Below are 92,562 nucleotides of genomic sequence, written 5' to 3'. Positions count from 1 at the left end.
GCGGAGATGTGTATAAGAGACAGCTCCTCCCCTATCCACCCCTCCTCAGCCTGCAACATCCGGTAGTTCACAGGCGGCTACCCCCGAACCATCACAGCCCCCGATCACCCCAGAGCCCGCAACAATTACCGTCCCTCCTGCACCGATAACTCCGGAGATCGGGGAGACGACAGCCAGTACACCGATGAATGCTGGGATGGGTGGTTCCCAACCCCATCCGCCGGTGGCAAGCCAAACCATAGCCTCCTTACCTCCCCCCTTACTACCCGCCAGTGGGTCTGATACAGACCTGGCGATCGATACCAGTAGTGGGATTGAGATTGCCGTTCCACCCCCTGGCACTGCCATTAGCCAGTCTTCCAGAAGTGAGCCAGCGACTACCATACCAGCCCCAGTTCCAGCAGTCCCTTCACCTACACCACCAGCAGTAGCTCAAAGTTCTTCAACATCCGCCAGCACCACTCTTCCCCCGTTGGCACCGCCGCTGCCCTCGCCAACATCTGTCCCGCTTGCCCCACCCCTACCTACCACGCCAACGACCGCACTACCACCCCTTGCCCCGCCTTTATCAGTTAATCCTCCAGTACCCCTAGCCCCGCCGTTACCAGCCACCCCAACCGAATTACCTTCAACCTTACCCAATGCGGCGAACGCGATCGCTCCATTAGTCACTGTGCCGTCCAGCAATTCGGCAGGTTCCGGCAATAACGGGATAACTCCAGTACCCTCGACGATCGCTCCTCCTCGTTCCCCCAGTTTGCCGTCGGTTGCCCAGACTTTAGCCGACTCAGAGCTGCCTAGTGTGTTACCACCGAGCAAGTCAGGAAGTAGTGCTCCAACCACCGTCACCGTTCCAGGATTAGGTCAGCCCAGCAGTGTACCTATAGGGAACCCATCTGGCAACGCCGCAATTCCCCCATTGCCCAATGCCAATGTCCCGCCTGTGACTGCGCCATCCGTCAGTGTCCCTCCCCTATCGGCACCGACTGCTACCCCCTTACCGCCTGCGTCAGTAACACCGCCGAATATTGTCAATCAGCCCACTGCCCAACCAGCCTCCTTACCGATGGCAACTCCGGGTAGTAGTTCTGCGCCAACGGTCAGCGTTCCCCCGCTTCAACCTACTACCGCCCCATTACCGATCGCTGGGAGTAGTTCGGCAGCCGAACTGATGACTCCCCCGGCTGCCCCCACTCCCGCCGTAATCCCCTTCGGACAACCTCTACCCAATACCACCAGTGCTCTACCACCTGGGACAATTAATTACCCCACTGGGTTTGGGCAAGCCGTAGCCGCGCCCATGTCAGGAGCCTTACTACCGGCTGGCATGACCCTGAATCTGGTTTATCCCGGCGATACTGCCCTTCAGTTACAACCGGGAACGCCCCGGCAGGAGGTGCTGTTGTTGCAAACCGATCTGCGGGATGCGAATGGTCAGTTGATCATTCCGGCAGGAAGTACCGTATTTGGTCGATTTGAAACCAGTAGTGCCGGAAGCCAGTTTATCGCCCAGGCAATTACTCTCCAGGGGCGCAATGTGCCGATCGCGGCACAGTCTGAACCCCTAGGTGGTAGCCCCAAAATTTCAGAAAGTCGAATTGCGATTAATTCTGGGATTGGCGCGTTAGCCGGAGGATTAGTCAGCCAGTTTTCCGGTTGGGGATTGTTGGGCGGAGCCGCGACGGGAGCCGCCGTCACCTACTTTACGTCACCCCGTCCCGCCGTGATTCAGCCCGGTCAAGTCGTGCCGGTGCGCGTGATGCAAGATGTACGTTAGGAGAAATTCCAGCCCGAGCAGCCACCCAAGCCGCGCGATCGCCTGCGATAATAACCTTGATAATAAACACACGGTTGAGATGTCTTGATCATGACAGCGACAGTTGCTTCTGCTCCAAATCTGGCTTCTCGGTTGGTCAATGGTGTGCTGGCGATTAAGCCTCTGGCAGATCTGGCAAAACATCGGGCTCGCCAAATGATGATTAAACGGGCAGCGTCGATCGGGGTGGATTGGTTGCAGGAAGTTGCCGCCTTAAAGGCGCGGGATTGGAGTCAGGATTTAGCAGCCGTCCAGAATCCCAATCTGTCCTATCCGGATTACTATGTCACTTCATTCCATGCCTACGAAGAAGGGAATTTAGGCTGGCAACCGGCTTTAGAAGTAGAAGTCGCCGCCTATGCAGTTCATGCCCGGATTTGGCAGGATACACCGACTTCCGGTGATCCCCGGTTACGGCAAAGCTATCACGAGATTTTGCAAACGGCGTTACCTGTCCCGCCCCAGGCGATCGTGGATTTAGGGTGTAGTGTCGGCATGAGTACCTTTGCCCTACAGGAACTTTACCCGGAAGCCCAGATTACCGGAATTGATCTGTCACCGTACTTTTTAGCCGTGGCTCATTACCGCACCCAGCACCAAAAGGGCAATGGACAGTGGTTGGTCGGCGATCGGGTGGCGGGTGATCCCGGTTTTACGCCGATTCCTGACCGTCTGACCTGGCTCCAGGCAGCAGCAGAAGCCACGGGGCGACCCGATGCCTCCTATGATTTGGTGTCGGCATTTTTGTTATTCCATGAGTTACCCCAAAGTGCCGCGATCGCAATTCTGAAGGAAGCCCGACGGTTACTGCGTCCCGGTGGTCACGTTGCCCTGATGGATATGAATCCGCAGTCAGAAATCTATGCCAAGATGCCACCCTACATCCTGACGTTGCTCAAGAGTACCGAACCGTATTTGGATCAATATTTCACGCTGGATCTGAGTCAGGCATTGGTGGAAGCCGGCTTTGAGCCACCGACGATTACCCGGAATAGCCCCCGACATCGGACAGTGATTGCCCGAGCCGTTTAAAGATTATTTCGTTTCGCTCATGCCAGTGGTGCGGGCAGCGGCACAGACCTCCCCCCAACTGGCAAAGTAGCGATCGTAGTAGTCGATCGTGTATTGCGTATGCTGCGCTAATTCCTGCCGATCGGGTAAATGTCCGAGTTCCTGAGCAATGCGTTTCACTTCTAGCTGGAGTTGCTTTTTAGAAACGGCATATTTCTGTTTAGTGAAGCGGGGCACAGGGCTATTTTTCGCCGTCAAATCACGATCGGCTTTACGAAATGGATTCAAGCCATTCGCCACTTCTTGATGCCGATCTAACGCCAGTTGATAATAATCGGGCGATACCTCAATCCCTAGATATTGTCTACCTAATCGATGTGCTGCCAATGTGGTTGTGCCAGCACCATTAAAGCAATCCAACACCATTTCTTCAGGATAAGTAAACAGGGTCAGCAAGCGATACATCAAGGCTGGCGGTAATTGGCAGGGATGATCGACGCGACGACTATTATGTTTCAGGCGATGAATATCTGTCCACATATCCGTGATCGGGACATGATCATTAATTTGCTGGTGCGATCGCCGTTCTACACAATCCGATCGCAGGCAATAATGATCTGCCAAAATTTCTAAGGGACGAAAGGTTTTATGCACTTCGGGTAAGGCGATCGATTCAGGAGGTTGGATAAATCCCGGCAGTTCTCGCGGTGGTCCTTTGGTAAAACACAGAATTGTGTAATGGGCAGGCATAATTAACCGCACCGGAAAGGCTAACGCATCCCAAACAATCCAATTTTGAAACTGGAGATGTTGACGCAAAAATAGGAAATGCCGAATTGCCCACAGGGGAATATTTAGTAACGCTAGAGTCCGCCCTGGTTTTAACACTCGAATGATTTCAGCGAGCCAGCGATCGCACCAATTAAAATAATCTTCGATGTGCTGGTCATCCTGATAACCTAAATAGCTTTTTTTCAAGTTATAGGGGGGATCAGTAAAGACAAAATCAACACTATTGGCGGGTAGCTTCTGTAAGTTTTCGATACAATCACCTAACAAAATTGTATTCACGAATGTTTTGGGTAGGGCATTGATCGATGCCAAACTTAGAGGCAATTGTTGACTAACCTGTTCAGGCTGGGATTGGCTGAATACTAATTGGCGACAATCCAATACTAACAACTCTTGATAAGGCTCAACCCCAAACAGATCCGCAAACCGCTCAATTAAAGGATTTAGATCTCCAGTTAAATCAATCTCTAGATCTCGCCAGACATCTGAAATCAATGTACCGAATTCATGATAGGTATGCTTCTTACCACCGTAATCTTTTGTAGTGCGATCGCAAACTGGACAATAGGTATACTGCAACCGGGTCTTCGTATGCCGTAATCCCTGCTGATACTTGGTATAAATCAGTGCGCCAAAATGCTGATTAGGTAAAGCAAATTGATTTTGTCTACACGTATTTTTACGTTTAATGACAATCCAAGAACGATAGGTAAATGAGGATAAAAATTTGGCTTGCACATCCACCAAATCAACCACTTCACCCACAATGATTAATGTCGCTTGAACATCTAAGGTTCCCACAATTCTGGCAACCACTTCTCCCATGTTTTCTTGGGGAGAATCAGGCGCGATCGCGGAATTTGGTAATACGAATAGACCAATATCTACCCCGCGCTGGGCTACAGACTCAAAATCCGTTGGATCAGTTACCGTCACTGTGACGATCGCTAAGGATTTTTTGTCCTCTGACCAGTGCCCCATAGCTCACAATTGGTTTGATGTTTATCAGCGATTCAGGCAAGAGAAACGACTTTCCAGCGGATCCCGAATGCCCCTGGCATAAAGCGTTATCATAGCGTTTGTTATAGGGGTTACAGCATGGGAAGACAGCGAATACTTCTAGGATTAATTTTGGCGCTGGTGCTGGTGGCGCTGTTTGTGCTATCTCGGCTAGAGCCGCAATTGGGGCTAGATTTGCAAGGTGGATCACAACTGACGATCCAGGTGAAGCCGACACCGGAAATTCCAAACATTACCGAGCGAGAATTAGAAGCGGTGCGTCGGGTAGTAGAAGGTCGGGTCAACGGGTTAGGGGTATCCGAACCCCTGGTACTCACCTCGGGCAACGATCAGATTATTGTGCAACTCCCGGGAGTCAGTGATCCACAACAGGCAGAACGGGTACTAGGCGGTACAGCCCAACTCGACTTCCGCAAACAAAAACCAGGTAGCGAACAACAGTTTGTCATTGAACGCCAGGTGTTACGCGAAAAGATCGACATCCAAGAAGAACTGCGGAAAAGTAACGATCAAGCCGCGATCGCCAAAAATCAGGCTGAACTGAAAGCAACTCAAGCCGCGATCGCTAATTTATTTGACAAAACAGAATTAACGGGCAAAAACCTGAAAGATGCCTATCCCCAGCCTACCGGGGTAACTAATGTCTGGAACGTGAGCTTACAGTTCGACGAGAAAGGGGGCAACCTCTTCGCCCAACTGACCAAAGACATTGCCGGAACGGGTCGGACATTAGGTATGTTTTTAGACAATGCTCCCATTAGCACCGACTTTGCCTATACCGTCGATGCCAAATATGCCGAAACGGGGATTACCGGCGGTGGTGCCGTTATTGAAGGTCGCTTTACCGCAGAACGGGCAAATGATCTCTCAATTCAATTACGGGGTGGCGCATTACCACTACCTGTAGAAATCGTGGAAAACCGTACCGTCGGTGCGACCCTTGGACAAGACAGTATCCAAAGCAGTATTTACGCCGCCTTAGGGGGGTTAGCTCTGGTGTTGATCTTTATGGTGGCGTACTATCGGTTGCCCGGATTGATCGCGGATGCCTCCCTGGTGATTTACGCGATCCTGACCTTCGCCTGCTTTACTCTCTTAGGAGTGACACTGACCCTACCGGGAATTGCTGGCTTCATCCTCAGTATTGGCATGGCAGTGGATGCCAACGTCCTGATTTTTGAACGGACTCGGGAAGAATTGCGGTCTGGAAAAACCCTGTATCGATCGGTGGAATCTGGTTTCTATCGCGCCTTCTCCAGTATTTTGGACAGTAACGTCACCACCCTAATTGCCTGTGCGGCTCTGTTCTGGCTGGGAGCCGGATTGGTGCGGGGGTTTGCCCTCACATTGGCATTAGGGGTGAGCGTCAGTATGTTCACAGCCATTACCTGTAGCCGCACCCTACTGCTAACTGCGTTAACCATTCCCAGCCTGCGCAAACCCGAATACTTCTGTCCCAACCTCAAAGCTAGTCAGCCTCAAACGGAGGCCACCTCATGAAGCTGCACGTCATTCGTCAACGTAAACTCTGGTGGGCTATTTCAGCCGCCGCCATTCTGGCAGGAATTGTTGCCATGCTAATCTCCTGGCAGCAACTGGGTGCTCCCCTCCGCCCCGGTCTAGATTTTGTCGGAGGCACCCGGCTGCAACTGGAATTGGACTGCACCCAAAATGATTGCACCCAACCGATCAAGATTGCGGACGTGCGATCGATCCTGACTGACCAGGGGCTAGGCAACAGTAGTGTACAAGAGGTATCGGGTCAAGGGCGGCGCGGTGTCTCGATCCGCACAGTGCCGTTGAATGTTGATCAACGCACGAAGATTCAGGACGCTGTAACCGCCAAACTGGGGACATTGGATCCGACCAAAACCCAGATCGATACCGTTGGGCCGGTAATTGGACAACAACTTCTATCTTCCGGTTTGCTAGCCTTACTGGTTTCCTTCGCCGGGATCACCATTTATTTGAGTCTGCGGTTTCAGTTAGACTATGCCGTCTTCGCGCTGCTGGCGTTGTTCCATGATGTGTTAGTCACCGTTGGAGCCTTCGCGATCCTGGGATTATCGCCTTTGCAGATGGAGGTGGATAGCCTATTCATTGTGGCACTCCTAACGATCGTTGGGTTCTCGGTGAACGATACGGTCGTGATTTACGATCGGGTTCGAGAGACCAGTAGCCTGCACCCCGATCAGCATATTGACGATATTGTCGATTCGGCAGTCAACCAAACCCTGACGCGATCGATCAACACCACCCTGACCACCCTGCTGAGTCTATTTGCCATTCTCTTCTTTGGTGGCGAAACCCTGAAAAACTTTGCCCTGGCATTGATTATTGGGTTCACGATGGGAGCCTATTCCAGCATCTTTGTTGCCAGTACCTTGCTAGCCTGGTGGCGGGAACGCACTGGGCAGGTTTATGGTACGGCTTCCCAACCTACTGCCGTTAGTGCCGATGGCAATCTGTCAGTTAAACCGGATGACATTACCTGATCCTTCTCCCCCGCACCTGCAAGATCCCACCTTTCAACAGCAAGTTCAACGACTCTACTACCTGACGATGTACGGGCGATGGGGACTGGTGGGAATCTTGTGGCTGACGATCGGGCTAGGCAGTCTGTGGGGCTTGCGGTATCCCATTGCCCTGCTGCAAGACTACTTTACCTGGGTCGCTGTCCGCTATGGGCTAATTTATAACCCTATTCCTACCTTCGGATTGCTACTCTGTATCGGCTTAACCTTAACCTCTTTACTTTGGCAAACCCGGATTTTAATTTGGGGACTACCGAAACGCGATCGTTCCCGCTTAGAGCAACAGGTCTGCCAGATCCGCCAACAAGGCTCCAGCCATCCCCTCTGGCAATGGATCACCCCTGGATCGGAGCCACTCACTCCCCCTTAATCTAATGGCATAGTACCTGTTGCACATACCAGGGTGCCATTCTGTAATACGGGTGGCGCTGGTAGCCGACCTGCGTGGGGTGGTAGCTTTTCACAGAGTCGGCTCAAAAAACTCACTCCTTCTAACGTCTGGGTTGGCACGACAGCACCCACAAAACTTTTCAATGGTCGGCGATCGACGGTTCTGTCCCATGTAAACAAGCCTAGATCATGGGTTTCCTTTACCTCAACCTGATCCTGACGCGCCATCCCATAGCTAACTGCCATGTTTGGAGCTACCTGCACACGATAGGTATAGTAGCGGGTTTGAGAGTGAGTCCCGATTCCCAAAACAGGTAGTGATTCGGCAAAGCGCTGATGCTCTAGAAAATAAGCCTGTTGTGCCCGGTTGATAGCACCGACAGAGGTTCTCCCTTCCGCACCGACTGGATGCCGATGGGTCTGCGTCAACACCAGTGGGATCGCGATCGCGCCCAGGATACCTAAGCCAACGATAAGCACCAGAATTTCCCAGGTGGAGATTCCCTGCTCTAATCGCGATCGTTGTCCTGCCATAACGGTTAGCCAATTCATGATGACTGGCGATCGATTTCCTCAACGGGCTTGGTAGACAGAAATACTTCGGGGGTAAATGGATGTGCCTCTGCCTGATTTGCCGTTGGTTGCCCTAACTCTGCCAAGCGTTTCGCCGCCCCAATAAAGTCAGACGGAATCATTAGTACCGTTGTGGTATTGTTTTCAGCACCAATCTCGGTCAGCATTTGCAGTCGCCGTAATTCCAAGGCGGCTGGATAGGTACTAATATTCTGGGAGGCTTCTGCCAGTTTTAATGAGGCTTCCTGTTCGGCGGCGGCTTTAATAATCCGAGCCCGTTTTTCGCGCACCGCTTCCGCTTCCTTCGCCATTGCCCGTTGCATACTGGAAGGAATCTCGACATCCTTCATTTCTACCCGTTCGATCACGATGCCCCAGGGTTCCGTAATCTCGTCCACAATTTCCTGCACCTTCAGGTTAATCTTGTCCCGGTTTTGCAAGACATCATCCAAAATATTTTGCCCGACCACATTTCGCAGGGTGGTTAAGGCAATCTGGTACACGGCTGATTCGTAGTTTTCCACCCGGTTAATCGCTTTCACGGGATCTAAGATCCGGTAGTACAACACAGCATTGACCCGAATCGTTACACTATCCGCCGTCACCGTTTCCTGCGGTTCAATGTTGACGGTTTTGGTACGCACATCAACCTGCACTTTTTGATCTACCCAGGGCACAATCCAGTACAAACCCGGCCCCATCAATCCTTTGGCACGTCCCAGCCGATAAATCACTCCACGCTGATATTCCCGATCGAGCTTCAGTCCCGAAACACTCAGGATCAGCAGCAATCCTATCAACCATTCCAGTCCACCCATCATGGTTTTACCAACCCAATGCCTCCATTCTAGGCAGAAGGATTGGGGCAGGTGGAAAACGATCGCTTGAGCTTAATCTTGGGCTATTGCACTGCCGCGGCTCCCGTGGGACAGGCGATCGGTTGTCCAGAGGTCAAAATCAACGTTGGAGAGGTCTGGGACGGTTGGGCACTTTCACAGATCAGGGCGGCTGTAGTGATCGTCTGTTGTGGCGACTGCACCAGTGAGACAACCGCCGTATAACTCTTCAGCCCAGCGTCTTTAGGAACTGCCGTCAATTGGGCTTGTAATTGATCAGTGGCAGTAAGTTGATAGGTATAGTGATAACTCCGAGCAATCAAATTTGCCGATCGCTCCAGTTCTTCTAAATCCGCCGCAAAGCGTTGGTGGTGTTGATAAAACGCCTGTTGCGCCTGATTCATCGTCCGCAAATATTGCTTGGCTTCCTGTTGCCGTTTAATATTCACCAGGTCTGCTTCTGAAGGGAGCCGGGAGCCATCCGGTGCGGTAAGCGTGGATGAACTGGGTGCAGTGGTTGGTCGAGAAGCCGTTTGGGCATTGGCAAAGGTGACAATGGCGGCTGTACCACCACTGAGAAAGGCGATCAGTGCGGTTAATGAAGTAATCCGGTATCTGGGGGAGCGCGATCGCTTTGCCACTCGCAATTTTTGTGGTTTATGGGGATGCCGAGGCACTTTTGCCGATCGTCGCCCTGGCTTGGCTGGAGCCGGGGGTCGGGCGGGTATGGGCAGTGGCGCTTCTACCGGGGCAGGGGCTACCGTGTGCGCAGATCGAGGCGAGTCCTCCAGATCTGGGGGCATGGTTTGGGGCGCTGGGCAATCGCTAACCATCGCTAAAACCTTCGTTGCCGTTGGTTGACTCTTTTGCCGAATTCGCGGCCGAGTTTCCCCTAGCTGCAAGGTTTCCCGCCACACCGGAGTCGATTGCCCAATTTTTTGCCCATAAACTGTCACCGTTTGAATCGACTGTACCCCCAGACCGGCCAGTCCCCGCCGAATAAATTTAACTAAGGGAGCCTGATTTAAGACATAGGATGACCGCAGACAAATATATAGACAACCATCATTCAACTTAGTCCGAGCCGTCACACCCCTGGGCTCCAATGCCAAATTCATCAGGATTGCGATCGCCTGTGGATCACCCTGTCTGGCAGATTCTACTAAGTTTAACTGAGTCATAACTACCTGCTAGGCACACACGAAAGATTAAACTTTTCTAAGTACTAACTGATAAAGCTGAAAGCTTAACTAATAAAATACTCGCAAATTGCTGAGTCAGATAAATTACCCGATCAAACCAGCCAGCCCACCAGGAGTAGGGAAAACCTGAGCAATTGCGATCGTTCTGACTGCATCCCGGCTTGCCAGATCCCGCGATCGCCACCGACGAAAGGACTGGTTTATTCACGACTCTTTTCGTTGCCATTTCGCTTTACAATCTTGGCAATCCCGTTTGCCTGTTGCCGTTTTCACCCATAGCATCCCTGAGTCCCTATGAGTATTGGATATCTTGCCCTGGTTCTCCACGCCCATCTGCCGTTTGTGCGGCACCCCGAGAGCGACTACGTTCTGGAGGAAGAGTGGTTATTTGAAGCGATTACGGAAACCTATATCCCGCTCCTGCAAATGTTTGAGGGGCTACGACGGGACGGGGTTAACTTTAAGATGACCATGAGCCTGACCCCACCCCTGGTGTCGATGCTGTTGGATCCACTGCTGCAAGAACGGTACGACAAACATCTGGCTCAACTGGAGAAACTGGCAGAACAGGAGATTGAGCGCAATGCCTTCAGTGGACATCTGCGCTACCTGGCAGAACATTATGCCCAGGAGTTTCATGCGATTCGGAAATCCTGGGAGGGGTACGATCGCAATCTGGTCAAAGCCTTCAAAAAATTTGCGGACAGCAATAACCTGGAGATCATTACCTGTGGTGCCACCCACGGCTACCTGCCCTTAATGAAAATGTATCCGCAGGCAGTCTGGGCACAGATTAAAGTTGCGTACGACCACTATACCGACACCTTTGGTCGTCCCCCCAATGGCATCTGGTTGCCTGAGTGCGCCTACTACAACGGCTTAGAACGGATGCTTGCCGATGTCGGATTACGCTACTTCCTCACCGATGGGCATGGGATCCTCTATGGTCGTCCCCGTCCCCGCTTTGGCACTTACACCCCTATCTTCACCTCCACAGGAGTCGCCGCCTTTGGACGAGATCACGAGTCTTCCCAACAGGTCTGGTCGTCGGAAGTGGGCTACCCCGGTGCGCCAGAATACCGTGAGTTCTACCGCGATCTGGGCTGGGATGCGGAATATGAATACATCAAACCCTATGTGATGCCGAATGGACAACGGAAGAATGTCGGCATCAAGTACCACAAAATTACGGGGCGGGGCTTGGGCTTAGGTGACAAGCAACTTTATGATCCCCACTGGGCGCGGGAGAAAGCGGCGGAACATGCTGGAAATTTCGTCTTCAACCGGGAACGCCAGGTCGAGCATCTCTATAACATCATGCAGCGCAAACCAATTATTTTGTCGCCCTATGATGCCGAACTCTTTGGGCACTGGTGGTACGAAGGGCCCTGGTTCCTGGACTACCTGTTCCGCAAAACCTGGTTTGACCAGAGTGTGTATGAAATGACCCACCTGGCAGACTACCTTAAAGCCCATCCTACCCAGCAGGTCTGCAATCCGGCGCAATCCAGTTGGGGCTACAAAGGCTTCCATGAGTATTGGTTGAATGAAACCAACGCCTGGATTTATCCCCATCTGCATAAAGCAGCGGAACGGATGATCGAAATCTCCCGTCAGGAAGCCGCCGATGAGTTGGAAAAACGGGCATTGAACCAAGCGGCGAGAGAATTACTGTTGGCGCAATCCTCCGACTGGGCATTTATTATGCGGAGTGGCACGATGGTACCCTATGCCGTTCGCCGCACCCGATCGCACCTGATGCGGTTCCAAAAGCTGTATGAAGAGGTCAAACAGGGCAAAATTGATTCCGGTTGGCTGGAAAAAGTGGAAGCGATCGACAACATCTTTCCGAACTTAAATTACAAAGTCTACCGTCCACTCTACTGACGCGAAGCCGAGGAGAGCGCCTACACTGAGGCTAGGGCTAATTGCTCCTGCCCTCTACTGACTGAAACTCATGGTTGTGCGTTTATTGCTGCTGCTAGTGATCGCTGGGGGACTCGTTGGCTTTGCCATCCAAAACTGGTCGCCAACCATTGCCCTCACCTTTTTGGGCTTCAAAACCATGGCGTTGCCCTTAGCCGTGTGGGTGCTGTGGGCGATCGTCGTTGGCATTTTGACGACTCTTGCTATCAATGCCCTCTTTGCCGCCTCTAACTATCTGGCAGTCCAGGCATTTCGTACTCAGTGGCGGCAGAATGCCCGCCAAAGTAGTTCCCAGCCCTATGAGTCCGATCGCAGTTCCGGCTATGCCAGTACCAGTAGCCGCACTTCAACCAGCGCTAGTACCAATCCAGATGCCTCCTGGCGCACTTGGCGGAAAGAGTCTTCCGATCGAGAGCCTCCCCAACCCGAACCCGTTCGCGATCGAGCATCCTCACGCGATCGACTGGATGACCTGATGGATGAGTTGGACGATTGGGAGACTCCGATCAGTGATGACTGGGAGGTGAAATCGTCGGATCGCCGTCGCCGGCCTGACTCCAGTGGTGAAGCATCAACCTCTGCCAGTCGTCGTGAGTACGAAACACCGCAGACTCCCAAAACGACATCCCAATCTGGTTCGGTGTACTCTTATGGCTACCGCGAACCGCGCAACTCGGGAGCCGGTCGCACCGAAGATGTGCAGCAGCCCGAGCGGGTTGTCGATGCCGACTATCGGGTGATTATTCCACCGTACTATCCCGGTGAAGCGGAGCCAGTCCCCGACGCGCCAGACAATCAACCGATCGCCGAGGAAAATGCCGATGATTGGTTTGAAGACACCTCAGATGACTCGGGGGATCCAGCGAATCCCCGCGCCTAAATTGCCGATTTTGCATAAAACTATCCGGATCAAGTGACCTTTTGCCTAGAAGGAAGGTCGTGATGCGATCGGTCAGGGAATCGTTTAATTCGCTGCTGTAGAAAGAGATCAGAGTCAGATCCACGATCGATGGATGACAGCGCGGATCAGAGAAAAACCGTCATGGTCTTTCTTGATTCACCTCACCTTCGCCATCACCAGCCCCTTGATCACAGGACAACGGATAACGCACCCATGCTAAGTACCACCCATTCCCTTAACCTGTTGAGCCTGCCCACTCATCCCTTATCCCACGCTCCTCAAGCCACAGTTGATCCATTCAATCCATCGGTTACAACTGGCTTTCCCCTGGCAATTTCCTGGCAGTTGGGTCATGCCTCTAGCGAGATCAGTTCTCAAGTAACTCCTGAACCGGGCAATACAATCCTGACTGGGTACGATATTGGGGGCATTACCGCCACTCCGATCGTCCTGACTGATGCAGTGAGTAGTAGCGATCCCAACGACTACTATCGCTTTATTCTGACCGATACCCGCAATTTCAATCTGGCGCTGACTGGACTGAATGCCAATGTGAACGTGCAGTTGTTGAATGCGGCTGGCAGCTTAATCAACAGTTCTGTCCGCACCGGACTAGTCGATGAAGCGATTAACCAAACATTACAAGCGGGTGACTACTACCTGCGGGTCTATCCGGGTAACGGCAGCACCAGCAACTACACTTTGATCGTATCCGCCACCGACGCTCCCCCGACGACATCTCCCAGTAACCTGCTGCCGATCGAAACCAATCTGGGGACTCTAGGCAACGCTACAGTTAGTAATCTCGGCACGATTAGTAGTACGAATACTGCCGATGTCTATCGGTTTCGACTCGCGACGGGTGGGAGCCTCAACTTAACCCTGAATAATCTGCAAGCCGATGTGGATGTCCGGTTAATTCAGGATCTCAATGGCAATGGCATCCTCGATCTGGGCGAAGAAATTACCCGATCGCAACAGGCAGGGACGCGATCAGAATCCATTCAGTTTGATAGTTTGGCAGCAGGCAATTACCTAGTGCAGGTCTATCAATACCAGGGAGTCACCAGCTACACCCTCAACCTATCGACGATCGCCGCCGGGATCAGTATTCCAGACAACGCAGGCAATACCCTGGCAACCGCCCGTGACCTTGGCATACTCAATACCCTGCAAACCTTCGACGATTTCGTGGGTGCAGCAGATACCAACGACTACTATCGCTTTACGCTGGATCGCACAGCCTTATTTGATTTAGATTTAACTGGCTTAAGTAGCGATGCCGATGTGCAGTTACTCAGCAGTAGTGGGGCGATAATCGCTAGTTCGATCGCCGCAGGGATTAACCCAGAATCTATTACCCGCACCCTCACCGCCGGTACTTACTACATTCGCGTCTTTCCCTATAACGGCGATACCAACTACACCCTGCAAGTCACTGCCGCTCCCGTCAATTTACCCACCGGCTATGATCCCACCTATGGCTATGGGTTGGTGAATGCAGCGGCGGCAGTTGCCCAGGCGATCGGGCAAGCCACACCGTTCGCAGATGTCACCGATTTAGGCGGCAACTTCTGGGATCTGGATCAAATTAATGTACCCGAAGTATGGGCACAGGGCTATACCGGACAGGGCATTGTGATTGCCGTGGTCGATAGTGGCGTGGATATCACCCATACAGATCTGGATGCCAACATCTGGGTCAATAGCCGCGAGATTGCTGGCAATGGCATCGATGACGATGGCAATGGGTATATTGACGATGTGCATGGCTGGGATTTCGTGGACAACGACAATCTTGCCAATGATCTCGACTCCCACGGTACCCACGTGGCGGGGACGATCGCAGCCGAGAACAACGGAACAGGAGCGACAGGTGTTGCCTACGATGCCCGCATCATGCCAATCCGGGTATTAGATGCCGATGGCAATGGTCGTTATGCCGATGTCGCGGCGGGCATTCGCTATGCGGCTGATAGTGGAGCCGATATTATTAATCTGAGTTTAGGAGGGGGGAGTTCCAACAGTCAGGTGCTTGCGGCGATCGACTATGCGGTGCAACGAGGCACATTTGTAGTGATTGCGGCGGGCAATGAAGGTGAGAGCCAACCCAGTTTCCCAGCGAACATCACCAACCCTGGCGTATTAGCGGTCGGGGCAGTTAATCGCAATCAACAAATGGCAAGCTTTTCTAACCTGGCTGGCAGTTCGCCCTTGAATTATGTGGTCGCCCCCGGAGTGGGTATTTACTCCACCACTCCCAACGATCGCTATGCCAGCTTTAACGGCACATCCATGGCAACTCCGCATATTGCTGGTGTAGCGGCGCTACTACTCAGTGCCAATCCCAATCTGACTCCGGCTCAACTGGTCAGTTTGTTAACCAGCACCGCTAATCGGGACGGCATTACCGCTTAAGCGGTTCAACCAGTGATATAGGAGACAAGTCCGATGAGTCTGGACACATCCCTTGTTGCCCAGACTCACAGTGAGGTTGAGCGAGACGATCGCGGTGATCGGTCAATTATCGTCTAGACAACCAGGCGTTCAATCTAACTTTACAGGCGACATAAAACGGGATCTGGTAGTGTTCCATCAAGAGCCATGCCACAAAGAGGAAATGGCTGAGAAATGCCAACGTCATCCAGATGGTAGGAAACCAGTACCAGGCACTCCCCGGCATCGGTGGAAAGGTGTGGGAGGATAACCAGATCAACATTGGCGGCAAGACTACTAACGCCGTCCCCACTAACCAAATCACGATCGTTAAATCGACATCAATCTGATTGGCGGATTGCCAGTTCCGTCCCGTCCAGCGCCAGACCATGGGGTAGGAACTATCTTCTACCTGGACGAGCTGACTGGACAAATTCGCTGTAAAAATATGCCGACAGAAGTTACAGGCAAAGGCATCCATCAGGGTGATCGCAGAAATCTGTCCATGCCGACAGATCGGACAGAGATAGGTGTCCTGGTAATTTAAACTGCGTTTGTCCGGCGAACCAGCTAAGCGCTGATGACCGTCTAGAGGTTGTTTGGGATCGATCGGTTCTGCCATAACAGCCGCATCAAGATGAGGAGTGAGCGAACAGCCTTCACTATACCTTCTGCTTACCCGAATCATCATCCACACCCGATCGCAGTTGTTTCTGTGATTCTCTGCCTCAATCAACTGCTTGCATCCAGAACCCAATTAACGAGAGGCGATCGCACTACTCCCGATCGACTTCATGATTTCTTTGCCTGCCTGCTGCAACACTACCATTGGTTCTGTGCTCGTTGGTGCCACAATTTTCTTCACCAACACCTTGCCATTTTCTAAATAATCTCCGGGGCTGACATACCGACTGGTGTGTGACCCTGGTTCCTTCACAATTACACTCCATTTGGCGCCAACTTGAAGAATGCCAGTGACTTCGATCGCTTCGGCTAATGCCGTGGGAGAAGGTGGGGCGATCGGCAGTTCAATCGGCGGCAGAGGAGTCATGCCCGCATTTGGTAAGGCGGCAGTGGGCAACGGCATACCGGGGGGCGGATAGGCGGGTAAAGGTGCCATCGGAATCGACGGTAGCCCTGCTGTTGGTAGGTTACTGGGTGGCGAAACCGGCACAGGAGCACGCAAGGCAGTGGTCTGAACCCTGGGTTTTGCGGCTAGGGGCTGCTGAACCACTCGACTGGGCACTGGAGAGAAGGGATCGGTTCGACCTGCCGCCACAACGGGCAAGCGAACGTTAGCATTAGTCGGTTGTAACAAGCCAGGAACGACGGGGATACCGGGTTTCGCATTTTGAGTCACCAATGGCTTGGCAAATTGCTGCGTATTCCCTGCCAATGGCGGACTGTTAGGGGAAACCGCATCCTGAGCCTGTTGATTATCGGCATCACCAGAGCAACTGACGAGGAGGGCTGCTGTGCCCAAGCTGACAAGCCACAATAGCCGTTTCATTGCCACAACTCCCTATCTTCTGCTTCAGACTAGCCCCAGGATAGCCGCGATTCTAGATTATGACGCACTTTTATTGCGAGAGGTTGTGGTGACTGGTGATCCGCCCTTGCCCAACTGGAGCTATACCTGATTTCGTTAACTTCTCGGTGGATGACCGCTTAATTTCACTTTAAAATTACTCCTTTCGGCAGATTTGACACAGTAATAGGCGAAATTACCCCTAAGATAAGTCTGTTCCTTCTTCTGACTGTTCATGAGTCGGACTTTTACTTCAACCGCCCCTCAGACCACCTCAACCACTTCGGAACCACAGGTACAGTCACCTGTTGAGCGATTGTATGCGTTCTGGAAATTTTCCCGTCCGCACACAATTATTGGCACGACGCTGAGTGTGGTTGGGCTAAGTTTCCTGGCAGGAGCTATGCAACGATCGGGAACTGGGTTTGATCTAGCTGCACTACCACCGTTCTCAACGATCGCCCTGGCATTAGCGGCTTGCCTCTGTGGCAATTTGTATATCGTGGGCTTAAACCAGATCGAGGATGTAGCGATCGATCGCATCAATAAGCCCCATTTACCCCTGGCATCCGGGGAATATTCCCAGCGTCAGGCAGTGACGATCGTCAGCATCGCCGGAATTTTGGCACTGATCCTGGCGGGTATTGGTGGCGGCTATCTGCTGGCGACCGTTGGCGTGAGTCTGATCATTGGTACGGCATACTCACTACCCCCCATCCGGCTGAAACGGTTTCCGTTCTGGGCATCGTTCTGCATCCTGTCGGTACGCGGGGCGATCGTCAATCTCGGCTTATTCCTACACTTCCATCCAGGGCTACCGATTCCCTCCCCAGTCTGGACGTTGACTGGATTTATCCTGGTGTTTACCTTTGCGATCGCCATTTTCAAGGATGTCCCTGATTTGGAGGGCGATCGCCAGTACCGGATCACCACATTTACTCTGAAACTCGGTCAGGTGGCGGTCTTCAATCTCACCCGTTGGGTGTTAACCGCCTGCTACCTGGGCATTGTGGCTGCTGCTTTACTGGGTGTGACTGGTAGCCAACCCTTCGTCATTATTACTATCCATCTGGGGATTCTAGCCAGTTTATGGCAGCGAAGTTTACACATTAACCTTCAGGACAAGCGATCGATCAGCCGCTTTTATCAATTCATCTGGAAGCTGTTTTTTCTGGAATACCTGCTATTTCCGATCGTCTGCTGGCTCAATCATTAACCCCTGAAGGATCAGGTCACGGGGTAGCAAAATGCTTTAACTTGGAAATATCATCTCTCAAGACCAGCATGAAACTCTTACAGGATTGGGGCTTTAGTGCTAATAGCTGGCAGGGGCAGCGAGGGGAATATTGGGTCTTAGCGCAGGGCATCCTCCTGATTGGCTTGGTGCTGCTACCGATCTATCGTCCTCCTGGGTTAACCCTTCCTCCTGCCCCGAGACTTTATGCCATCTGGGGCATCGCTGGGCTGCTGGGATTAGCAGGTAGCGGTTTATTCCTGAAAGGCTTACTGGATCTGGGCAGGAGTCTAACCCCATTGCCCCATCCAAGAGACGATGGGCACCTGGTCGAATCGGGCGTTTATACCTTAGTGAGACACCCGGTTTACAGTGGCGTAATTTTAATCACCCTGGCGATCGCTGTCCTCTTACTCAGTCTGTCCCACCTGATCGGCGCGATCGCCTGTTTCCTGTTCTTTAATGCCAAGGCAAATCGCGAAGAAACATGGTTACAGCAAAAGTACCTTGGGTACGCTAACTATCAAGGGCGAGTAAAGAAATTAATCCCCTGGTTGTATTAATGCTGTGGCATATTCCCCGATCGCAGTCATGGCATCCTTTGGCTTGTAAACTTGGTGCAAGTCAGGATACCTACCTCTTAACCCTCTAGTTAAAGCATAACCAGGGGGGAAACAGGCTAAACTAAACCATTGGTGGCTCGCAGTGCGAAACCATTCGGAAATATGAGTAATGTTCTATGAGTACAGTTCTGATTGTGGATGACAGCACTACGGTGCGAGAAATGGTATCAGAACACCTAAGGAAAGGCGGGTTCAATGTAATCGAGGCAGTGGATGGGGAAGAAGCGATCGAGAAGATCAAAGCCAACCTACCCGATATTGTTGTCACTGATATTGTCATGCCGCGCAAAAACGGGTACGAACTATGCCGTTGGATTAAAAATGATCCCGTGGCAAAGGTCATTCCCGTGGTGATGTGTACCAGCAAAAGTGAAGAGTTTGATATCTATTGGGGCATGAAGCAAGGAGCCGATGCTTACATTACCAAGCCCTATCACCCTCCAGATCTGCTGGCGGCAGTCAAGCGGTTATTAAAGTAGCCTCCACCTCACCTTAATCAAGGTATGATCCGAATTCATCTCAATTTGGTTTATGGATGTGACTGAACCGATCCCCCGGCGGCATCTCCCTGGGCAAGAGGAAATGAGGAAGATCGGAAATCTTGCCCTCCAGCGATCGCGGGAGATTGTCTATAAGGAGAAATTCTGCTCGAAACTCTGCCGGGTCATCGGTTGATCGATCAACAACCCTTCCCCGCCCAGCGTATCTAGCGGCACCCCTTCTACAGACAACCAGACGGGCACATTCGGATTCAGGGTAGATGCGGTATATACAATCTGTCCCACCCGAGCGGTCATTGAGGTACTGCCGCCCCCCTTAGTAAAGTCGTTCGACAAATCAACATGCACCCCATCATCTTTCACTGTCAGCCCCAGCAGTTTTGTAGTTGCCGGGATGGTGGTTGCCAGGGATTGATCGGTAGGTTGCCCTGCCAGTAATTGCTTGATCGCCTCCTGTAGCAAACCACTGTCATTTGACGCACTCAAGGTCATCGCTGTAGGAGCCAGAGCGATCGTCGTATCGGTTGCCTTTAACCAATAGACCTGTAACGTCTTTTCGGTGGTGGCTGGGGCTACCGCCGGTGGTTGAGCGGTTCCCGTCGCTGGGATTTTCTGCTCACCTTGCCCAACTGGCGATGTCTGCGGCGTAGAGTGTTCCACCCCAACGGGTTCAATCACTTTGCGAGCAACGGTTGTCCAGCCCCACCAGGCAGCCGCACTACCCGTAATCAGCACCACAGCAGACAGGCCTGCCAGCAAACTGAGCGGAATCGGACGATGGGACTGGGACTCGTGGGTATGATGATCTTGCATAAATCCTCCTCCGGGCATGACACTGCTGATCACAACTTCAAGCGTTTTACTGATTAACTACAGCAGGCACACCAGGGTTTCGGAAAATTAGTAATGTCTCTTCATTTTGACTCTGGAGTGACCTGAACAAAAGCAGCGAGTTCCGCTTGGTTGTCGTCTAGTTTAAACTGCAATACTCTGGCTGTAATCCCGGATGCTTCCAGTTGTTGCAGATCCAACATTGAAGGGAGGCGATCGGTAACTGCGATGACAATTGCCTCTGGCACGGCTGTCCCATTCAGTTGCACCGTTGGTTGCAGGAGCCGGAGTTGTCGCCCCGCCACAATGTCTAACCCTGACTCTACCTCGATCGCCAACCGATCGGGACTACCCATTGACTGAAGTTCGGTTTGCAGTCGCACCCGTTGATTCGCTAAAAATTCCACCTGGGAATTCTGGATCGTGTAATCACCCGCTTGACTACCCAGGAACTGCCTTGCTAATCTTTGCAGCCGCTTCAACACATTAGGCGATCGCAACGCCTGGTTGATATCCGCCTCTGTCACCACGAGACGAACTCCTGCCCGGAAGGGTTCCTGTAACCGTAACCGCCCTCGCTGCAACCGCCGCCGATTTAGATTAACGGGGTCTGTTTCCAGCTCCACTACGGCTAACCGTAGATCTTTGAGCGGAAACACCCCACGACCCGCTATGCGAATACGATCGGCTTTCCCCTGGACGATGTCATAGTTGGGGGCATTGTCAATCCGAACCCGCAACTCCTCGACCGAGTCCAGTTGATCTCGAATCGTCGCTGCCACCACTTGATCCGTCACCACCCCGACGGGGGACACTAACCCCAAGAGGCTAGAAAGCACGATCGTCAGAATATCCATAGGCTGTCAGTTACGAGTTGATCTGCTGCTGGAGATAAGCCACTACTTCAGCCAAGGGGATTTCTTGGGATGCCTTGGTTGCCCGTTGCACCACCTCAACCTTGCCATCCTTCAAGGCTTTGCCCGTCACAATCCGGAAGGGAATCCCAATCAAATCGGCATCTTTAAATTTCACGCCGGCTCGTTCGTTGCGATCGTCGAGTAGCGTTTCAATTCCCACCTGGTTCAAGTCGGTATACAGTTGCTCTGCGGCTGCTACCTGATCAGGCTTGTTGACATCGGGAATCACCACGATCGCTTGATAGGGTGCGATCGCCGTTGGCCAGATGATGCCATCTTTGTCGTAGGACTGTTCCACAGCCGCCTGGGCTAAGCGAGACACCCCCACGCCATAACACCCCATGACTAAGGGCACTTCTTCCCCTTGTTCGTTGGTGTAGGTTGCCCCTAACGCCTGCGAGTATTTTGTTCCCAGTTGGAAGATATGCCCAATTTCAATGCCTCTCGCGGTTTTGAGGAGTTGCTGAGGATCATGTATGGCGCGATCGCCCGCCTGCGCCTTTCGCACATCGACGACCAGTTTCGGCAGATCGAACTCGCTGCTCCAATTGGCTCCGACCTGGTGATATCCCGACTCATCAGCACCAGTCACGAAATTAGTTAACTCGACTGCCGTTTGATCCACCATGCGTAGAAACTTTGTTGCCAGCAGATTGCGATTGCTTCCTGCCTCTAACGGTTGGGGCTTGGGTAACTTCAGGTAACTATCCGCCAGACCGGGTGACATGTAGCCCAACGGCAACGGTTTCGCTGCCCATTTTTCCTGAGCAGTGGCATCCGGGACGGTCAAGGCAATCACGGTCGAGCCACCGTACTGTTTCGCTAACTTGACTAATTCATTTTGCAGCTTCACTTCATTCACATCCTGATCACCCCGGATGCTGACTAAGACCAACACCGTCATCCCGTTGTCATACACGGCTTGATACAGCACATTTTTGACCACACAGGTGGGCGAACATTGAAGGAATTGACACAATTTCTCGATCGTCTCGGTGCCGGGAGTTTCTCGTTTTTCTGAGGTGGTAAAGGGGGAAGTCTCTGCCTCAATGGGAAGTGATCCCGCTTTTTCCACATTGGCGGCATACTTGCCATCTTCGGTGTAGAGAATCTCATCTTCTCCGGCATCTGCTAACACCATAAATTCCTGGGAACCAGACCCCCCGATCGCCCCCGAATCGGCATCCACTGCCCGGAACTGCAACCCACAACGGCTTAAGATGTTGCAGTAAGCCGTGTGCATCTTCTGGTAGACCTGCTTTAAGCCAGCTTCATCGGCATCAAAGGAATAGGCATCCTTCATGATGAATTCTCGCCCCCGCATCAGACCAAACCGGGGTCGAATTTCATCCCGAAACTTGGTTTGAATCTGGTAGAGATTCACTGGTAACTGGCGATAGGAGCGAATCATGTCCCGGGCGATCGCCGTAATCACCTCTTCATGGGTAGGCCCTAAGCCCATTTCCCGTTCCTGGCGATCGACCAGCGAAAACATAATACCTTCCGCTTTGGTATAAGTATCCCAGCGTCCCGACTCTCGCCACAGTTCGGCCGGTTGCAACTGGGGTAGCAAACATTCCTGAGCCCCCGCCGCATTCATCTCTTCCCGCACAATCTGCGACACCTTTTGCAGCACCCGCCACATCAACGGCAGATAGGCATATCCCCCTGGCGCAATCCGGCGAATATAACCAGCCCGCAGCAGCAACTTATGGCTAGGAATTTCCGCTTCGGCTGGATCTTCCCGCAGGGTGACAAATAACATCTGAGACAATCGCATTGCGCCCGGTTCCTTTTCCGAATCAAATCGCCATCATCTCAGTCTATAGCAGAGGCAAATCATTATGTGAGGCATGGATGGATCACTATTGAGGCAGCGAGACGGTGATCAAACAGCCGCAACTTCTCTGTTTCTTAATACTTTCTGTTGAGAGTTAAAATTTAGCTCCGCAATTTCCCTCAAGTGAACATAAAACTTTAAGGGAAGATCCTGGGTTTCACCGTATGGTTACGTCAGTCAAATCCGATTAGATCAGGGTATCGTCCCCTGAGGCTCCCTCTATGTCTCTCGAACTTACGGCTAGTGACACTTTTCGCCTAGAACGGTTACGGCTCCAACGATTTCGCTCCTTTTTCCCGGAAACGTTACTGTCGTGTTTCCTGCACCTCCAACAAAACCATACCCTGGCGATTCACTGTGCCGAACCCTGGATGGTCGATCAACTGCTCACGGACATGAGTGAACTACGCTGGTATGCCTGGATGATCGTCGGAGCCAAACGCTTATCTATTTACTTTGCTCAGGAAGAAATTTATAAAGTCTCCACTCGGTATCCCAGCCGTCGGCTACATAGATTAACGAGCAAAAAACAACCGATTTAACCCCATCTCTTGACTATGGCTTACAGGGTGCTCCGCTCTACCGGCAATGCCTCAACCCGCCAGATATAGGTTGGTAGGGAAATCCGCCCTTGAACATTAAACTGAATGCCTTCTTGCTCTAGCAACGATCGCTGGAGATGGTCACTGCCAAATCGTCGCGGGGATTGAGAAACTTCACCTTTAGCATTCACCACCCGATGCCAGGGTAGTTCCAGATCAGGAGCAACTCGATACAACGCATACCCGACTAACCGAGCTTGACCAGGCAGATTCGCCAACTCCGCCACTTGCCCATAGGTCGCTACCCGACCATACGGAATTTGACCCACTACCTGATAAATCGCCTCGTAGGCAGACATCGCTACAGTCTACCGTTACAACGATCGCACAAATTCTCGGACGGTTTGAGTCCAGGTTTCCAGAGGTTGACTCTCAGCCGGGGGTAGGGCAGCGATCGTAAAGACGTAATAAATTTCGCCAGCATCATCCACTTCAAAGTTGGCAGCAAATTCCTTTGCCCAACTGTCCAAACACTGACGGGCGATCGCTGGCTCTAATCGCATGGCAGCAGAACAGTGCATCACTGATAACCGTCCCTGATGTTGCCGAACTAATTGGAAGAAGCGATCGCGCCTTGCCTGGAGTTCGGCTCTACCACCTGTATGCAGCAACCAGCCCCCCAAAGCCACCGGAACCAAGCCACAAAAAACCATCAGTGTCCATAGCAGCGCCAGCAGAATGCCAGATGGATGGGCGATCGCCATGCCAAGGAGAATGCCGCCGGAGACGGTACCACCACCCACCAGAAACAGGCTACCCAGTACCTTGCCAACTTTCCCCCAAACCTGATTCAGCATCACTTAGCCCCCCAGCATTACAACAGTCGCCACGATTATCTCCAGCCTAACTCGGACTACCCAAAACGGTTGGTCATGGCGAAGTAGGGATTCTCCCCCATCTTCCCCCACTTCCCCATTCACGTTAATTCTCTGGCAAATGTTAAGAACTACTGCGTTGTATTGAGAATCACTGCAAACTGTTGGATCGATTTTTCCCTCAGGGCAGTCTGGAATTGAACAAGCAACCTGACACTCAGTTCACCCACGATCGTAATCACCCAATCCTTAGATAGATCATCGGTAGATCATCGGTTGCTCGGCGATCGTAACTGATGTTTTCATTGTTTCCATCCCACCATATTCATCCTCTACTGAAGTTCAATTAAGTCCTGGAGCCTTATGCAAACGCTGAATCACACTTTGGAAAAAAGCATTTTGGATGCGGATGGTCGTTATCTGGATGCCCAGGGGCTTTATTCTTTAGAAAATTATTGTCAAAGCTATAAAACTCGCCTGGAAACCTATCAGCATCTACGGGATCATAGCGATAAGTTAATCATTCAAGCGTTGCGTAAACTCGCTCAAACCTACCCCGAATTGATCCAGCAACATGGACCTCGCTGTAAGTACGACATGGCAGAGGTTCTGCGTTATATCGCCCTATCGGTATTGCGCGATGATGAGACATTTTTCAAAGAACAGATGGTGGTTTGGCTAGATACCATTCTGCTTGCCCATAAACGCAATGCTCACTGTGTTGTGGCTTACCGGAATTTGCAAGCTGCCGTTGCTAGTGCGCTCCCTGCCTCTGATGTGAATTTAATTCGTCCCTTCCTGGATGTCGTGATTCAAACACTCGAAACCCACGCATAGAGACAAATTTTAATCCTCGTAGAATCAGCCTCAGGTCGTTAGCACTCACTACCTGACGGATTGTTCTGCCTAGCGATTCTTTTCCTTGCCCCTATCCTTAAAGTTCTGCAACAGCTTTTTAAGCGCTGAATCTGCTTCCTTGCCCCTAATGTTTCTCAGGTGAATCGTCAACCGTTTGAGGGCACATTCATGAATTTCCCAACTCCAATCACTGTTAACCGTTATTCCAAACCTGAAGAGCGCCAAGCAGCGCTTTATCAGATTTACCGTCAGGTGTTGGAACGCCAACCCTATGCCTATGAACATAAGTTGTTAGCTAAGGCAGAAAAAGAATTTTTAGCCGACAAAATCGGGGTCAGGCGATTTTTAAAGGAATTAGGACGCTCCCCTGTATACCTGAATTCCTTTTATCACAACTCATCCAATATGAAGTTCCTGGAATTATGCTTCAAGCACTTTTTAGGACGTGCCCCAGCCAACCAGGATGAAATTCAGTTTTACTGCAATATTTTGATGCATGAAGGGGTGGAGCAAATGATCACCACCCTGTTGGATTCGGAGGAATACCGCAAGGCATTTGGCTGCTTTACGGTTCCCTATCCCCGCCATCAAAAGTATTACGAGTCGCCTAAAGCCTATATGGAGACTCATTTCCTTAACCATGAGTTTATTAGCCAACGGGGTCGCGTTGTGCCTACCATCTACTGGCACCAGCTCGGCTTAAACTGTAATGCTGGCGTTTGTCGTCATCCTGAAGCGGACGAACAGGTTACTGTCAGCGTCTCCGCCGAAGAGGTAGCTAAATTATTACAACTCCTCCAAACGGCACCGCCCGATCGCACGATCGCCTCCCTCTCTCCCGAGCAACGCGCCCGACTAAGACAAGCGATCGGCTAAACCATCCAGTTCGTCCTGGTGCTAAACCGTAGGGATGTTACCTATAGCGTCCCTACAAGTTCTAGGCAATCCAGCTTCTACCCATCATCCTGATACAACTGCCGACACCAACTCAGACCTGGGTTGAAGAAAATCGTGAGTTTGTAGAATCTCATAGAGATTCACGTCCGCTTCGAGTAAACAGGCATGACCGCTTTTCGGTAACGTCAGTGTTTTAGCATTCGGGAGAATCTGGCTCAGGCGTTGGGCTTCCGTCCCCGAGGGTAACAATCGATCGGCTAACCCGGCAATTAACAAGACGGGCTGGGTTAATTGTTTTAACTGGGTTTCGGGGATATAAAACTCGTGCAGTAATGCCAACCGCCAGATCGAGGTTTTTTGCGGCACAGATTGCACAGCGCGTAATAACGCACGACGATCCTCCGATGCCAGTCGTTCCAGGTTTGCCAGCAGGGTCATCAGCCCGATCGACGACCAGTGATACAGCAAATGTGGCAACCAGCGGGTGACTTGAGATCCCCAAGACAACCACATCTGTTGATTAAAGGATGAAGCCGGATTGACCAGAATAATGCGCTCAAACAGATCAGGGGAATGGAGCGCGACTTTCATCGCCAGACAGCCGCCAAACGACTCACCGCACAAATAAATCGATCGTCCGGGAGATTGCTCCAACTCTGCTTGAATCAACTCCACCACAATCTCAGTTAACTCATCCCAACTGGTCAAATCATCCGGCGGAATGGCTAAACAACGAACATCAAACCCCCGCTCTAAGCCAGCCGTTTGAGTTCTAAGTAATTGTCCTGTCCCATCCATCCCTGGCAAGAACACAAATAGGGGATAAGTGGGCTGAAGCCGGGAGGGCGTGAGTAAACAGGGGTGGCTTTGGACAGTCAGCATGATCGAGGAAGAGCGAGAGAACAAAAAATTGAGGGAATGGGCAGGATAAACAACGAGGAGAGTGCTTCAGGGAGATTACCTCCCATCCTCAGCCCATATTAAGCATTGTAAACAATCAGATCAATAACATCCCTGTTGCAGCAGTTGTTGAATTTCAGCATGGCAATGGTCAGTTAATTCTGTCACGATGGACTTCGCTTGTTTTCCTTGATAAAGTTCCCGTTGAGCAGGACTGATCCAGCAAGGACGACCAATTAACAGGTTGACCCGACGATAAATCACCATGGGATGCCAGCCTTCTTGGGCAAACAGAGGTTCTGAGGGATCAAATAAACTCAGCAGTCGTAAGGGAAATGCCAGATCATCAATTTCCTCGTAGGAGGCGATCGCAACGGGTAAGATCGTCAGATTCGGTACAGGAGCCCGTAATGCTAAGTGAGCAAATCCCCGTTGAAATGCCCCTGTTGTATTCGGAGCGGTACGGGTAATCATAGTTTGTGCCCCTGCCGGAAATACGCCAACGGCTTGTTGAGCCTGGAGCAGTTGAGTGGCTCGATCGAAAAAGCTATGCTGCCGTTGCTCAGGGGCATCCAATGGGAAACAACCAAGCTGATGCACTAATTCTCGAAGACCCGGCACCTGTCCCATGTAGTGATGGCAGGCAAACCGAATTGGTCGATTAACGGCTGCCATTAGCAAGGGGGCATCCATAAAACTGCGGTGGTTGCTGATAATCAGCATGGCACCATCGGTAGGCACCCGATCCTCGTAATGCCGATACACCCGAGTACCAAGAGCCGCTAGGAGAAACTGAGAAAGGTGAAGAGGGCTGTGAAAACGCATCAGCGATCGATTCAGCAAGAGGCTGTACTAGACAAAAGTTCTTAGTTAAGTGTTAACATTTCTTAATGCAACTCAACCAATATCTCAGGATAGATCTGCGGTATGCAGTTCGCCTCCGGGTGGCTGCGTCAAAGAGTAGAAACGATCGAATTTGAACTGAAACAAGCCATTAGAAGTTACTTTTCTGGTTTCTTCCAAGCCATGCAAATCGCCTAGCTCTACATCAGTAGAATGCCTATAAACATTGGCTTATTTTAAGATTGTGGCAAGGAATCAAGGGAGGTTTACGGTTAAAATTGTGTAGTAGAGATACAACTAATCTGGCGAATTACGTCACTTTATCTATCCTAGCCATTAGTAGTTACTAATATGCCGGGATTGCCTCCTGGGGTTAGGATGACTTAGTGTTTCATAGCTATAAACACTCAAAATACACCTGTTGAATCAAAGCCCCTAACCGCTCTACTTGTAAGATTTTGAATGGGGTTTGCCGCGTATCATCCATGACTTCTCCAGAAAATAATAACGCTCGATTTACTGTTACTACTCCGCTTTACTACGTTAATGACTTACCTCACGTCGGTAGCGCCTATCCGACGATCGCGGCTGATGTGCTCACCAGATTTCAACGGTTGCAAGGGCACCCAGCCTTAATGATTACGGGTACGGATGAGCATGGACAAAAAATTCAACGTACCGCAGAAAGTTTAGGACGAACGCCCCAGAGCCATTGTGACCAGATTGTGCCGGAGTTTGAAGCCCTCTGGCATAAGCTCGATATTCACTACGATCGCTTCATTCGCACCAGTGATCCTCGTCATGCGGCGATCGTCAAGCAGTTTTTTCAGCGCGTCTGGGATCACGGCGATATTTACCTGGGGCAACAAACCGGGTGGTACTGCGTTGCCTGTGAAGAGTTCAAAGAAGAACGGGAACTGTTAGACGACCATCGCTGCCCGATCCATACCAACCGCCCAGCCGAATGGCGGGATGAGCAAAACTATTTCTTTCGGCTCTCCAGTTACCAAAGCAAACTGGAGCAACTCTATGCCGATCGACCGGACTTTATCCAACCCGAAAGTCGCCGGAATGAAGTTCTGAGCTTTGTCAGCCAGGGGTTACAAGACTTTTCCATTTCGCGGGTGCATCTAGATTGGGGCATTCCTATGCCGACTGACCCCAGCCATACGCTTTACGTTTGGTTCGATGCGCTCTTGGGCTATATCACTGCCCTATTAGAACCCGAGGAAGAACCAACACTGGAGAATGCCCTGGCTCGCTGGTGGCCGATTAATCTGCATTTGATTGGTAAAGACATCCTGCGATTTCATGTGGTCTACTGGCCAGCCATGCTGATGTCCGCTGGCCTCTCTGTGCCCGATCGCGTGTTTGGACATGGCTTTTTAACCAAAGATGGACACAAGATGGGGAAGTCCCTTGGTAATGTGCTTGATCCCTTTGAGTTAGTCGATCGCTATGGTGCGGATGCTGTCCGCTATTATTTCCTTAAAGAGATTGAATTTGGTCGGGATGGCGACTTTAGCGAAACCCGCTTTATTAATATTGTCAATGCGGATCTGGCGAACGATTTGGGTAATTTGCTCAATCGCACCCTCAAGATGGTACACAAATACTTTGAGGGTAAAGTCCCAGAACCCCAAACCGCTGCCTGGACAGAGAACCCCCTAGCTTTGATAGGACGGGATTTGAGCGATCGGGTAACTCAAGCCTATAATGCACTTGCCTTTAATCAAGCCTGTGATGCCATCCTGACTCTGGCTCGGACGGGCAACAAGTACATTGATGACCAAGCCCCCTGGACACTTTACAAACAAGGACATCACCAAACCGTCGGTCATGTTCTTTATACCGTCCTAGAAGCTGTACGTTTGGCAGCTTATCTCCTTGCCCCCATTACACCCTGCCTCAGTAGTGCAATCTACAAACAATTGGGATTCTCAGCGATCGATTTTAATCAACTCAATTTGATCCCTGAATCTGCCCCGTTTAAACCTCATGCTGATTGGGGAACGTTGCCGCCACTCCAAGCCCTCGATGAACCCAAACCGGTGTTTCAACGGCTAGAGGCTTGAAGGGCATCATTTAGAAATGGACCTATTACTCACTTAGTTCACGTTCTTACTGTTCATTCCATAACCAACTCTTTCATAAAAAATTGAGGCATTCTCGCCATGTTAAACAACAACAGCAACATAGAACATAACGAATCTGTATTTACCCCGCAGCAAGTCTTAGAAAATCGGGGGCGAGTGGCGATTTTTATCGATGGATCAAATCTTTTCTATGCTGCCCTACAACTGGGGATTGAGATTGATTACACTAAGTTGCTCTGTCGGTTAACGGCGGGTTCCCGCTTGTTACGATCGTTTTTCTATACGGGGGTCGATCGCACCAATGAAAAGCAGCAGGGGTTTTTGCTCTGGATGCGCCGGAATGGCTATCGGGTGATTTCTAAGGATTTGGTGCAGTTGCCCGATGGCTCCAAGAAAGCCAACCTGGATGTCGAAATTGCTGTCGATATGATGTCTCTCGTTGGCTCCTATGATACGGCTGTCCTGGTTAGTGGGGATGGGGATCTGGCATACGCCGTTAATGCGGTCAGCTACCGAGGGGTGCGGGTAGAGGTCGTCAGTCTGCGATCAATGACGAGTGATAGCTTGATTAATGTGGCAGATCGCTATATTGATCTCGATAGCATCAAAGAAGATATTCAAAAAACACCGAGAAGCTATACCTATCGTCCGTTATCCAGCATTGGACTAATTGATGAAATTCCCCAGGATAGCTAATTGACACCCCCCAGGCTAGGACTGACCCAATGGTCAGCAGGATTGCGATCGCGTTAAGATTTTGAACTCTAACCCTTGAACTTTTGCGGCAGTTTTGGGTCTAAAGAGTTAAACCCGCTCTGCAATTCTGCCTAGCCGGAAGGTGCTGTAACCCATGTCCATGCTGTCAAACTCCAGAAATCGTCGGATAGCCAGTGCGATCGGGCTGTCGCTATCCATCCTTGCTGTTCCGGTAGTGATTGGCTCTTGCAACAATCAAAGCCAGATTGCTCAGCAGATTGCTGAAGATACGAAGGATGTAGACAACTTCGATACCAATTTCACCTTCAATGATGTCACCTTAGAAGATTTTAATCCAAAAGGAGAATTATGGTGGCGGGTCAAAGCCATTCGCGCCAATTACAACAAGGATAAAAAGTTGGCACTGGTACAGCAGCCCAATGGCGAGTTTTACCAGGATGGCAAACTGATTATTCGCGCCACGGCTGAAAAGGGGGAAGTTCAGCAAAACGGGAAGACGATTTTTCTGCGGGGCAATATTGTGGCGACGGATGTTCGCGATGGCATGGTCTTGAAGGGTAACGAGTTGGAATGGCGACCGAAGGAGGAGTTGCTGTTAATTCGGGACAACGTCACCGGCACCCATAAAGAGGTAGATGCTTCCGCCAATGCTGGACGCTATCTGACCCGCAAGCGCGAACTGACCTTAGACGGGAAGGTTGCCGCCAATGTAAAAAATCCCCGGCTGTTGGTCAATACCGAGCAGTTAGTCTGGCTCGTCACCCAGCAGCAGTTAATCAGCGATCGCCCCTTAACCATGGATCGGTATAAGAGCAAAGACGATAAAACAGTGACGGATCAAGCCCGCGCCAACCGGGGCAGCATGAATCTGAAAACCGAAACCGTGACGATCGCTCAAAACGCTCAATTAGTCATGACCAAACCTGCCTTAAATGTGGCTGGGAATGAGGTGAGCTGGAATTTAAAATCCCAGATGATTACCTCCAGTCAGCCGATTGAGATTATCAACCGTGATCAGCAAGTCACCCTGAACGGCGATCGCGGCGAACTGGATTTAACCACCCAGGTCTTTTATTTGTTTGGTAATGTACGGGGGTATGGAGCGCGAAATGGTGCCCGCCTGACCGCTGATCGGTTGAAATGGACTGATCCCACCCAGCAATTTGAGGCGGAAGGAAGTGTCACCTATAGCCAAGCCCAACCCCCCTTCAGTACGGCTGGACCAAAAGCCTCCGGCAGAATGAGCGATCAGTCCGTGGTTGTCAGTGGCGGCAGAGTTGTTTCCGAATTTGTGCCCTAAGCTTAATCTTGCTGATGGGAGAACTGGTACGCTCCCGCGATCGCCAGGAGGATGGCAACCACTAGCAAAATCGGGATGACATACCAGGGAAATTGTACCAAAGGTAGGTAGGCCGCCGAGCGGAGTCCCAAACTGGTGTAGGTGAGCGGTAACACATAGACGATCGCTTTCAGAACGGGGGGGAGGGTTGCCGGATCAAAAAACGTCCCACCCAGAAACGACATCGGCACAATCACGAAATTGTTGTAGATGCCAACACTTTCCAGGGATTTGACATTCAGCCCCACGATTACCCCTAATCCAGCAAATACCGCAGAATTCAGGATCAAAACCAGCAGGAACAGGGGATTGAGGAAACTCCAAATCTTTCCTGTGAACAGAATCGCCACTAGAATCACCGAGCCAGACGTGAGTAGCCCCCGTACTACCCCTGCCAGCATCTTACCCGTATGCAGCGCTAAGGGATGCACTGGCATCAACATCAGTTCTTCAAAGGTTTTGCTAAACAAGCGATCGCCGCAAATTGAAAACGTTGTGCCGCCAAAGCTAATCACCATCGACGATAGAGCTACCATCCCCGGCAAGATGAACTGAAGATAGTTATCCCCCGCCGCCGGTTTCATGGTGGCATCCAGCGCACTCCCCAACCCTAAACCAAAGCCGACAATATAGATCAGGGGTGAGACTAACCCCGATGCCGCCACCTGCACCAATCGCACCCGTAGATCCAGCCAATCGCCCCAAAATACTGTCAACGTATCACTCCACAAAGTCCGGAGCCGCGATCGGCGATAATTTCTCTGAGCTTGATGTGCCACTGGTGCGTTCACTGTGCCAATTCCCTATCCATGTACGCTGATCCATTGTGCCATTCCCGATCGCTCCCCAAGTAGCCTCAATCTCTTGTTAACGTGTAAGCAGCAATGGAATAAAATTTTTTCGCCTCGTCCTTCCTCATCTCCCCCCCACCCCACGCTCTCTCATCTCCCCCACCCTCCCTACCCAAACTGCTATAGTCATACCAACACGGCATTCAAATGACCATGAAACGTAAACCCCGGTCTTCCACTCCCAATTACCGTTACGATCGCGAACCTGAGCGTAATCGTGAGCGTGAGTTTTTTGATGAACCGCCGATGCCGGACTCCACCTCTAAACGCGGCGGCAACAAACCGAATCGCTCCCTGGCGTTTAATGCCACAACCCTCGCCGTATTGGCAGGAGTGTTGATTTTGGGTATCGGTATCGGTTTAGGGTTTAACTCAGTTGCCAGTACCGTCGGCAGTGGCGAGAAGATCGTTAACCAAATTGATCTGGACTTAAAGGCTCCCAACTCCGACATCTGTGTGCAGTACGGAGCCAGCGCGATCGTCATGAACACGCGGATCTTTGTCACCTTGAATCCGCTGAACGTGTTTGTGTCTCAGCCGACGACGCAACCGGGCTGTGTCCTGCGAACGAATAACTGGGCAATTCTAGAGCAACGGGGTCTGTTGAAGAACGAACAGGCACGGGATTGTAAGCAACGGATGAATACCTTCGGATTTACAGGGCAACTGGAAACATCACCGGAAATCGATTGCGTTTACCAGAATGATGCCGCGAAGAATCTGTTCTTGAGTCAGCCCGGACTGAGCGCTCCAGAAAACCAACGGTTCTAACTAGGCAGGGATCCAGACAGAAACCGAGCCACCGCGACAGCGAAACTCTCCCCATCCTGCTGCATTCGTAGTGATGGGGTCAGGAATATGGTTAGTCAGGTCAATAAACACCGTGTTGGGCTGACCTACTTCCATCCACTTGTAGCCAGCCTCGCCATTGCTCATGATCACTGCCATTGGCTGGGGATGCTGCTCCGTTCCTAGACGAGTCCAGCCGATCGTCGTAGGATGATCAAAATAATCATATTGATCGCCGTAGGCATGATGGCGGCGGGCATACAGGAACCGATCGATCAGCCAGCGATGGGAAACCATCTCAATGGTATAGCCGCGATCGCGATACTCTGCCCCATAGTAATCGGCATAGAACACACAGGGATATCCTTCTCGCCGTAACAGGATCAGGGCATAGGCAAGCGGCTTAAACCAGGGTTCCACTACCGACTCCAGGGCTTGCAAGGGTTGGGAGTCGTGATTTTCCACAAAGGTCACTGCCAGAGATGGCTGCTGCTGCATCAATGTGCCATCCAGAAGCCGCCGCATGTCATAGGAATTTCCGGCTTTACTGGCAACGTGGAAATTGTAGTGCAAGGGCACATCAAACACTGACATTCTACCGCCCGTGACTCCCAGATACCAGTGCAAAACGTTGATATCTGCCGACCAGTATTCGCCCACCACAAAGAGATCGTTGCTTACATAGCGCCGTAACTCATCCAGCCATTGCACAAAGAACCAGGATGAGATGTGCTTTAAGGCATCCAGACGGAAGCCATCAACTCCGGTCGTGTCTAAATACCATTTACCCCAGTTGGTAATTTCCTGACGCACCTCTTCGTTCTCGTAGTCCAAATCACAGCCTAACAGAAAGGCAAAATTTCCTTTCTCTAAGCTGACAAAGTTATCAAAGCTCTTACCGTCTAAGAGATATACGGAACTGTAATCGTCGGGGCGGTAATGGTTATAGTTCACAGCATCAAAGTGCCACCAGTGCCACTCCAAACTGGAATATTTCCCTTGCCGATCGGGAAAGTTGAAATAGGTATAGGCTTCGATCTCTTGATAATCCCCGTTCTGTTGATAGCGATTGTCTGCCTGGAATGGGGTTGCCATCACTTTTTCTGTTGCATCTCCCCCATCTTTGTGATTCAACACCGCATCGGCATAGACTTGAATTCCAGCCGTTTGCAGCGATCGCACTGCCGCTAAATATTGCTGACGAGTGCCATACTTTGTCCGAATCGTATCCTTCTGATCAAATTCGCCCAAGTCAAACAGGTCATATACGCCATAGCCCACATCATTCGCTCCACCACTGCCCTTATAGGCAGGCGGCAACCAAATCGCGGTAAACCCAGCGTCCGCTAACTCTGAGGCTTTAGCGGCAATATCCTCCCAGTGGCTACCATCGGCGGGAGTGTACCAGTGGAAATATTGCATCATCGTACCGTTCGTCTCGGTCATGCTACACCTCAGGGGCAGATAGATTTTTCTCTAGTGATCAATTGCCCATCACTATAACGGGTTTGATGATCCACCGATCCTAACCACGCTAACCTGGAGAAATAGTCTGCTAAGTCTAGAACAGGTTAAAATTTACTGCTTCTAAGGTAAAAGTTACATCCCTATGCCACAGTCCTACTTTGGTTTTGACGAAAACGGTCACAATTCCTTTGAGCTACCGGGTGCCCGTCCCCACTACAATCCCGATCGCCCTGGACAGGTGGAACATATCCGCTTAGACCTATCTCTGGATATTCCCAACCATAGCTATCAGGGAACCTGCACCATTCGTCTCAATCCCATTCGGAGTGGCATCGATCGCCTGACGCTGGATGCCGTGAATCTAACGATCGCAGCGGTCAGGGTTCAGGATGTCACCCAGAAATTTGACTACGATGGGGAAAGCCTCAACGTAACCTTGCAGGAGCCGACCCAAGCCGGACACCCGATTGAACTGGCGATCGATTACCACGTTGAAAAGCCCCAACGGGGACTGTACTTCATCACTCCCAATTCCTACTATCCCAATAAACCTACCCAGGTTTGGACTCAGGGCGAAGATGAAGACTCCCGCTTCTGGTTTCCCTGCTTCGACTACCCCGGACAACTCGCTACCTCCGAAATCCGGGTACGTGTGCCGAATCCCTTGATGGCGATTTCTAATGGGGAGCTGATTCACACCGAAGCCGATGGCGACTACAAGATTTATCACTGGTATCAGCATGAGGTGCATCCCACCTATCTGATGACGCTGGCGGTCGGTGACTTCGCCGAATTGCGGGACGAGTGGAACGGCAAACCTGTGACCTATTATGTGGAAAAAGGGCGGGAAACCGAAGCTCAGCTGAGTATGGGCAAAACTCCCCGGATGATTGAGTTTTTTAGTCAGAAATTTGGCTATCCCTACCCATTCCCCAAATATGCTCAGGTCTGTGTAGACGACTTCATCTTTGGTGGCATGGAGAATACCTCTACCACCCTGCTGACCGATCGCTGCTTAATTGATCAACGCGCCGCGATCGATAACCGCAGTACCGAAAGTCTGGTTGCCCATGAACTCGCTCACCAATGGTTTGGCGATCTGGTAGTAATCAAGCACTGGTCCCACGCCTGGATTAAGGAAGGCATGGCGACTTACTCGGAAGTCCTCTGGACAGAATCCGAATATGGGGCAGAAGATGCCGCCTACTATCGCCTCAACGAAACTCGCAATTATCTGGATGAAGATGCCTCGCGCTATCGTCGTCCGATCGTCACCCATATCTACCGAGAAGCGATCGAACTCTACGATCGGCATTTGTATGAGAAAGGGGCATGCGTCTATCACATGATTCGTGCCGAGTTGGGCGACGAATTGTTCTGGAACGCCATCACCACCTTTGTGAATGACAACGCCCATAAGACTGTGGAAACCGTGGATCTGCTGCGGGCGATCGAAATAGCCAGTGGTCGCAACCTGCTGTTCCTATTCGATCAGTTTGTCTTCCGAGGAGGACATCCCGATTACAAAGTGGCGTACTCCTGGGATGGGGATAGCAACCTGGCGAAAGTCACCGTGAGCCAAACTCAGGCAAAAGCAGATAGCTCCGGTAGTAATAGCGGGTTATTCGATCTAAAACTGGCGATCGGGTTTGGCTATATCACCCACCCGAATGATCCACTAAAATCCTTCACGGTACGGATTCACGATCGGGAGCAAAGCTTCTACTTCCCACTTGAACACAAACCGGATTGGATTAGCTTTGATGTTGGTAATCCCATTCTCAAAACGGTCACCCTGGAATATCCAGTCGCCGAACTGAAAGCCCAATTGCAGCACGATCCCGATCCAATCGCGCGGATCTATGCAGCGGAAGCATTAGCCAAGAAAGGCGGACTGGAACCGATTAAGGCACTGTCTGAAGCGTTAAAGACCGATCGCTGTTGGGGAGTTCGCGCTGAGGTTGCCAAGAATTTAGCCACGATCAAGCTGGATCAGGCATTTACCGAACTCGTAGTCGGATTGGCTGACCCCGATGCCAGAGTCCGTCGCGCCACCGTAGAAGCCTTAGCAGACATCAAAACCGACGACAGCTATGAGGTCTTAGCTCCCCTAGTGGCTGAGGGAGATGCCAGTTACTACGTGGAAGCGGCGGCTTTACGATCGCTGGGTAGTGTTGCCGCCTCTACCTCTACCCTCAGTAGCACTTCTACCGAGCAAGCGTTGACCTTGTTAGAGTCGGTGTTACAGGAACGGCAGGGTTGGAATGAGGTCGTGCGATCGGGGGTGATCGGGGCATTAAGCCAGATGAAAACCTCGGAAGCGGCTCTGAATCTGATCCTGCAATACACTGTCCCTGGAGTCCCACAGCCCTTACGACTCGCCGCCATTCGAGCGTTGGGAGCGATCTCCACCGGACAGACAAACATCAACCTGGAACGAATTCTCGAACGCTTGGAAGAACTGTCACGCGAAAGCTTCTTCCTGACTCAGGTTTCGGTGGTTGCAGCGTTGGGACAAATGGAAACCGCTAAGGCGATCGCTATCCTGCAAGCCCTCGCTGACCATACCCCTGATGGTCGCGTCCGCCGGATCGCGGAGGAAACTGTCCCGAGAGTCCAGAAAAAACTGGGTGCCGATAAAGCCGTCAAACAGTTGCGGGAAGAACTCGATCAACTGAAAAAAGATAATCAGGAGTTGCGCAGCCGTTTGGAAACGTTGGAAGCTAAGGCTCAGTCCTAATAGCAGTTTGGCACGGGAAACGATCGCGGTCAGGAGAGGAGAAATTACGCCCTGACTGCGATCGCCAGACTCAACCTAAGTTCAATAGCCCAAATATGTCCTCAGGAACCAGTTTTTCACCTTATTGATTCCCGGCATCCCATCCTGCATCCGTTGGTCAGTCACCGACATGCCCAATAAGGCAGCAAAATCGCTGTCTGACATTGCCCCAGTCTGATGCTTCTCAAACGCATCAACGACCGTGACTAACTCATCGACTGAAAAGCTAAAGCCATTTTGGCTGGCAAACTCAGCCACCGCAGGAGCGCGTTCTCCCTTGAGTGCGGCTGACTCGGCGGCATCCAGCTCTGCTTCATTGCTGATGTTGCCATCTCCAACACCTAGCAGTGCTTCAAGCTGTTGGCGTAATGCTGCGTCTTCAGCCGTTTTTTGCATAAAATTCAACACTGCCGCAGTTGCCATAATGCAAATGCTCCGTGAGATGTACGATTCCGAGATTATATCAACAAGTCCCAGGAGTCTCGAATTAAGCAAAGTGGAAGGTTAGCAGAACTCCGCCACCTGATTAATCTTCTTCCAGCCTGACAGAAAGCTGCCGCAGGGTTTTGATATACCGACGTTGTAACAGCAGAGCTAAGGTAATTTCCTTGAATACCCAATATAAGCCTGTAAAACCGATAAATCCCAGCATGATCAGGAACAAAGGACGATGGTCGAGCAAATTTTCTACCAAACTCACCGCGACATGATGGGGGTGCGTCACCAAATTCCAACTATTAAACCGCTCAAACCGTCCCAAATACACCCCGATCGCACTCAGAGCATGGAGTAGGAGTTCTGCTTGGAACACATACCGTCCTAAGCCCTGGCGCTGGAGATAATACCCCAAATTAATCAGCGATAGCACATACGCCATCAGCCCAACCAGGACAAACACCAGATATTTAGGAATGATCAGCAACGTGCCAACAAACAATGATGACGTTTGCTGAAGTTCCCGGACTAAATGAATTAAATCGGTTAAAACGTAGGGTGCGTTGGGTAAGAAGGCAACGAATACTAAGGCAACTACCCACCAGACCACCGATCGGGTTTTTGCCTGCCGAAATAACCAAACACTGAGTCCTAGCGGGAGCAGAGCCAGAAACAGGTTCCACACCATCCAATCACTGTTCGCAAAAAAGGTATCCCAAATTAGAGTGTGCCAGGTCATAGGCAAGGAGAGAGCAAAGGGTTCATTATTGGAATCACTGTCGTTCTAGCAAATTCCGAGAAGCAAGTGCGTCCCAGAAATCCCGGTAATTGGCATGAAGAATGGGAGTAGCATTTTTCTAGCCCCAGCAAAACGGTATAGTAGGGGCGGACAAGAATTTTTAGATTTAACTGTATCGGCATCAACGAGTTTCGTTTTCCTCGATGAGCAACTCCACTTCCATCCTGGAAGATCTACTGCAAGCGCTACCCGACTTGAGACCCCAGCTTTATTTCAAGTCATCATTAACGGCGCTTTCCCATGCTATGGAAGACCAGGTGTTAGCGGGGAGCGATCGCCCGTTAGTGATCGCCAATTTCCAGCGAGAGCGGTTTTATCGCCAGGAAGCCCATCGCTACCTCCGGATTGCGGAACGGACTGAACAGGTCTATGTCCTGGCAGCCCCGGAAACTGATTTTTGTAATCGCTCCGATCGCTTTGAAACGATCGCCTTTCAGCCCAGCGATGCCCTGACCCAGGAATGGCATCTGGTAGTCGTTGGTGCCCGTTATGCCGCCTGCTTAATTTGTAAAGAGCGGCAGGTGAGCGATGCCCTGACAGAAATTCCTACCTTCGCCACAGACCAATCGCGGCGGTTCGAGGGGATCTGGACATTTGAGCGCCAAACCGTTTGTCAGGCGGCGGAGCTCTTGCTCGATCGCATTCTTGCCTACCGACCGGAGTTAGCCGAGAAGGTCAAGCAAGCCAAATCCCTATTTACGGGCAAAACTCGCACCGGCTTTAATAACGTCGATCCAGGGCCCTTCGTGGAACGGCTCGTCACCTATTTGCAGGCAGGACAGTACAAACTACTGAAAGCCTACCGGTCGATCGCAGCCCAGGAACGCAAAGAACGACTGGTGAATTTGATCACCTCTGCCATCCGGCGATCGCTAGACCCGAATGAAATCTTTAAAGTAGCGGTTCAGGAACTGGGGCAGGCATTACAGGCATGTCGCTGTCTCCTCTATCGCTGCAAAGCCACTGATGCCAGCGTCATCATCCAGGACGAATTCCTCTGTGCCAATGTTGGTTCCTTGCTTGGGCAACCCTGGAGCTTACAGGACAACCCCTTATTTCAAGCGGTGGTCGAGCGGCAAGAGCGGGTTTATGTCGAAGATGCCCGATCGACAATTTGGGTGATGGATGATGGGCGCGAAGTCACTCCCCTACGATCGCTGGTCGAACAATGGCAGATCACCTCCTGGCTGCTGGTGCCCGTGATCCAACAAAACCGTTTGTTAGGGATTGTAGAACTCCATCACTGTGGCAGTAGCCCACATCTCTGGGAAGCCGACGAACTGGAACTGATTGAAGCGATCGCGGCACAAATCGGCACAGCCTTGATTCAAGCTGAGGCGTATGCCCATTTAGAGGATCTGAACCAACAGTTAGAGGCATTAGATTTAACCCGCAGTAACTTAATTGCGATTACTGGACACGAACTGCGAACTCCCCTGTCTACGATTCAGGTCTGCCTGGAAAGTTTAGCCAGTGAACCGGACATGCCGCCGGAACTACAGCAGGTGATGTTACAGTCCGCCCTGTCAGATGCCGAACGGATGCGGAAACTGATTCAAGACTTCCTTACCCTATCTCAACTGGAAAGCGGACGGGTAGAATGGCATCTGGAAGCTTTACCGATTCGAGAATGTGTTGATCTGGCACTGAGTAGCCTGCGGATTCGTCAACAGCAGACAGAACTCCCCGAAATTAAGACTGATGTGCCGTTAGACTTACCTTTAGTGCAAGCGGATGGTGAATGGCTGGTAGAAGTGCTCACCAAACTGCTGGATAATGCCTGCAAATTCACTGACCCCAATGGTCAAATTACGATTCAAGCCGTTGTCAACACCAACTCCATGCTAGAAGTGACCGTTGCTGATACGGGACGGGGCATTGAACCCAATCGGTTAGAGGTTGTCTTCGATCGCTTTTATCAGGAAGAAGGCGCGTTACGCCGAACCACCAGCGGCACTGGATTGGGATTAGCGATTTGTCGCCAAATTGTGACCCGTCTAGGAGGTCATATCTGGGCAAAATCGGCGGGTAAAGACCAGGGCAGCCAGTTCCATGTCACCCTCCCGATCGTGCCGATCGAACCGCCGGAGCCAGCCTTGCCCAAAAAACCCCGTGGTCGCACCACCAAAGTCAAGTAAGTACCGGAGCCACCCGCGAGTGACCAACCTGCCTCCACCCCGGCAGTCAGGAATTTCCTGGTCAAGATCTTCCAGGGTGTCTCCGGAAACGTCTATTCTACTGAATACGGAATCACACGTTAGAAGATGCAGTTTTCCAAAATCCTGATTGCCAATCGCGGAGAAATTGCCCTGAGAATTCTCCGAACCTGCGAGGAAATGGGGATCGCCACGGTGGCGGTTCACTCCACGATCGATCGCCACTCCCTTCATGTGCAACTGGCGGACGAAGCCGTTTGCATTGGCGAACCTCCCAGCAGCAAAAGCTACCTCAACATTCCCAACATTATTGCCGCCGCTTTGACCCGGAATGCCAGTGCCATTCATCCGGGATATGGGTTCCTGGCGGAAAATGCCCGGTTTGCCGAAATCTGTGCCGATCACAAGATCGCCTTTATTGGACCTTCTCCCGATGCCATCCGAGCAATGGGCGATAAGTCTACTGCTAAAAAAACCATGCAACGGGTGGGAGTACCGACCGTTCCTGGCAGTGTGGGGTTGCTAATGGACGAATCGGAAGCACAGGAGATCGCCCGCAAAATTGGCTATCCCGTCATCATTAAAGCGACGGCAGGCGGAGGTGGTCGGGGAATGCGTCTGGTGCGGGAAGAAGCCGACCTCTCGGCATTATTTGCCGCCGCCCAGGGAGAAGCCGATGCCGCCTTTGGTAATCCTGGCGTTTATCTAGAGAAGTTCGTCCAGAAACCTCGCCATATCGAGTTTCAAATTCTGGCAGACAGTTACGGCAATGCCATTCACTTAGGCGAACGGGAATGTTCGATCCAGCGTCGCCACCAAAAGCTGTTGGAAGAAGCCCCCAGTTCTGCCTTAACTCCTGAACTGCGGGAAAAGATGGGCGCAGCGGCTGTGATGGCAGCGAAGTCGATCAATTATGTCGGAGCCGGGACGGTAGAGTTTCTCCTGGATCAGTCGGGAGAGTTCTACTTCATGGAAATGAATACCCGCATCCAGGTGGAACATCCCGTCACCGAAATGATTACAGGGTTAGATCTAATCGCTGAACAAATCCGGATTGCCCAGGGTGAACGCCTCAGCCTCACTCAGGAGCAGGTAGAGTTACGCGGACACGCGATCGAATGTCGGATTAATGCCGAAGACCCCGATCACAACTTCCGTCCCCATCCCGGACGAATTAGTGGCTACTTGCCGCCCAGTGGTCCCGGTGTGCGGATGGATTCCCATGTTTACACTGACTATGAGATTCCGGCTTATTACGACTCATTGATTGGCAAGCTCATTGTCTGGGGACACGATCGCCCTGCTGCCATTCGCCGCATGAGACGGGCATTACGGGAATGTGCGGTAACGGGTTTACCCACCACCATTAGCTTCCATCAGAAAATCTTGGAAACGCCGGAATTTCAGCAGGGCGATATCTATACCAATTTCGTGGAACAGGTGATGTTTAACAAAAAATAGACATCACATCATCATGCGTAACAGTCCTTGTTGTCCCAGGAGAATTTCCCGTACCAGACTAAAGATGCCAACCCAAATAATGGGGGTAATATCCACCCCACCGAGGGGCGGCACGATTTTCCGGGAGGGGGCAAGGAAGGGTTCCGTCGGGATCGCCACCAGATTAAACGGGAAGCGAGCCAGGTCGGCTTGGGGATACCAGGTGAGCACAATCCGAAAAATAAATAGGAAGGTCATCACTGCCAACAGCACACCCAACACCCAGGAGGTGATCTCAAGCTCAGTCATACGCGATCGATGAAACACCCATTAAGGGATGTAAATTACTGCTTTCCTTATCTTAGCGGCATGGTTCCCTTTCCTGAAGCGGAGGTAAGCTGAACCTCGCTGCCTTTATGCACTAACCGCATTTCAGTAACCTCCGAATCTGATGCCTTCCTTCAGCCTTCCTTCAGCAAAATTCAGCGATCTGCTTCTCAATGGTGTGACAGACCGTTAAAATTATGAAAAACAATTTGTTGTAAGCGAGGCACAAGGGCTCATGACTCCTTCTCTGGCAAATTTCCTACTCAGCCTGGTTTGGGGTGCGATTATCGTCGTGATTCCGCTCACGGCTGCACTCATCTTTATTAGCCAAAAAGATAAGATTCAACGTTCATAGTCCATTGTTCACTTGTTTACCTGGGGGTCGCTGTTCCGACAGAGATCCCCTTGCCGTATTTTTCGACTATCACCATTACCTTAGGTCAGCTCAAGGGCAGGATGAGTTCCGGCAACATTTGAGCGATCACCTAAGGTTTTTTCATATCCAAACGAATTGATGACTTTGGGAAGTTTGCCCAACTGCCTCCGGAACGCCAGTTCGCTGGTGGAGATTTTGGGCGTAACTGGTTAACATAGAATGTACTGTTAAAGCGATTGGCGATGGTAAACGTCGGACTAAACTGGAGTAGCTTTGTAGGCATTGCCCTGGCAGCCGCCGGAGCCGCCCTCTATTTCCTGCGATCGATGCGCCCGAAACTAGCGCGTGACCACGACATTTTTTTTGCGGCAGTTGCGTTGCTGTGCGGTGGGATTCTGTTCTTCCAGGGTTGGCGACAAGACCCCATTCTTCAGTTTGGGCAGTTTCTCCTGGCAGGTTCCGCCGTCTTCTTCGCCGTTGAAAGCATTCGGATGCGCGGCATTACGACCGAGCAAGCCAAACGGAATGCCCCGATCGTGGATGATGAGCGCCCTGTGAGTCAGCGCTATAGCGTTCGTGCCGAATTAGATGACCTGATGCCCTACGACGAGCGACCACGGCGGATTCGGGGTACCCGAGATAGTCGAGCGAGCCGGGATGAGTATGACGATACCGCCTCTCGCCGCCCAAGTAGCCGGACTAGCGTAGACGATCGCTATGGCAGCGATCGCACTCGTAAACGTCGTCCCCGTCCGGGGGATGGCATGGTTGATGACATTGGGTTAGAGAGCGACGACAAACCCTATCGCAGCCGGAGTTCCAACCCCCCTCCCCGATCGGGTGGTTCAGCAAGTACCCGCCCCAGGCGACCTCGCCCCTCGGATGATGATCTGCGCTCCCGCGAACGGAATGTTGAACCGCCATCTTCCGAGTATGTTGATTATCGCCCGATTGAAAACGATGACGAGGAAGATAACTGGTCATAGGCTGGGTTGGCTTTCTCTAGGAATTACCATCACCTTAGCGGCATGTACACAACCGACGGTACCGATGGGTCCCTCGGAACTGAACAGCCGCTTTAATGATGAACAGCCTGCTTTGAGTGGGGATGGTCGGTATCTGGCGTTTGTATCGAATCGGGATGGGGGACGGGGCATCTTCTTATATGACCTGAGGATGCAGCGATTTGTGAATTTACCCCGGTTAAATCGCCGGGATGCGATCGCGGAATCTCCCAGCCTCAGCTATACCGGACGCTACATTGTTTATTTAGCCAGTGATAGCGCTCGACCCGAAATTGAACTTTACGATCGGGCGACTCAACAGCCCCAAGTTTTGTCGATCGGCTACCGGGGCTGGATCCGCAACCCCAGTATTAGCCCTGATGGTCGCTACATTGTTTACGAAACAGGTAGTCGGGGACAGTGGGATATTGAGGTATTGGATCGGGGAGCGGGAGTTGAACTGGATACCGCCGATTTTCAACGCCGCTCCACGCCAAATCCCATCCCTTAGAAGCTGAACTGACCGCGAATATTCCCCACAAAGATTGTGGGATTGTCATTAAAATTATTGGCATTAAAGATCGCGTAGACCGATGGCACGATCGCGATATTGTCAGTCACAGGGTAATAATAGGACGCTTCTAACTCGTACATCGTGCCGCCATCCCCGGCCCCAGAGGCAAAGTAGCGTTTGCCATGCAGGATATCCATTGGCATCAAGAAGGTAAGGGTCGCCAGTGCCCCCCGCTTACCCAAATCCGGGAAACCTAAACCCACCTGGAAGGATTGCACATTGATAGCTTTATTGATCGGCTTCAGGGTGGTAGTGGCATAGCCGTAGCGCCCAAAGATGCCGAAACCTGGAGTAATCAGCCAATCAAAGTTAAAGGCAAGATGGTGAGCAAAGGCATACTTCAAGCCACCAGGCGCTACACTGCCGTCTGGGAGCAGTTCGGAAAAACCCGGTCCAGCATCCACGAACCCATAGGGGAGCGGTTCTCCGACTGCATTGCCCACTTGCCCGCCAACGGCCTGTAAGCGGGAGTAGTTATATAAAAAGCGGAGATTAATGGTACTGGTAGGCGAATAGGTGACTTCAAAGGTAGAGGTATTGCTGCCACCAAATAAGCCAAAGTTGGGATCACTGGAGGTATTAAAGCCTAACCCCGGCACATTGGGTAGAAATTCGGTGTTCTCACCCAGATAACCCGCCGCAATCCGAAACTGACTACTGGGAGTCCATTCCACGACCGCACCGGAACCCCGATCGATCGCATTGGACTGTGTACTGCCGATCGAGTCAAAGCTACCCGCTCCCGTCAGGAAGAAGGTAAAGCGGTTAAAGTCAAAATGGCGATACCAGTTGATCCGGGGCCCTACGGCGACTTTGAGGGAGTCATTCACTGGAAACTGGTAGAAGAAATCGCGAATGATTACCGTCGTATCCCCATTAATGCTATTCGCCGATTGGTCGGTAAAGGGGGATCCAAAGGAATTAAAAAAGCCCGCCGAGGCATACTGGTTGGCAGGCGAAATCCCATTACCCGCTGCCAGAGTCGTCACCAATAAATCCCGACCTGTAAACGACGTATTGAGAGTCAACCAGGTTAAAAAGCTTAGGGTCGTTTGGGGCGCACCGGACCTCAGCACGATCGGATCCCCGCCGGAACGGGCTGCCGCAAATCGGACATCCGGTGGTACGCCCGGAATCCCTTCATAGTTGACATCATCTCCGGCTCCGGCTCCAGTCAAATTCATCCACGCCAACCCATTCAGTTTGGTTGTGGTCGAAAATTGTTGTTTTTCCAAAGTCGCGGTGCGGACATCCAAACTATCAACCCGTCCTCGCAGAGTCGCCAGTTCTGCCGCAAATTCCTCTTGCAACCGTTGCAGTGCCAGCAAATCTTCCTTCCTGACCAGATCACCCGTTGCCCCGGCAATTAGTTCCTGGATTTTATCCATACAGGCATTTAAGCCCGCCGCAAATTCATACCGAGTCATGGCGCGGTTGCCCCGATAGGTGCGATCGGGATAGCCCACAATACAGCCATAGCGTTCGACCAGGGATTGTAACGCCTGAAATGCCCAATCCGTGGGTCGTACATCCGTCAACTGAGAGACCGAAGTCACCTGTTCCATGCCCTCGGTTGGCAGTGCCTCAGGCGTAGCCGCTAAACTGCTTACACTGGGTATTGCCTCCATCACCTCTAGGGGACGGGCTTGCGCCACGATCGTGCTCGGCTCTGCTACCTCGGAAGTTACTGTAGAAAGGGATGGGGTTGACACGATCGCCCTACCAGACTCCACCGCCTGCGCCTGAGGCGATAGTCCCATCACTGCAAATACTGTTAGTAGAGACAGCCATAACCGTTGGGAGATTGTTGATTGAACCGTTGCCATCATCCTTACCATCCGTTCCTCACACCACAAACAACACAATTTGGAAACTTGAAAATCCTACCAAAGGGTGATTGTCAAATATGTAACCTACGGACACCCCTCTGGGATCCAAGTCAGGAAAGCATTATTTTTTACTTGAATATGTAACTAGCATGTTTTGCCGTGTTCAGTGTATCCACCATGAGTCAGAACGAAGCAATTCCTTTACATACCTTGCAACCTTTAACCCGATTTTCTAATCGAGCAGATGCCTATGCTAAATATCGCCCCAGTTATCCAGAGGCGGCGATCGCGACAATTCTGGCTGAATTAGGTGCTCCCCATCGGCTGATTGCTGCCGATATTGGGGCTGGAACAGGCATTTCCTCACGATTACTCGCGGATCAGGGAGTCCAGGTGTGGGCAGTGGAGCCGAATCAAGCTATGCAGCAAGCGGCTACCCCCCATCCCCAGGTGACGTTTCAAACGGCAACGGCTGAAGAGACAGGCTTACCCGATCGCAGCATGGATTTAGTTACCTGCTTTCAAGCCTTTCACTGGTTTGATGCCGATCGCAGCCTGCCGGAATTTCACCGCCTCCTCAAACCGGGGGGTCGGTTAGCCTTAGTCTGGAACAACCGCGATCGGGATGATGGTTTTACAGCCAGTTACAGCCAATTAATCCAAGCTGCCTCGGGGCATCACCCAGCCGAGCAACTCCGGGATCTGACCCAAACCTGCGATCAGTTAACCCACAGTCCATTATTTACCCAGGTACGGCAAACAACCTGCCACCATCAACAGGCAGTGGATTGGACAGGATTACTGGGTCGAGCACAAAGTACGTCCTACCTGCCCCATGAGGGAACCGCCTATGACCAACTGGTGGCTGACCTCCGCCAACTGTATCAACACTGGGCAGATGCCGATGGATTGGTCTACCTGAGCTATTCCACTGATATATTTCTGGCAGAGACGGTGATGTTAAGCGATCGACTCTAACGCCCGATCGGATAGGGCACGATGGCCCAGCACCATCAACCGGACATCCCCCGCTCCGGAGGTAAGCCCTCGTCGCTGGGGTTTCACAGGGCGATCGTTGAGCAGTTGTAGTTCGACTTCAGACAGAATGCGGGCTAAGACTAACTGCATCTCATAGAGAGCAAATGCCATGCCGATACAGCGTCGTCCTCCCGTCCCAAATGGCATGTATTCGTAAGGCGAAAATTGTCGGAGTAAAAACCGCTCTGGCTTAAACTGCTTCGGTTCTGGATACAGATCTGGTCGCTGATGCAACAAATAAATACAGCCGACGACATCTGTGCCTGCCTCAATCTCATAGCCCATGAGTTTCCGCGCTGTTTTGGGCACACGGGGGAACGCCAACATGCCGACGGGATAAATCCGCAGAGTTTCTGAGCAAATTGCCGCGAGATAGGGCAAGCGAGTGACTGTGCCGGGGGTCATCTCATCCCCTAAACTATCGAGTTCCCGGAGTGCCTTTTCCTTCACCTCAGGGAGGGCATGTAGCCAATAAAGTGCCCAGGTTAATGCCGTTGCCGTGGTTTCATGGCCGGCAATGAGCAGAGTCATTAGCTCATCCCGTAACTCCTCATCGGTCATGGGTTGTCCCACCTCATCACAGGCAGACATCAGCAAAGACAGAATATTCGTGCGATCGGGATTAGAAGCCTGCCGCCGTTCTTGGATTTCGCGGTAAATCAACTGATCAACTTGCTGCCGTTGGTAGAGAAATCTGCCCCAGGGACTAAACCGACCCAGATCCCACCGGAACCCTGGAAAGTAGAGCATGGCAACACTGGCTGGCTCAGTAATGCTATCCAACATAGCACCAAGCCAATACTCTAACTGCTGCATCCGTTCTCCTTCATCTACCCCAAACACGGTTCGGAGAATCACCCGCATTGAAATGGCTTGCATGAACGATCGCACCGAAAAGGGTTGGTTCACCTGCCAGCGATCGATCACCTGCCCCGTAATCTCCCAAATCGTCTGCCCATAGTTCCGCATCCGTTCGCCATGAAACGGGGGTAACAATAATTGTCGCTGTCGTCTGTGAGCGCCACCACTTAGACAGATGACTGAGGATGGGCCGAGCATTGGCTCAAAAATCTGATTGCGATCGCCAGGGGTTTCGTACTCTTTGCTATCTGCCAGTACCTCTTGCAACAGATGAGGACTATGAATAAAGACGATAGGAGCCAGTTTGTCGCCTACAGGTAGGGTGAATAGGTCACCGTAGCGTTGGGCAGAGGATTCCATCAGGGCAAAGGGATTGACAATCCATTGGAACATCTGTCGCCATGCCGGGGTTTGGGCATCATGGGGTAAGTGATTCAGCATGAGGTTGGAAGATAAGGGGGCATTGACACCAGGTTGCCTGGGTTCACCTAAATGTTAATAGCTGGGAGCGTTACCCGGTTTCCATTTAATATTGCAGCCAATACTCGGCTTTTGCTCTGGGGAAACTGGCTGACCTGCCAGTACCGTATCGATCGCTGCCCTCAAGTCAGTTCCCGTCACTGGCAACCCATTGCCCGGACGACTATCATCCAGTTGCCCGCGATAGACTAACCGCCGATCGCGATCGAACAAGAAAAAGTCCGGAGTGCAAGCCGCCGTATAAGTTTTAGCCACGTCCTGCGTTTCGTCGTAACAGAAGGGAAAGGTGAACCCCAAGGACTGCGCCATCTCCTTCAAGTAAGGCGGAGCATCATTAGGATAATTCGCGACATCGTTAGCACTAATGGCAACAATTCCCAGGCTCTGGTCATGATAGTCTTGCCCCAGCTTGGCAAGTTCTGCCTGTATGTGCTTCACGTAGGGACAATGCTGACAGATAAACATCACCAGGAAGGCGGTGTGATCGGCAAAGGTGGTTAGGGAAATAGTCTGTCCAGATACCACATCTGGCAAAGCAAACGCTGGAGCAGGTGTCCCTAATGCCAACATTGTGGAAGGAGTGAGTACCATATTGCCAATTATTCCTAATTCGCTCATTCACAGTGTAAAAGGTAATCATAGGATCGCGATCGTAGACAAGGGCAACTACTGCCGCAGAGTTGTCCCGCAGACCAGCCATTTTCCATCCAGCGCGATCGTGATCTAAACGAATAATTCTATTAATTACGGTATTCTGCTTAGAATTCTATTGAATAATTTTTTAGCAACTGATGTTAATGAGGGGATAGCTCACTCATGGGTAAGCGCTACAGTCGGCGGCAATTTTTGATGGATGGAGCCGTAGCAGGAGTTGGAGCCCTGCTGCTGAAAGGGTGTGGCATCAACATGACCGTAGACAGTCCCGTAGACAGTCCGGCGGCTAACAGTGGCTTAAAGGCGGCGATCGTTCTCCCCGGTGTCATTACCGACCAAGCCTGGAATCAGGCAGGGTATGCCGGACTGGAAGCAATCAAAGCCCAACTTGGGGCAGAAACCGCCTATGTGGAAAAAGTGGGGCAGGCAGAGCAAGTAGAAGTTTTGTCGGACTTTGCCCGACGCGGATTTAATCTGATTTATGCCCACGGGGGGCAGTTCGATGCCGCGATTCAACAGGTTGCCCCTCAGTTCCCGCAATCCTTCTTTATTGGCGTAAATGGTGCGGCCTCGGGCACCAATATTGCCTCACTCCGCATTGATCATCTGCAAGCTAGCTACTTGTGCGGGATGATTGCCGCCGAAATGAGCCAATCGAAACGGCTGGCATACCTGGCAGGGCAAGAGTTCCAGGCAACACAGGAAGAATTACGTGGCTTTGAACTCGGGGCAAAATCCATTGATCCCAGTATTCAGGTCAGTTCCAGCTTTACCGGAGACTGGAATGATGCCGCTAAAGCCAAGGAAGCCGCCGAAGCCCTGATTTCCACTGGAGCCGATGTGATTTATCAATGGCTGGATAATGCCGCTCCGACCGTCTTACAAGCGGCTGCCGATCGCGGTATCTATGCGTTTGGTAATACGGCTGACCAACTCGATGTAGCTCCCAAAGCGGTTCTAACCAGTGCAGTCAAACGGATTGATTTAGCGATCGCTAAATTAGCCGAACTTGCCCAAAACAATAATCTCAAAGGCGAAGTGTATTCCCTGGGTTTGAAGGAACCCACCATTTTATATCTGGGCAAATTCAATGCTGCGGTTCCCCAAGCTTTACAGGATCAAGTCAAACGAACCTCAGACGCGATCGTGGCAGATCAACTGACCTTTGAAACCTGCACCGAAGGTGGAAAACCCACTCGTTGTGTCAAAGGAGCGGCGTGACCGAGCTACGGTTAGAGGGAATTACCAAACGATTTGGCAGGTTTGTTGCCAATGATCAGATTAGTCTGGAGGTCAAATCTGGTTCTATCCATGCGGTCTTGGGTGAAAACGGAGCCGGAAAAACCACCTTGATGAATATCCTGTGTGGACTGTACCGCCCCGATGCCGGCCAGATTTACCTCAACCAGCAACCAGTACAGATTGATTCCCCCAGTGCCGCGATCGCCCAGGGCATTGGCATGATCCATCAGCACTTTATGCTAGTTCCCCAGCTTTCGGTGGTGGAGAATCTTATCCTGGGAACAAAATTCTCGTTGGGCTTGAATCTGAAGCAACGAGCCGCAGAACTCGCAGCACTGGCTGAATCTTATGGCTTACCGATCGATCCCTTTGCCAAAGTCAGCGATCTGCCGATCGGCGCACAGCAACGGGTGGAAATCCTCAAAGCCCTGTATCGGCAAGCCAAACTCCTGATTTTGGATGAACCCACCGCCGTCTTAACGCCGCCGGAAATTGCCACCTTTTTTACAGTGTTACGGCAATTAGCCGCTAATCAGCACACGATTATTTTCATTAGTCACAAATTAGATGAGGTGATCAATCTCTGCGATACGGTGACGGTGTTACGGCGGGGACAGGTGGTTGCCAGTACCACCACAGCGAACACCACTCCTAAAGCTCTGGCAGAATTGATGGTAGGGCGAGAGATTAATTTTCAACTTGAGAAGCCCGTTCAGACTAATGACACGATCGTCCTTAATGTCAATCATTTGCATGTCCGGGACGATCGCGCCTTACCTGCTGTCCAGGGCGTATCTTTCCAACTGCGAGCCGGGGAAATTCTGGGCATTGCTGGCGTAGATGGTAACGGACAACGGGAACTGGCAGACGCGATCGCCGGACTGCGACCGATTACCGATGGAACGATCGCCTACCAGGGACAGGAGATTACCGCCAACGCTAGCAACCGTCACCCCCTCAAACTCGGTTACATTCCCGAAGATCGGCAAAAAATGGGGCTAATTTTGCCATTCAGTATTGCCCGGAATCTAATTCTAAAAGCCTTTAACCGTTTACCCTTCTGTCGGCATTGGGTCTTACAGCGATCGGCAATTAACACCCATACCAACTGGGCAATCCAGGCATTCGATATCCGAGCCACTAGCGGCACCCTCAAAGTTAGCCAGCTATCGGGGGGCAATCAACAAAAGGTGGTATTGGCGCGAGAGCTATCCGGCGAACCGGGATTAATTATTGCTATGCAACCGACTCGTGGCTTGGATGTGGGGGCAACGGAATATGTCCAGCAAGCCTTATTAGCCGAACGGAATCGCGGCACCGCCATTCTGTATATTTCCACCGAGTTGGAAGAAGTGCTGGCGATGAGCGATCGCATTGCTGTCATGTATGCCGGACAATTTGTAGAAGTTCTCGACGCGGCTCAGGCAAACCGGGAGACGATCGGGCTACTGATGGCAGGCGGCAAGCAGAACGGATCAGGTCGCGACTAACGAACCATTCATGGGTACATTCAATGCAGGCGTAGCTACAGCCGACGGCTTTTCCAGACCACAGTGTAGCGCTTTCCGAGCTTTATGTGCCCATAACGAATCACCGGTAGTCATCAAGCATAAATAACGGCGAGTCACTTCCGGCAACACAATCCCCTGTAATTCCGCCCCTTCAATCTTGACTCCCAGAACACTGGCATCCCGCAAATCCGATCGCCGCAGATTCGCCCCACTCAGATTCGTCCATTTCAAATTGGCGCTGCCTAAGAATGCCTGCTCTAAATTGGCACCTGTTAGGTCAGCTCCAGCCAAGTTTGCGCCCCGGAGTTTCGCTTCCTTTAAGTTGCTGGTGGCAAGGTGGGCAGCCTGTAAATTGCTGCCATTCAACTTTGCCGCCGTCATATCTACTCCAGTCAGATCAATCTCATGTAAATCGACCCCGTTTAGGAATGCCTCGGCTAAGTTCACCCCATTCAAAAAGGCTCCCTGCAAAATGGCTCCACTTAACCGAGCGCCGCGCAAATTCGCCCAATTGAGATTTGCCCCAGTCAGCAGGGCACTCCGCAGATTTACTCCCTGCATTGTGGCTCCACATAGATTCGCCCGCTTCAGGCAAGCCCCCCGCAAATTCACATGGCTGACGTTCGCCCCACTTAATTTCGCTTTAGACAAATCTGCCTTGACCATAAACGCCCCATGTAAGTTGGCTTTGGTCAGGTCAGCGTCAATCAAGCACCCTTCACTCAATTTGGTAAAACGCAAATCCGCCCAGTTGAGGAACGCCCCACTTAAGTTGGCTTTGGTCAAAAATGCCCGACTCAAGTTGGCACCTGTCAGGTTCGCCCCTTCTAGATTGATATCGACTAACGTCATGCCGCCGAGATCGGCACCCCTTAAATCAACTCCGGCAAAATCTCGGTTACCTGCCTCATAGGATTTGAGTAGATAACGGGCTTCCATATTGCTCAATACCTCTAACGGCTGGAGAGAGTAAAAATTAATCAACTGAGGTTTGCTCACCCTCTAGTCGGTCTATATCCCAGTGTATGGTTTGCCTCTATAGTTCCCTGCCAGAGTTTGTTTTTATTGAATTAATCGCTACGTTATTTAAAGCTTTCTGAACTTCCGCTATACATTCGACTTCCAGCGATCGCCCAGATGTCAGCCACCTGATCGCAATCAAACCGTCGCTCTACCAGTAAGATGGTCAACACAAACAGACCAGCCCTTTCAGACCTGAGCGATCGTTATGCGAGCCAAAATCCGCGACACCGAAATTTACTTTGATATTGAAGGCTCTGGGTTGGTGCCAGATGGCTCCCGAATGCGCGAGAAACCGATGGCATTTCTAGTGCATGGTGGCCCGGGTGCCGACCATACCGGATTTAAACCCACCTTTTCGCCGCTGAGCAAAAAAATGCAACTGGTGTATTTTGACCATCGGGGACAGGGGCGATCGGCGCGGGGTGATCAAGCCAGCTACACGTTAGAAAACAACGTGGAAGACATGGAAGCCTTGCGGGAGTATTTAGGCTTGGAAAAAATTGTCGTGATTGGCGCGTCCTACGGGGGCATGGTTGCCCTCACCTATGCCAGTCGGTATCCCGATCGCGTGTCGCATTTAATCGCGATCGTCACGGTTCCCGATTCCCGGTTTTTAGACCGCGCCAAAGAGATTCTGGCAGAACGGGGAACTGACGAACAAAAAGCGATCGCCCAGCGCCTATGGGATGGCAATTTTGAATCAGAAGCGCAACTGAAAGAGTATTTCCACATTACTCGGACGTTGTACTCCATCACCGCCGAACCGGATAGTCCCCCGCCCAAAAGTTGGGATCGGGCGATTCTGTCTCCTGATGCGATCAATCTAGCGTTTGGCGACTTTCTGCGTTCCTATGATGTGCGGGAGCAGCTACCTAAGATTACCGCTCCCACCCTGGTGATCGGTGCTCGGCATGATTGGATTTGTCCACCCGAATTTTCGGAGGAAATTGCTCGCCTGATTCCCAACGCAGATCTACGAATTTTTGAGCAGAGCGGTCATGCCATCCGCGCCGATGAACCGGAAGCCCTACTCGATGCGATCGCCGGATTTATTGTCTACAACCGTTAGTTACAACCGTTTATCGAGATGGGTTTTGATCCGGTGGCGTAATTCTTTTGTCGTCGGCAGATCGATCGCATGGCGTTTGAATTCTGGCGAGTGAATCCAGGGATGCTTGTGGCGTTCTGGATCGGATTCGTACCGGGGAAAAAGATGCCAGTGGACATGGGGATCAAGGTTGCCGTAGCAGGCATGATTCATTTTCCAGGGCTGAAAGGTATCGACGATCGCCTGAGTTGCCAGGATTAATTCCGCAAATAGCCCCTGTTGCACCGCCGGATCCAGTTCATGTAACTCGCGGACATGCTCTTTGAGTAACAGCAGGGAGTAGCCGGGATGAAATTGATGGAAGCCGACTACAAAGATTGAGTGTTCAAACTCATGAATGAAGTAGGGATTCTGACCGTTCCGCCACAGACTAATTTGATCACAGACCATGCAAGATGCTTCGGATGCCGTCATGCTAACTTTTCGCAACCATGATGAATGAAGGTGTCAGCAAAAGCTTACCGCCTTCGGAGCATCGAGAATACCGCAATTCCAATGGGAATCATTCACCTCTCTCTCCTGTTGCTAGAACTTCTGCCCCAAACCAAATTGCAGTTTCGTATCACCCTCTACATTCACACCAAAATCTAACCGGACAATGCCGATCGGTGAATTGACTCGCAGCCCTGCCCCAAATCCCGCACCTGTTCCCGGCTTGTCGCGATCGATGCCCGGTTCTCCCAAGACCGCATCACTACTACCCAGATCGGAGCCAAAGTCCGCAAATACCACCCCACCAATGAATTTATAGATTGGGAAGCGATACTCTGCTGAGAGCAAGAAATAACTGCGGCTACTGGCAACATCCCCCGAATCATATCCCCGAACAGAATCAACCCCACCTAACGTAAAGGCATTGTAAGGTGGCAGATCTCCTAAAACAGTGCCACTTTGCACATTGAAGGCGAATACCTCTGGTTGCTGTGTTCCCCGCTCTGCCCGACTTTCGGGAGTCGTTAGCCAGTTGACTGGAAAGAACTGGGCATAGTTGGCTTGCAACGTATTATTGAGAATACTTCCTGTCCCGATCGGAATCGATTGTGCCGTACTCAGACGTAGCACTGAGCCTGTACTGGGATTAATTGGGTTATCCCGCCGATCTCGCACCGCCGCAAAGGAGATCGTCGTCAGGTCATCATAGCCTTTGCCACTCCATGACAGAGGATTCCCTTGCTGATCGCGCTTTTCCGTATCTCCGTCTTCGTCGGTCATGCGAGTGCGTGTATAGTTGAGTCCCAGGTTGCCCATCCACTCAGACCCGATCGGCTTCTCAGCATAGATGCCACCCCCAAATTGCCGCTCCCGCACTTTATCCTCATTCTCCAGCCGAATTTCCTCATCAAATACCCGAGATAAGCCCCGCCGCCGGAAGATGAACGCTCCATAGCCTGGGGTGTCTGGCGTAGATTCGCGATACGGGCTGCGGAAGTTACCTTCAAACAGGACATCTCGACCGCTAATCTGCACCGTTCCACCGAGTTGTTGCCCTAAACCGCTAAAGTTGCGATCGTTATAGGTGATCGTGCCGTAGATCCCGACATCCTCGTTGTAGCCGCCACCAAAGTTAAACCCGCGAGATTTGCCTTCCACCAGGTTATAGACTACTACCGTCTGACGAGCATCCCCTTCAAACCCAACATTGACGCGATCGAAAATTCCTAGACCATACAAGCGTCGAATGTCATCTGCCACCACGGACTCTTGAAACACCTGTCCGGGCTGTAATTTGATCTGATCTCGCACAAACCCCGGTTGCGTCCGCCCTTGAATTGGTTGACCATTCGCATCGACGGTTCTGCCTTCGGCGTTAATAAACCGAATCTGGACATCGGTGACATACCCTTCTGCCACCTCTACGGTGAGCGTCCCCTGGGCATTGGGTTCCACTGATAATACCCGCGCCAAATTATAGCCATTGGTGATATACCACTGGTTGATTTGGCGAACCGCCTGCGTAATTGCCGTGGGACTAATAGCTTGATTAATTTGATTGGCAAAAATCGGGTTAGCCACTTCTAGAGTCAGCACTTGCGCTCCCGACAACTGGAGCGATCGCACGACGATCGGCTGCACCTGATAGGTCACGGCTACCCCGATCGCCGTAGGAACGCTACTGACATTCGCACTGGCAAACAATCCCGTGTCCAAAATCGCTGCCACATCCGCCTGCTGTTGGCTGGGAGTCGTCGGGCCTCCGGGTCGGGTACGCACCGTGCGACGAACCACCTCTTGCAACTCCGCATCTACCCCAATCACCTGGACATCGGTTGCCGTCACCACAAGTTCATTGGGATTCTGCGAGATCGGCGGCGGGGTGGGGGTGGGTGGAGTTGGCACAACCACTTGCGCGGGCGCGATCGGAGTCCCAGACGGAGTTGGCGTTGTGGGTGGCATTGGCCAACCCGTTGACGGAGTAGCGGTAGCCGGAGCCGGCGTGGCGGGTGGTAGGTCTGAATCTACCGTCGAGGCAGAACTAGAAGACTGAGAAGAGGCTGGGATCACCCAGGTTGGCTCAGAAATAGAGACTGGCGGTGCGATCGGAGATGCCGACGCTGGAGCCGCCAATTGTGTAGATGCCTGGGGAGAGGGTACAGGATTTGTGGTCGCTGGCACCGCGACAGGACGGTAGTTTTCGTAATATTGCGGCGATCGGGACGCTTCGGATGCTGTTGGCACAGAAGCCGAAAACTCCTGGGCAACCAGTGTTTCTGGCGCAGCCACCGGAGCCGTAGGCACAGCAGAAGGTAGCGTCACCGGAGCCAGCCAGCGTGAATCATCCGACACCGCAACCGAGGTGGCACTGGCAGGATGATAGAGATCACCAGCGACGATCGCTGCTAGGGCAAACATGGCTAGTCCATACAACCGCATTAGGGTCACCGATTTTGTCACAGTCAATGAAGCGTCCAAGGTTGTGAGGTGGGGATTTAATAAAGGATGGTTGTCATGTACGTTTGCCCCCATAAACCAGCTAGAGTCGATAATTTCGCACCTTCATTCTGCACAGGCTCACCATAATGGCTGACTCCTTTACAAAAAGATACAAAACTCGATTAATCGTTATACTCTGAGCAGCAAAAAGCGAGCAATCCCAGGATCAAGGAATGACCAGGGCTGCCAGGGGAAAATGGGGGAGATTCCAGTCACTAGCTCACATGACTAATGACCCGACCGGTAGTGCAAACCTGCTGCCGTAATTGAGTGCAAGCGTTCGGAGCACTCTGACGCTATCCCTGATTGAATCAACGACTACTTGAAGGGAGCCTATCTATTACACGCACAATTGCCCCCGATTGTTCCGGGCAGGGCAACCACGCTATTCCGTTAAGTAATCGTAGGTTTTAATCAGTTTCTTCACCGTTTTCACATAGTCCCGGGTGATCGTCGGCGGCTTGCCATTCGGCCCCAGTTCCAAAATGGCATGACCCAACCTGTCACAGGCACGATCGTTAATCGATGCGACCAACTTTTCTGGGGTGGTCAGGTTATCTTCGGCAATTTTGCGAATTACCGCCGCCGCACTGCCAGCTTGGGTTAGGGAGCGTAGCACTTGCAGTTCGTACTCCGGCAACTGCACCAAAAATTCTGTCCAGGTTTCCGACAGGGTTTGATTGGAGGGATCGCTGGGCTGACTGGACTGAGCCGGACTGGGCTGAGCCACTGTCTGAGTTACGGGTTGACTGACAACCGTTGCCACTGCCCCCGAGGACGAACTCTGCGATGACTCCATCGCCTTCCCGGAAGCCGGAGTTGCAGCATCCAATTTCCCATTGCCATCCCGCTTTTTGGCAGAAGACGACTGCACCACTTGAGTTGCTGAAGAGTCTGGCGCGATCGCCGAAGGATGCTGACGCTTGGGAGCGGCGCGATCGACCTCCTGGGTTGCCAGCACCGCTTCAATTGATAGCTGCTCTGCCTGCAATACCGCAATCTGCTGTTCCAGCGCCTCTTTCTCCCGCCGATGGCTGATTACCTGATCCTCTAACTGTGCCAATTCAGTTTGTAAGGCAGTGATCTGAGTTTGCAACTGTTTCAGTGCCCCCTGCAAGGGATTTGCCCCCGTTTCCAGTTCGCGTTTTTTGGCTTCGGCATAGGCCAGATATTGTTCCAGTTCCTTCCGGCAGCGCTCCAGATCATCAACTTCGCCTCGGAGAATTTTCGATTCCAGCGTCAGTTGTTGGTGCTTCTGGCTCAATGCTGCGATTTCCTGGTTCAGGCGATCGCGGGTCTGATGTTGTTCAGCAATCTGGGTGTTCAGTTGACTTAGTTCACCCTGAAGCCAATGCAAATTGGTTTCGATCTTCTGCCGACTTTCTGCCGCTTCTACCAGAATTTGATTCACCTCAGCTTCAGGTAGCTCAGAGGTTGGTTCTAGCTGGGGTAATGGCGGAATTAATATTCCCGGTTCCACAGGAGCCGACAAATCCCAACTGATTGCCCGTCTAGAGGCAAAGGCAGGAGTGGGAACAGTAGGTGTAGGAGGCTGCCGCAGTTGCAATTGCATTGCGGTTAATGCCTGGGCAACCCGGTCTTTTTCTGCCGTCATGTCAGCAATTGTCTGATGCAACTCTGCCCGCCGACGCAATAGCACTCGGATCTGATGGTTTAGCCCCACAGCCTTGCCACCACCGCGTTGCTGCTCCTGCCAGGTGACGATCGCGACCGCGATATACGTTGCCGCTACGGTAATTAACCCTGTGACAAAGGCTCGGACAACATCAGGACTAATGAGTAGACAAATGCCCAGGCTTACACCAAAGGCGATCGAGCCGAGAAGAAACTGATTTTTCACCATACCGAGTCACTAGACGCAGGGAAAAAATCTGCCCACTGAGCAGCAAACTTACTCCATCAACCACTTACTAATCCAAATCCCAGTGAGAGAAATTTAGGACAGAAAGCGTAGCTTAATAGTACGTCCTCTTTGCCAGAATGGTAGCCCTTCCCATTACGGCTTTAGCAGTTCTAACACTGGATCACTGGCATAGCTACGAATTCGCTCAATCACAGCCAGAGAGCTTAACCCACTGGGAATTAAATCCGGGAATTGTGCCAGACTTTCGATCACACTATTAGCAACGTTATAGTTCGGCGTGTCACCAAAGCGGAGGGTAAGTAACTCTAAAAGTTCCAGGGCGTAATCTGGGAAATCCAGCACATCAGCAATGCCAGCTAGCTTTAACAGATGCTCTGGAGTTTTGAAACCGGAATTTTGCTCCTCTGCCACCAGATCCCGCAGGTAGAGGGCATCGCCCCACAGGAGTTGTCCGGCCCGTACCGTCGATCGAATTGGTAAATTCGCCCGTGAGCCATAGCCACCCTGCAAATCAAATAAAGTAAACCCTTGCTGCCGCAGATAAGCATCTACATCGGCAAACAACGGTTGATTGACATAGAGTGGCGAAAACTCAACCTCCACCCGGATCGCCAGAATATTGTGAGCTAATTGCTGGGTTGCGCCTTCTAAAACGTGTAGATCACCCCCCTGCACATCAATTTTGAGGAAATCAATCTGCTCAATGCCCTGATCCTGACACGCCTGATCCAGCGTCGTCACCTCCAGTTCGATCGTGAAGTCAGGACGCATCATGTCTTGCAGTCCGGCAAACCGAGCGAGATATGCCTGATTAGGTGGGTACAACGAACTGCATATGGGATTGGCAGTGACATAGAGTGGCAGTTCTCCAATCACCCGACCCAATGCTAAGGGAATATGGTGTTCCGTCCAGTTAATTGATCGCGTCGCTGATTCTGCATTTGCCGCCGCACAGGCATCAGCATCAGCATCAAATCCATAAATCGCCAGATTGGGCGCAAACACACCCCAGGCTCCCTGTCCAAAGTCATCCTCCGCATCCAATTTGCGCGAACCGACACTGACGATCGTCATTTGCGTCTGATCGAGATGTCCATGACGCTTTAAGCTCGGCACAAACAGGGGCACTACAGACTCTCCAGGTAGCTTAATAGGTCTGCCATTTCCTGAGCCGTCGGTTGAAACTGCGGCATCGGAGGTGTTTGTCCGCTAATCACTTGCTGGATCAAACTCGCTTTAGATTTGCGATCGCCCACATTCCGCAAACTGGGCCCCACCCGACCATCGGCAAACGTACCATGACACCCGGCACAGTTCATTTGAAAAATGGCATTACCTTGCACCGGATCGCCTTGCAGAGCTAAAACGGCTTCGACATAGGGATCGGGTCGGCGTAGTTGAGGCATTCCTAGGGCCAATAGCAACAGCAGCACCACAATAATTGCCATCACGATCGTGGCAACTCGTGGCACTAAATTCTCTTTTGTAACAATCTGGTTATCCAAACGGGCTCAGGCTTAAGAAAGTGTCGTAATAGATCGTGAATGGCAGTCTCCTCTACTTTAATCCTTGTTTAGATAACTTTGCAAAAACCTAAACATCCCTAAAGATTAGCCCCAACTTGTAACATCATGTAAGCGTTACGTAACCGAATCGCTGGAGCCAAACCGCTACAATTTCTGCTCCATTTCACCCCCCTGAGTTGATAGAGCCGGTCGTATTCGATCGCTCAACCTTGTACTATGAGGGATAAGAATTAGATTGATTGCACCTGACAGGCAAGTTAAAGGAGACCTCACGTGATTGAACCCATTCTTTCCGGCATTGTTCTGGGCTTAATCCCAGTCACCCTGGCAGGACTATTTGTGGCTGCCTATCTGCAATACCGCCGGGGTGATCAGCTGGGTCTATAAAGCCTAAGCTACCCAGATCCGCCAGCTCGATCCCACGATCGGGCTGTTTGATTTTAAGGGGTCGTCCATTCCGGTTAGGCGGTCGTGTCCTTGGGGAACGCTACTCATTGAGTCGTCTTACTTTCTCCAAGGAATTTTATGTCAAAACATTATCGTAATGTCCAGAAGCGAACTGTAATCAATGCGGCTGGAAAACAAATTACGTTAGGCGGCTATCGTCCCGGGCATCGCCAACAGGGTGACAAACGCTATGGAGTCGATCGATCGCGCTTAGGTAGCCTACCTCCCAAAGTGGATCTACGTCCCCACATGACCCCCGTAGAAAATCAGGGTAGCTCCAACAGTTGCACAGCCAACGCGATGGCGGGTGCTTACGAATACCTGGCAAAACGGCTCAAAGGCTACGCGGACGACACCAGCCGACTATTTATCTATTACAATGCTCGCGCTTTGGATAACGCGATCGAGCAGGATGAGGGCACGTACCTCCGTAGTTGCATCGAAGTGTTGAAGCAGCATGGCGCTTGCTCAGAAACGACCTGGCCGTTCGATCTAGCTCGCGTGTTTGATGAACCGGGAAGCGATGCCTACGACGAAGCGGCAAATTTCTTAATTGAAGAAGCTGCCAGTGTTGATGTGGCTCTGGATGCCATGCGCAGTTGTCTGGCGGACGGTTATCCGTTTGCCTTTGGTTTGATGCTATTCTCCTCATTCCAGAAAGCCGGAGCTAAAGGGCTGGTGCCGATGCCTGATCCAGAGCGGGAAAAACATGATGGTGGCCATGCCATGCTCTGTGTGGGCTATTCTGACCCCGATCAAGTGTTCATTGTCCGTAATTCCTGGGGCGAAGATTGGGGCGATCGGGGTTACTGCTATATCCCCTACGCGTACATGACCCATCCCGAGTTAAATGGCGATTGCTGGACAGTGCGGCGAGTCAGCGAAGGAACCGATTTAAGTCAAGATATCGCCGGTGATAACTCCTCCCTATTTGATGACGCAATCGCGGCGATCGTGGATTCGCTACAAACACCGGGAAGCAGCCTCCTCGACAGCATCTTAGCCGACGAAGATTACACCGTTAGTTACGAGGAAGAATACGTTTATACCGACGATCGTGGCTATCTCCCAGTTGATCAGATTGAGGACTTAGATGCCTGGTATTACAAAGAGGAAGATGACTACGAAGATGATGAGGAGAATGACGAGGAAGATTACGAGGAGGAGGAAGACGAAGAAGATTATGAAGAGGAGGAAGATTATGAAGATTATGAAGATGAGGAAGATGAGGAAGATTATGAAGATGAGGAAGATGAGGAAGATGAGGAAGATGAAGAAGATTATGAGGATGAGGAACTAGAAGACGAGGAAGATGAAGAAGATTATGAAGATGAGGAAGATGAGGAAGATTATGAGGATAGAGAAGACTACGAAGATGAGGAAGAAGAATAACTGAGAGCAATTATCGTGAGTTAAATTTTCTCAACATTTCTCCCGAGGTCAGGGCATACAGTCTGGTGTCCTGACCTGAAAATGTCTAGATGCCGTCAGCCTGGTGCAGTCGTTACCAAAGTTACCGAAATCCTTAATACTCCGACTATTAGAGAGTCTGGCGACTAGCGATATAGTGATGGACAACCCGCCCATCAAGTTAGGAGAAAGGGGATGAGTGAATTTCAAGATTTCCTCAAACACCAGTATGCCTACGTTGCTGTAGGAGAATTCAAACCGGGTAAATTTGCTCAGGCACAACAACTTTACGAACAAGCCGTTGCCACCTACACTGACGGCTTCCGGGGTGCTTACTTACTACGTGATCCTGGTACAGACAAGGGGATTTCGGTGATCTTTTGGGAGAGCGTTGACCAAATGGCAACGAATGAGAGCGCCGAGTATCAGGCGATTCTGAAACAAATGGCTCCGCTTTTTGCCCATGCCCCTGAAACTTATATGTATGAAGTCGTTTCAGAAATTCAGGGCAACCAGCAACCTGATAGCAACGAGTAACGCGGTTCGCTCCCAAAGCTCATTCGGCTGAGAGAGGATAGGATTCGTGAAGATTTGTAAAATCAAGATCGCACACGTTTACTCTCTCAACCTATGGACGATCGCAAAAAACGGATTATGGAGCACCTGGCTCGGAGTACGGGCGACTTCATGAAACGCCCAACCGTCACCAACTCGGAGCAACGCAAACGGCAGATCATCGATCACGTTCGGCGTACCTTTGGTTAATTACCTGAGCTGAATTGCCGCTAGCCGTGGGGGAGGGTCAATCCCAGATCAGGCTTTTTCTCATGGCTGGTGGCTCTATCAAGAGTCCTGGGCGCGATCGCTGTCGTCAATCGAATCATGCTGCAAATCTTCGGTAAAATACAAAGGTTGTATTCTGCGCGACGATCCCTTGATAGAGCGTTATACCCTGCCCGAGATGGGCGAACTGTGGACAGATGTCTATAAGCTAAAAACCTGGCTGCAAGTCGAAATTGCCGTTTGTGAAGCTCAGGCAGAGCTAGGCAGAATTCCGGCGGCAGCAGTAGAAGAAATTAAGGCAAAGGCGAAGTTTGACCCCCAGCGAGTGCTGGAAATTGAGAAAGAGGTCAAACATGATGTGATCGCCTTTTTGACCAATGTGAATGAGTATGTGGGGGATGCCGGACGCTACATTCACCTCGGCATGACCAGTTCTGACATGCTCGATACCGCCCTGGCGCTGCAAATGGTAGCCAGCCTGGATGTGATTATGACGCAGGTGGAAGCGCTGATTCAGGCGATTCGTTATCAAGCCCAACAGCATCGCACCACAGTCATGATCGGGCGATCGCATGGGATTCATGCCGAACCGATTACCTTTGGCTTCAAGTTAGCTGGATGGTTGGCAGAAATGATGCGCCACCGCGAGCGGTTGTGTCAACTCCATCAAGATATTGCGGTGGGTAAAATCTCTGGGGCAGTCGGGACTTATGCCAACGTTGACCCACAAATCGAAGCGCTAGCCTGCGAGAAGTTGGGACTCAAACCCGATTGTGCATCTACTCAGGTGATCTCCCGCGATCGTCATGCCCACTTCATGAACCAGTTGGCATTGCTGACTGCCTCGATCGAACGCTTTGCCGTCGAGATTCGTAACCTTCAGCGTACCGATGTGCTGGAAGTAGAAGAGTTTTTCTCGAAAGGACAAAAAGGGTCTTCTGCCATGCCCCACAAACGCAACCCGATTCGATCGGAGCGGTTAACTGGGATGGCTCGCATGGTGCGCGGATATGCCGTTGCCGCCCTGGAAAATGTGGCACTCTGGCATGAACGGGACATTTCCCATAGTTCGGTGGAACGGATTGCGTTACCGGATGCCTGCATTTTGACCCATTTCATGCTGGTGGAAACTACGGATCTCGTGAAGCATCTGCTGGTTTACCCCGACAACATGACCCGGAATATGAATGTCTATGGGGGTGTCGTCTTTAGTCAGCAAGTTCTATTGGCATTGGTGGATGCTGGCTGCAAGCGGGAAGAAGCCTATGCGATCGTGCAATCGAATGCCCACCAGGCATGGAATACTCCCAATGGTGATTTCCGGGCTTTAGTCAGCAACGATCCACGGGTAACAGAAAAGCTCTCTCCCGACGCGATCGCGGCTTGCTTCGATCCCCAACACCACCTGCGAAATCTCGATCAGGTCTATCAACGCTTGGGAATTTAAACGGCAAGCATCCATCGTTAATGTTGGTTGAGCTGCACTTAGTTCGCCACACTCACCTCATAATGTAGTGCCAAAACCTCATGGGCTTGCAAAACTGCCATTGCATACTCACGCCCCTGTAAATCGGCAAATTCTACCAAATAGTGAGGTGAGTCACCGTCATAAATCCTAACCACTGTACCGACTTGACCGCTCGGTAGCCCCTGAAGCAAGGTATATTCTGGCTCAATTAGATTTAGTCGTTCAATCGATAGGGGCTGCAAAGTAGCAACCGAATCAAGAAGGTGAAGTACTGCCATATTTTTATTTGATGAAGGCTGAGACTAAACGTGGATTTGGCTCTTCAGTCGTAATTTCCCAAAGAGTACGAAGAATGATATCCTGATGTTCAGGAATCATCCAATCAACTTTAAACAACTGTCCAAACTCAGTATTGCTCTGCTGAACCACCTCTCCCTCAACTGCGGCTCTCGCCACTAACGCTTGCAAATCTTCCACATTATTTGCGGTAATGCCTAGAGCTGATGCAAAAACTCTAGCCTTATGTTTACCTGCAGGATGGTCTGGATTGAGACAATAGCTAACTAGCTTTTCTCTAGGAATAATTGCCCGATCGCTATTAGGTAATATCATACTAGCGCCGTCCTGACGTAGGCTCTGATGCTGACTTTAATTCTTCCTTGACAATTTGAACTAGTTTAGCGGCGGCTCCGGGTTCTCCTCGGACTTGGCGCAGGCGATCGGACATTTGCTGGAGTTGGTCTGGATGCGCCAGCAATTCTAATGCTTGAGCCGCTACCTCTGCGGGTTGCAGTTGCCCGACTAATTCCGGCACAATTTCTGCTTTCGCCCAAATGTTCGGCCATGCTAATAGACCAATGCGGCGCAAGGCGGACTGATTAATGCGTTTGGCAAACCAACTGCCGACTCCAGGGAGATTGACGAGCAAGCCCGGTAAACCATCCCAGGCTCGCATGATATCTAATTGCTGAGTTGGTAATAACACAATCATAGGTATTGCCAAAGCCCCCAATTCGGCGGTGTTCGCCCCGATCGTGGTTAAGCACAAGGCACACTGGGCTAACACCTCATAGGCAGGAAACGTTTTCCACAACTCCACCTGCAATCCACTCGGTGTTTTGAGATAGGGCAGATTTTCAGATTGATGCGGCATGACTAATTCTGCCTGACCCCAACCGAATTGGGCGATCGCCGGATTCTGGTCTGGATCCGCAAATTTGCTCAATCCCGGCAGGTCTAACGTAGGAGCAACAGGAATGATAAATCGGATGTCTGGATGGGTTTGATGAATCTGCTCGGCGATCGCGAGACACAACGGGACTCCGAGGGAGAGCTTCATGGGTTTGGAGCCGGGGAGGAGTCCGATTAGGGGATGGGGGGATGGGGCAGGTGAGGGAGATGGGGAGGATGAGGCGGCTTCTGCCATCAGGTCGCCGACGATCGTAAATTTAGGGGCGAATTTTGGCGGAATGCGATCGCAGACTTGGGCATTCATCACGCCGAAGCGATCGATCCAGCGATGCCAACGGGCTTCCCATTCCGCGTAGATCACGGTGCGGTAGCCGAGTCTTTTCCCGATCACCACTGGAAAAAACTGATCGCCCCCCAGGAATAACACTACGCCCTGCGATCGCCAATCCCAATTGTCAGAGGTTTTCCCCCAAAGCAAAAATGGGAAGAAATGCTCTGCGGCTTGCACCCGATCGACCTCTGGATAACGACAGGCGATCACTGCCTCCTGACCACTAGCATTGACACAGGGTGATAGGATGATTGAAATTCGGACTTGAGCGCGATCGTCTCCTAATTGCCGCCGTAACTCCCGCACCACCGGCTTCACCCAGGTCGCCAATTCACCGGGACCATTCGACAAAATTAGGATATCCACTGCACTGCTCACTGGTTAGCCCTCTCACACCTTCCGCTACAATACAGGCATTTCTAGGCTAATGACTTAACGACCTGTTGCATTATGATCGATCACGATCGCTTATTTAAAGAACTTCTCACCACCTTTTTCTCAGACTTCTTAGAGTTATTTCTACCCGACATCGTGACGTATTTAGAACTAGATTCAATTACGTTTCTAGACAAATAAGTCTTTACGGATGTGACGGCTGGAGAAAAGTATGAAACAGATTTACTCGTCAAGGCAAAGGTTCAAAATCAGGATTCCTTTTTCTTGATCCACTTAGAACACCAAGCCCAGCATCAATCAGCTTTTGACAAACGCATGTTTCGTTATTTCGCTCGACTGTATGAGAAATATGATTTGCCCATTTACCCAATTGCCTTACTCTCCTTCGATTCTCCTAAAACTTTACAGAATAATACTCATCAGATTAAGTTCCCAAATCAAATTGTTCTCGATTTTCACTATAAAGTTATTCAGTTAAATCAACTCAATTGGCGGGATTTTCTACAATATCAGAATCCAGTAGCCGCAGCTTTAATGGCAAAAATGAATATTGTGGAGGCAGATCGGCTACGGGTTAAGTGCGAATGTTTACGGCTATTAGCAACCCTACGGCTCGATCGTGCCAAAATGCAATTAATTTCTGGATTCGTTGACACCTATCTCCGCTTAAACCAAGCCGAAAATCGCTTACTTCAAGCAGAGATTGATAGGATGGAAGCAGACACAAAAGAGGTAATTATGCAAATTGTTACAAGCTGGATGGAAGAAGGGTTACAGCAGGGGTTACACGAGGGAAAACAAGTTGGAAGGCAAGAAGAGGCTCTATCCTTAATTATGCGATTGTTGAACCGTCGAATTGGAGAAATTCCATCTGAAATGGCAACCCAATTACAGCAATTAGCTTTACTTAAACTAAAAGATTTAGTCGAGGCATTGCTAGATTTTTCTAATCCTAATGATGTAGAGAATTGGTTACAGCAGATCAAGCAGGGATAAAAGCTATAGGACTTCTGAATGGAGCATAAACCAATTTTTTAATTATGCCTAATACAGCGATCGTTCGTTCAGCAATCCCAGAGGATATTCCAGCTTTATTCCAGTTAATTCAAGCGCTGGCAGAGTATGAAAACCTATCTCACACGGTCACGGGAAATCCCGAATTACTGCATCAACATTTGTTTGGAGATCGTGCCTTTGCTCACGCGATCGTGGCTGAAGTGGACAACCAGATCGTCGGCTATATTCTGTTTTTCTATACTTATTCCACCTTCTTAACCAAACCGGGCATTTATCTGGAAGATCTGTTTGTGTTACCAGCACATCGCCGTCAGGGTATTGCCACACGGTTACTAGCGTGTCTGGCAGAACGTGCTGTGGCTGAAGCCTGTGGTCGCCTGGAGTGGAGTGTTTTGGATTGGAATCAACCCGCGATCGACTTTTACCAACGCATTGGTGCCAACATCCTACCCGACTGGCGTATTTGCCGAGTGACAGGAACTGCTTTAACTGCATTAGCGACGACTCAACTAACCAACTCCTAAAGTGTTCATTGCCCACTAAGTAAGCCAATTCCAGCCGGAGGATGGTAGTAGAATGCGACTCCTAAAATTAAATAAGTCGCTAACAACAATGCGCCATCTAACCAATTAGACCGCCCTTCAGAACTGACAATATTTGTGACCGTCACTGCGATCGCTAATGCCGCGACTTCAAAGGGATTAAAGTTGAGATCGATCGGTTGCCCCATCACAAATTGCCCGACAAACACCAGGACTGGAGCCACAAATAAAGCGACTAGCAAACTATCTCCGGTTGCCGTAGCCACTGATAAATCCATTTGATTTTTCATCGCTAATCGCACGACAGTCACATAACCCGCCACGTCACTAATAAAAGGAATGAGAATCACCCCAGTAAATAATGGAGTTAGCCCTAACTGCTGGGTTTCTAATTCCACCACGCCCACAAATAGATCGGACTCAAAGGCGATCGCGATCGTGGATAGCAGTAGCACACCAATCCAAAACCATAGCTTCGAGCCTTTGGGCTGTTTGCTCACCGCTTCAGTAGAAGCCTCGGAGTCTTCATCTGCCAGACCCACTTGATATAAATAACTATGGGTTTTGAGAGAAAATAACAACGTTAAACCATAAACCACAATTAATACACTGGCAGTTGCCAATGACAGATTCCGAACGATCGCGGTATCCACAATGTCAGATGTCCAAATCACAAGGGTTGGTAGCCCGATCGCAATTACTGCCAGCGTCATTGAGGAACCATTCACCTTAGTCAGAATGGGTTGAAATTCCTGCTCTCGATAGCGTAGCCCACCCGTTAACATAGCTAATCCCAACAGCAGTAACAGATCGCTCAAAATTGTGCCCGTGATGCTGGCTTCCACGATATCGACCAATCCAGCGCGGAGCGCCACTAGCGCAATAATTAACTCCGTCGCATTGCCAAAAATCGCATTTACTAACCCCCCCACATTCGGACCCGTTACGACCGCTACCTTCTCGGTGGCTGTACTCAACCAGATGGCTAACGGCACGATCGCCAGGGCGGAGGTGACAAATACGGCAGTTGTCCCCCAATGGAGCCAGTCCGCCGCGATCGAAATGGGCACAAACATCAAGAGCAGTAGTGGAACTAAGTGCTTCATACTCATTTCGCCATGTCAATACGGGGCGTTCCCAGTCCCCGAGAGCAACCTTTTCACCATACACCGCTTCGCCTACACCAACGACCATCGTGGGGATGAGCATTCCCACTGCCCCCACAATGCTAATTGCTCTAGAGAGATAAAATTTGGGATCATGCCTCGGAGCATTATGCAAAAGCGTTGAACTGTGGCATTCTGGAAGACCAAGGGTTCGCTGACAAGGATTGAGAGTCATGCCAATTTGGGTAAACGAGCAATTTGATCCATCTGGGATTCTGTACTCCTGTATCGCCTGCTGCGATGAGTCTCAAGCCCAGGATTGTCATGAGACATTTAAAAGTAATCTATCCGATGACCAAAAGGCAGATGGGTGGGTAGCGCGGCTCCGGACGGTGGAGTCGTGGGATGAAGTGCCTGCGAATGCGTTGAAGTTAGACTAGCCTTGCGGCAGAGGGACAAGAGGACGGAGCGGATCACTGCGGTTAAGGGTGGCGATCGGCTATCCTAAAAAAAAGCTTAAGTTCGTTACGGAACTTAATACGCTCTCCTTCCCTGAAACCCCTATGAAGTGCATTATCAATCGTCGCGCTCAGTTTTCAGCGAGTCACCGTTACTGGCTGCCCGAACTGAGTGATGCCGAGAATATTGAGCGATTTGGTGACTGTACCCGTTCTCCGGGACATGGGCATAACTATGTCCTGTATGTCTCGATGGCAGGTGAGCTAGATGAATACGGCATGGTGTTGAACCTGTCAGATGTTAAGCAGGTGATTAAGCAGGAAGTGACAAGCCAGCTTGATTTTGCTTACCTGAATGAGGTTTGGACAGAGTTTCAGCAGACCTTACCGACGACGGAAAATATGGCGCGGGTGATCTGGCAACGGTTATCCCCCCACCTGCCCCTGGTGCGTATTCAACTGTTTGAACATCCCGAACTCTGGTCAGATTATTACGGAAACGATATGGAAGCTTACCTCACAATCAGCACTCATTTCAGTGCCGCCCATCGCCTTGCCCGTCCTGACCTCAGTTATGAGGAGAACTGTGACATTTATGGAAAGTGTGCCCGCCCGAACGGGCATGGTCATAACTACCATCTAGAAGTCACGATCAAAGGCGAAATCGATCCCCACACAGGCATGATTGCAGATCTAGCTGCCTTTCAAACCGCGATCGATAATTATGTCGTAGAACCCTTTGATCACACCTTTTTGAATAAGGATATTCCTTACTTTACTCAGGTCGTTCCTACCGCCGAAAATATCGCGGTACATATTCGAGATTTGTTGCAAGAACCGATCCGGCAAATTGGGGCACAACTCCATAAAGTGAAATTGATTGAAAGCCCGAATAATTCCTGCGAAGTTTATGCCACAGAGCTACCCGGCGAACCGAATTTAACCAGTTTGCGAAAATTAGCCCTCGTCCAAAACTAAGGTAAGGTTTAACAGTTAGGATCAATCCAAATAGTGATTGATCCCGACCAATTTTGGTTTAATACCTTGACTTAATTCCGAAACCAGACTGTTTTGAGTTGCAGAAAATGCATTGATGTTAGCGATCGTGCCGCTCGAAATCCCATCGATCTAGAACTTCAGTTCTAGTTAGCGATCACAGACAGCCATTGTGACATCAGTTACACATCTTTGTCACATCACTCAGTCAAGCTATTCGATAAATTAATTTAGTAAAACCATGTCGATCATTCGCCGATTCCGGTTTTGGCTCATTGGTTTCGCGGCTGTGATCCTGACGTTTGTGAGCAGTCCATCTCACTGGCTGGGCATGATTTGCTCACTGAATTCCGATCAGGCGATGTGTGCCGAACTCCCTGCCTCGCTCACAACTGCCCAACGATCGACCGATCCCCAATCTGCCTGCCCCGTGGTGTTGTTTGACAACCTGGGCGACTATCATCATCCGATCACGACGCGATCGCCCCAGGCGCAACAGTATTTTGATCAAGGACTGACCTTAGTCTATGGGTTTAATCACCCAGAAGCAGCCCGCGCCTTTCGAGAAGCGATTCGCCTGGATCAGACCTGTACCATGTGTCATTGGGGCTTAGCCCTAGCCCTGGGGCCTCACATTAATGCGGGCATGTCCCAGCAGGGGGCAACAGAAGCGTGGCAAGCCCTTCAGACGGCGCGATCGCTGAGCCAAACCGCCCCGACCGAGGAACGAGCCTATGTTGAGGCATTAGCCACTCGCTATGTGCAAAATCCCCCCGCCGATCGTCGTCCGCTCGATCGTGCTTATGCCGATGCCATGCGACAGGTTGCCCAACAGTATCCCAACGATCCGGATGCCGCGACGCTATTTGCCGAAGCCTTAATGAATACGACTCCCTGGTATTACTGGAATGGCAGTCAGCCCAAGCCCGAGACAGTGGAAATTCTCAAAGCCCTGGAGTCCGCCTTAACGCTGAACGTCAACCATCCGGGAGCCAATCACTACTACATTCATGCCGTCGAAGCCTCGCCGCAACCGGAGCAAGCCGTCCCCCATGCCGATCGGCTCAAAACCCTTGTCCCTGGAGCCGGACATTTACTGCACATGCCCTCCCATATCCAGATTCAACTCGGTCAATATCACAATGCTGTCGTTGCCAACCAGCAGGCGGTCAAAGCAGATCAGGAGTATGCCAAAACCTGTCCTGTGCAAAGTCAGTACCTAACCAGACTGTATGCTCCCCACAACTATCACTTTCTCTGGGTCGCCGCCATGATGGGAGGAGAAGGTCAAGTGGCACTGGAGGCGGCTCAACAGATTGCCACAAATGCCGATCGCCAGTTAAGCGAAAACTCACGCCAGGGCACATTACAGCATCATGCGGCAACTCCACTCTATACCTGGGTTAAATTTGGCAAGTGGGATGAGATTTTAGCGACAACGGCTCCAACTAACAATCTGCCCTATCCACGGGGAGTGTGGCATTTTGCCCGAGGCACTGCCTTCCGAGCCACTGGAAACCTCCAGGCAGGCATGAAAGAGTTGCAGCAGTTACGCACGATCGCGGCAGACCCCCAACTGAAATCGGTGAAGATTGAAAGCAATTCCGCCGCCACGCTATTACAACTCGCTGCCCAGGTGTTGTCTGGCGAACTCGCTGCCGCCCAGGGCAACTATGATGCCGCGATTCAGGACTTGCAGGCCGCGATCGCCTTAGAAGATACGCTCAAGTATGTCGAACCGCAAGCATGGCATTCTCCCGTTCGGCAAACCTTAGGTGGGGTGTTGTTACAGGCACAACGTCCCGCCGAGGCGGAAACCATTTACCGGGAGGATTTAGCTCGATATCCTGAAAATGGCTGGTCATTGTTTGGTCTAGCGGCTAGCTTACAAGCTCAGGGCAAAACCGAGGCGGCTGAGGCAGTCCGCACCCGGTTTGAAACCGCTTGGCACCATGCGGATGTGCAGTTAACCGCTTCATATCTTTAGGCATACCTATTACCTACCCAAACTGGGGATTGTCAACTCTTTGATTGCCTCGGTTTGGGCTACCGATTTATCACCTCAAGTTTCCATACTGAAGTGACAGGCAGCTATTCGCCGTCACTATAAACCTTAGTCAGGCCCATGATGACCTCGAACTTAAAGTTATAGGTCAGTTTCTCTAGCTCCTGAGCCAAAGCCGCATGTTCCAGTGGAATTTGCTGAAGTAATTGTCTCACCACCTCATCCTGACACCGGACTGAAGCCTGATATAGAGCAGCTAACCATGCTGGCGGCATAACGGTCAGATCCGCAGCCGTCAATGGTGGTTGCATCGTCCCTTGTCCATCGGCGGGTGAAACTGGACGATCGTCGGCATAAATCAACTGCATTCCCAGATGTTCTGTCATTTTTTGCCATAGCGTCTCGGCTTGGAACGGCTTACTGATGTAGTCATCACAACCAGCCGCCAGGGCAAGGGTACGATCATCCGGTAAGGCTTGGGCGGTCAGGGCGATGATCACGGTAGGCAGACGCGATCTGTCCCGTTCTAAGGCGCGAATGTGACGAGTCGTTTCATAGCCACTCAACCCCGGCAAGCACATATCCATCCAGATCAGGTCAGGCTGCCATTGCTGCCACAACGCCATCGCTTCTTCTCCAGTCGCGGCTTCATACACGGGTAAGCCCAGTTGTTCCAACAATTTGACTAACAACAACCGATTTTCGGCCTGATCATCGACCACCAGGATGCGATAGTGCGGCTGATCAGGCGCTAGACCAATGACTACGCGATCGCGCCCTGCGGCGGGGATGGGAGCGGCGATCTCCGGTGTCACCGGGAGCGTAAATTGAAAGGTACTCCCCTGCCCTAACCCACTAGCCACCGTCAGTTCACCGCCCATGAGTTGCACCAACCGCCGACTAATCGTGAGTCCTAATCCCGTCCCTTCCTGAGCAGTTTGACCCGCCACCGTCTGACTAAAGGCATCAAAGATTCGCTCTAATTCCTGAGTGGCAATACCAATACCCGTATCTTGCACCTGAAACAACAAGCAGATGAGCGATTCGCGATCGTGGTCTGAAGCTGGGAGCAGTGATGTTTTAGCCGATTCCACCACTTCAACCCGCAGGGTGACACTACCAGCATCCGTAAACTTAATCGCATTACTCAAGAGATTCAGCAATACTTGATGTAGCTTTTGCCCATCCGCCACAATGTACTGCGGCACACCGGGCAGAATATCTAGATAAAACTGCAAGCCTTGACGATCGCAGCGATCGCCGAACATATCCGGCAGCGATCGCAGTTGTGAGAACAGATCAATGGGCTGTTGTTCCAGGGTAAGTTTTCCCGCCTCGACTTTGGCTAAATCCAACACTTGGTTAATTAACTTCAGCAAATGCTGCCCGTTGGTCTGGATCAGTTGCAAATAGGTGCGATCGTCGGTGGAGCGGGAATGACGCTGGAGCAGTTGGGTAAACCCCAGGATCACATTCAGGGGTGTCCGGAGTTCATGACTCATATTTGCCAGGAAGGTGCTTTTCGCCTGATTCGCGGCTTCGGCGGCTTCTTTTGCCCGTTGTAGTTCCTGTTCGGCTTGTTTGCGATCGGTAATATCGACTGAAACGGCGGTTACGACCCAGCACTGTTGCGCCGCATCCCAGCAGGAATTATTGGTTTGCGAAATCCAACGCCGACTACCATCCTGACAACGAAAGCGATATTCATAGGTAGCCGTTTGTTCGGCAAAGATACTGGCAAAGACTTGCGCGACGATCGCCTGCCAATCGTCTGGTTCAATCCGACTAACCCATAGCGTATTGTCCTGGGCTAACTCTTTCGAGGTATACCCCGACAGGAGTTCACATCCCGCTGAGGTATGGTCAATTTGCCAGTGACCATCCTGAAACACTCGCATACTGGCAATTGCCGCGATCGTGCTATCCAGAATGGCTCTAATTTTGGCTTCAGAGCGGCGGAGTGCCTCTTCTAGCTGCTTGCGATCGCTAACATCTAACAGAATGCCATACCAGACCAGTGTGCCATCCTCCTGGCGGAGGGGACGAGAATTTGCTTCCAGCCATTTCAGTTGCCCAGATGGCGTGATATTGCGGAAGGCAAAGGTAAACGGCTCCAGCGTCGCGGTACTGTGGAGGACGGCAGCCCGATGGCTGGGGCGATCGTCGGGATGGATTTGATCGAAAACAGTATTCACGTCTGCGACAATTTGCGCTGGCTCCAGTTCCAAAATCGTCTGGCTGGCTGAACTGACATACTCAAATCCGTAGCCACCATCGGCATACTGAGCATAGGTATAGATCATGCCGGGGACAGCCGCCGCAAGTTGTTGGAAGCGGGCTTCGCTCTGGCGGGTTGCTTCTGCCTCCACCTGACGCTGGAACAACTGCCGGAGTTGGTCTGCCATGCGATTAAACGACATTGCCAGTCCTTGCACTTCCGCGATCGAGCTATCAGTTGGCAACTGTTGGGTCAAGTCTCCGGCTGCCAGGGTTTGACTGGCTTGCTCCATCCGCACAATCCGCACTGAAACGTGGTGGGCAATCGCTAACCCTGAGGCGATCGCCACGACCAGCGCTAAACCAGACAATAGCAACGTCTGCCGCAGATTAGCGTGGATTTCGTCCATAAAATCAGCTTCGGGCACCACCACCACAATCAACCAATCCAATTTGCCTCGGAATGGCACCACTTGGGCAAAGTAGCGATCGGAGTTGACCGTAAACTGTAAGGATTGTGGTTGGGTAATCTGCTCAAACGACTGATTCTGGTTGAGTAACACATCGGCTGTAGCGCGGGTTATCGCATTTTGGCTATGGATGACCGAGAGGCGGCGGCGATGAGCATTAACGTTTTTAGCCAAGTTTTGCTCGGGTTGTTGCTCGAAGGGCACTTCTCCGGTGGAAGTCGCAATGAGCAGACCGTTGCGCTCCAGCAGAAACACCTGTCCATTGGTACTGATATTTAAATTGGCGAGAAAATCACCCACTTTCGTCAAGGCGTTCGTCGCCCCGGTCGTCCCGAGAAATTGATTTTGGGCATTCACCAATGGGGCAGTATAGCAGAGGTGGATTTCAGGTCGATCTTTGCCCTTTGCCAAACTGACAATTAAATACCACTGGTCGTTTTGCGTCGCCTGGATTGCTTTATACAGTGAATTTCCCGGCGGATCATTATGGGGATCAAAATCGGTGCGAATATCTTGTAGTTGCAGATTCTCCCCGTTTTGATCGGCAAAATAGCGATAAAACCCGCGACTGGCAGTAGTATCCACTTTGCGAATTACCATCCGCTCCGGAGTCAAGCGCTGCACCGAAATAAAATCCCCGGCTGTATTCGTTACCCCAACAATACTCAAGGCCGGAAATGTTTGAGTTTGTTGGACAAAGTAGGTTTGCAGTCTGGCAAGATCGTCAGCATCTAATATCCCTTGCTTGACGAGGGCGGCATTCATCTCAGTGACAGACTCAATTAAGGAAAAGTGCGAGTCCAGATTGTTGTGAACCCGATCGCCCGTCTCTCGCATTAACTGATTCGCCAGGTCTGCCGTTGCCTGGTGTCCACTGCGATAGCACAAATAACCGACCAGCGCTACGACTCCCACAGTTTGCAATACAAAGGGAATGACCAGAGCAAATCGGAGCGGAATTGGATGACGCAAAAGTCGGAACCAGCTACTTGTAGTCACGCTTAACGATAGCTATCTGCCTGCATAAATAAATTTGATTAATTTGTTTTTTGAATAAGATTTTATTGTTACCTATGAGTAAATTAACTTTTTGAAAATATGAAATTGACGTGATGTGCAACTAATTTTCCCTCATCCCAACCCTTCTCCCTGGGGAGAAGGGCTTTTGGAAGGCTCTGGTTCTCTCTCCTAATGGGTGAGGGTGAGGGCTGTTTACAGGCATCTCAAGTAAGCCGCACATTGCGTAAATGATTTGTTGATTCATGGAACGATCGTAAGACGAGACTCTCTAGTTAGCACACTACGCCAATTTATTTTTCGGTGAATGTCCAGACTCCATTCCAGTCAGCAGGAATTCCTTGCTCCCGCAACTGATCAATTCGCTTCAGATATAAACTGGCTGTTCGATCCAATGGATTAATTCCTAATACTTGCTCAAAGCACTGACGGGCTTCCAACCAATTGCCGTCACGGTAATGCTGCACTCCCTGGTTAAACTCAGGCAGGGTATGCAGTTTTAATTGACGATTCGTTTCGACTTCCGCATCCAGCACTTCGTAAATCGCGATCGCTTCACTCCGACCTTTGACAATTACCCGATCTAAAAATCGGAGCTGGTAGCGATCGGGATCTGCCAATCGCTGTAATAAATCGGCGGAAATCAGCAACGAAACGCCATAGAACTTGGTTAAGCCTTCCAGCCGGGAGGTGAGATTGACATTATCGGATAGCGTATCGCCCTGCACCCGATTGTTTTCCCCCACCATTCCCACCATCACATGCCCGAAGTGAATGCCCATACCGATCGAGATCGGCAGTAAGCCCTGGGCTTCGCGTTCCTGGTTGTACTGTTGCAATTGGCGGAATTGGGCAATCCCCGCTTGAATCGCATCGTCGGCGCGATCGGGAAACACTGCCATCATGCCATCGCCCATAAATTTGACCACAAACCCGTTATAGTTGCGGATCTCAGGACTGACCCATCCCAGGTAAGCATTGACAAAATTAAAACTCTCCTGGGGAGTCATTTTTTCTACCATCGGCGTAAAGGAGCGAATGTCCGAAAACATCACTGCCATTTCTTTACTGGCATGATCCCCCAGTTCCACATGGGTAACATCCGCTTTCTTCAAAAACTTGAGATACTCCGGCGGGAAAAATCGTGCGAAGGAATTCCGTTGGTGTTCCAGGGTTTCAAAGGAGGTTTTGAGTTGGCGCGTCATGCTATTAAACGAACTTGCCAGATTTTCTAACTCAATTACACTGGCAATCCCACCCGTCACTTTCACAGACTGATCAAAATCGCCATTGGCGACTGCCTGTGCTGCCTGATCCAGCTTGAGAATTTTGCCACTAATCCAGCGAGCCACATAGTACCCAGCCACGATCGCGACGGCTAATGCCAGCAGACACAACAACACGGTCGTCCGCGTATTGATAATAATCTGCTCCATAAAATCCGATTCCGGCATGGCAACCACAATCAACCAGTTCAGCCCATGTTTATCCGTAAATGGGGAAACTTGCAAAAATTGTCGCTGTCCATCCGCCGTCACGAAGTCTAATTGATAGTCCTGTTGGATCGATTCCAGCTTATTGAAGTGCTGACTGAGAAAGGTAAAGCTTGATTGCATTAAGGGATTCTGGCTATCGATCGCCCGCACTCGCACCAGATCTGCCTTAACTTTTTTCCACAGTGGCTGATCCTTCAGCGAGGTAGACACCAGATTCCCGGTCGGTTCCACAATATAAACTTGCCCGGTGCGCCCAATTTTTAAGGTGCTAAGAAAGTCGCGAATCTGATTCAGACTCATCTGGCAGGTGAGAATCCCGAGCAAATTGCCCTCGCGATCGTAGTACGGCTGCGTCGCATTCATTTGCAGTGTGGGATTCGTGACATTAATAAAAATCTCACTCCAAGCGGGTTTTCGTGACCCGGCGATCGCGGTGTAAAACGGACGTTGCCGGACATCATAGTTCGGAATACTTTGGGCAAACCGAACCCGATTCCCCTGCGGATCCAGATCGTACAGATTCAAATTACCTGTACCAAGTTCTAATTGCTCGGCAACCTGGGGACGCTCCGATGGCGACCAGCGATTGATCCAACCCACGCGACTGTACTGCCCCTGTTCATTGGCGAATCCGACATAGCCGATCGCCTGATAGGTCAAGACCTGCCGCCAGAAATACGGTTCGGCTGCCTGAATATTTTGGAAATCCAGAATGCCCAGATCAACCGCATCAGCATTCACCCGATTGACTAACGGCGGCACACTCACATAAATCCGAATCCGATCGCGCACTCGCGCTGTCACTTCACTGCGTAATTGCTGTGCCAAATCGGTTACAGCCTGCTGCCCACTGCGAAATGATAGCCACCCGACTAAACTGACGGCTGCCACAATCTGTACCACAAACGGCACCACCAACGTTGTGCGTAAGCGGAACTGGCGCAGGGCAGTTTGAGTAACTCGCTGAGCAGTTTCCATAGCAGCAATTAGAGTAATAGAACAATAAATTCAGTCAATCCGAACCATGCCGTTAGATAGATGCGATCGCGGGGAATGATCTGGCCCTGGAGTTCTGGCGATCGCACTTATTATGCCCAACGACGTACCATCAAGATTAAGCTGTCTGAGCAATAAAAACCTTAATGATCCAGTAAGGTTTGCGGATCGGCGCTGAAAGGCGAGAATGGATCAGGGCAATTCTGCCTATTTGTTAAACGTTTACCCGTATCCTTTGGTTTATGACTGTTCGTGTTCGCATTGCTCCCAGTCCGACTGGAAATTTGCACATCGGCACTGCCCGGACGGCGGTGTTTAACTGGCTATTTGCTCGTCACAATGGCGGCAAATTTATCCTCCGGATTGAAGACACCGACTTGGAGCGATCGCGCCCCGAATATACCGATAACATTCTGGCAGGACTGACCTGGTTAGGGCTAACCTGGGATGAAGGTCCGATTTATCAAACCCAACGATTTGAAACTTACCGCGACAAGATCCAAACGTTGCTCGATCAAGGGTTGGCATACCGCGCCTACGATACTCCAGAGGAACTGGACGCGATGCGGGAAGCCCAGAAAGCCCGTGGGCAGGCTCCCCGTTACGACAATCGCCATCGGACTTTAACCCCAGAACAGCAAGCCGCTTTCGAGGCAGAAGGGCGAACGGCGGTGATTCGGTTCAAAATCGATGACGATCGCGAAATTGCCTGGAATGATTTAGTCCGGGGCACTGTCACCTGGAAAGGGCGGGACTTAGGCGGCGATATGGTGATCGCTCGGGCTGCTTCTGCCAACGACATTGGACAACCCCTGTATAACTTTGTCGTGGTGGTTGATGACATTGATATGCAAATCAGCCATGTGATCCGGGGTGAGGATCACATCGGCAATACTCCTAAGCAAATTCTGCTGTATGAAGCCCTGGGAGCCACCGTCCCCCAATTTGGTCACACTCCATTAATCCTGAATCAAGCCGGAGCCAAACTGTCTAAGCGGGATGGTGTCACCTCCATTTCCGACTTCCGCCGTATGGGCTACACCCCCGAAGCGATCGGTAACTATATGACCCTGCTGGGCTGGTCGCCCCCCGAAGGCATGACCGAAATTTTCAACCTATCGGAAGCTGCCCAAGCCTTTAGCTTCGATCGCGTCAACAAAGCTGGAGCCAAATTCGATTGGGATAAACTCAACTGGCTGAATAGTCAGTATCTCCATACGATGCCGATCGATCAGTTGACCGATTTGCTAATTCCCTACTGGCAAGAAGCTGGATTTACCACCGATTGGACGGCGCAACGATCGTGGTTGGAACAATTAACCGCCTTGATCGCCCCCAGTCTGACCCGCTTAGAGGATGCGGTTGCCATGAGCCGCTATCTGTTTGTTGCCGACGTGGAATTTACGGAAGAAGCGACTAAAAAACTGCAACAGGATGGCTCAGGTGCGATCGTCCAGGGTATTCTGGCAGCAACCCAACCGCAAGCATCCCTGGATGAAACCAGTGCCGCCGCTTTGTTGAAACAGGTGGCTCAGGATCTGGGACGGAAAGAAGGTCAACTCAAACCGATTCTGCGGGTTGCCCTGACTGGCGATACCCGTGGGCCTGATCTGATCCAGTCCTGGTTACTCCTGCATCAAAAAGGTTGGGATCGCGATCGGTTACAAAAAGCCCTGACTGTAGCAAAATAAGGACTGGGAATCCTGAGACTGCAACCTTACTGGAACTCTGCGGTTTTACCAACGTCATCTATTCACATACAGTCAACTGTGCATGAGTCATGGTCAAAATGAATCCCTGTCGATTCAATTTCCGTCGATCGCCATTGTGGTGTGCGATCGCAGCAATCGCACTTTTCACCAGTCTTGCCACCCAGTCTCAGGTTGCCCTCTCCCAACCCGCTAAGGTGACGATCGCGCCCCAGTTTTCGCCGAACCCGTTGCAACTCGAAGGCGTGGGGGGCGGTGATGTGGCTGCCACCGCGATCGCCGGGACAAGCGATACTCAAACCGGGCCCTGCTCTGGGTTTGTCTCCAGCACTCCTAATCACGTCCTGAAGCTGACCAAGTTTTTCAACGCTCTTAACCTGCAAGTCGAAAGCAACGAAGATACCGCTCTGATCATCAAAGGGCCCGGTGGAGTATGGTGCAACGACGACTTTGACGGCAACAATCCCGGCATCTCAGGGCAATGGCAGGCTGGAGACTACTCCATCTGGGTAAGTTCCTACAAGAAAAACAATGCCCCCGGTTACACGCTGCGGGTGGTAGAAGAGCGCTAACCACTGCTAATTCTGAGAACAGCTACCTATAACCGTTACATCCAGGGTGAGCCAGCTCGCCCTTTTTTGTTGGGGGATTAAACTCCCGATTCCAGCAGCATCCCTGCCACTCTATCCTCCTCACCCTTCCCACCTGCCTCACCCTCCCATCAGGCACACCTCTCTGCTCAGTTGCCCTGATCCTGATAATTACGTTACATTTAATTAACATTACTCTTTCAGCTTGATCCTCTTGTTGTATGGGAGTTTTTACTCACCGCAGGGGAGTGATTCGCCAGGAAGATGGTGACGGAGGACAGCTAGAGCCACGGTTCTGGTTGAAAGAAGTCGCTTCATAGCGATTCATATCTAAAGCGATTTATTTTTGTAGCTGCATCGAGGGGACGCTCGTTTATGAAACTTTCTTGGAGAACAGTTCTGCTCTGGGCGCTGCCAGCCCTGGTGATCGGGTTCTTTGTCTGGCAGGGGTCATTTGCCGCCACTCCAATGAATATGAGTCGGAATACTGCCAGCACCCGCATGACCTACGGACGGTTTTTAGAATATTTGGACACCGATCGCGTGGTGAACGTTGACCTGTATGACGGCGGACGGACGGCGATCGTGGAAGCCGTTGATCCAGATTTAGACAACCGCCTCCAGCGTCTGCGGGTTGATCTACCCGGTAATTCTCCGGAAGTGGTGTCTAAACTCAGACAAGCAGGAATTAGCTTCGATTCTCATCCCGCCCGTAACGACGGTGCCATTTGGGGACTGTTGGGTAACTTAATTTTCCCCATTCTCCTGATTGGTGGCTTGTTCTTTTTGTTCCGGCGATCGGGGAATGTGCCCGGTGGTCCCGGTCAAGCCATGAACTTCGGCAAGTCCCGCGCCCGGTTCCAGATGGAAGCCAAAACCGGGGTGATGTTTGACGATGTGGCTGGGATTGAGGAAGCCAAGGAAGAATTGCAAGAAGTCGTCACTTTCCTGAAAAAGCCAGAACGCTTTACCGCCGTTGGTGCCCGGATTCCTAAAGGGGTGCTGTTAGTTGGACCGCCGGGAACCGGGAAAACCCTACTGGCAAAAGCGATCGCGGGGGAAGCGGGCGTACCATTCTTCAGCATTTCCGGTTCCGAGTTTGTGGAAATGTTTGTCGGGGTAGGTGCCTCTCGCGTCCGGGATTTGTTCAAGAAAGCCAAAGAAAACGCGCCCTGTATTATCTTCATTGATGAAATTGATGCGGTGGGTCGGCAACGGGGGGCTGGCATCGGCGGCGGCAACGATGAACGGGAACAAACCCTGAACCAATTGCTGACGGAAATGGATGGCTTTGAGGGTAACACGGGCATTATTGTGATTGCCGCCACCAACCGTCCCGATGTCTTGGATGCAGCGCTGCTTCGTCCCGGTCGTTTCGATCGCCAGATCACCGTGGATGTGCCCGACATTAAAGGTCGTCTGGATGTGCTGAAAGTCCATGCTCGCAACAAAAAGCTGGCTCCCGAAATCTCCCTCGAAGCGATCGCCCGTCGGACTCCCGGCTTCTCTGGAGCAGATCTGGCTAACTTGTTGAACGAAGCCGCTATTCTGACTGCCCGCCGCCGCAAGGAAGCGATCACGATGCTGGAAATCGATGATGCGGTCGATCGCGTGATTGCCGGGATGGAAGGTACGCCCTTAGTCGATAGCAAGAGTAAGCGGTTAATCGCCTACCACGAGATTGGACATGCGATCGTTGGGACGCTGCTGAAGGAACATGATCCGGTACAAAAAGTGACGCTGGTGCCTCGGGGACAGGCGCGGGGGTTAACCTGGTTTACTCCTAACGAAGAACAAAGCTTGATCTCTCGCTCCCAAATTTTGGCGCGGATCACCGGGGCGTTAGGCGGACGCGCAGCGGAAGAAGTGGTATTTGGCGATGCCGAAGTTACGACTGGGGCAGGCAACGACTTGCAACAGGTCAGCAACATGGCGCGGCAAATGGTGACTCGCTTCGGCATGTCAGATTTAGGACCGTTATCGCTAGAAGGTCAGTCTTCTGAAGTGTTCTTGGGCCGCGATTTGATGGTGCGATCGGAATATTCCGAAGAAATTTCGTCGCGGATTGATGCCCAAGTGCGCTCGATCGTCGAACACTGCTACGACATGTCACGGGCATTCATTCGTGATAATCGGACGGTGATTGACCGCTTGGTGGATCTGTTGATTGAACGGGAAACGATCGATGGCGAAGAGTTTCGCCGAATCGTGGCTGAGTATACAGATATACCTGAAAAAGAACAGTATGTTCCTCAGATATAGTCTCGAAACTCTCAGTAAGTAGACAAACGGGGATGACGGCACCTCATCCCCGTTTTTATCGGCGTTAACTGTTATAAATAGTTGGAAACTGGCAGGCAACGGTGTTTTACCCGATCGTGACTGACTAAACTTTTGGGCACTAAGGGACTCAACGGTCTGCCCAATTCTTTTTGGCGCAAAATCTGATTATCTTTGCCCAGAATCCGTAATTCACAAATATCTGTCGCATCCGGAGATAACAGAGCAAAGGAGCCATTGACGGTACGCTGTTGCAACACCATGCCATTGTTAAATGTGGCTTCTACCGCCTTCACTTTGGGGGTTAGCACCTGACCATACAGAATCGTGTAGCGATCGCCCTCCTGGCTCTGCGATCGGCTAATCCCATATTCAATTAATTTTTCGGGCGAAGTGGGAGTGCGACCTGTGCCGTAACTATCGCTACTACTGACATGCCAACTCATGCCGTTGCGCTGCACTACCTGATGCCCAAACACCCGTTGCAGGGAGGATTTGCCATCCTGAGTTGGACAAAGCGCACTGTATAGCACCACCATGCCCTTTGACCAGCGATGGGTACTCAGGACTTGGAAGCCCTTGGCTTTTGTATGATCCAGGGTGGGACAGGAAACATGTTGATAAATTACGCCGCTGGGATTGTCTGCTAACAGTACCAGGGCATAGCCAACTATTCCGAGTGCGACCAGTCCGGCGAAGCAGGGTAGCCAACGTTTCATCAGGAATTGATTTAATCTTGCTCTAGGAACCTATTGCAGTCTGCCCCGATCGTAGGAAGAACTGATCTAAGTGGCGAGAGAATTAATTAATTTTTAATCGGTTCTGGGTCACAGCGAATTTCCAGCAAGAAACCATCGGGATCATAAAAATAAATGCCGCGCCCGGTCGGACGGCTGACCGGACCATGATCGATCCGCACCTGATGCTGCTGTAATACCGCGATCGCCTGCTCAAACATCTGGGGATCAATATCAAACGCCAGATGGTTGGCGCGGGTAAATTGCCGACTGGGATCGGGATCGGGGGGTGACAACTCAGGTTCGCCAAACAGATCCAACACCGTCCCGTCGGGAGTTACGAAGTTAGCCACTTTGCCCGTTGCCACCAACTCCTTTAAGGTGGCTGGCACTTGATCACCCGTCAATTCATGCAAGCCCAGAATTGTGCCATAGAAATGGCGGGATGCCTGCATATTCTGGACATTTAAGGCGATATGATGCACCCGGCGTAGCGCCCCGATCGCTAGCCCAGTCGCCCCATTCACCTTAGTCTCGATTGAGTCTGCGGGAGTTAATCCAGCCTTCCTGACCATTGGAACCTCGAATCAGTGACCAGTTGTTTCCTTCATTATCTTTGTAGGTACGCCGAACTGTCACCCGTTCCCCACCTGTAACTGAGGCAATTTGCTTCCCGGCATTTCTGCCCTTCGAGGGACGGTTTAAGAGTTCCAATCTGCCACCCTCTTCTACCCGCGCTCGATACGATCGCACTTCCCGACCCCAGTTATATTCCACCTGGGAGGCTGTACCCTGTTCTTGCTGCAACCGGCGGGAATTGATCCAGCCCTCCTGACCATTACTGCCTGTGACTAACGCCCAGGTAAAGTCATTGTCACCCCGATAGAGCCGCCTGACGGTGACTAATTCGCCTCCCTGCACCTTGCCAACTTCATTGCCCTTATCACGACCACGAGTGGGGCGACTCATTAATTCCAGGGAGGCATTGCCTTCGACCCTAGCCCGGAAGGCACGCACCTCACCGCCCCAGTTTCTTTCCACATCGGAATAGAAGTTGCCACCGGAGCTATTGGTTTGCTGGTAGTTGATCACCCGTCCATTCCGGTTCACGGTACAGTAGCCCGACACTCGTCGGTTCTGAATCCGCCAATTAACGATCGCAGTGCCATTGCGATCGACTCGTCCCAAAGCGACCTGAATATCGTTGGAATTGATAGCGTTAGGATTGACACGGTCACGCTCAGCCATCGATCGCGTCACATAGTTTTTACAGGCTTGTTGCTGTTCTGCTACCCGCGCCGCATCTTCAAAACTTTGGGTATGGGCACTGGTGACTAGAGCAACAGTAGATAAGGCTGTAATGAAGCTGCTCAATAAAATTCGTTTCATAGGTGAATATCCCCAACGCAAACCACTCAAATTAGGAGGATGCAAAAGCTTTGCCCTGACGGACAGCCCTTTCTCAATGCAGCATCGCTGTAGAGCAGATAGCTAATTTTATTGCCTTAGGGAAAAACTAGACGACTGCGGTCGCTATTTGTTCCCAGTGATTCAAAACAGAGCCAATTGATTCTCGATCGTCCTTTTCACCATGACTCAGTCAGCGATCAGGTTAAGGGTTGGCAAGGTGCAGAATTTGTGGCGCGATCGCGGTGGGAACGGGCATCACAGACAGCCGATTCCCCTGGCGGACGACCTGTAACTCGTCGGGGCTGAATTGCTGCCGGAGCCGATCGAGGGAGATGATTTGGGGAAATTGCTCGACAAATTCTACCTCAACGGTCTGCCACCGGGGAGAGGTCGGAGTGGATTTGGGGTCGTAATATTTGCTACTAGAGTCGAATTGGGTAGGGTCAAGCACATTGGCTTGCACAATCCGCATCAGTCCAACGATTCCGGGAGGCGTGGTATTGGAATGATAGAAGAATGCCAGATCACCGAGTTGCATCGATCGCAAAAAGTTCCGAGCTTGATAGTTCCGTACCCCATCCCACAAGGTGGTGCGATCGCGGGCTAAATCCGTAATGCTGTAAGCCTCTGGTTCAGACTTCATCAGCCAATAGTTCATGGGGGTCGCCAACAGCAAAGAGTACAGGGACTAGGGTACAGGGTCTTGTGCCAATCGCAAACCCAGCCCAAAGAATCCAGACAGTTATAGAGAATAATGGCAAAATGGGTCGCAGTGTTTCCAAATTTACCCGTAGCATGACCACTCAAGGCGTTGGTTCTGTCGGTGTCCATCCCTCGATCACCGTTCGGAGAGGCGATCGGATGGCTCCAACCCGACTCCAGGCAGGCTCAAGTCGCCGCGTTCGGGCAGTCAGAAAACGCCGTGTACGCCATCCAGTGCTACAGGATTGGATTCAAGCCTTAACGACATCGAATGGGCATCTGCATCTCCGGATTGTCATGGCAATTTTGCTAATGATGATGGCAACGGATTCGGTAGTCGATGCGATCGGGCAACAGTTTAATGCGGAACCGAGCCCAGCGAATGAACTGGCAACGGCTCAACTTGCCACCTTTGAACCAACTCCCGCAACGTCCGCCCTGATCCGCAACTTGCGACAGGCAATTATTGACCAGGAGAGTGACGGCAACCATCAGTTACAGAATCCCTCCGGCAGTGGAGCGTTAGGTTTGGGGCAGGTGATGCCCGAGCAATTAGCCAAGTGGAGTCTGGAAGCGGTTGGGCGAGAGGTATCCCCCCAGGAATTTCTCAATAGTCCGGGGTTACAGATTATGGTGATCGACCACAAGCTGACGGAATATTGGCAACAGGCGATCGTCCAGGCTAACGGGAATCAATCCGAAGCGATCCGCCGAGTAGCCGCCTGGTGGTATTCCGGCAATCCCGACAAGTTTACCGATACGACACCACAATCCTGGAATGACGACGCATACCCCAGTATCGCCACCTACGCCAACCAGATTCTCGAACGGTTTAACCAGCAATCGATCGGTGATTAATAGCGAATGCGGGGGTCGATGTAGGCATTGAGAATATCGACCAGGATGCTGGCTGCCGCCACGATCGCGGCAAAAAAGACGATGATGCCCTGCACTGTAGGATAGTCCCGTTGGGCGATCGCGCGATAGAGGCGATTTGCCAGTCCGGGCCAGGAGAAGGTGACTTCGGTGAGCAGTGCCCCACCCAGGAGAGCGGCTAGGGTTAAGCCCAAAATCGTAATCACGGGAATTAAGGCATTCTTTAAAGCATGGGACATCAGAATCCGAGATTCGGGAATGCCTCTGGCTCTGGCAGCTTCCACATAATCGGATTGCAGAGTTTTCTGGAGGTTGACGCGGACAATCCGTTCAAAGATGCCACTAATTAGAATCCCCAGAGTCAGGCAAGGTAACGCCAGGTAATACAGAGCGGTGAAGAACTGGGGTAGGTTGCCATGCAGCAGACTATCGATCGTATACAGCCCAGTGGGCCCATCGGGGGCAGGGATCGTGACCGGGAAGCGAGTGCCCAGGGGAAACCAGCCTAGTCCTACAGAAAAAATTAGTTGCAGCACCATGCCGAGCCAGAACATGGGAATTGAGTAGGTGAGAATGCCAAACAAGCGTCCACCCACATCAAAGGAAGTATTAGGACGGGAGGCAGATAGGATGCCCACACCAATGCCGACGATCAGCGCGATCGCCATACTGATGACGGCTAATTCCACCGTTGCCGGAAAGAAGCGTTGAATAATCTCCCAGACGGTTTGCCCCTGACTGGTGAGGGAGTTACCCAGGTCGCCCCGCAGTAATGATCCCATGTAATCGAGATACTGCATGATCAGGGGTTTACCTAAGCCCAATTGGTTACGGAGTTCATCCTTGGCGGCTTGGGGAGCGCGGGGACCTAACAAGGCATCCACCGGATCACCGGGAGTAGCCCGTAGTAACAAAAATACGGCGGTGGTGATCACCCATAGCATCAGGGGAGCCAACAGCAACCGCGCCAGAATGTAGTAGCGCAAAGAGCTAGAACGGGACATGGGCAATTTGTGCGATCGTCAACTATATCTGGGGTCACTTTACCGCAACGATCGCCGCTTCCACCAAAAATTCTTGCGCGATCGCGATCGACCTAATTTCCGTCCCCTTGCGGGGTAGTGGGTTAATGAACAAACTAAATTTACCTACCACTGTGTAGGAGGAGAGTTTCCGTCCCCTTGCGGGGTAGTGGGTTAATGAACTTAATGCTGTCATTCCCAACGTTGCGGTATCACGTTTCCGTCCCCTTGCGGGGTAGTGGGTTAATGAACTTTTTCAAGCGTTATTGAGCCTGTCAATGCGTTACCGTTTCCGTCCCCTTGCGGGGTAGTGGGTTAATGAACACAGATTGAAAGCGCCTGAAATCATGGTCGCAGGGTTTCCGTCCCCTTGCGGGGTAGTGGGTTAATGAACCATTACCTCAAAAGGGTATCAATTGCCCGGTAATGGTTTCCGTCCCCTTGCGGGGTAGTGGGTTAATGAACCAAGCTTCTCACGAAGCTTGCTGGCGATGGGGAGGTTTGTTTCCGTCCCCTTGCGGGGTAGTGGGTTAATGAACTCTTGGGTCAACAGTCCATCATTACGATGGCTAGCGTTTCCGTCCCCTTGCGGGGTAGTGGGTTAATGAACCCTGATCACATCCATCACATTGGTTCAGAAAATCGGTGGTTTCCGTCCCCTTGCGGGGTAGTGGGTTAATGAACCCAACATCTCCTGATTGGTTAGATGAGGAAGTTGGGTTTCCGTCCCCTTGCGGGGTAGTGGGTTAATGAACTTAGTGATGGGATTCATTACAGCCTACTCACCTCTTGTTTCCGTCCCCTTGCGGGGTAGTGGGTTAATGAACTTTAGGTTCGTCAACCGATGTATTAGCCCAGTATGTTTCCGTCCCCTTGCGGGGTAGTGGGTTAATGAACGACTGTACCAGAAATAATGGTTGCTGGTCTGGAGCGTTTCCGTCCCCTTGCGGGGTAGTGGGTTAATGAACGAGGGCAAGAAATTGCTCTCAAGCCAAATGGTGAAGTTTCCGTCCCCTTGCGGGGTAGTGGGTTAATGAACTTTTAAAAAATCACCTGGGACAAATTTCGTTTACGGCAGTTTCCGTCCCCTTGCGGGGTAGTGGGTTAATGAACCAACAACCCTCTAGCCATGGATTTTATGGCTCCTCGTTTCCGTCCCCTTGCGGGGTAGTGGGTTAATGAACTTTAATCATAACTTGGTATCACCAAAGTCTCTAATTGTTTCCGTCCCCTTGCGGGGTAGTGGGTTAATGAACATTCCTAATTTTGAGCTTGGGGTGGCTTTTCAACACGTTTCCGTCCCCTTGCGGGGTAGTGGGTTAATGAACAGGTCGTTGTGGAGGATTACACCCCACCTGACGAAGGGTTTCCGTCCCCTTGCGGGGTAGTGGGTTAATGAACGGTCAGGGTGTACAACAGGTCGTTGTGGAGGATTGTTTCCGTCCCCTTGCGGGGTAGTGGGTTAATGAACCAAAGCAAATGTCATGCCTGAAGACTACGAAGCTGCTGTTTCCGTCCCCTTGCGGGGTAGTGGGTTAATGAACTCGTCAACGGTTTCAAATTCACTCTTGTTATCCCAGTTTCCGTCCCCTTGCGGGGTAGTGGGTTAATGAACGCTTACTGCCGAAAACAAAAACGGAGTGCCCACGGGAAGGTTTCCGTCCCCTTGCGGGGTAGTGGGTTAATGAACAACCCGTCCAGGTGAACTTGTTGACTATCAAGTTTCCGTCCCCTTGCGGGGTAGTGGGTTAATGAACCAGTCCGAATAACAGACTATGCAAATGCACACTGTTGTTTCCGTCCCCTTGCGGGGTAGTGGGTTAATGAACCTGGAGCTCAACAATGGGTTCCAGACCCCAATACGTTTCCGTCCCCTTGCGGGGTAGTGGGTTAATGAACTTTTTGCTTTTTTTTTTCACTTTGATTGGCTTGTTGGTGGTTTCCGTCCCCTTGCGGGGTAGTGGGTTAATGAACCAAAGTGAAAAACCAGACAATAAACATGACTCTTGGTTTCCGTCCCCTTGCGGGGTAGTGGGTTAATGAACCGGTAACTTCCAAAACGACGGCGGCGGCGGTAAGTTTCCGTCCCCTTGCGGGGTAGTGGGTTAATGAACCCCCGACGGCTATAGCACCGAAGTTGAAGGTGCAAGTTTCCGTCCCCTTGCGGGGTAGTGGGTTAATGAACCAGCAGATGGAAAACTAAAAAAAACTCCATCATAGTTTCCGTCCCCTTGCGGGGTAGTGGGTTAATGAACTTAAAGCCTTCTCTTAATGAGCAAGGTCAACCAACTCGTTTCCGTCCCCTTGCGGGGTAGTGGGTTAATGAACCCTGGCAATTTGAAACCCTTATGCCATCGGGCTTTCAGATACCCATTTTTTAGGGGGTGATTTTTCCTGTCAATTAACCCTAGTTCATTCTCAATTACGAGAGCAGAAAAAAGGTGGAAACCAAGACAGGGTAGGGCATCCGTGGGGGTTGACGAAATTATGCGGTTTTCAAGGATCACAGCTTCCCCCCCAACTTAGCAGCTTCTCTATGGTTCTGGCAGGAGTAAAAATACTTATCCTAGTATGACCCGATCGTCTCTTAACAACCATAACCACCGCCACCTGGAGTGGCAATCACAAACACATCGCCCGATCGCATCTCAACTTCCGCTTGACTGCCCAGAGGTTCAATTTCACCGGACGATCGCTCGACCCAATTTTGTCCGACCTGCCCCGGAGAACCACCCTGTAAACCAAACGGCGGCACAACGCGATGGTTTGATAAAATCGCGGCAGTCATGGCTTCCCGAAACCGGATACGTCGGATCACCCCATTGCCCCCGTGATGCTGACCTGTCCCCCCACTCTCAGCCCGAATCGCAAACTGTTCCAACAACACTGGAAACCGCCACTCCAACACTTCGGGATCGGTTAAGCGGGAATTGGTCATGTGCGTATGTACCGCATCAGTGCCATTAAAGTTGGCTCCGGCTCCCGATCCGCCACAAATGGTTTCGTAGTATTGGTAGCGATCGTTGCCGAAGGTGAAATTATTCATCGTGCCTTGAGCAGCCGCCAGCACTCCTAACGCGCCATACAGAGCATCCGTCACCGCCTGGGAGGTTTCGACATTGCCTGCTACCACGGCTGCTGGATACTGAGGATTTAGCAAACAACCCGCAGGCACAATGATGTCTAATGGCTTCAGACAGCCCGCATTTAAGGGAATATCATCATCCACCAACGTCCGGAACACATAGAGGACTGCCGCTTTGCACACGGCTAACGGCGCATTAAAGTTAGTCGGTTGCTGAGGAGAGGTGCCCGTAAAGTCGATCGTCGCCCTACAAGCCTCGCGGTTGACTGTTACTGTGACTTGAATCTGGCAACCATCATCCATTGGGTAAGTGAATGCACCATCCTTTAAAGCCGCGATCGCTTTTCGCACTGCCGCTTCCGCATTATCCTGCACATGTTGCATGTAGGCTTGGACGGTCGCTAGGCCAAAGTGCTGCACCATCTTGATTAGTTCCTGTGCCCCTTTTTCGTTTGCCGCGACCTGCGCTTTTAGATCGGCAATATTTTGAGTAACATTCCGAACGGGATAATCGCCCGTGGTTAATAGTTCCAGTAATTCGGCTTCGCGAAACTGTCCGCGATCGATCAGCTTAACGTGATCAATCAGAATTCCTTCCTGGGTAATGGCAGTGCTGCTCGGTGGCATTGATCCGGGGGTGATGCCGCCAATATCGGCGTGGTGTCCGCGAGAGGCGACGAAGAAGAGGGGATGGGGGGAGGGGGAAGGTGAGGAAGATGAGGGACTGTCTCTTATACACATCT

Annotated in this window: 82 protein-coding genes and 1 CRISPR repeat array; of the genes, 43 read left to right on the top strand and 39 right to left on the bottom strand. The window is 51.3% G+C overall.

Annotation, left to right across the window (positions count from 1 at the left end; translation table 11 throughout):
* Nucleotides 1–184: 184 nt before the first annotated feature.
* Nucleotides 185–1,777 (top strand): hypothetical protein, encoded by a 1,593-nt coding sequence (locus tag ACN4EK_RS16895; RefSeq protein ID WP_431659207.1) that lies wholly within the window; start codon nt 185–187, stop codon nt 1,775–1,777.
* A 90-nt stretch (nt 1,778–1,867) separates the two neighbouring features.
* Nucleotides 1,868–2,848 carry a class I SAM-dependent methyltransferase gene (locus ACN4EK_RS16890; RefSeq protein ID WP_431659206.1) on the top strand — a complete coding sequence of 327 codons (981 nt, stop codon included), beginning with the start codon at nt 1,868–1,870 and terminating at the stop codon, nt 2,846–2,848.
* Between the two features lie 3 nt (nt 2,849–2,851).
* Here the strand turns inward: ACN4EK_RS16890 and ACN4EK_RS16885 are convergent, their stop codons facing one another.
* On the bottom strand, nt 2,852–4,600 hold the full coding sequence (locus ACN4EK_RS16885) for a DNA methyltransferase (protein ID WP_431659205.1): 1,749 nt from the start codon (nt 4,598–4,600) through the stop codon (nt 2,852–2,854).
* Nucleotides 4,601–4,717: 117 nt separating this feature from the next.
* Between ACN4EK_RS16885 and secD the strand changes: the two genes are divergently transcribed.
* The 3 genes from secD to ACN4EK_RS16870 are packed head-to-tail and all read left to right on the top strand — an operon-like array spanning nt 4,718 to nt 7,543.
* Nucleotides 4,718–6,139, top strand: coding sequence for a protein translocase subunit SecD (secD, locus tag ACN4EK_RS16880; RefSeq protein ID WP_431659204.1), 1,422 nt, complete (start codon nt 4,718–4,720; stop codon nt 6,137–6,139).
* Nucleotides 6,136–7,134: a protein translocase subunit SecF gene (gene secF, locus ACN4EK_RS16875; RefSeq protein ID WP_431659203.1), complete on the top strand. Its 999-nt coding sequence runs from the start codon at nt 6,136–6,138 to the stop codon at nt 7,132–7,134. The genes secD and secF overlap by 4 nt, the downstream gene beginning before the upstream one ends.
* A complete protein-coding gene (locus tag ACN4EK_RS16870; protein WP_431659202.1) occupies nt 7,121–7,543 on the top strand; it encodes a hypothetical protein in 423 nt (140 codons plus the stop codon). Before secF ends, ACN4EK_RS16870 begins: the two co-directional genes overlap by 14 nt.
* On the opposite strand, the gene ACN4EK_RS16865 is transcribed toward ACN4EK_RS16870, so the two are convergent.
* The 3 genes from ACN4EK_RS16865 to ACN4EK_RS16855 form a co-directional block, all read right to left on the bottom strand.
* Entirely contained in the window at nt 7,540–8,115 is a 576-nt protein-coding gene (locus ACN4EK_RS16865; RefSeq protein WP_431659201.1) for a type IV pilin-like G/H family protein, read from the bottom strand. The two genes, ACN4EK_RS16870 and ACN4EK_RS16865, sit on opposite strands and share 4 nt — an antisense overlap.
* Nucleotides 8,112–8,957, bottom strand: coding sequence for a slipin family protein (locus ACN4EK_RS16860; RefSeq protein ID WP_431659200.1), 846 nt, complete (start codon nt 8,955–8,957; stop codon nt 8,112–8,114). Before ACN4EK_RS16860 ends, ACN4EK_RS16865 begins: the two co-directional genes overlap by 4 nt.
* Before the next feature lie 80 nt (nt 8,958–9,037).
* Nucleotides 9,038–10,153: a type IV pilin-like G/H family protein gene (locus ACN4EK_RS16855; RefSeq protein WP_431659199.1), complete on the bottom strand. Its 1,116-nt coding sequence runs from the start codon at nt 10,151–10,153 to the stop codon at nt 9,038–9,040.
* 315 nt (nt 10,154–10,468) lie between these two features.
* On the opposite strand from ACN4EK_RS16855, the gene ACN4EK_RS16850 reads away from it, so the two are divergent.
* The 3 genes from ACN4EK_RS16850 to ACN4EK_RS16840 all read left to right on the top strand — a co-directional run bounded on the left by ACN4EK_RS16850 (nt 10,469) and on the right by ACN4EK_RS16840 (nt 15,419).
* Complete coding sequence (locus tag ACN4EK_RS16850; protein WP_431659198.1) at nt 10,469–12,061, top strand: glycoside hydrolase family 57 protein; 1,593 nt, start codon at nt 10,469–10,471, stop codon at nt 12,059–12,061.
* Nucleotides 12,062–12,131: 70 nt separating this feature from the next.
* The gene (locus tag ACN4EK_RS16845; RefSeq protein ID WP_431659197.1) at nt 12,132–12,980 is read left to right on the top strand and encodes a LapA family protein; all 849 of its coding nucleotides are present in this window, start codon (nt 12,132–12,134) and stop codon (nt 12,978–12,980) included.
* Between the two features lie 234 nt (nt 12,981–13,214).
* The gene (locus tag ACN4EK_RS16840; RefSeq protein ID WP_431659196.1) at nt 13,215–15,419 is read left to right on the top strand and encodes a S8 family serine peptidase; all 2,205 of its coding nucleotides are present in this window, start codon (nt 13,215–13,217) and stop codon (nt 15,417–15,419) included.
* 106 nt (nt 15,420–15,525) lie between these two features.
* Here ACN4EK_RS16840 and ACN4EK_RS16835 read toward each other — a convergent pair whose 3' ends face one another.
* Complete coding sequence (locus tag ACN4EK_RS16835; protein ID WP_431659195.1) at nt 15,526–16,059, bottom strand: hypothetical protein; 534 nt, start codon at nt 16,057–16,059, stop codon at nt 15,526–15,528.
* A gap of 135 nt (nt 16,060–16,194) precedes the next feature.
* Nucleotides 16,195–16,947, bottom strand: coding sequence for a hypothetical protein (locus tag ACN4EK_RS16830; RefSeq protein WP_431659194.1), 753 nt, complete (start codon nt 16,945–16,947; stop codon nt 16,195–16,197).
* A gap of 253 nt (nt 16,948–17,200) precedes the next feature.
* On the opposite strand from ACN4EK_RS16830, the gene ACN4EK_RS16825 reads away from it, so the two are divergent.
* From ACN4EK_RS16825 to ACN4EK_RS16815, 3 genes are all read left to right on the top strand, one after another.
* A complete protein-coding gene (locus ACN4EK_RS16825; RefSeq protein WP_431659192.1) occupies nt 17,201–18,181 on the top strand; it encodes a homogentisate phytyltransferase in 981 nt (326 codons plus the stop codon).
* Nucleotides 18,182–18,249: 68 nt separating this feature from the next.
* Complete coding sequence (locus ACN4EK_RS16820) at nt 18,250–18,762, top strand: methyltransferase family protein (RefSeq protein WP_431659190.1); 513 nt, start codon at nt 18,250–18,252, stop codon at nt 18,760–18,762.
* Between the two features lie 176 nt (nt 18,763–18,938).
* Complete coding sequence (locus ACN4EK_RS16815; protein WP_431659189.1) at nt 18,939–19,301, top strand: response regulator transcription factor; 363 nt, start codon at nt 18,939–18,941, stop codon at nt 19,299–19,301.
* A 150-nt stretch (nt 19,302–19,451) separates the two neighbouring features.
* On the opposite strand, the gene ACN4EK_RS16810 is transcribed toward ACN4EK_RS16815, so the two are convergent.
* The 3 genes from ACN4EK_RS16810 to ACN4EK_RS16800 all read right to left on the bottom strand — a co-directional run bounded on the left by ACN4EK_RS16810 (nt 19,452) and on the right by ACN4EK_RS16800 (nt 22,850).
* Nucleotides 19,452–20,135, bottom strand: a complete 684-nt coding sequence (locus tag ACN4EK_RS16810; protein ID WP_431659188.1) for a GerMN domain-containing protein — start codon at nt 20,133–20,135, stop codon at nt 19,452–19,454.
* A gap of 101 nt (nt 20,136–20,236) precedes the next feature.
* Nucleotides 20,237–21,010 carry an LmeA family phospholipid-binding protein gene (locus ACN4EK_RS16805; RefSeq protein WP_431659187.1) on the bottom strand — a complete coding sequence of 258 codons (774 nt, stop codon included), beginning with the start codon at nt 21,008–21,010 and terminating at the stop codon, nt 20,237–20,239.
* 10 nt (nt 21,011–21,020) lie between these two features.
* A complete protein-coding gene (locus ACN4EK_RS16800) occupies nt 21,021–22,850 on the bottom strand; it encodes a proline--tRNA ligase (RefSeq protein WP_431659185.1) in 1,830 nt (609 codons plus the stop codon).
* 281 nt (nt 22,851–23,131) lie between these two features.
* Between ACN4EK_RS16800 and ACN4EK_RS16795 the strand changes: the two genes are divergently transcribed.
* Entirely contained in the window at nt 23,132–23,452 is a 321-nt protein-coding gene (locus tag ACN4EK_RS16795) for a hypothetical protein (RefSeq protein WP_431659184.1), read from the top strand.
* 20 nt (nt 23,453–23,472) lie between these two features.
* Here ACN4EK_RS16795 and ACN4EK_RS16790 read toward each other — a convergent pair whose 3' ends face one another.
* Entirely contained in the window at nt 23,473–23,811 is a 339-nt protein-coding gene (locus ACN4EK_RS16790; protein ID WP_431659183.1) for an MGMT family protein, read from the bottom strand.
* A gap of 15 nt (nt 23,812–23,826) precedes the next feature.
* A complete protein-coding gene (locus ACN4EK_RS16785) occupies nt 23,827–24,309 on the bottom strand; it encodes a hypothetical protein (RefSeq protein WP_431659182.1) in 483 nt (160 codons plus the stop codon).
* 381 nt (nt 24,310–24,690) lie between these two features.
* Here ACN4EK_RS16785 and ACN4EK_RS16780 point away from each other — a divergent pair, with 381 nt between their 5' ends.
* Both ACN4EK_RS16780 and ACN4EK_RS16775 read left to right on the top strand, forming a co-directional pair.
* Nucleotides 24,691–25,164 carry a globin family protein gene (locus ACN4EK_RS16780; RefSeq protein WP_431659181.1) on the top strand — a complete coding sequence of 158 codons (474 nt, stop codon included), beginning with the start codon at nt 24,691–24,693 and terminating at the stop codon, nt 25,162–25,164.
* 189 nt (nt 25,165–25,353) lie between these two features.
* Nucleotides 25,354–26,061: a phycobilisome rod-core linker polypeptide gene (locus ACN4EK_RS16775; protein ID WP_431659180.1), complete on the top strand. Its 708-nt coding sequence runs from the start codon at nt 25,354–25,356 to the stop codon at nt 26,059–26,061.
* An 84-nt stretch (nt 26,062–26,145) separates the two neighbouring features.
* Here ACN4EK_RS16775 and ACN4EK_RS16770 read toward each other — a convergent pair whose 3' ends face one another.
* Nucleotides 26,146–26,964 carry an alpha/beta fold hydrolase gene (locus ACN4EK_RS16770; protein WP_431659179.1) on the bottom strand — a complete coding sequence of 273 codons (819 nt, stop codon included), beginning with the start codon at nt 26,962–26,964 and terminating at the stop codon, nt 26,146–26,148.
* Nucleotides 26,965–27,084: 120 nt separating this feature from the next.
* Nucleotides 27,085–27,807 (bottom strand): lysophospholipid acyltransferase family protein, encoded by a 723-nt coding sequence (locus ACN4EK_RS16765; protein WP_431659178.1) that lies wholly within the window; start codon nt 27,805–27,807, stop codon nt 27,085–27,087.
* Between the two features lie 503 nt (nt 27,808–28,310).
* On the opposite strand from ACN4EK_RS16765, the gene metG reads away from it, so the two are divergent.
* The 3 genes from metG (at nt 28,311) to lptC (ending at nt 31,938) form a co-directional block, all read left to right on the top strand.
* Complete coding sequence (gene metG / locus ACN4EK_RS16760) at nt 28,311–29,900, top strand: methionine--tRNA ligase (protein ID WP_431659177.1); 1,590 nt, start codon at nt 28,311–28,313, stop codon at nt 29,898–29,900.
* 99 nt (nt 29,901–29,999) lie between these two features.
* Nucleotides 30,000–30,617 (top strand): LabA-like NYN domain-containing protein, encoded by a 618-nt coding sequence (locus ACN4EK_RS16755; protein ID WP_431659176.1) that lies wholly within the window; start codon nt 30,000–30,002, stop codon nt 30,615–30,617.
* 154 nt (nt 30,618–30,771) lie between these two features.
* Complete coding sequence (gene lptC, locus ACN4EK_RS16750) at nt 30,772–31,938, top strand: LPS export ABC transporter periplasmic protein LptC (protein ID WP_431659175.1); 1,167 nt, start codon at nt 30,772–30,774, stop codon at nt 31,936–31,938.
* A 2-nt stretch (nt 31,939–31,940) separates the two neighbouring features.
* On the opposite strand, the gene ACN4EK_RS16745 is transcribed toward lptC, so the two are convergent.
* Nucleotides 31,941–32,693, bottom strand: a complete 753-nt coding sequence (locus ACN4EK_RS16745; RefSeq protein WP_431659174.1) for an ABC transporter permease — start codon at nt 32,691–32,693, stop codon at nt 31,941–31,943.
* A gap of 282 nt (nt 32,694–32,975) precedes the next feature.
* On the opposite strand from ACN4EK_RS16745, the gene ACN4EK_RS16740 reads away from it, so the two are divergent.
* Nucleotides 32,976–33,599: a DUF3172 domain-containing protein gene (locus ACN4EK_RS16740; RefSeq protein ID WP_431659172.1), complete on the top strand. Its 624-nt coding sequence runs from the start codon at nt 32,976–32,978 to the stop codon at nt 33,597–33,599.
* Here ACN4EK_RS16740 and ACN4EK_RS16735 read toward each other — a convergent pair whose 3' ends face one another.
* Nucleotides 33,600–35,063 carry an alpha-amylase gene (locus ACN4EK_RS16735; protein WP_431659171.1) on the bottom strand — a complete coding sequence of 488 codons (1,464 nt, stop codon included), beginning with the start codon at nt 35,061–35,063 and terminating at the stop codon, nt 33,600–33,602.
* A 163-nt stretch (nt 35,064–35,226) separates the two neighbouring features.
* Here ACN4EK_RS16735 and ACN4EK_RS16730 point away from each other — a divergent pair, with 163 nt between their 5' ends.
* Complete coding sequence (locus ACN4EK_RS16730; RefSeq protein ID WP_431659169.1) at nt 35,227–37,824, top strand: M1 family aminopeptidase; 2,598 nt, start codon at nt 35,227–35,229, stop codon at nt 37,822–37,824.
* 81 nt (nt 37,825–37,905) lie between these two features.
* On the opposite strand, the gene ACN4EK_RS16725 is transcribed toward ACN4EK_RS16730, so the two are convergent.
* Nucleotides 37,906–38,286, bottom strand: a complete 381-nt coding sequence (locus ACN4EK_RS16725; protein ID WP_431659168.1) for a hypothetical protein — start codon at nt 38,284–38,286, stop codon at nt 37,906–37,908.
* 103 nt (nt 38,287–38,389) lie between these two features.
* Nucleotides 38,390–39,037, bottom strand: coding sequence for a DUF1361 domain-containing protein (locus ACN4EK_RS16720; RefSeq protein WP_431659167.1), 648 nt, complete (start codon nt 39,035–39,037; stop codon nt 38,390–38,392).
* Nucleotides 39,038–39,240: 203 nt separating this feature from the next.
* On the opposite strand from ACN4EK_RS16720, the gene ACN4EK_RS16715 reads away from it, so the two are divergent.
* A complete protein-coding gene (locus ACN4EK_RS16715) occupies nt 39,241–41,235 on the top strand; it encodes a DICT sensory domain-containing protein (RefSeq protein ID WP_431659166.1) in 1,995 nt (664 codons plus the stop codon).
* Between the two features lie 126 nt (nt 41,236–41,361).
* On the top strand, nt 41,362–42,714 hold the full coding sequence (gene accC, locus ACN4EK_RS16710; protein WP_431659164.1) for an acetyl-CoA carboxylase biotin carboxylase subunit: 1,353 nt from the start codon (nt 41,362–41,364) through the stop codon (nt 42,712–42,714).
* A gap of 3 nt (nt 42,715–42,717) precedes the next feature.
* On the opposite strand, the gene ACN4EK_RS16705 is transcribed toward accC, so the two are convergent.
* A complete protein-coding gene (locus ACN4EK_RS16705; RefSeq protein ID WP_431659163.1) occupies nt 42,718–43,002 on the bottom strand; it encodes a YggT family protein in 285 nt (94 codons plus the stop codon).
* Nucleotides 43,003–43,255: 253 nt separating this feature from the next.
* Here ACN4EK_RS16705 and psbX point away from each other — a divergent pair, with 253 nt between their 5' ends.
* From psbX to ACN4EK_RS16690, 3 genes are all read left to right on the top strand, one after another.
* Complete coding sequence (gene psbX / locus ACN4EK_RS16700; RefSeq protein WP_431659162.1) at nt 43,256–43,375, top strand: photosystem II reaction center protein PsbX; 120 nt, start codon at nt 43,256–43,258, stop codon at nt 43,373–43,375.
* A 263-nt stretch (nt 43,376–43,638) separates the two neighbouring features.
* Nucleotides 43,639–44,382: a Ycf66 family protein gene (locus ACN4EK_RS16695; RefSeq protein WP_431659161.1), complete on the top strand. Its 744-nt coding sequence runs from the start codon at nt 43,639–43,641 to the stop codon at nt 44,380–44,382.
* Entirely contained in the window at nt 44,357–44,911 is a 555-nt protein-coding gene (locus ACN4EK_RS16690; RefSeq protein ID WP_431659160.1) for a TolB family protein, read from the top strand. Before ACN4EK_RS16695 ends, ACN4EK_RS16690 begins: the two co-directional genes overlap by 26 nt.
* On the opposite strand, the gene ACN4EK_RS16685 is transcribed toward ACN4EK_RS16690, so the two are convergent.
* Nucleotides 44,908–46,803, bottom strand: coding sequence for an iron uptake porin (locus tag ACN4EK_RS16685; RefSeq protein WP_431659159.1), 1,896 nt, complete (start codon nt 46,801–46,803; stop codon nt 44,908–44,910). The genes ACN4EK_RS16690 and ACN4EK_RS16685 overlap by 4 nt on opposite strands.
* 177 nt (nt 46,804–46,980) lie before the next feature.
* Here ACN4EK_RS16685 and ACN4EK_RS16680 point away from each other — a divergent pair, with 177 nt between their 5' ends.
* A complete protein-coding gene (locus ACN4EK_RS16680; protein WP_431659158.1) occupies nt 46,981–47,781 on the top strand; it encodes a class I SAM-dependent methyltransferase in 801 nt (266 codons plus the stop codon).
* On the opposite strand, the gene ACN4EK_RS16675 is transcribed toward ACN4EK_RS16680, so the two are convergent.
* Both ACN4EK_RS16675 and ACN4EK_RS16670 read right to left on the bottom strand, forming a co-directional pair.
* A complete protein-coding gene (locus tag ACN4EK_RS16675) occupies nt 47,764–49,143 on the bottom strand; it encodes a cytochrome P450 (RefSeq protein ID WP_431659157.1) in 1,380 nt (459 codons plus the stop codon). The two genes, ACN4EK_RS16680 and ACN4EK_RS16675, sit on opposite strands and share 18 nt — an antisense overlap.
* 54 nt (nt 49,144–49,197) lie before the next feature.
* Complete coding sequence (locus tag ACN4EK_RS16670) at nt 49,198–49,773, bottom strand: thioredoxin family protein (protein WP_431659156.1); 576 nt, start codon at nt 49,771–49,773, stop codon at nt 49,198–49,200.
* A gap of 225 nt (nt 49,774–49,998) precedes the next feature.
* On the opposite strand from ACN4EK_RS16670, the gene ACN4EK_RS16665 reads away from it, so the two are divergent.
* Both ACN4EK_RS16665 and ACN4EK_RS16660 read left to right on the top strand, forming a co-directional pair.
* Nucleotides 49,999–51,057, top strand: coding sequence for a BMP family protein (locus ACN4EK_RS16665; RefSeq protein WP_431659155.1), 1,059 nt, complete (start codon nt 49,999–50,001; stop codon nt 51,055–51,057).
* Complete coding sequence (locus tag ACN4EK_RS16660; protein WP_431659154.1) at nt 51,054–52,568, top strand: ABC transporter ATP-binding protein; 1,515 nt, start codon at nt 51,054–51,056, stop codon at nt 52,566–52,568. The genes ACN4EK_RS16665 and ACN4EK_RS16660 overlap by 4 nt, the downstream gene beginning before the upstream one ends.
* On the opposite strand, the gene ACN4EK_RS16655 is transcribed toward ACN4EK_RS16660, so the two are convergent.
* A complete protein-coding gene (locus tag ACN4EK_RS16655) occupies nt 52,554–53,573 on the bottom strand; it encodes a pentapeptide repeat-containing protein (protein WP_431659153.1) in 1,020 nt (339 codons plus the stop codon). The genes ACN4EK_RS16660 and ACN4EK_RS16655 overlap by 15 nt on opposite strands.
* 244 nt (nt 53,574–53,817) lie before the next feature.
* Between ACN4EK_RS16655 and ACN4EK_RS16650 the strand changes: the two genes are divergently transcribed.
* Nucleotides 53,818–54,681 carry an alpha/beta fold hydrolase gene (locus ACN4EK_RS16650; protein ID WP_431659152.1) on the top strand — a complete coding sequence of 288 codons (864 nt, stop codon included), beginning with the start codon at nt 53,818–53,820 and terminating at the stop codon, nt 54,679–54,681.
* Here ACN4EK_RS16650 and ACN4EK_RS16645 read toward each other — a convergent pair whose 3' ends face one another.
* The 5 genes from ACN4EK_RS16645 to ACN4EK_RS16625 all read right to left on the bottom strand — a co-directional run bounded on the left by ACN4EK_RS16645 (nt 54,682) and on the right by ACN4EK_RS16625 (nt 61,041).
* Nucleotides 54,682–55,134, bottom strand: coding sequence for an HIT family protein (locus ACN4EK_RS16645; protein WP_431659151.1), 453 nt, complete (start codon nt 55,132–55,134; stop codon nt 54,682–54,684).
* Between the two features lie 111 nt (nt 55,135–55,245).
* Nucleotides 55,246–57,612: a BamA/TamA family outer membrane protein gene (locus ACN4EK_RS16640; protein WP_431659150.1), complete on the bottom strand. Its 2,367-nt coding sequence runs from the start codon at nt 57,610–57,612 to the stop codon at nt 55,246–55,248.
* Between the two features lie 424 nt (nt 57,613–58,036).
* Nucleotides 58,037–59,515, bottom strand: coding sequence for a tellurite resistance TerB C-terminal domain-containing protein (locus tag ACN4EK_RS16635; protein ID WP_431659149.1), 1,479 nt, complete (start codon nt 59,513–59,515; stop codon nt 58,037–58,039).
* 153 nt (nt 59,516–59,668) lie between these two features.
* Entirely contained in the window at nt 59,669–60,664 is a 996-nt protein-coding gene (locus tag ACN4EK_RS16630) for an FkbM family methyltransferase (RefSeq protein WP_431659148.1), read from the bottom strand.
* Nucleotides 60,664–61,041, bottom strand: coding sequence for a c-type cytochrome (locus ACN4EK_RS16625; protein ID WP_431659146.1), 378 nt, complete (start codon nt 61,039–61,041; stop codon nt 60,664–60,666). Before ACN4EK_RS16625 ends, ACN4EK_RS16630 begins: the two co-directional genes overlap by 1 nt.
* 294 nt (nt 61,042–61,335) lie before the next feature.
* On the opposite strand from ACN4EK_RS16625, the gene petG reads away from it, so the two are divergent.
* From petG to purB, 5 genes are all read left to right on the top strand, one after another.
* A complete protein-coding gene (petG, locus tag ACN4EK_RS16620) occupies nt 61,336–61,449 on the top strand; it encodes a cytochrome b6-f complex subunit V (RefSeq protein ID WP_431659145.1) in 114 nt (37 codons plus the stop codon).
* A 138-nt stretch (nt 61,450–61,587) separates the two neighbouring features.
* A complete protein-coding gene (locus ACN4EK_RS16615) occupies nt 61,588–62,901 on the top strand; it encodes a C1 family peptidase (RefSeq protein WP_431659144.1) in 1,314 nt (437 codons plus the stop codon).
* A 213-nt stretch (nt 62,902–63,114) separates the two neighbouring features.
* Entirely contained in the window at nt 63,115–63,456 is a 342-nt protein-coding gene (locus ACN4EK_RS16610; protein WP_431659143.1) for an antibiotic biosynthesis monooxygenase family protein, read from the top strand.
* 93 nt (nt 63,457–63,549) lie between these two features.
* The gene (locus ACN4EK_RS16605) at nt 63,550–63,684 is read left to right on the top strand and encodes a hypothetical protein (protein ID WP_431659142.1); all 135 of its coding nucleotides are present in this window, start codon (nt 63,550–63,552) and stop codon (nt 63,682–63,684) included.
* 169 nt (nt 63,685–63,853) lie between these two features.
* The gene (gene purB / locus ACN4EK_RS16600; RefSeq protein ID WP_431659141.1) at nt 63,854–65,149 is read left to right on the top strand and encodes an adenylosuccinate lyase; all 1,296 of its coding nucleotides are present in this window, start codon (nt 63,854–63,856) and stop codon (nt 65,147–65,149) included.
* A gap of 38 nt (nt 65,150–65,187) precedes the next feature.
* Here the strand turns inward: purB and ACN4EK_RS16595 are convergent, their stop codons facing one another.
* From ACN4EK_RS16595 to ACN4EK_RS16585, 3 genes are read right to left on the bottom strand one after another with little or no spacing between them, the layout of a single operon-like run.
* Nucleotides 65,188–65,448 (bottom strand): DUF4926 domain-containing protein, encoded by a 261-nt coding sequence (locus ACN4EK_RS16595; protein WP_431659140.1) that lies wholly within the window; start codon nt 65,446–65,448, stop codon nt 65,188–65,190.
* 4 nt (nt 65,449–65,452) lie between these two features.
* Nucleotides 65,453–65,782, bottom strand: a complete 330-nt coding sequence (locus ACN4EK_RS16590) for a DUF6883 domain-containing protein (protein ID WP_431659138.1) — start codon at nt 65,780–65,782, stop codon at nt 65,453–65,455.
* 1 nt (nt 65,783) lies between these two features.
* Complete coding sequence (locus ACN4EK_RS16585) at nt 65,784–67,070, bottom strand: glycosyltransferase family protein (RefSeq protein WP_431659136.1); 1,287 nt, start codon at nt 67,068–67,070, stop codon at nt 65,784–65,786.
* Between the two features lie 72 nt (nt 67,071–67,142).
* Here ACN4EK_RS16585 and ACN4EK_RS16580 point away from each other — a divergent pair, with 72 nt between their 5' ends.
* From ACN4EK_RS16580 to ACN4EK_RS16570, 3 genes are read left to right on the top strand one after another with little or no spacing between them, the layout of a single operon-like run.
* Nucleotides 67,143–67,268 carry a hypothetical protein gene (locus ACN4EK_RS16580; protein ID WP_431659135.1) on the top strand — a complete coding sequence of 42 codons (126 nt, stop codon included), beginning with the start codon at nt 67,143–67,145 and terminating at the stop codon, nt 67,266–67,268.
* A 12-nt stretch (nt 67,269–67,280) separates the two neighbouring features.
* Nucleotides 67,281–68,084, top strand: coding sequence for a DUF4351 domain-containing protein (locus ACN4EK_RS16575; protein ID WP_431659134.1), 804 nt, complete (start codon nt 67,281–67,283; stop codon nt 68,082–68,084).
* Nucleotides 68,085–68,128: 44 nt separating this feature from the next.
* Entirely contained in the window at nt 68,129–68,629 is a 501-nt protein-coding gene (locus tag ACN4EK_RS16570) for a GNAT family N-acetyltransferase (RefSeq protein WP_431659133.1), read from the top strand.
* A gap of 5 nt (nt 68,630–68,634) precedes the next feature.
* Here the strand turns inward: ACN4EK_RS16570 and cax are convergent, their stop codons facing one another.
* On the bottom strand, nt 68,635–69,753 hold the full coding sequence (gene cax, locus ACN4EK_RS16565) for a calcium/proton exchanger (RefSeq protein ID WP_431659132.1): 1,119 nt from the start codon (nt 69,751–69,753) through the stop codon (nt 68,635–68,637).
* A 233-nt stretch (nt 69,754–69,986) separates the two neighbouring features.
* Between cax and ACN4EK_RS16560 the strand changes: the two genes are divergently transcribed.
* From ACN4EK_RS16560 to ACN4EK_RS16550, 3 genes are all read left to right on the top strand, one after another.
* Nucleotides 69,987–70,193 (top strand): glycogen debranching protein, encoded by a 207-nt coding sequence (locus ACN4EK_RS16560; RefSeq protein ID WP_431659131.1) that lies wholly within the window; start codon nt 69,987–69,989, stop codon nt 70,191–70,193.
* Between the two features lie 123 nt (nt 70,194–70,316).
* The gene (locus ACN4EK_RS16555) at nt 70,317–71,189 is read left to right on the top strand and encodes a 6-carboxytetrahydropterin synthase (protein WP_431659130.1); all 873 of its coding nucleotides are present in this window, start codon (nt 70,317–70,319) and stop codon (nt 71,187–71,189) included.
* A 259-nt stretch (nt 71,190–71,448) separates the two neighbouring features.
* Nucleotides 71,449–73,194, top strand: coding sequence for a tetratricopeptide repeat protein (locus tag ACN4EK_RS16550; protein ID WP_431659129.1), 1,746 nt, complete (start codon nt 71,449–71,451; stop codon nt 73,192–73,194).
* Between the two features lie 104 nt (nt 73,195–73,298).
* Here the strand turns inward: ACN4EK_RS16550 and ACN4EK_RS16545 are convergent, their stop codons facing one another.
* Together ACN4EK_RS16545 and ACN4EK_RS16540 are read right to left on the bottom strand one after the other, a co-directional pair.
* Complete coding sequence (locus ACN4EK_RS16545; protein ID WP_431659128.1) at nt 73,299–76,898, bottom strand: ATP-binding protein; 3,600 nt, start codon at nt 76,896–76,898, stop codon at nt 73,299–73,301.
* 311 nt (nt 76,899–77,209) lie between these two features.
* Nucleotides 77,210–79,390, bottom strand: a complete 2,181-nt coding sequence (locus ACN4EK_RS16540) for a cache domain-containing protein (RefSeq protein WP_431659127.1) — start codon at nt 79,388–79,390, stop codon at nt 77,210–77,212.
* 260 nt (nt 79,391–79,650) lie between these two features.
* On the opposite strand from ACN4EK_RS16540, the gene gltX reads away from it, so the two are divergent.
* From gltX to ftsH2, 3 genes are all read left to right on the top strand, one after another.
* Nucleotides 79,651–81,099 carry a glutamate--tRNA ligase gene (gene gltX, locus ACN4EK_RS16535; RefSeq protein WP_431659126.1) on the top strand — a complete coding sequence of 483 codons (1,449 nt, stop codon included), beginning with the start codon at nt 79,651–79,653 and terminating at the stop codon, nt 81,097–81,099.
* Between the two features lie 89 nt (nt 81,100–81,188).
* Nucleotides 81,189–81,689 (top strand): hypothetical protein, encoded by a 501-nt coding sequence (locus ACN4EK_RS16530; RefSeq protein ID WP_431659125.1) that lies wholly within the window; start codon nt 81,189–81,191, stop codon nt 81,687–81,689.
* A gap of 393 nt (nt 81,690–82,082) precedes the next feature.
* On the top strand, nt 82,083–83,969 hold the full coding sequence (ftsH2, locus tag ACN4EK_RS16525) for an ATP-dependent zinc metalloprotease FtsH2 (protein WP_431659124.1): 1,887 nt from the start codon (nt 82,083–82,085) through the stop codon (nt 83,967–83,969).
* Nucleotides 83,970–84,040: 71 nt separating this feature from the next.
* On the opposite strand, the gene ACN4EK_RS16520 is transcribed toward ftsH2, so the two are convergent.
* The 4 genes from ACN4EK_RS16520 to ACN4EK_RS16505 form a co-directional block, all read right to left on the bottom strand.
* The gene (locus ACN4EK_RS16520; RefSeq protein ID WP_431659123.1) at nt 84,041–84,706 is read right to left on the bottom strand and encodes a hypothetical protein; all 666 of its coding nucleotides are present in this window, start codon (nt 84,704–84,706) and stop codon (nt 84,041–84,043) included.
* Between the two features lie 86 nt (nt 84,707–84,792).
* On the bottom strand, nt 84,793–85,299 hold the full coding sequence (locus ACN4EK_RS16515; protein WP_431659122.1) for a VOC family protein: 507 nt from the start codon (nt 85,297–85,299) through the stop codon (nt 84,793–84,795).
* Nucleotides 85,253–86,113 (bottom strand): GW dipeptide domain-containing protein, encoded by an 861-nt coding sequence (locus tag ACN4EK_RS16510; protein WP_431659121.1) that lies wholly within the window; start codon nt 86,111–86,113, stop codon nt 85,253–85,255. The genes ACN4EK_RS16515 and ACN4EK_RS16510 overlap by 47 nt, the downstream gene beginning before the upstream one ends.
* A 223-nt stretch (nt 86,114–86,336) precedes the next feature.
* Nucleotides 86,337–86,792, bottom strand: a complete 456-nt coding sequence (locus ACN4EK_RS16505) for an EVE domain-containing protein (protein WP_431659120.1) — start codon at nt 86,790–86,792, stop codon at nt 86,337–86,339.
* Nucleotides 86,793–86,839: 47 nt separating this feature from the next.
* Between ACN4EK_RS16505 and ACN4EK_RS16500 the strand changes: the two genes are divergently transcribed.
* Nucleotides 86,840–87,694, top strand: a complete 855-nt coding sequence (locus ACN4EK_RS16500) for a lysozyme family protein (RefSeq protein WP_431659119.1) — start codon at nt 86,840–86,842, stop codon at nt 87,692–87,694.
* Here ACN4EK_RS16500 and ACN4EK_RS16495 read toward each other — a convergent pair.
* Nucleotides 87,691–88,716, bottom strand: a complete 1,026-nt coding sequence (locus ACN4EK_RS16495; RefSeq protein WP_431659118.1) for an ABC transporter permease — start codon at nt 88,714–88,716, stop codon at nt 87,691–87,693. The two genes, ACN4EK_RS16500 and ACN4EK_RS16495, sit on opposite strands and share 4 nt — an antisense overlap.
* Nucleotides 88,717–88,811: 95 nt before the next feature.
* Nucleotides 88,812–91,062: direct repeats of the CRISPR family, unit length 36 nt; unit sequence GTTTCCGTCCCCTTGCGGGGTAGTGGGTTAATGAAC.
* Nucleotides 91,063–91,321: 259 nt separating this feature from the next.
* On the bottom strand, nt 91,322–92,562 hold a 1,241-nt coding region (locus tag ACN4EK_RS16490), incomplete at its 5' end, for a hydantoinase B/oxoprolinase family protein (RefSeq protein WP_431659117.1).

The sequence above is a fragment of the Pantanalinema rosaneae CENA516 genome (genome assembly GCF_050753385.1).
Taxonomy (GTDB): domain Bacteria; phylum Cyanobacteriota; class Cyanobacteriia; order Leptolyngbyales; family Leptolyngbyaceae; genus Pantanalinema; species Pantanalinema rosaneae.
The sequence above is the reverse complement of the archived record's forward strand: the minus strand, read 5'-3'. Positions and strand labels throughout refer to the sequence as shown.

What these genes read in the sequence shown, in the direction of transcription:
- ACN4EK_RS16570 (WP_431659133.1), top strand. Translation starts at nt 68,129, where the DNA reads ATGCCTAATACAGCGATCGTTCGTTCAGCAATCCCAGAGGATATTCCA.
- ACN4EK_RS16520 (WP_431659123.1), bottom strand. Translation starts at nt 84,706, where the DNA reads ATGAAACGTTGGCTACCCTGCTTCGCCGGACTGGTCGCACTCGGAATA.
- ACN4EK_RS16840 (WP_431659196.1), top strand. Translation starts at nt 13,215, where the DNA reads ATGCTAAGTACCACCCATTCCCTTAACCTGTTGAGCCTGCCCACTCAT.
- ACN4EK_RS16550 (WP_431659129.1), top strand. Translation starts at nt 71,449, where the DNA reads ATGTCGATCATTCGCCGATTCCGGTTTTGGCTCATTGGTTTCGCGGCT.
- ACN4EK_RS16610 (WP_431659143.1), top strand. Translation starts at nt 63,115, where the DNA reads ATGAGTGAATTTCAAGATTTCCTCAAACACCAGTATGCCTACGTTGCT.
- ACN4EK_RS16635 (WP_431659149.1), bottom strand. Translation starts at nt 59,515, where the DNA reads ATGGTGAAAAATCAGTTTCTTCTCGGCTCGATCGCCTTTGGTGTAAGC.
- ACN4EK_RS16645 (WP_431659151.1), bottom strand. Translation starts at nt 55,134, where the DNA reads ATGACGGCATCCGAAGCATCTTGCATGGTCTGTGATCAAATTAGTCTG.
- ACN4EK_RS16740 (WP_431659172.1), top strand. Translation starts at nt 32,976, where the DNA reads ATGACCATGAAACGTAAACCCCGGTCTTCCACTCCCAATTACCGTTAC.
- ACN4EK_RS16650 (WP_431659152.1), top strand. Translation starts at nt 53,818, where the DNA reads ATGCGAGCCAAAATCCGCGACACCGAAATTTACTTTGATATTGAAGGC.
- ACN4EK_RS16590 (WP_431659138.1), bottom strand. Translation starts at nt 65,782, where the DNA reads ATGATATTACCTAATAGCGATCGGGCAATTATTCCTAGAGAAAAGCTA.
- ACN4EK_RS16815 (WP_431659189.1), top strand. Translation starts at nt 18,939, where the DNA reads ATGAGTACAGTTCTGATTGTGGATGACAGCACTACGGTGCGAGAAATG.
- ACN4EK_RS16870 (WP_431659202.1), top strand. Translation starts at nt 7,121, where the DNA reads ATGACATTACCTGATCCTTCTCCCCCGCACCTGCAAGATCCCACCTTT.
- ACN4EK_RS16820 (WP_431659190.1), top strand. Translation starts at nt 18,250, where the DNA reads ATGAAACTCTTACAGGATTGGGGCTTTAGTGCTAATAGCTGGCAGGGG.
- ACN4EK_RS16775 (WP_431659180.1), top strand. Translation starts at nt 25,354, where the DNA reads ATGAATTTCCCAACTCCAATCACTGTTAACCGTTATTCCAAACCTGAA.
- ACN4EK_RS16830 (WP_431659194.1), bottom strand. Translation starts at nt 16,947, where the DNA reads ATGAAACGGCTATTGTGGCTTGTCAGCTTGGGCACAGCAGCCCTCCTC.
- lptC (WP_431659175.1), top strand. Translation starts at nt 30,772, where the DNA reads ATGTCCATGCTGTCAAACTCCAGAAATCGTCGGATAGCCAGTGCGATC.
- ACN4EK_RS16605 (WP_431659142.1), top strand. Translation starts at nt 63,550, where the DNA reads ATGGACGATCGCAAAAAACGGATTATGGAGCACCTGGCTCGGAGTACG.
- ACN4EK_RS16595 (WP_431659140.1), bottom strand. Translation starts at nt 65,448, where the DNA reads ATGGCAGTACTTCACCTTCTTGATTCGGTTGCTACTTTGCAGCCCCTA.
- ACN4EK_RS16765 (WP_431659178.1), bottom strand. Translation starts at nt 27,807, where the DNA reads ATGCGTTTTCACAGCCCTCTTCACCTTTCTCAGTTTCTCCTAGCGGCT.
- ACN4EK_RS16885 (WP_431659205.1), bottom strand. Translation starts at nt 4,600, where the DNA reads ATGGGGCACTGGTCAGAGGACAAAAAATCCTTAGCGATCGTCACAGTG.
- metG (WP_431659177.1), top strand. Translation starts at nt 28,311, where the DNA reads ATGACTTCTCCAGAAAATAATAACGCTCGATTTACTGTTACTACTCCG.
- ACN4EK_RS16845 (WP_431659197.1), top strand. Translation starts at nt 12,132, where the DNA reads ATGGTTGTGCGTTTATTGCTGCTGCTAGTGATCGCTGGGGGACTCGTT.
- ACN4EK_RS16675 (WP_431659157.1), bottom strand. Translation starts at nt 49,143, where the DNA reads ATGCTGAATCACTTACCCCATGATGCCCAAACCCCGGCATGGCGACAG.
- ACN4EK_RS16495 (WP_431659118.1), bottom strand. Translation starts at nt 88,716, where the DNA reads ATGTCCCGTTCTAGCTCTTTGCGCTACTACATTCTGGCGCGGTTGCTG.
- ACN4EK_RS16720 (WP_431659167.1), bottom strand. Translation starts at nt 39,037, where the DNA reads ATGACCTGGCACACTCTAATTTGGGATACCTTTTTTGCGAACAGTGAT.
- ACN4EK_RS16795 (WP_431659184.1), top strand. Translation starts at nt 23,132, where the DNA reads ATGTCTCTCGAACTTACGGCTAGTGACACTTTTCGCCTAGAACGGTTA.
- ACN4EK_RS16665 (WP_431659155.1), top strand. Translation starts at nt 49,999, where the DNA reads ATGGGTAAGCGCTACAGTCGGCGGCAATTTTTGATGGATGGAGCCGTA.
- ACN4EK_RS16705 (WP_431659163.1), bottom strand. Translation starts at nt 43,002, where the DNA reads ATGACTGAGCTTGAGATCACCTCCTGGGTGTTGGGTGTGCTGTTGGCA.
- ACN4EK_RS16695 (WP_431659161.1), top strand. Translation starts at nt 43,639, where the DNA reads ATGGTAAACGTCGGACTAAACTGGAGTAGCTTTGTAGGCATTGCCCTG.
- ACN4EK_RS16805 (WP_431659187.1), bottom strand. Translation starts at nt 21,010, where the DNA reads ATGGATATTCTGACGATCGTGCTTTCTAGCCTCTTGGGGTTAGTGTCC.
- ACN4EK_RS16725 (WP_431659168.1), bottom strand. Translation starts at nt 38,286, where the DNA reads ATGGCAACTGCGGCAGTGTTGAATTTTATGCAAAAAACGGCTGAAGAC.
- ACN4EK_RS16540 (WP_431659127.1), bottom strand. Translation starts at nt 79,390, where the DNA reads ATGGAAACTGCTCAGCGAGTTACTCAAACTGCCCTGCGCCAGTTCCGC.
- ACN4EK_RS16510 (WP_431659121.1), bottom strand. Translation starts at nt 86,113, where the DNA reads ATGAAACGAATTTTATTGAGCAGCTTCATTACAGCCTTATCTACTGTT.
- ACN4EK_RS16835 (WP_431659195.1), bottom strand. Translation starts at nt 16,059, where the DNA reads ATGGCAGAACCGATCGATCCCAAACAACCTCTAGACGGTCATCAGCGC.
- ACN4EK_RS16865 (WP_431659201.1), bottom strand. Translation starts at nt 8,115, where the DNA reads ATGAATTGGCTAACCGTTATGGCAGGACAACGATCGCGATTAGAGCAG.
- ACN4EK_RS16800 (WP_431659185.1), bottom strand. Translation starts at nt 22,850, where the DNA reads ATGCGATTGTCTCAGATGTTATTTGTCACCCTGCGGGAAGATCCAGCC.
- ACN4EK_RS16715 (WP_431659166.1), top strand. Translation starts at nt 39,241, where the DNA reads ATGAGCAACTCCACTTCCATCCTGGAAGATCTACTGCAAGCGCTACCC.
- ACN4EK_RS16790 (WP_431659183.1), bottom strand. Translation starts at nt 23,811, where the DNA reads ATGTCTGCCTACGAGGCGATTTATCAGGTAGTGGGTCAAATTCCGTAT.
- ACN4EK_RS16755 (WP_431659176.1), top strand. Translation starts at nt 30,000, where the DNA reads ATGTTAAACAACAACAGCAACATAGAACATAACGAATCTGTATTTACC.
- ACN4EK_RS16555 (WP_431659130.1), top strand. Translation starts at nt 70,317, where the DNA reads ATGAAGTGCATTATCAATCGTCGCGCTCAGTTTTCAGCGAGTCACCGT.
- gltX (WP_431659126.1), top strand. Translation starts at nt 79,651, where the DNA reads ATGACTGTTCGTGTTCGCATTGCTCCCAGTCCGACTGGAAATTTGCAC.
- cax (WP_431659132.1), bottom strand. Translation starts at nt 69,753, where the DNA reads ATGAAGCACTTAGTTCCACTACTGCTCTTGATGTTTGTGCCCATTTCG.
- ACN4EK_RS16810 (WP_431659188.1), bottom strand. Translation starts at nt 20,135, where the DNA reads ATGCAAGATCATCATACCCACGAGTCCCAGTCCCATCGTCCGATTCCG.
- psbX (WP_431659162.1), top strand. Translation starts at nt 43,256, where the DNA reads ATGACTCCTTCTCTGGCAAATTTCCTACTCAGCCTGGTTTGGGGTGCG.
- ACN4EK_RS16895 (WP_431659207.1), top strand. Translation starts at nt 185, where the DNA reads ATGAATGCTGGGATGGGTGGTTCCCAACCCCATCCGCCGGTGGCAAGC.
- ACN4EK_RS16890 (WP_431659206.1), top strand. Translation starts at nt 1,868, where the DNA reads ATGACAGCGACAGTTGCTTCTGCTCCAAATCTGGCTTCTCGGTTGGTC.
- ACN4EK_RS16505 (WP_431659120.1), bottom strand. Translation starts at nt 86,792, where the DNA reads ATGAACTATTGGCTGATGAAGTCTGAACCAGAGGCTTACAGCATTACG.
- ACN4EK_RS16825 (WP_431659192.1), top strand. Translation starts at nt 17,201, where the DNA reads ATGAGTCGGACTTTTACTTCAACCGCCCCTCAGACCACCTCAACCACT.
- ACN4EK_RS16850 (WP_431659198.1), top strand. Translation starts at nt 10,469, where the DNA reads ATGAGTATTGGATATCTTGCCCTGGTTCTCCACGCCCATCTGCCGTTT.
- ACN4EK_RS16770 (WP_431659179.1), bottom strand. Translation starts at nt 26,964, where the DNA reads ATGCTGACTGTCCAAAGCCACCCCTGTTTACTCACGCCCTCCCGGCTT.
- ACN4EK_RS16530 (WP_431659125.1), top strand. Translation starts at nt 81,189, where the DNA reads ATGGTCAAAATGAATCCCTGTCGATTCAATTTCCGTCGATCGCCATTG.
- ACN4EK_RS16730 (WP_431659169.1), top strand. Translation starts at nt 35,227, where the DNA reads ATGCCACAGTCCTACTTTGGTTTTGACGAAAACGGTCACAATTCCTTT.
- ftsH2 (WP_431659124.1), top strand. Translation starts at nt 82,083, where the DNA reads ATGAAACTTTCTTGGAGAACAGTTCTGCTCTGGGCGCTGCCAGCCCTG.
- secD (WP_431659204.1), top strand. Translation starts at nt 4,718, where the DNA reads ATGGGAAGACAGCGAATACTTCTAGGATTAATTTTGGCGCTGGTGCTG.
- ACN4EK_RS16670 (WP_431659156.1), bottom strand. Translation starts at nt 49,773, where the DNA reads ATGGTACTCACTCCTTCCACAATGTTGGCATTAGGGACACCTGCTCCA.
- ACN4EK_RS16685 (WP_431659159.1), bottom strand. Translation starts at nt 46,803, where the DNA reads ATGATGGCAACGGTTCAATCAACAATCTCCCAACGGTTATGGCTGTCT.
- ACN4EK_RS16580 (WP_431659135.1), top strand. Translation starts at nt 67,143, where the DNA reads ATGATCGATCACGATCGCTTATTTAAAGAACTTCTCACCACCTTTTTC.
- ACN4EK_RS16780 (WP_431659181.1), top strand. Translation starts at nt 24,691, where the DNA reads ATGCAAACGCTGAATCACACTTTGGAAAAAAGCATTTTGGATGCGGAT.
- accC (WP_431659164.1), top strand. Translation starts at nt 41,362, where the DNA reads ATGCAGTTTTCCAAAATCCTGATTGCCAATCGCGGAGAAATTGCCCTG.
- ACN4EK_RS16860 (WP_431659200.1), bottom strand. Translation starts at nt 8,957, where the DNA reads ATGATGGGTGGACTGGAATGGTTGATAGGATTGCTGCTGATCCTGAGT.
- ACN4EK_RS16855 (WP_431659199.1), bottom strand. Translation starts at nt 10,153, where the DNA reads ATGACTCAGTTAAACTTAGTAGAATCTGCCAGACAGGGTGATCCACAG.
- ACN4EK_RS16615 (WP_431659144.1), top strand. Translation starts at nt 61,588, where the DNA reads ATGTCAAAACATTATCGTAATGTCCAGAAGCGAACTGTAATCAATGCG.
- ACN4EK_RS16785 (WP_431659182.1), bottom strand. Translation starts at nt 24,309, where the DNA reads ATGCTGAATCAGGTTTGGGGGAAAGTTGGCAAGGTACTGGGTAGCCTG.
- secF (WP_431659203.1), top strand. Translation starts at nt 6,136, where the DNA reads ATGAAGCTGCACGTCATTCGTCAACGTAAACTCTGGTGGGCTATTTCA.
- ACN4EK_RS16680 (WP_431659158.1), top strand. Translation starts at nt 46,981, where the DNA reads ATGAGTCAGAACGAAGCAATTCCTTTACATACCTTGCAACCTTTAACC.
- ACN4EK_RS16690 (WP_431659160.1), top strand. Translation starts at nt 44,357, where the DNA reads ATGACGAGGAAGATAACTGGTCATAGGCTGGGTTGGCTTTCTCTAGGA.
- ACN4EK_RS16515 (WP_431659122.1), bottom strand. Translation starts at nt 85,299, where the DNA reads ATGGTCAGGAAGGCTGGATTAACTCCCGCAGACTCAATCGAGACTAAG.
- ACN4EK_RS16735 (WP_431659171.1), bottom strand. Translation starts at nt 35,063, where the DNA reads ATGACCGAGACGAACGGTACGATGATGCAATATTTCCACTGGTACACT.
- ACN4EK_RS16560 (WP_431659131.1), top strand. Translation starts at nt 69,987, where the DNA reads ATGCCAATTTGGGTAAACGAGCAATTTGATCCATCTGGGATTCTGTAC.